Raw genomic sequence first — 115,343 nt, forward strand, 5'->3', positions numbered from 1 at the left:
CCGAAAACCCAAAACCCTTCGTCTGGAAGGCTGACCCCGATCAAATCATCGCCGCCAGAAACCGAGGGTTCCAAACGTTGGAATCAATCCACTAGTCGAGGCGTGTCTCTTCACGGCTCCGGTTTCATTGTGACTCCGGAGGAAGCCAAGAAACTCGGTCTTGGCACCGTTCCCGGCCTAGAGAAGCACGTCCGGCCCTATATGAACGGGCGCGATCTCACGCAGACGTCGCGTGGTGTCATGGTGATAGACCTCTACGATCTGTCTGAAAGAGAGGCGCGAGAGAAGTTTCCGCAGGCGTATCAATGGGTATACGACCGGGTTCGTCCAGAGCGACTGCAAAATAGAGAAGATTTTCGTAAGAAATACTGGTGGTGGTTTGGAAGAAGGCACACAGACTTTCGTTCGTTTGTTACTGGGTTGAATCGATTCATTTCTACCGTCGAAACATCAAAGCACCGGTTTTTTGTTTTTCTCAATGAGGAGATTCGACCGGACAATATGCTTGTGAATATCGGAATCGATGATGCGTGGTACTTGGCGGTTCTATCGTCGGGCATTCACGTTACTTGGGCGCTGGCTGCGGGTGGCCGCTTGGGTGTCGGCAACGATCCCCGCTACAACAAGACACGTTGCTTCGACCCTTTTCCGTTCCCCGATCCTGACGAACCCACGAAGCAGCGCCTGCGCGAGCTGGGCGAGCGGCTGGATGCGTTTCGGAAAGAGCGGCAGGCGGAGCATCCCGACCTCACCATGACGGGCATGTACAATGTGCTGGAGCGTCTGCGCGAGCTGGACGCCGATCCGTCCGCCGAGCCGCTTTCCGACAAGGAAAAGGCGATCCACGAAAAGGGCCTCGTCTCCGTGCTCAGGCAGATTCACGACGAGATCGACGCCGCCGTCTTCGAGGCCTATGGCTGGCCGCGCGATCTCGCCGAAGAGGAAATCCTCGAACGGCTCGTCGCGCTGAACCGCGAGCGCGCGGAAGAGGAGCGGCGCGGTCAGGTGCGCTGGCTGCGCCCCGACTACCAGATTCCGAAATTCGGCAAGGGGCTCGAAACCGGCGAGCAGGTGGAAGCGGAGATGGACGTGCCCGCCATCGCCGCGCAGGCGCCGAAATGGCCGTCGAAGCTGCCCGATCAGATCCGTCTCGTGCGCGAGGAGCTGTCCCGCGCGCAGGGCCCCATGGCGGCGGACGAAATTTCAAAGGCCTTCAAGGGCGGCCGCAAGCGTGCCGAAAAGGTCACCGAACTCCTCGAAAGCCTCGCCATGCTCGGCCAGGTCCGGAAAGACGAGGGACGTTACTTCATGGTTGAGAGAGGGTAGGGGATGAGCAAGGCTGCGGGCGAGGGCGAACTGCCCAAATATGACGAGCTGATGGTGCCGGTGCTCCGGGCTCTGCGGACTCTTGGTGGTTCGGGATCGGTTGAAGAGATATTCGATGTCGTTCAGGAAGATCTCAGGATGCCGTCGGATGCTGTGGAGGCCGTTTATGAAAAAAGCCGGGCCTCGATATTTCCCGATCGATTGGCGTGGGCACGAAGCTATTTGAAGCTGGCCGGCTACGTCGAAAATCCGCAAAGGGGCCTCTGGGTTCTCACTCAAAAGGGACAGGACGTCGATCTTGGTGATGAAGAGGCCATCAAGAAAGATGTGAGGAAATGCGCAAGCGCGACCTATCGGAAATCTGCCAAGAAAGCCAAGGCTCCAGCATCAGATGATCTGCCGGAAGAGGAAGGTCTGGATGAGGAGAACTGGACAGACCGACTTTTGGTGATCCTTCTGAAGATGCCGCCCGACGCCTTCGAGCGCCTCTGTCAACGGATTTTGCGTGAAGCCGGGTTCACGCGCGTCGAAGTTACAGGGCGCTCGGGCGATGGCGGCATAGACGGTCACGGCGTGCTGCGCGTGAAGCTCGTTTCCTTTCAGGTGCTTTTCCAGTGCAAGCGCTACAAGGATACGGTCAGCTCTCCCGTCATCCGGGACTTTCGCGGCGCCATGCAGGGGCGGGCCGACAAGGGGCTCATCATGACGACGGGCCGCTTCACCGCCGACGCCCGCAAGGAGGCGACGCGGGACGGTGCGCCCGCCATCGATCTCATCGACGGCGACGATCTCTGCGATCTTCTGAAAGAACTCAAGATCGGCGTGAAGACGGAATTCGTCGAGCGCGTGGACATCGACGAAGCCGTCTTCGCCTCGATCTGACGCTGCTTTCCGGCTATCTCCCGCCTTCCGTGCCGGATTGGGGGACGTTGTCGGCGGGGTTTTCGGTCGGCAGCGGTTCGGTGCCGGCTTCCGCGCCGGGCGTTGCCGGGTTTTCCTTCGTCAACCCGTAGGGCGGGGAAGTCGCGCTGCTTGGCGCGTCGCCTCCGATGGGGTTGCCGGCGAATATCCAGACCACGCCGATCAGGATCGCGGCGGCGAGCGCGGTCGAGATGCCGAGGACGTAGCGCGTCCCCGTTCCCGTCACGCCCTGCCGGGCGTCGTCGGTTCGTTTCTGCGGGGCGTTTTGCGGGTCGTCCGTCATGTCGTCTCCTTCATTTTCATGCAGGTGACTTTTGGTGTCGGGTGAGGGGCGGCGGGCGCGGCGGGTCGCGCGCTCAGCCTATGCCGCCAAAGCCATAGGCCAGCGCGACGAGCGCGAGAATGGCCAGCGCGGTCGAGATGCCGAGCACATAGCGCAGGCCCGTGCCCGTTTCTCCGCCGCGAACTTCGTCGGTATCCTTTTCGATGCGCAGCATGGCGTACCTCCTTTACCCGTTTACCGGGTGTCCCCCCTGCCGGGCGGCGGGTGTCGCCGTGCGGTCTTTCCCCACATCTCAAAACGTAAGCCTTCAGGACGCGAACGCAAGGTGCGCGGGGCGGATCGGGCCATGCGGAATGCGTGCTTTCGCAGCGCAGCGGGGCTGCCGCGCCGGGGAATTTTCCCGCGCTTTCCGCCGGATCGGGCCTATCGGCCTTCCGGTTTCCGGGGGCATCTGCGATGCTACGCAACATGAACGATAACGACAGCGAAAAGGCGGGCCGGCCGGCGGGGGTTGTCGCCCGCGCGCATTGGTCCATCTTCCTGCCCGCGCTGGCCGCCGCGCTGCTCTGGGCGCTGGTTTATTTGTGGGCGGATCATTGGACGCCGCGGCTCTCCGCGATCGCCTCGCTGGCGCTCGCCGTCGAGGCGCTGGTCGTGCCGGTCCTCATTCTTCATGCCTGGGGGCGGAGCCGTGTGATGGGCCTGCGCGTCGGCGCGCGAGGGCTGGAGGCGCGGACGGGCTTTCCCCGCCGCAAGGTCATCGAGGTGGGCGCGCGCGAGATTGCCGAGCTGGACTTCGCGCAGTCGCCGCTGCAGCGCCGTTTCGGCGCCGGGCGGCTCGACATCCGCACCGAGAGCGGCACGCGCATCCGGCTGGACGATCTGGCCGATGCGGTGGCCGCCGCGGCGGCGGTGCGTGCGCTCATGGCGGCGGCTCATCCCTCCCGCGCGGAGACGGACAGGAATATGCTCGCGCGCGGCGACGGGCTGCAATAATGCAATCGGGAGGACGTTTATGAGTGCGATCATCGATTTCGACGAGAATGCCGCCAGGGCGCTGGAGGCGACCTATCTGACGCCGGATGTCGTGGCGCAGCGCGCAAGGGTCATCGACATGCTGGCGCCGCGGGTCGGCGAGCATATTCTCGACCTCGGCGTCGGGCCGGGCCTTCTCGCCTATGATCTGGCGCGGCTCGTCGGCGAGACGGGCCGCATGGTGGGGCTCGACGTCTCGCCGGCCATGATCACCATGTCGAAGACGCGGCTCGCCGCGCTACCCCAGGCCGATTGCCTGGTGGGCGACGCGGTCGCGCCGGATTTTCCCGACGACCTCTTCGATGCGATCGTCTCCACGCAGGTCCATGAATATGTGACCGATGTGGACAAGTCGCTCGCCGCCATCAAGCGGCTGCTGAAGCCGGGCGGGCGCGCGCTCATCCTCGACACGGACTGGCGCAGCATCGTCTGGCATTCCTCCGACGAGGCCCGCATGGCGCGCATGCTCTCCGTCTGGGACGACCATCTGGCCGACCCGTTTCTGCCCGCCACGCTGGGCGCGCGCCTTGGCCGGGCAGGGCTCGGCGTGGCGCGGGTGGAAGTCGTGCCCATGCTGGCGCCGCAATGGCAGCCGGTGTCCTATGCCGCGGGCATGTTCCGCATGATATCCGGTTTCGTGCGGGCGAATGCCGAGCGTCATGGCGTGGCGGCGGACGAGGTGCAGGCCTGGTACAACGACCAGCTCCGCCTCATCGAGCGCGGCGAGTTCTTCTTCAGCGTGAACCGTTACGCCTTCCTGGCCTATCGCTGAGGCGGCTCAGGCGCCGTAGCGGGCGAGGTAGAGGTCTATCGCGGCCTGGACGATCTTGTCGGCGTCCTCATGCGGCGACACGTCCTCGCCGAAAAGGGCCGGCCAGATGAAGAACTCCTTCACCATGCCCGAGAGCAGCCTCGTGCCCTGCGCCGTGTCATGCGGCTTCAGCTCGCCGGCCTCGACATATTTGTCGAGCAGTTCCTGAATGTGCCTGTAGCGCGTTCTGGTGCTGCGGTCGTAGACCGTCTGCGCCAGTTGGGGCGCGGAGGGAACTTCCGCGATCACCGCGCGAAGCAGGGCGTTGCCGTCATGCGAAAACTGCTGGTCGATGCAGCCGATCAGGAGCTGGCACAGCGCGTCGCGCACCGGCTTTCCCTGATAGTTGTTCGGGCCGATGGAGGTGCCGGAATAGGCATCCTCGACCACCGCGCCGAACAAGACGTCTTTCGATGAGAAGTGCTTGTAGAGCGTGGCCGTCGATACGTCCGCCTGCCGCGCGATTTCGGCCATTGCCGCGCGCGTATAGCCTTCGGCGAAGAAGTTCTGGCGTGCTGCTTGAAGAATGGCGGCGCGTTTGGCGTCGCTGACGGTGCGTCTATAGGTTTCCAGTCCCAACTTGCTTCTTTCCTTCGGTGCCATGTCTGGCAAAAGGGAGACCCCGCTTCCTATAGGACTGAAAAGACAAATCCGGTCAAGTGTTCCCGAACAAAAAATATTTCCCGGGCGAAGGTTCATCACCCGTAATGGAGCGGTAATACCTTTTTTGAAAGTAAGTTCTACTCCTTAATTATTCTTGCTTACGATATAACTTGCTTAGCAATCACCAGATAGCGCAATGAACCCCGTGCGACCGCGTCGAAGGGATAGCAGGTCACGAGCACGAGGCCGTTTCCGGCGGCCGGATCCAGCGTTGTCGTAGCGGCGTCAACGACTTGTGTTCCGGTTACTGAATAAACCGTCCGGCCTCCTTCCAGGGTTGTCAGCACGATCCGGTCGCCTGAACGCAGCTCTTTCAGGAAAGAGAAGTGCGTGTCCCTGTGACCCGCAATGGCACTAAGGCCTTTTCCGGACAGGTCCGTGGCCGACATATGGCCGGGGCCGAAGGCGAGGGCTTCGCCGCTCGCATTCGACAGCACAATTTCGGAAATTTCGAGACGCGGAACGGAAAGTTGCGCAACGGGCCATGCATCCGCCCATGCCCATGCCTTGTGGGGCGTGCCCGTGCGCAGGGAATCTTCCCAGGCGCTATCGAGAAGCATTTGCGCTAATTGCGCTTTCGCCTTGATGTAGAGGCCGTGACCGAGCTGCCAGCCGCCGAGCGCAATCAGCAAAGCCGTCAGGACGGCCCCCGCGGGGGCCGTCCAGTCCGGTCGTTTCCGTACGGATGATATCGGCATCTCCGTCATGGCTCAGCCCCGCCGTGTGACCCGTCGCCAGAGCAGCATCAGCAGGAAAGCGGCCAGCAGGGTGAAGAGCCCGTTGCGGATGAGCCCCGGCGCGTCGCTTGCCGTCTGGGGCAGGGCGAGGCCGCGGTCCTGCGCGGTGTCCGCGATCGGGCCTTCCGCCGAGGCGAGCATGGCGGTGGGCGCGGCGCGCATCGCCTTGTGCATGACGGGTGCGGGTGCGCTCTCGCCGAACACCTTGTCGAACTCCCATCCTTCGGGAAGGTTCACCGGCATGTCGCGGCTTTCCAGCGGCTCGCCGTCCGGGCGCGTCGGGGTCACGTCCACCGCGACGAGGCTCGTGCGGCGGCTCACCAGATGGTGTTCGAGTGCCACGTTCAGGATTTCCGCATCCGCCTTTTCATAGTCGCGGCTCATCAGCCGTTCGGCTTCCAGCGCGGCGATCTTGCGCCGGGCCCAGAGCTTGCCGATGCCCGACCGCGTTTCGCCGGCATCGAGCGGGACGCGCACCTGCCAGGCCTTGCCGTCCAGTTCGCCCGTGAGGGTGAGGTCGCCCTGCGCCTTGTCCATGCGCGCGGCCAGCATCACCGGCTCGCCCTTGTAAAGATCGGGGATCGGGTCGGGCCAGCTTTCTGTCCGCGCTTCGTCGGGCCATTGGGCGGTGACATCGGTGACGAGGGGGTGTTCGAGCTTGTTCGCGAGGTCGGCCATGCGGCTCTTCACCTGGGCGAGGTCGCCGATATGGGTGAAGCTGCCGCGGCCCGCTTCGGCGGCACGCCTCATGAAATAGGAGTTGGGCGCGGTGCCGATCCCCACCGTGAAAAGGCGCGAGCGGCCGCGATGGCGGGCGATTTCCTCGAACAGCGCCTTCTCGTTGGAGATGGCCCCGTCGGTGAGGAAGATCACCTGCCGCACATGCGCCGCGTCGCCGGGCGTGCGGTCGGCGAGGGCGGCCTTCAGCGCGGGCAGCATTTCCGTGCCGCCATCCGCCGACAGCCCGTTCACGAATTTCCGCGCGACGGCGATGTTCTCGCGGTCGGCGCGCACGGGCTGGGGAAAGAGCAATTCATGCGTGTCGTCGAAGCGGATGATGTTGAAGCTGTCTTCCGGCTTCAGCTTGTCGAGCGCGAAGAGGAGCCCGGCCTTGGCCTGCGGCATGGACGCGCCCGCCATGGAGCCGGAATTGTCGATCACGAAGATCGCCTCGCGCGGCTTGGCCTTGGGCTGCGCGGCGCCGGAGGGCGGCATCAGCATCACCAGCACATAATCCTCGCCGTCCACCGTCTCGCGGAAGAGTCCGGCAGTGGGGGCGGCGGTTTCGGCGGGCTCCCAGACCAGTTCGAAATCCTTGTCGGCGGGCACCACCTTTTCGGCCAGCGACAGCTTTGCGCCTTCCTTGCCGATCCGCTGAATATCCACCTTGTGGAAGGAACTCGTCACTTTGCCGAGGGGAAAGCCCGCTTCCAGCGAGACCTGCAGTGCGACCGGGTTCACCTTGCCCTCTTCGGGGTCGAGGACGGGCGGCTGCGTCAGGTCTTTCGCATTGTCGGGATGGGCGGTGCCGGGCGGAAGGTCGTCCCTGTCGGGTTGCGTCGTGCCCCAGCCGGAGCCGGGCGCGAAATCCACGACCTGCGGCGCGGCGGCTTCCTTCGGCACATAGCGCGGCGCGACCACCATGGGAAAGCGCAGCGAGAAGCGGTCGCCGTCGCGATGCGCGGTCTGCTGATATTCGATCTGGATGGTGACGGATTCATGCGGGCCGATATTGGCCACTGCATTGGTGAAGACGTTGGGGCGCTGCTGTTCCAGCAATCCGGCCTTCTTGCCTTCCGCTTTCGCCTTTTCGTAGATCCGGCGGGCTTCTTCCTTTTCCTTGATCTGCCCTTCGATGATGCGCTCGCCGATGATCATCTTCATCGTGTCGACGGCGGCGTCCTCGGGCAGCGGGAAGACATATTTGCCTTCCACCCAGCCATCGCCGGGATTGATGAAGCGTTGCGTCACCCGGGCCCGCGCCATGGGGCCGGTCACCTCGATCTTCGCATCGGTGGCGAGCAGGGGGGCGGGCACATATTTGCCCGGTTCCTTCGACTTCAGAAGCAGCGTACCGCTCTGAACGTCATTGAGCGTGACGAGACCGTTGCGCGCCGCCGCGCCGTCGGCCCGGGCCGCGACGGTCAGCAGGCCGGTCACCGCGACGAGAGTGGCAAACAGGGCGGCAATGAAAACGATCGCGTCGCGCGGACCCGTATCTTGCGCGGACCGGTGCGGCAGGCTCCTCATGGTGACATCCCCTCATCCATGCGTTTCGGTATGAGTGAGCTTCACCGGGGAATGGGGCGGTGCCGGTCAGAAAACCGGGCCGCGGTCTGAAGATTCTGGGGCGATATTATGGCGAGGTCGGATAAGGGGTTGATTCCCCTCGATCCGGTCAGGCGGGCCGCCAGCCCATCGGCACATAAAGCGGCATCGCCTCGAGGCGGGCGATCCAGTCCCGAACCGCCGGATAGGCGTAGAGGCTGAAGCCGCCTTCATGCGCCACATGGCTATAGGCATAGAGCGCGATGTCGGCGACACTCATCCGTGTACTCACGAACCAGTTCCGCGCGGCCAGGTGCCGTTCCATCACGTCGAGCGCTTGGTAACCGCGTTCGTGCCATTCGGGGAAGCGGCTTTTCGCTTCCTCCGCGCCGCCCGGCCTGATCGAGCGCCAGTAGCGCGCCACGGCGATATAGGGCTCGTGGCTGTATTGCTCGAAGAACATCCATTGCAGGGTCTCGGCCTGTGTAAAGGCGTCGTCCGGCCAGAAGGGCGTGCCCTGCGCGAGGTGGAAGAGCATGGCGCCCGATTCCGCCAGCATCCGGCCGTCGTCCAGTTCCAGCACCGGCACCCGCCCATTGGGGTTCTTCGCCAGAAAATCCGGCGTGCGGCTCTCGCCTTTCAGGATGTCGATATCGACGAGTTCCAGATCGCGCCCCGTCATATGGGCGAGAAGCCGCGGCTTGTAGCAATTGCCGGAATCCTGCATCTGGTAGAGCCGCATGGTGGCGCTTCCTTTTTCGCGTGTGCGGCCTGCATCCTTCGAGACGGTCCTTCGGACCTCCTCGGGATGAGGCCCTTCTATTATGCTCCTCATCCTGGGGAGCGGCGAAGCCGCGTCTCGAAGGATGCAGGTCCGTAGCCTTTCAAAACCCGGTTATCTTCTCTTTCTCCAGCACCGCTGCAAGCGTCTTTGCGCCTTTGCGCAGCGCGTCGTCGGGCACGCCTGCATAGCCCATATGAAAGCCCGGTTCGCCGCCGGGCGTCAGCCGGTAGAAGGAGAGCGCCGTGACGTGAACGCCCGCCTGTCGCGCGGCGGCCGCGGCGCGCGCGTCGTCCGCGCCGGGAGGTAGCAAGGCGGCGAGCTGCAATCCGCCCTCGCCGGGCGCGGCGCGCAACCAGGGGGCGAGCGTGGTGTCGAGTTCTTCCAGCTGGATCGCCCGCCGTCTCGCATAGACCTGCCGCATGCGGCGCACATGCGCGCCGAAATGGCCTTCCCCGATGAAGTCGGCGAGCGCGGCCTGCACCGATACGGACGGGATGTGCCCGGTCAGCCGGATCGCCACGGAAAAGGGCTCGGCGAGGTCCGGCGGCACGATGAGATAGCCGATCCGGATGGCGGGAAAGAGCGTCTTGGCGAGCGTGCCCATATAGATCACTGCGCCGCCGCGATCGAGGCCCTGCAGCGAGGCGATGGGGCGTCCGGCAAAGCGGAACTCGGAATCGTAATCGTCCTCGAGGATGTAGCCGCCGCTCTGCGCGGCATGTTCGATCAGGGCGAGCCGGCGCGGCAGGGAGAGCGTCGCTCCCATGGGAAACTGGTGCGAGGCCGTGACATAGGCAAGACGCGGCGGCGGCAGGGTGGACATGGCCGTTTCCACATCCATGCCGTTTGCGTCCACTTCGACGGGGCGAATATCGGCGCCCGCGCTTATCAGCGCGCCGCGCGCGCCGAGATAGCCCGGTTCTTCCATCCACACCGTGTCGCCGGGGTCGATCAGCATGCGAACGGCCAGGTCCAGCGCGGCCTGCGCCCCGGCGGTGACGATCACCTGTTCGGGCGCGCAGACGACGCCCCGGTCGGCGGCGGCATAATCGGCAATCGCTTGGCGCAGCCCTTCATGGCCCTTGTCGACTTCATAGCCGAAGGGATCGTGGCGCGGGTCGCGGCTGTGTTTCGCCAGCAGGCGGCTCCACAGGAGGGCGGGAAAGTCTTCGATATCCGGCAGGCCGTGCTGGAAGGGGCGGGTGACGCCGCGCCGGTAGGCCGCCGGGGCCCGCCTCACCCCCTGCATGGCCTCGCCGCGCCGGGAGAGGGGGCGTTTTTCCGGCCGGGCCGTTCCGGCTTGCGGCCGGGGCGGGGGCCTGTCGCCCGGTCCGGTCAGCCTGTCCGGCAGCAGGTTCGCCACGCGCGTCCCTGCGCCGATATGGCTGTCGAGATAACCTTCCGCCGTCAGTTGCTCATAGGCGGAGACCACGGTGTTGCGTCCCACGGCGAGGTCGGTCGCCAGCGCGCGGGAGGAGGGAAGCCGCGCCCCCGGCCTCAGCCGGCCGTCCAGAATGGCCGCGCGCAGCCCGTCATAGAGCTGGCGGTAAAGCGGCAGATCGCCCGCCGCGTCCAGCGACAGGGTGCCCAGCGGCAATGGCGTGTCCGGCATCCGGTCTCTCCCGATAATGGTTCCATTATATTTCCATCAATGGACCTTCAGATAGGGCCAATTTTAGCCGATAGGGGTGCCATTCCCGGTTGCAGCCAATGGAGCGAGCGAAATGGCAGGCGAGAGCAGCGAATACGGCACCGACAAGGTTTTCAGGCCCCGGCGTGCACCGGGCCGCGAGCGCTTCGACCGCGCCACCGTCCACGCCATCCTCGATGACGGCTATGTCGTCCATGCCGCCTTTCAGGGGGCGGACGGACCGGAGATCATTCCCGTCTTCTATGTGCGGGACGGGGAGCGGGTGCTGATTCACCTTTCGGCGAAGGCCGGGCTTTCGCTGGCGCTGAAGCGTGGCGAGGCGGTGACGCTCGCCGTCACCCTTGTGGACGGGCTCATTCTCGCGCGCTCCGCCTTCCATCATTCGATGAACTACCGCTCCGTCATCGTTCACGGCAAGGCGGCGGAGCTGACGGGCGAAGAGAAGGCGCGTGCGCTGGATCTGATGGTGGAGCGGGTGGAGCAGGGCCGCTCGGCCCGGGTGCGCGGCGCCGATCCTCAGGAGATGAAGGCGACCGCCGTCTTCGCCGTTCCGCTGGAACAGGTCGCGGCCAAGCAGCGCAGCGGCGGGCCGAAGGACGATCCGGAGGATATGGCACTTCCCGTTTGGGCGGGTACGGTCCCGCTTGAACTGACAAGGGGGCGGCCGATCCGCGATCTCGCAGCCGAATCGGATGGCGTTTTGTCGGATTAGCATGTTGCACTGCAAAGGCGGCGGGCTTAGGTTTCAGCCGCCTTTTCGGCCCTGCCACAGGAGATCACGCCATGGGTTTCATTTCGGACGCACTCAACCGCATTCAGCCGTCGGCCACCATGGCCGCGACCCAGAAAGCGCGCGATCTGAAAGCGCAGGGCGTCGACGTGATCGGCCTTGGCGCGGGCGAGCCGGATTTCGACACGCCGGACAACATCAAGGAAGCCGCCATCGAGGCGATCCGCCGCGGCGAGACCAAATATACCGCCGTGGACGGCATCCCCGAGCTCAAGTCCGCGATCTGCGCCAAGTTCAAGCGCGAGAACGGGCTCGACTATGCGCCGAACCAGGCCTTCGTCGCGCCGGGCGGCAAGCCGATCATCTTCAATGCGATGATCGCCACGCTGAACCCCGGCGACGAAGTCGTCATCCCGACGCCTTACTGGGTGTCCTATCCCGACATCGTGGCGCTGGCGGGCGGGACGCCGGTCTTTGCCGAGGCGACGATGGAGAACGGCTTCAAGCTGACGCCGGACGCGCTCGAAGCGGCGATCACGCCGAAGACCAAATGGTTCATCTTCAACTCGCCGTCGAACCCGTCGGGCGCGGCCTATTCGCGCGACGAGCTGAAAAAGCTGACCGACGTGCTGATGAAGCATCCCCATGTCTGGGTCCTGACCGACGATATGTACGAGCATCTCGTCTATGACGATTTCAAATTCGTCACGCCCGTGCAGGTGGAGCCCGGCCTTTACGACCGCACGCTCACCATGAACGGCGTCTCCAAGGCCTATGCGATGACGGGCTGGCGGATCGGCTATTGCGCCGGGCCGGCGGAACTCATCAAGGCGATGGCGAAGGTGCAGAGCCAGTCCACCTCCAACCCGACCTCCATTTCGCAATGGGCGGCGGTGGAAGCGCTGAACGGGACACAGGATTTCATTCCCGAGCGCGCGGCCGTCTTCAAGGCGCGGCGCGATCTCGTCGTTTCCATGCTGAACCAGGCGTCCGGCATCACCTGTCCCACGCCGGAGGGCGCGTTCTACGTCTATCCGTCCTGCGCGGGCACGATCGGCAAGAAGACGCCCGGCGGCAAGGTCATCGAGACCGATCAGGACTTCGTCGAACAGCTTCTGGAAGCGGAGGGCGTGGCCTGCGTCCATGGCGGGGCCTTCGGCCTCTCGCCCAATTTCCGCATTTCCTATGCGACCTCGACGGAAAACCTCGAAAAAGCCTGCGAGCGGATCCAGCGCTTCTGTGCCTCGCTGAGCTGAGCCGGGACGTCCCCCGCCGGTCCTTGGGCGGCGGGGCCTGTCCATTTGCCGCAGGCCGGAGCATCGTTTCCTAGTGGAACTACGTATTCATCGCGGCGTCGTCTTTGTGCCAAATGCGGGGACGTCGGGAACAAGTCTGGCGGCGGCCGGCCCTATTTTTTAAAATCGTTCTAAATAGGGTTGCAGTGGGTTGTTTCCAACATACATATCAATTGTCCCATCTGCCGAGACGAATGCAATAGAAGGAGCTCAGTCATGGATACCAAAGTCGATACCGGCATCGCTCAGGGCGACCGCAATGCGATCGCGGAGGGTCTCGGCCGCGTGCTGGCCGACACCTACACGCTCTATCTCAAGACGCATAATTACCACTGGAACGTGACCGGCCCGCAGTTCCGCGCGCTTCATCTCATGTTCGAGGAGCAGTATCGCGAACTCTGGGCTGCGACCGACGAGATCGCCGAGCGCATCCGCGCGCTGGGCTATTACGCGCCGGGCACCTATGCGGAATACGCCAAGCTCACCTCCATTCAGGAAGACAATGGCGTGCCGAGCGCCGACCAGATGGTCGCCAATCTCGTGAAGGGCCATGAAACGGTGGTGAAGACGGCCCGCGATCTCTTCCAGCTCGCCGACGAGGCCAAGGACGAAGTGAGCGCCGATCTCATGGTGCAGCGCATGGACGCCAGCGAGAAAACCGCCTGGATGCTCCGCAGCATGATCGAGTAAGCCTCGATCGCCGCAAGAACGCGCAACGCCGCGGAGGAAACTCCGCGGCGTTTTTTATGTCAGGACGAGGAGAACGGGTCGCTTCCGCCGCGATCCGGCTTCACCCAACCGCGGTAGCGCACGATCAGGCCGCCACGCAGGGGTGCGCCGAGCGCGACATCGAAGTGGAATACGCCGTCCCGGGCATATTCGCGGCTCTCGCTTGCCGGCAGGAGGATGCCCGGCAAGGGAATGCCGAGAAACCAGCCGCGCCGGACCGGCAGGTGCATGGAACCGTTTTCCACCGGCAGTTCCTGCTCATAGTTGAAGAGCCAGAAGCGTTCCCGGTAGCGATAGGGGGCAGGCGCCGGCGTGCAATAGGACCGGAACACGCGGCCGCCGAAATTCCGCTCCCATATCTCTCCCTTTTCGGTGCGGGTCTTCGTAATCGTGAGGGGAACCTCATCTGCGGCTTTCGGAAATCCGAAGAACCATGCGGCGAACCGGGCGATGAGGGAGCTTCCGCGTATGACTTTTGCCGTGCCGGAAAAACTCTCCATGTCCTGAACGCTGTGCAGGGTTTGAGCTTCCGGCGGGAGAAGGTCCCATCGGTCGGCCAGAGCGGATTGGAAAAGCGTGGGGCTCGGCGTTTCATTCGTTTGCGTGGAGACGGAAAGATCGGACATGGCTTCCTCGATTTCCCGGCGCGATGTTTCGGCGAGGCATGGCCGCGCGCCCGGCGGCACCTTGTCCAGTTTGCGGATCGCCGCCCGGGCGGTCACTGCGGGGATATAGGGCCCGTCGCCTGCTTCGGCGACGAGCCGCCATTCGCGTCTGAGAACGCTCTTGCCCTTATAACCCACCACAGCGACCCGCATGCCGCCCCGATCCGTCCCAAAGGGGAGGAAGAGGTTTGCGAGCCACCGGAACAGGTTTGCCCGACGGGCGGTGACCTCGAACGGCCAGTATCGGCGAAGCGCGGCAACGGCGCTCATCGCCATGTTCAGGGTGTCGAGTTCCATGCCGGCGCGGAACATGACCGATCTGACTCTGAAGAACGCCGGAAAAAGGCGGATATCGGGAACTTCGATGAATTGCACGCGCCGGACCAGTGTCGGAGCAAGACGAATGCGCCGCGCATCGCTCCAGCATGGCTGGGCGCGCCAGATGCCGCCGCGCCAGACGCGGGAGGCCGTCCCGAGCTGACTGACGATGCTCGCAATGACCGATGTGCCGCGCGGCGCGCGATTGCCCGGCATGATGGCGCTGTCGACCAGGAGGATTTCGTCGAGACCCTCGACGAGGTCCGCCGCGACGGCGGAGGATATGCCGGGGACGCTCGATGCGCCCGACAAGAGCCGCCTGCCGCTCTCCCGGGCCTGCGCGTCGAGAGCGGAAAGCCCGGCGGTGAAGTCTGCGCTGTCGGAAAGGTCGAGATAGTCGGCGCCATGGCGCAGACAAAGGCGGGGAATGACATAGGGGTCACTCCCATAGTCATGGAACGGGCCAACGGCATCGACCACCACATCGGGACTGCTTTTGAAGATCGTGTCCGGTGCCTTACGGATATCCACCGCCACGGGCCGGCCGCCGATCCGTTCGGCAAGGGCGCGGGCGGACTCAAAATGCCGCCCGACAATCAGGACATCATGTCCGTCTCTGAGGAGCAGTTCGCAGAGACGCGCTCCGAAGACGCCGTATCCGCCAAGGACGGCAACCTTCATTCCATCAGCCTCGCCCGCACGCCGGGATCGGGAAGGGCGCAAATATCCGTCCGGCCGAATAGCCGATAGCGATTGTGTGCAAGCCGTCTGTAGAACCAGTCCTGCACAGGGCGCGGCAGGAGCCTCAAGGGTTGCAGCAGCAAGCCCGCTCCGCCGACCCGTGCGCCCACCCTGATCATTGCGTCGAACGAGGTGAACGCCCGGCCGTCCACGATGTAGAGCCAGCTTTCCGGATCGTCGGCGCTCATCCCGTAGTGGTTGAGCAGGGCCCGTCCCAGTTCTGTCTGGGCTCTGCAGATACGGAACTCGCCGGCCTTGTCCAGCCGTGCGATCAATCGCGCTCCTGTGGAGCAGAGCACGCATTCGCCGTCCATGACGGTGACCGGTCCGGTGTCGTCGAATTCCGGAACGGCTGTATCCTTGCGATAGGAGTATGTATCTCCGGCAATCTTCATGCAGACGCTCTATACGGTGGACACGGCGTTCACGGATGGTGGCAGTGTGCGGCGAGGGCCGTCGTTAGGCAATGCGCACAGCCGGTCATTTCATGATTTTTGCCATCCCCGTTAAGCTCCCCCCATCGTTTGCGACGGGAGGGCTTCCATGGGAGAGATTCGCGCGGGCCGCTACACGGTCGTTTCCGAGGAGCCGTTCGTCGTGTTCCTGATCGGCATGCGGGTGAACAAGCTGCTTCGGCCGGGCAAATGGCTGCCCGTGGCGCGCGCCATGCCGCGCATGCTGAAGGAGCTTCATGCCGACGCCTCGACCGGCTTTCTCGGCGCGACCGGTTTCGCCTATTGGCGCGGCGGCGGGCTGATGCAGTATTGGCGCAGCTTCGAGGATCTCGAAGCCTATGCGCGCCGGAAGGGCGGCACGCATGTCTCCGCCTGGGCGGAGTTCACGCGCAATGTCGGCGATGACGGCACGGTCGGCATCTGGCACGAGACCTATCCGGTCGATCCCCGCAATTATGAATGCATCTACGGCAACATGCCGCCTTTCGGGCTGGGCGGGGCGATGCCCGTGGTGGCGGCCAAGGGCGCCTATGCCAATGCGCGCGAGCGCATGCGGGCGCGGGGCGCCGACATGAACGCTCATACAAAGTGACTTGAGCTTGCCGCCGTGGCGGACAATAACTCTGCCATGGCTGCTCTGTTCTCTCCCTCTCTGGTGATTTTCGATTGCGACGGCGTGCTGGTGGATACCGAGCCGGTCGCGAACCGGCTTCTCGTTCGTCTGCTGGGGGATGTGGGCTATGAAGTGACCTATGAGGAATGCCGCCGCCTTTTCGTCGGGCGGAGCCTGGAAGCCGTGGTCGCGCATGTGGAGGCGGCGCTGGGCCGCTCTCTCGGCGCGCACTGGCCGGACATGATCCGCGAGGAATCGCTCAAGGCGTTTGCGCAGGGCGAGGTGCAAGCGGTGCCGGGCGTGGAAGGCCTGGTGCGGAGCTTGCGCATAGCGCAGCTTCCCTATTGCGTCGCCTCGTCGGGCCGGCTGGAAAAGATGCGCTTCACGCTGGGCGCGAGCGGCCTTTTGCCGCTCATGGCGGATGCGCTGTTCAGCGCGCAGATGGTGGGGCGTGGCAAGCCCGCGCCCGATCTCTTTCTCCATGCCGCGCGGGAGATGGGGCACGAGCCCGCATCCTGCCTCGTGATCGAGGACAGCGTGCCGGGTGTGCAGGCCGCCGTGGCGGCGGGCATGCCCGTCATCGGCTATGCGGGCGATCCGCATACGGATGCGGCAGGGCTCGAAAGCGAAGGCGCCCATGTCGTCTCCGACATGAGCGCCCTTGCTCGTCTGATCGGGGTCTGAAGGCGTTACGCCGTCGCGCTTTCCGGTATCTGCGTGGTGACGTCGCTTTCCTGCGTCGCGAGAAAGCGTTCGGCTTCGAGCGCCGCCTGGCAGCCCATGCCCGCGGCGGTCACTGCCTGGCGGTAGACATCGTCCGTCACGTCGCCCGCGGCGAAGACGCCTTCCACATTGGTGCGCGGTGTGCCGGGCAGCGTTTTCAGATAGCCGCCATCCTTGGTTTCGAGCTGGCCGGTGAAGAGTTCGGTCGCCGGCGCATGGCCGATGGCGATGAAGACGCCGTCGGCCGGAATGGTCGTCACGTCGCCGGTCTTGACGTTCTTCACCTTCGCGCCGGTCACGCCCAGCGGATCCTCGTCGCCGACGATTTCCTCGATCGTGCTGTCCCAGACCACTTCGACCTTGGGGTTCTTGAAGAGGCGTTCCTGCATCACCTTTTCGGCGCGAAACTCGTCGCGGCGGTGAACCACCGTCACCTTGCTGGCGAAATTGGTCAGGAAGAGCGCTTCTTCCACGGCGGTGTTGCCGCCGCCGGCCACGATCACTTCCTTGCCGCGATAGAAAAAGCCGTCGCAGGTGGCGCAGGCCGAGACGCCGAAGCCCTGGAACTTGTCTTCCGAGGGCAGGCCCAGCCATTTCGCCTGCGCGCCGGTCGCGATGATGAGCGCGTCGCAGGTATAGGTGGTGCCGCTGTCGCCCTTCAGCGTGAACGGACGGGCGGAGAGATCGGCTTCGGTGATCGTGTCGCCGATCATTTCCGTGCCCATGTTCTTCGCCTGGGCTTCCATCTGTTCCATCAGCCAGGGGCCCTGGATGGGATCGGCGAAGCCGGGATAGTTCTCCACATCGGTGGTGATGGTGAGCTGGCCGCCGGGCTGGATGCCCTGGATGAGAACGGGCTCGAGCATGGCGCGCGCGGCATAGATGGCGGCCGTATATCCGGCGGACCCGCCGCCGACGATCAGCACCTTGGCATGTTTGGTATCGGACATGGTCTTTCCGTTCGTTCTGCTATGCCCGTTCCAGCCAAAAGAGGAGGCCGGGCGGAAGGGGAGGGGAGCGCCCGCGCGCGCCGTTTATGCAAAATACAATATAGGCGCGGCGCGGGGCTGCCGAAACCGGCGATATGTCGCCGGTTCCGCTTCGCTCGCAAAAAGCCTTAGAGCTTTTCGGAATGGCTGCCGAGATATTCGGCGACGCCCTTCTGGTCGGCGACCATGCCTTCCTCGCCCTTCTGCCAGCCGGCAGGGCAGACTTCGCCGTTTTCCTCATGGAACTGCAGCGCATCGACCATGCGCAGCGCCTCGTCGGCGTTACGGCCGAGCGGCAGGTCGTTCACGAGCTGGTGGCGGACCACGCCGTCGCGGTCGATGAGGAAGGTGCCGCGCAGCGCCACGCCGTCGTTCTCGATGAGCACGTCATAGTCGCGCGCGATCTGCTTGGTGATGTCGGCCACCATGGGGAACTTCACCGGGCCGAGGCCGCCATCCTTGGGTTCCGTGTTGCGCCAGGCGAAATGCGAGAACTGGCTGTCCACGCTCACCGCGACGACCTTCACGTTCTTTTCCTCGAACTGCGGCACGCGGTTCGAATAGGCGAGGATCTCGGAGGGGCAGACGAAAGTGAAGTCGAGCGGGTAGAAGAAGACGAGGCCGTAGCTGTCCTTCAGGTAGGATTTCAGGTTGAAATCCTCAACGATGTCGCCATCCGCCATCACGGCGGCGGCGGTGAAGTCCGGTGCCTGTTTTCCGACGAGAACGCCCATTTCCAACTCCATTCATTCAAATTTCAAAACTGGTAGCCGGGGAGGCCGGCCTTCCAATGCTAATTAGAATTACTCTAGGCTGTTTTCAAGGGTGAAATGCTGCGGCGCGGCGAGAAAGCGGTGGATAAGTTGTCGCAGGCGTTCCCGGCGTGTGCGTCGGCTGTCGCCGTCGACCGGGAGATATGGAGCAGCACATAGATGCTGACCCGATTCCGTGCGGAATTCCACGAATTTCCTTGCTATTTGCCAGTGTATCCCCATTTAATGAGGCGTCATCCCGCTTGGTTCGGCATGCTCTCTTCGCTCGAGATCGAGCGCCGGGCTTTCCTGACTAATTCGATTGATTGACATGGCCCGTGCGCGGTTGCCCGGGCCTTACATAGACACGACTAAAGGAGACACCATGTCCAGCAAGGGCGCGGTAAAGTGGTTTAACAGCCAAAAGGGCTATGGCTTCATCCAGCCGGACGATGGCGGCAAGGACGTTTTCGTCCACATTTCCGCTGTCGAGCGCGCGGGCCTTTCCGGTCTCGCCGACGGCCAGAAGATTGCCTATGAGCTCGTCACCGAGCGCGGCAAGACCTCGGCGGCCAATCTCGAGCTTCTCTAAGCACGGGATCGGGCAAGCCCCGAAACACGAAACCCGGCCGGGACTTCCCCGCGCCGGGTTTTTGTTGTCTGGGGATTTCCGAACCATCTTTCGGGGCGTCATGGCCCGGCTTGTCCGGGCCATCCACGTCTTCCTCTGAAGCCGCCAAGACGTGGATGCCCCGCCTAAAGCGGGGCATGACGCGAGCGGCGCTTGCGCTCAAAACCCGAACATATGATCGAGGCAGAAGCTCTTGGTCCCGTTCAGCAGGCCGTGGAAGCCGAAGAGGCGGCAGGTCGTGTCGCGCACGATCACATAGCCCGCGCCGCCGGTCTTTTCGCGTTCGGCGGCGGTGAACATTTCCGACAGGCGCCAGTGGAACGACCCGCCGCAGGCGATCTCCACCTTGCGCTCGGCGACGGGCTTGCCTTCCGCATCATGCAGGATGAGCAGCGTCGAGCTTTTCTCGTGCCAGGGCGTGGAGGCCGGGTAGATCAGGTGGCACATCGTGTCGAGCCCGCCATCCTCGTCCGACATATCCGCCGACAGCGCGCCGACGCGCAGGAAGAGGCGCGTGGTCAGTCCCGGCGGCTTGTTGGTGTAGCTCTGCGGCTCGTCCTTGTAGATGGTCGCCGTGTTGTAGATATGCGCGCCGAAAATCGTTTCCGCGCGATGGCCGCTTGCCTTCTGCTCGAAGCGCCCCAGCGCATGCAGCCAGCCATCGGCCTCGCCGCCTTCGCGGAAGTCGTAGAGGAACTCCACATGGCCGTAGCCGGAGGGGAGTTTCGCGCCTTCCTCGGCGATCCAGCTTTCCACATCCACTTCCACGCTTTCGCGCCGGGGGATGCGGCCGAGAAACTTCACCGCCACGGTTTCGCCGCTGGCGTCGATCATTTCCGCGCGGATGGGCAGCTCGTGCTGTTCCGTCGCCATGGGCGTCGGCAGCATGACGGAGCGGAACTCGCCCAGCGGCAGCACGGGCAGCGGCATGATGTAGCCCTTGCCCATATGCTTTTCGAGATCGGGAATATGCGGATCCGGCTTGAGGTCGGTGCGCTCCACATTGGCATGCGCGATGCGGCGGTTGCCGTTCCGGCGCTTCACCTCGTAGCGCGGCCGCACGAAATAGCGTCCCGCCGCGATTTCCACCTGGTCCGGCCAGCGCGCCTGCGGCAGCAGCGCATCGACCGACATGGCGCGCGTGCCGAAGGGCGGGATTTCCTCCTCGAACCATGACACGTCCTGCGCGCCGACGATGTTGAGGCCGACGGAGCGGGGCGGAATGGGCATGGGATGCGAGTTCTGGATGAAGAGCGTGACCTCTTCATCCTCGTCGCCCGCGGGCATGCCCGCATAGAAGTCGGCGGGCCAGGCATTGGCGTCATGGCTGCACGAAAGCGCCAGCCCGTCCTCGCCATACATGTCGAGGGCGTATTTCACCACGTCGTGTCCAGCGATGCGGATCGCATGGATGAAGAGCGAGCCGGTGAAATCGCCAAGGCCGAAGCGCTCGCGGATTTCGCCGCTGTCGATCGCGAAAGGCGCGCCGGCGCCGGGAAGTCCCTCGCGCCATTCGGCAATCTGCTCGCCTTTCTCGTCGAAAAGCGCAAGCCAGAGTTCCGGGGTCTCCGCGCCATGCAGCGCCCAGTAATTGGCGGTTGCAACGCGGGTGTGAATGCCGTGATCGGCGCCGTTCGCCTTGCCTTCCTTTTCGCGCATCAGCGCGAAATTTGTCGCGAAGTTGAGCGGGTCCAGATAGTTCTTCTTGTTGGTCAGCATGTCTTCGTCGATGCGGATGTCGTCGAGCGAGACGATGCGCGCATCTTCCGGGAAGAGATGCCTGATCGAGGCGAAGGTCTTGTCGGTGTCGAAGGTCAGGATAAGGACGGCTTTGGGCGCGCCCGCCTTTAGTGCGTTCAGGGGCTGCGCTTCATGGCCGAGAAAGGTGCCGCCCAGGTCTTCCATGCGCTGCACGAAATAACCGGCGAGATCGAGCTTCGACAAATCGTAATAGGCGTGGAAATTGCTCACATAGCCCATCGGGTCGAAGAGCGCGACGGGGCCTTCGTCTTTCAGCTCGTCCATCAGCGCATGGGCGCGGGGCGCGGTCAGCGGATGGCCGAGCGCCTTGAAGAGCGTCGCGCCGCCCGCATTGTTGCCCGGCCGCCAGCCTTGCGAGAGGTCGGCATTCTTGAAGGTCTCGATCTGGAGCGTCATCGGGCTCTTGCTCTTTTCCGTAGCTATGGGCGCGGGCGGGGGAAGGCCCAGCCTAACCCGTTTTGCGCTCCGCCTGTAGAGGGGCGTTACATCGCCTCGCGGGCGGCGGCGCGCGTCCCGCCGAAGGGATTGAGTTTCTTGAGGAAGGCGGTGAAGCGGTGGCGGCGCTGTTCATGCTCGACCACGGCCTCGTCGCGGACCCAGTTCATCTGGATGGCGCGGCGCTGGCCCTCGAAGGGCTCATGGCCGTGCCAGGAATTGTCCGACCGGCGGAAGACGAGCAGCGTGCCGCCATTGGGCGAAACTTCCTCGGCGGCGTCGTTGAGGTCGGTGCCCGAGCGCAGCACGCGCAGGCGGCCGCCGCCGGCTTCCCACTCTTCGTTGAGATAGAGCAGCACGGTGATGATCTTGGATTCCGTATCCGTATGGATCTTGCCGTTATTGCGCGCGCAATGGCCGCGCACGGTGAACATGGTCGGGCGCGAGGAGAGATCGAGGTCGAACTTCTCCTCGATGGCCTTCTGGAAGGCCGGGCCTTTCATCTCTTCCAGCAGTGCGTCGAAGCGGCCATGGATGTCGAGTTCGCTTGGCGGAATGGAGCCGGTGGACTGGATATCGGGAAAATCCGCGATGACCTGCGTCAGCGCCTCGCCGGAGACGAAGCCCGGCACGACCAGATAGTCGTAAGGATCGGTTTTCAGCGGTGTCGCGCGCAGCGCGTCTATGTCGATCAGGCCCATTGTCCCATTTCCGTGTCGCCGCCGCCCTTGTGGTTCACGGGCCGACGGTCATGTCCATATCGGTCTTTCCGCGCGCGGAACAAGCCCGCATCCGTAGACCTTAGGAAAATCGCGTTAAGGCGGCGTGATCGCGTGTCAGCGCGCGAGATGCCCTTCGAGACGCGACGCGATCGCCGCGGCGATTTCCTCGGTAGCATTTAATGGCTCGTACTCCCAGCTTTCAAGGCGGCCGGCAAAAGGTCGCGCCGCGCCGCCCGCATAGAGGGCGTCCAGAAACCGGCGGAATTTGGCGGCCTTGCGGGTATTGGCCGCTTCCAACTCGATGACATAGACGGGTTTGCCGGTAAAGCAGGCCTCGCCGACCATATTGACCGAGTCGCAGGTGACGACGACCGCGTCGGCCGCGCCCAGATAGCCGAAATAGGGGTTGTGGCCGGTCCCGTCCCATATCGTCGCAGGGCGGCCGTCCAGATGTTCCCGCAGCAGGGCGACGGCCTTCTCGCCCGTGCGCCGCGAGGGCGTCACCATCAACCCGGCGCCGTAATGGTCGCACAGCCCGGCGAGCTGCGCGGCGATGCGGGCCGCTGTTTCCTCGGTCAGCGTATAGGCTGCGTTGGTGCCGCCGATCAGCGCCGCGATGCGCGGATGGGGAAGGTTTGCGATCTGCGGCTCGATCAGCGCGGCTTCCTCGGCGAGTTTTTCCTTCGTCAGGCGATGCGGCGAGGTCAGCGTTTTCAGCACGTTTCCGCCCTCGATCCGGTCATGCAGCGGCGCCCAGACGAAATCGAACGCGCGGGGGGAGACGCGCGGGTCCTGCAGCACGGCGACGAATGTCCGGCCCTGCAATTGCCGGCGGATCATGCGGGCATAGGGGATGGACTGCCGCCCGGAGGCGATGAGGAGGTCCGGCCAGGGCGGGGCGACGCCGTCTGCCGGGCCGGCGGGGCCATGCGGCGCCATCCATTTCCAGGGCGCGGGTGGGTTTACCCGCTTCAGCGCCGGTTCCAGCCCCAGCGCATGGGCGATCCCGATTCCCTGCGCCTCGAAGCCGGCCATGCCGTTGGTCAGCACCCAGCAGGTGAGGTCGCGCGGGAGATTCTTGCGGATTTGAGCCATTTTATGAGCGGCTTCAGTCATAATAATGCGCTGCAGCGTAATTTTATTGCTGAAAACGGGGTGGGGAATCTGTATTTGTACCCGATTGCGTGAGGCGGACACCATCGAGCCACCGGCTGTTGTTACGGTGCCGGGCCTTATATGTCACGCCGGAAATCTTCCCCGGGAAACGCTCAGGAAATCCATGAAGCGGCAGAAGCTCGACGAAACAGACCTCAAGATCCTGACCGAGCTGCAGGCGGACGGGCGTATCACCAATGTGGAGCTGGCGCAGCGCGTCGGCATTTCCGCGCCGCCCTGTCTGCGCCGTGTGCGCGCGCTGGAGGAGGCGGGGCTCATTCGCGGCTATCACGCCGATCTGGACGGCCGCGCGCTGGGCTTCGAGGTCACGGTCTTTGCCATGGTCGGGCTTCACAGCCAGGCCGAGGCCGATCTCAAATCCTTCGAGGAACTGGTCCGCACCTGGCCGCTCGTGCGCGAATGCCACATGCTGAACGGCGAGATCGACTTCATATTGAAGTGCGTCGCGCCGGATCTTTCCACCTTCCAGAGCTTCCTCACCGAGCACCTCACGCCCGCGCCGAACGTGGCGAGCGTGCGCACCTCGCTCACCATCCGCCAGTCGAAATACGAGCCGGGCGTGCCCGTGCCGGTGCTGATGGAAGAGGAATAGGGGGCGGCGTCATTGCGAAGCGCGAAAGCGACGAAGCAACCCAGCGCTGAGTATGCCGCATCTGGATTGCTTCGCTGACGCTCGCAATGACGGCCAAAAACCCGGTGTCATCCCGGCGAAAGCCGGGACCCATTGGCGCTTCGACAATTGGCTGTCGAGAGTGGGCCCCGGCTTTCGCCGGGGTGACACTGAAGGGGAACGCGGAGTAAGGCCGCTGTCCTTACTTGTGTTCCTTGAATTCAACTTTCAGGATTTCATAGGACTTGCCGCCGCCGGGCGTGTTCACTTCCACGCTGTCGCCTTCGGTCTTGCCGATCAGCGCGCGCGCGATGGGGGAGGTGATGGACACCTTGCCCTTTTTCACATCCGCTTCGATCTCGCCGACGATCTGGTAATGGACTTCCTCGTCCGTATCCTCGTCGGCCAGCGTGACGGTCGCGCCGAATTTCACCGTGTCGCCCGACAGTTTGGACACGTCGATCACGTCGGCGCGCGAAATCTTGTCTTCAAGCTCCGCGACGCGGCTCTCGTTCAGGCCCTGCTGCTCCTTCGCCGCGTGGTATTCGGCGTTTTCCGACAGGTCGCCATGGGCGCGCGCTTCCGAGATCGCCTTGATGATACGGGGGCGCTCTACGGACTTCAGAAACTTGATCTCGTCTTCCAGGGCCTTGTAGCCCGCGGAAGTCATCGGAACCTTTTCCATCTCGACAGACGTTCTCTTTTGGTTACGCGAGGCGCCGGAGCCCGGATGGCTCGGTAAACGGCCTCAGCCATATAAAAAGCCCGCCGGAGCCCTTGAGGGGCCCGTTCCTGGCGGGATACGTCCGCTCATAGTGCTGGATTGGAGGGGCAAAGGTCAAATGCGATTTACAGGGGCGATCCGGGCCGGCCCGGATCGCCTTGCCGAATGCCCCCGGCCCGGACGCCTAGTTTTTCCCGGCGCCGCGGGCTTTCGCATAGCTTTGCAGCGAGGCGACTTCGAGCTGGTCGGTGCGGATCGCCTCGATGCCCAGCACCGCCGCGCGGGCACCCGCCACGGTGGTGTAATAGGGCACCTTCATCATCAGCGCCGCGCGGCGCAGCGACATGGAGTCCTGCAGCGCCTGTGCGCCTTCGGTGGTGTTGAAGACGAGCTGCACCTTGCCGTTCTTGATCTCGTCCACGATATGCGGACGGCCTTCCAGCACCTTGTTGATGGTTTCGACCTCGAGGCCCTGTTCCTTCAGGTAGCGCGCGGTGCCGCCGGTGGCGAGCAGCTTGAAGCCCATGTCGAGCAGCTTCTTGGCCGGTCCCACGACGCGATCCTTGTCCACATCCTTCACCGACACGAAGACCGTGCCCTCGGTCGGCACCTTGCTGCCGCCGCCGAGCTGGCTCTTGGCGAAGGCGACCGCGAAATCCCTGTCGAGGCCCATCACTTCGCCGGTCGAGCGCATTTCCGGGCCCAGCACCGTGTCCACGCCGGGGAAGCGCGCGAAGGGGAAGACGGCTTCCTTCACCGCCACATGTTCGCGTTCCATCGGCTTCAGCTCGAAGGTGGAAAGTTTTTCGCCCGCCATCACGCGCGCGGCGATCTTGGCCACCGGCTCGCCGATCACCTTGGCGACGAACGGCACGGTGCGCGAGGCACGCGGGTTCACTTCCAGCACATAGACGGTGCCGTCCTGGATCGCATATTGCACGTTCATCAACCCGACCACGCCGAGGCCGAGCGCCAGTTCGCGCGTTTCGCGTTCGATCTCGCCGATCATCTCTTTCGAGAGCGAGTAGGGCGGTAGCGAGCAGGCGCTGTCGCCGGAATGTACGCCGGCTTCCTCGATATGTTCCATGATGCCGGAGATGAAGACGTCTTCGCCGTCGCAGATCGCATCCACGTCCACCTCGATGGCGTCGCGCAGATAGCCGTCGATCAGCACCGGGCTCTTGCCCGACACGATCACCGCCTCGTTGATGTAGCGGTCGAGATGCGCGGTATCGCGCACGATCTCCATGCCGCGTCCGCCCAGCACGTAAGAGGGGCGGATGACGACGGGATAGCCGATCGTCTCGGCGATCTTGCGCGCTTCCTCGGCGGAGCGTGCAATGCCGTTCGGCGGCTGTTTCAGGCCGAGCTGGTCGAGCAGTTCCTTGAAGCGGTCGCGGTCTTCGGCAAGGTCGATCTTGTCGGGATCGGTGCCGAGGATCGGCACGCCCGCGCGCTGAAGGTCGTCGGCGAGTTTCAGCGGCGTCTGCCCGCCGAACTGCACGATGACGCCGGCGAGATCGCCCTTCGACTGTTCGACGTCGATCAGTTCCAGCACGTCTTCGGCCGTCAGCGGCTCGAAATAGAGCCGGTCGGAGGTGTCGTAGTCGGTCGACACCGTTTCCGGATTGCAGTTGACCATGATGCTTTCGATATTCGCCTCGTCGAGTGCGAAAGCGGCATGGCAGCAGCAATAGTCGAATTCGATGCCCTGGCCGATCCGGTTCGGGCCGCCGCCCAGAATGATCGCCTTCCTGCGCTCGCTCGGATCGCTTTCGCAATCGGCGGCGCCGTCGAAGTCGTGCTCATAGGTGGAATACATATAGGGCGTGCGGCTTTCGAATTCCGCCGCGCAGGTGTCCACGCGCTTGAAGACGGGGCGCACGTTCATTTCGCGGCGCGCCTTGCGCACGGCTTCTTCCTCATGGCCGGTCAGTTCGCCGATGCGCGCATCGGAAAAGCCCATCGCCTTCAGCGCACGCATTCCGGCGGCGGTGTCGGGCAGGCCGTTTTCCTTCAGCGTTTTTTCGGCATCCACGATGTGCTGGAGCTGTTCGATGAACCAGGGATCGTAGGAGCAGCCGGCGCGGATTTCGTCATGGCTGAGGCCATGGCGCAGCGCCTCGGCGATCACCAGCAGGCGGTCGGGCGTCGGGCGGCCCAGCGCGGCGCGCAGCGCGTTGCGGTCGTCGCCTTCGCCCATGCCGGGCACGCTGACTTCATTGACGCCGGTGAGCCCGGTTTCGAGCGAGCGCAGCGCCTTTTGCAGGCTTTCGGGGAAGGTGCGGCCAATGGCCATCGCCTCGCCGACCGATTTCATCGAGGTGCCGAGTTCCTTCTTGGCGCCGGCGAATTTCTCGAAGGCGAAGCGCGGGATCTTCGTCACCACATAGTCGATGGTGGGCTCGAAGCTGGCGGGCGTCACTTCGGTGATGTCGTTCTGCAGCTCGTCCAGCGTGTAGCCGACGGCCAGCCGCGCGGCGACTTTCGCAATCGGGAAGCCCGTGGCCTTGGACGCGAGCGCGGAGGAGCGCGACACGCGCGGGTTCATTTCGATGACGACCATGCGGCCGTTTTCAGGGTTCACCGCGAACTGCACATTGGAGCCGCCGGTTTCCACGCCGATCTCGCGCAGCACGGCCAGGCTCGCATTGCGCATGATCTGGTATTCCTTGTCGGTCAGCGTCAGCGCCGGCGCGACGGTGATCGAGTCGCCCGTATGGACGCCCATCGGGTCGATGTTTTCGATGGAACAGATGATGATGCAATTGTCCGCGCGGTCGCGAACCACTTCCATCTCGTATTCTTTCCATCCGAGCACGGATTCTTCGATGAGGACTTCCGTCACCGGGCTCGCATCGAGGCCGCCCTCGACGATGTCGTTGAATTCTTCCTTGTTATAGGCGATGCCGCCGCCGGTGCCGCCCATGGTGAAGGAGGGGCGGATGATGGCGGGCAGGCCGACGAATTCCAGCGCCTTCTGCGCGTCTTCCATGGTGTGGGCGACGAGGGAGCGGGGGCTTTCGAGCCCGATCTTGTCCATCGCCTCGCGGAAGAGCTGGCGGTCTTCCGCCTTTTCGATGGCTTCGCGGTTGGCGCCGATCATTTCCACGCCGTGCTTTTCCAGCACGCCCATATCGGCGAGCGCCAGCGCGGTGTTGAGCGCGGTCTGGCCGCCCATGGTCGGCAGCAGCGCGTCCGGCTTTTCCTTCTCGATGATCTTGGCCACGACGTCGGGCGTGATGGGCTCGACATAGGTCGCGTCGGCAAGCTCCGGGTCCGTCATGATGGTGGCGGGGTTGGAGTTCACCAGAATGATCCGGTAGCCCTCTTCGCGCAGCGCCTTGCAGGCTTGCGTGCCCGAATAGTCGAATTCGCAGGCCTGTCCGATGATGATCGGACCGGCGCCGATGATCATGATGCTTTTGATGTCGGTACGTTTGGGCATTAGAGAGTAATTCCGAAGAGACTGGCTGCAAGGTGGAGAACGATATTGGCCGCTATGCCAACAGCGTTGTCGGCGAATTTGTTCGCGAGGTATTTAACGGTGTCATTTAGTATGATTTCGATGAGGGGAACGCTTATCTGCGGCTGTGAGAGTTGTAGCTCTAAGGCTAGAAGCTCGCCCAAGCGACCTTCTTTGTCGTCAAAGTCGTTGTCACGATTTTCTTTCGTGGTTTCGATCAGATCGCTGACTGAACTTCGTAGTTTCGCAATTTCTGGTTCATTGTCAGAGTGAGAGACATAGCGATTAGATGCGGGGATGCTCTTATCGCTTTCTGAGCTGTCTATTGAGTTAGCTGTAGATGCCGCTTGTTCAGAGGCTTGGGAACCGGCAGGCAATTTGTCGATGCCGTCCTGGGTTTTTGTGGATCTGGAAACCTCTTTGGCTCTGGTGTCGAAGCGCTCGTCTGTCCATTTCTGGACTTCGTCAATTCCCGCTTTTGTGATTGCGTATCCGCTTACGGTTGCATCCACGCCAAGAACGCGCGAAACGCTGCCCGTTAATCTTCGAAATGAAGAGTCAATTTTGCCTTCTTCAATCAACTCTTCTTTAATTAGATCCCGTATTGTTATATCGATAGTGTTCCAGTTGTGTTTTTTTATTCGACGAACAATATCAATATCTTCTTTGAATCTACCATTTTCTGAACTGAAAACTTCATAGAGAACTAGTAATACTAGGTCTCTAGCTTCGTTGAAGTCTATTTTGTTCCTGGGCATATGGAGATCTTCAAGCGTGTGAGTTGAGCGCTTTTTTTTGCATGGGACCTTACTTCGCCTCCTCGATGAGCTTCACGAAGCGTTCGAAGAGGTAGTGACTGTCCATCGGGCCGGGGGAGGCCTCGGGGTGGTACTGGACGGAGAAGACGGGCTTGCCGGAAAGGCGCAGTCCGCAATTCGTGCCGTCGAAAAGGCTCTTGTGCGTTTCTTCCACGCCTTGCGGGAGCGTTGCCGCGTCCACCGCGAAGCCGTGGTTCATGGAGGTGATTTCCACCTTGTCGGTGGTGAAGTCCTTCACCGGGTGGTTCGCGCCGTGATGGCCCTGATGCATCTTCACGGTTTTCGCGCCGAGCGCGAGGCCGAGCATCTGGTGGCCGAGGCAGATGCCGAAAAGGGGCTTGCCGCTGTCCACGAGCTTTTTGATTTCCGGCACGGCATATTCGCCGGTCGCGGCCGGGTCGCCCGGGCCGTTCGACAGGAACACCCCGTCCGGGTTCATCGCCAGCACGTCTTCCGCCTTGGTCGAGGCGGGGACCACCGTCACGCGGCAGCCGGCATTCACCAGGCAGCGCAGGATGTTGCGCTTGGCGCCGAAATCGATGGCGACGACATGGTGGGGCGCGTCGGGCCGCTCGCTGAAGCCTTCGTCCCATTTCCACAGATCCTGGTCCCAGTCGTAGCGCTGGCCGCAGGTGACTTCCTTTGCGAGGTCCATGCCGACAAGGCCCGGCCATTCATTGGCTTTCGCCTGAAGCGCCTGGATGTCGAAATTGCCGCCCGGGTCATGCGCGATGACGCCGTCGATGAAGCCCTTTTCGCGGATGCGCCGCGTCAGCGCGCGCGTATCGACGCCGGAAAGCCCCACGATCCCGCGCGCCTTCAGCCATTGGTCGAGATGCTGCGCCGCGCGGTAGTTCGACGGGTTCGTGATGTCGGCGCGGATGACGGCGCCGCGCACGCCGGAAGAGGCGGCGAGGTTGGAGGTTTCGATGTCCTCGTCATTCGCGCCCACATTGCCGATATGCGGGAAGGTGAAGGTGATGATCTGCCCCACATAAGAGGGGTCGGTCAGGATTTCCTGATAGCCCGTCATCGCTGTGTTGAAGCAGACCTCGCCGACCGCTTCGCCGATAGCGCCAATACCTCGGCCTTTGAGGACGGTGCCGTCTTTCAGGACGAGAAGGGCGGTGGGCGTTTCGCTGGCGGTCATGCGTGTCACTTCCGTTGGCTCATCGGGCGGTCGTGGAGCCGGGAGATCATCGCACATGCGCGTGGAGACTCCTCCCCGGAACTCCGGCTCGCATAAGGCGAGCGCCGTTCCGTGGCGGCTGTCGTCGACACCAACATGGCTGGTCTCCCGGGAGAGGAACTCTGCAAAGGCCGGGCGTCTGTCGTGATCCGTCACGCTGGCGGCGCGCCGGGCGGCAGACTCGCGGAGATTCCGTCAAATCGCGCGGACACTAAGCGAAGCCTCGAAAAGCGTCAAGCTGGCTTTCGTTTATTTTTCCCGAGCAAATTCAGCTAGTTAGCTCTTTCGCGCCGCGGCCGTAATCCGTTTGCGGTTGTCGCGCCTTTGCTTTAGCGTGTGCCGCCATTCCGGGGCGTGGCCAGGGGCCCCCCGGGCACATCGTCGCTAGGGCGTATTATCTCATTCAAAGGCATTCGGAGACGGGTCATGGGCCAATCCTTGCGCGAACGCATCAAGCAGGGTCTGAACGAGGCGACCAAGAGCCAGGACAAGACGCGCACGGGCACGCTGCGTCTCATCGTGGCCGCCATCAAGGACCGGGATATTGCGGGCCGCACCGACGGGCGCGACGGCGGCGTGGGCGAGGCGGAGATCATGGAAGTGCTCTCCAAGATGATCAAACAGCGCCGCGAATCCGCCGAAACCTATGAGCAGGCCGGCCGCATGGAGCTGGCCGGGCAGGAGCGCGACGAAATCGCCGTCATCGAGGAATTCCTGCCCAAACAGATGGACGACACGGAAATCCAGTCCGCCGTGGACAGCGTGGTGTCCGAACTTGGCGCCGACGGCCTCAAGGATATGGGCCGCGTCATGGGCGAGTTGAAAAGCCGCTATGCCGGGCAGATGGATTTCTCCAAGGCCGGCCCCCTGGTGAAGGCCCGGCTGGGGTAAGTCCTGCCTATGGCGGGCTGCCCCGCGCGGTGGCACAATAGAGGGCTCAGCCGGGTTTGAGACCCGGTCCCTGAAACTGAGCCGATTGCACGACAGCCATGTCCTTCCCGAAGCATTTCCTCGACGAGTTGAAGGCGCGTATCCGCGTCTCCGAGGTCGTGGGCCGCAAGGTGAAGCTCACCCGCCGGGGCCGGGAATTCGTCGGGCTCTCGCCCTTCACCAATGAGAAGTCGCCGAGCTTCACGGTGAACGACGACAAGCAGTTCTATCACTGCTTCTCGAGCGGCGAGCATGGCGACGTCATCAAGTTCCTCGAAAAGACCGAGAACCTCTCCTTCATGGAGGCGGTGGAGCGGCTGGCGGGCGAAGCGGGGATGGAAGTCCCCAAGCAGGACCCCCGCGCCGCCGAACGCGAACGGAAATCCGCCTCCCTCATCGAAGTGATGGAGATGGCGCAGACCTTCTTCCGCCGCAAGCTGAAAGAGGGCGCGGGCGCGGAGGCGATGGCCTATCTCAAGCGCCGCGGCATGAAGGACGAGATCATCGAGCGCTTCGGCATGGGCTATGCGCCGGGCGACGATCGCGGCGACCGCCACCAGCTCATGAATTATCTCAAGGGCAAGGGCGTTGAGATCGGCCAGATGATCGAGGCGGGCCTCGTCATCGGCGGCGAGGACATCAAGGAGCCTTACGACCGCTTCCGCAATCGCGTCATGTTTCCGATTGCCGACGGGCGGGGCCGAGTGATCGCTTTCGGCGGCCGCGCGCTGTCGCCGGACGCCAAGGCGAAATATCTCAACTCGCCGGAGACGCCGCTCTTTCACAAGGGGCATGTCCTCTACAATCTCGACAGGGCCCGCAAGCCCGCCTACGACAAGGCCACGGTGCTCGCCGTCGAGGGCTACATGGATGTGATCGGGCTGGCCCAGGGCGGCTTCGACTATGCGGTCGCGCCGCTCGGCACCGCGCTCACCGAAGACCAGATCGCGCTTTTGTGGCGGCTCGCGCCGGAACCGATCCTTTGTTTCGACGGCGACAAGGCCGGGCTCCGCGCCGCCTACAAGGCGGTGGAGCGCTCGCTGCCGCTGCTGAAGCCGGGCCATTCGCTGCGCTTTGCACTGCTGCCCGAGGGCAAGGACCCCGACGACCTCGTGCGCGAGGAGGGGCCGGAGGCCATGCAGAAGGTGCTCGACGATGCGAAGCCGCTTGCCGACATGCTGTGGGAAAAGGAAGTCAGCGCGGGCGAATGGACGACGCCGGAGCGCCGCGCCAAGCTCGAAGCCGATATCGAGGCGGCGGTGAACGCCATTTCCGATCCCAAGGTCCGTTCCTATTACGGGCAGGACCTGCGCGCCCGGCTCAACAAGCTGTTCGGCGTTCAGGAGCGTCGGGGCGGGGCGCGCCAGGGCGGTTATGGGGGCGGCGGATACAGGAACCGCAATCAGGCGCCCTATCGGGGCGGGCGCTCGGGCGGTTTCGGGGGCGGCGTCTTCCGGCGGGACAATTTCATTCCGCCCGCATCGCCTCAATTGAAGCAATCGGCGCTTGGAAAAGGCACCGGAAACGGCGAGGGGCGCGAGGTCCTGCTGGTCTGGACCATGGCCAACCACCCGGACCTGCTGGAGGAATATTGCGAGACTTTCTCCGGCCTGCCGCTGGCAAGCGCCGAACTTGACAGATTACGCAATGAAATCATAGATATAGCCGCCCTTCATGCGCCTCTTGAAAGGGATGGGCTGAAAAACCACTTAGAAGACAGGAACTTGGGTGACATGTTCCGCCGTCTTCAGGCCCGCGCCGTGCATATTGGCGCGCGGTTTGCAGGCCCGGAGGCCGGGACGGACGAGGCCGAAAGAGGGTTTGTGCACCTCATCCGGCGCCATGAGCGGGCCGTGAATCTGGAAGCGGAACTGAAAGCCGCCGAGCGCGCTCTGGCCGAAGAGATGACGGAGGCCAACTGGGCAAGGCTCAGGGAGATACATCTGCAGCTTGAACGGTCCGACCTCACGGACGGTCTGGACGGGACGAACGGTACGGATTGAGGCAGAACGGATTAAGGGGAACGCTCTGAAAGGCAAGGGCCGGAAGGGCCCGGGGGATGCCGGACAGGGACATCGAGAGAGACGAGTTTGACGACTGGCCGTCCGGCGCCCTTGCGGGCCGCGGGCGGGCATAATCCTTTTCACCCGTCTTGATTGGCGAGCGGGTCGAACGAAATGAACAGGCGTGAGATGCGCGCGGGCAGGCGGCGCATGATCGGGTCAGTGGAGAGCGATTGAATGGCAAGCAAATCGGCGGAACAGGAAGCACCGGAAGCGGCGGAAAATCAGGACAGCCCGCTGCTGGATATGTCCGATGCGGCGGTCAAGAAGATGATCAAGGCCGCCAAGTCCCGCGGGTTCGTGACCTATGACGAGTTGAACACGGTTCTTCCCTCGGAAGAGTTTTCCTCCGAGCAGATCGAAGACACGCTCGCCATGCTCTCCGAGATGGGCATTACCGTCGTCGAGAACGACGAGAATGACGACAATGCGGAAGAGGGCGACAAGGCCCGCGCCGCCGCCAATGACGACGATGAGGACGACGACGAGGCGGAAGACAGCGCCGCCGCCTCCACCAGCCGCGCCGTCACCACGACCACCACGACATCTTCCTCTCTCGACCGTACCGACGATCCGGTGCGCATGTATCTGCGCGAAATGGGTTCGGTGGAGCTGCTGTCGCGCGAAGGCGAAATCGCCATCGCCAAGCGCATCGAGGCCGGCCGCGAAACCATGATCGCGGGCCTCTGTGAAAGCCCGCTCACCTTCCAGGCCATCATCATCTGGCGCGACGAGCTGAACGAAGGCAAGATTCTCCTTCGCGACATCATCGACCTCGACGCGACCTATGCCGGGCCCGACGCCAAGAAGGTAGACCATTCCCAGGCCGCGCTCGCGGGCGAAGCCCCGCCGCGCGAAGAGCCGGAGGAAGAAGAGGTCGACGACGAGGACGCGGAGAGCAACATGTCTCTCGCCGCCATGGAGGCGGAGCTGAAGCCGCAGGTTCTCGAAACCTTCGACAAGATCGCCGCCGATTACAAAAAGCTGCGCAAGCTGCAGGACCAGAAGGTCGAGTTCCAGCTCAAGGGCGAGGAGCTCTCTTCCCAGCAGGAGAAGCGCTATCAGAAGCTGACGGAAGACGTGATCGATGAGGTGAAGAGCCTCTCGCTCAACAACAACCGTATCGAAAGCCTGGTCGAGCAGCTTTACTCGATCAACAAGCGCCTGATGGGGCTTGAGGGCCGTCTGCTGCGTACCGCCGAAAGCCACGGCATTCCGCGCGACGAATTCCTCAAGCAGTATTTCGGCAATGAGCTCGACCCGAACTGGATCCGCCGCGTCAGCCGGCTGAAGGGCAAGGGCTGGACGAGCTTCACCAAGGACGACCGCGACCAGATCAAGGAGCTGCGCGAGGAAATCCAGACGCTCGCCTCCGAGACCGGCCTCGACATTCAGGAATATCGCCGCATCGTCGCCATGGTGCAGAAGGGCGAGCGCGAGGCGCGCATCGCCAAGAAGGAGATGGTGGAAGCCAATCTCCGTCTCGTCATCTCCATCGCGAAGAAATACACGAACCGCGGGCTCCAGTTCCTCGACCTCATTCAGGAAGGCAATATCGGCCTGATGAAGGCGGTGGATAAGTTCGAATATCGCCGCGGCTACAAGTTCTCTACCTATGCGACATGGTGGATCCGCCAGGCGATTACGCGCTCGATCGCCGACCAGGCGCGCACCATCCGTATTCCGGTGCACATGATAGAGACGATCAACAAGCTGGTGCGCACCTCGCGTCAGATGCTGCACGAGATCGGCCGCGAGCCGACGCCGGAAGAGCTCGCCGAAAAGCTCGGCATGCCGCTGGAAAAGGTCCGCAAGGTGCTGAAGATCGCCAAGGAGCCGATCTCCCTCGAAACGCCCATCGGCGACGAGGAAGACAGCCATCTGGGCGACTTCATCGAAGACAAGAACGCCGTGCTCCCCATCGACGCGGCGATCCAGTCCAACCTGCGCGAGACGACGACCCGCGTGCTCGCCTCGCTCACCCCGCGCGAGGAGCGCGTGCTGCGCATGCGCTTCGGCATCGGCATGAACACCGACCACACGCTGGAAGAGGTCGGCCAGCAGTTCAGTGTGACGCGCGAACGTATCCGCCAGATCGAGGCGAAGGCGCTCCGCAAGCTGAAGCATCCGAGCCGCAGCCGTAAGCTCCGCTCGTTCCTCGACAACTGATGCTGTCGTCCCGGGATTTATTCCCGGGACCCACTCGCTTCTCGCCGTCATTGCGAGGAGCGGAACGCGACGAAGCAATCCAGCTTCGAGGCCGTTCCGGATTGCTTCGCCCCTTGCGGGGCTCGCAATGACGATTATGTGGAAACGAACAAAGCCCGGATCGAAAGATCCGGGCTTTTGTTTTGCGTATCGGCAGGTGGGACGTCCGGCTATTCCACGGGTACGCCGGCCATCAGCAGGTAAGGCGCGAACAGCACCTTGAGATAGGGAATGTTCTTCGCACCCATCGACGATCCCGCATCGCCCCAATGGGCGAGCCCATAGGCTGCGCCGATCCAGAGGATCGTGCAGATCGTCCAGGCCTCGAAAAACCAGTCGAGTCGCGGGCTACGACCGAAAAGGCGCAGGCCCGCTAGGACGGCGAGGACGAACGGCCCGAAATTCGTTACCGCCGCGCAGGCGAAACAGGCGAGCAGCGGAACGATCAACATGGCGGAAAAGAAGGAGACCAGCGGAACGGCCAGAATGGCCGCGACGGCCATGGCCGCCGTCAGTCTGAATGTGTTCACGCCACCCTCCGGGATTGGTGAGAGGGGAATGGTAACGCCGTTGGCGTGAAACAGCGGTTAAGCCGTTTGGGGGCGCGCGCTTTCTTCAGGCGTCATCCCGACGAAAACCGGGCCTTCGCCGCGCCGAAGCGGGCTATGGCTGCGCAGGCGGGACCCATTGGCGGCTGCGGCGAGGGCCCCGCAAGGTCGGGAGCCCCCGCGCTACCCCCAACCCCGGACTGTCATCCCGGCTTTATGCCGGGACCCAGGGGCGGCATCCCGCATCCCTGTATCGTCATGGCCCGGCTTGTCCGGGCCATCCACGTCTTTTCCGGAAAGAGGGCGTGGATACCCGCCTGAAGCGGGGCGTGACGCAGGAGGTCACCTCAAAAACAAAAAGGCCGGGCAAAACCCGGCCTTTCCTTTCATCGCGCGGGGCGAAGCCCTTACGCCTCGGCCTCGTCCTTTTTCGCCGCGCTTTTGCGTTTCGGCTTTTCCGGCGCCGCTTCCTTGGCTGCGGCCTCGGCGGCTTCCTTTTCCAGGCGCAGCGCTCTCAGGCGTTCGGTCTTTTCAGTGCGGGCCTTGGCCTCGTCGGCGCGGATGCCGCGCACCGTCTCTGTGATCTGGTCGGCCTTGCTGGCGCGGCCGGCGGGCGAGGTCTGTTTGAAAAAACCGGTCTTCGCGTCGATTTTTGCCATGGGGGAACCTCCTTCAGGCGTGGTGCGAGCGGGCGTGATGCGGGCAGGCATGTCGGGTATCGGGCGGGGCGGGAGAGTGGGGTGCCGCGCCGGGAAGTCGACGCCCATAGGCCCGCGTCGCTGCTGCGGGGGCGTCCCAAACGAAAAAAGGCCGGGAAAACCCGGCCTTCCCACTCACCCCGTCGGCGGTGCCAGTACATCCGTGGTCACCGCTCCCGGGATGAGACCACCGCGCCAAGGCCCCCGAAGGCACCGCGCGGCGTGTTCAACAGTGTGTATATGGGGTGCCGAAGGAGGGATTCAAGGGGCGGAGTTCAGGAGTGTCAGATTGTTGTAGAGTTGGAAGTTCTTAATGAATTTCTCGAGGAAAAGCGTCAACTAGGCTTGTGATATGGCGAAACCTCCCAGGCGACATCATTTTGTTCCAAGGTTGATCCTAAAGGGATTCGTTAATTCAGAAGAAAATCTATACTTTTTCAATAAAAATAATGTTGAAGGAGGGGTTGGTGAGGCTTCTCCTTTGAACTTGTTTGTAAAAAATCACCTCTATAGTGAGATTGAAGAGGACGGTTCTCGTAATGCACAGTTAGAGACGGATCTGTCGACATTTGAAGGGAGGGTGGACCGGATTGTCCAAAAGATTGTCGAGAATGTGCGGCGCGGAAGCAAGCCGTGTTTGACGCCTCAAGAGAAGGAGGAGTGGGATGCCTTCACTGCTCTTCAACTGAAGAGGCTGCCCCAAATTCTGGATAAGCACATAACTCAGGAGGCATTTGATGAAACTCTTGACGAATTCATTGCCGATTTTGAAGCGAACGAAGGGCCCCTATCAGAGGCGGTACGACGAGACATAGACTCACCTGAAAAGAGGGCTCGTCTCCGTCAGAATGTGAAAGTTTCAACCATAAGACAGCCAATGCCGAAGGTTGTGAGTGCGCTTCAAAGGAAAGGGCTTGGGGTCGCGGTGATTGTGCGGGCAAATAAGAGCTACGTAATCGGCAGCAATCCGATTGTTAAGTTGAATTATGCTGGTCGGTCTAGCTTGCTTGATCCATCTACAGAGGTATGGTTCCCAATCAGCGCAGATGTGGCTGTATCCCCCGCATTTGAGGCGGGAAAAGAGGTAGTCGTGGAGATCAATTCGGATTCGGTCAGGTACATAAATTCTGCAGTTTATAGGCAGAGCGATCTTGTCGCCGGACGATCCAAAGAGCTAATTGAATCTCTTGTCCGTATGGACGTACGTCAATCGAAGCGCGCGGCTATGTAGATGCTGGGTCGGACCGGTCCAACTCCACTTCACAACCTCATAGACACGCCTCCCCCCATCCGCTAAAACCCGCCGCCATCGGTCCATCGGGAGGGAGTAGGCCCCCATGATCCTCACCATGCTCAAGGCGAAGCTGCATCGCGCCACGGTTACGCAGTGCGACCTGCACTATGTCGGCTCCATTTCCATCGACAAGGATCTGCTGACCGCCAGCGGTATCCTGCCGAACGAGCAGGTGGATGTGCTGAACATCACCAATGGCGAGCGGCTGACCACCTATGCGATCGAGGCGCCCGCCGGGTCCGGCATGATCGGCCTCAACGGCGCCGCCGCGCACAAGGCCGATGCGGGCGACCTGGTGATTATCGTGTCCTATGCGCAGATGTCGGATGAGGAAGCGCGGGCGTGGGAGCCGACCGTGATCCAGCTCGGCGAGGGCAACCGCATTCTGGAGATGGCCGAGGCCTGAAGACCGGATTGCCGAAGCCCGCAGGGTCCTCTCCCTTGACGGGGGAGGGTTGGGAGGGGGTGGAGCGCCACTCGCTTGGCCTTTCGATATGTCGAGAGGCCGTTGCCCCCCACCCGTCGCTATCGCGCCGACCTCCCCCGCAAGGGGGGAGGTGAAGGTTGGCCGTCATTGCGAGCGAAGCGAAGCAATCCAGAAGCGGCAGCCTCTGCGCCGGATTGCGTCGTCGCTTCGCGCCTCGCAATGACGTCCTCTAGCAACACGCCCCCGAGGTCTCCCCGTCCCCGTCGGCCGCGCCGCCCGTAAACGGGATATTCGTGCCGCAGCCGGGGAAGATGCCGTAATGCGTCTCAAAATCCCCGATGAAGTCGAAATGCGGCGCGAAGCGGCTCTCCTTCAGCATACGGAAGGTGTTGCCGCAGACCGGGAAGACGCGGCCCTTTTCGATCACGTGATGATTGTCCAGTGTGAAGCGGTGTTCGGCATGGGGCACGCCGCCCTTGTAGATCACCGCCTGGCCGTAATCCTCGCATGCGCCTTCCAGCCCCTCGATCTTGAACAGGCGATAGGTCGCGGAGTGGAATGATGCGCCGCCGAGCTTTTCCGCAATCGCCGGGTCGCCGATGGCAAGCGGGCGGTCGGTGACGAGGCGCGGATCGGCAAAGCCCGCCTGCTTGGCGAGTGTGAGGAAGTCGTTCCAGTAGAGCGCGCCGGCGAGGCATTCGCCCAGCAGCACCGGGTCGTCCCGCAGGCCCGGGTCGAGCCGGCGGTCGGCATAGACGTCGGAGAAATAGATCTCGCCGCCGGGCTTCAGCAGGCGGTAGGCGCCTTTCAGTACGGCTTCCTTGTCCGGCGAGAGGTTGATCACGCAGTTCGACACGATGATGTCGAGCGAGCCGGGCGCGATGTCGAGCGCGTCCAGCCCTTCGATATAGCCGTCGAGGAAGCGTGTGTTCGGCGCGGCGTAGCCGAAGCGCGCCGCATGCCATTGCTCATGTTCGCGGGCGAGGCCGATCTGTTCCGCCGTCATGTCCACGCCGGTTACCGATCCCGTCGGCCCGACGAGCTTTGCCAGCGCGAAGACGTCGCGCCCCGTGCCGCAGCCGAGATCGAGCACATGCGCGCCTTCGAGTTTTTCCGGCACGACAAGGCCGCAACCGTAATAGCGCGCCGTCACCTCGGGGTGGATTTCGCTCAGCACGGCGCGGATATGGGGCGGGATCGCGTCGAGATCGCAGCAGGCATCCGTCTTGAGGTCGTCGGACCCCTTCAGCGTCCGCCCGTAATATTCCTTCACCATCTCGATCGACATGCCACGACTCCGCAAAAGAAAACCGGCCCCATGTTGAAACGGGGCCGGTCATCCGTCCAATCACGCCTGCGTGTGCGGGATCGGATTTTTGTTTGTCGCGTTTTCGCCGGAAAACCGGCGTCCACTTTTCCGGAAAACGCTCTAGTCTATCTCTATCGTCATCGAGACATTGGCCGAGACCGTCTGTTCGCCCGCGGCCACCGGCACGGAGGCGCCGCGCGCTTCCATCATGTTGGCCTTCATATAGACGGGCGAGGGCATGGAGCTGCCGCTTTCCTGAATGGTGAGGATGCGTCCCACCGACACGCCGGAGGCGCCCGCCAGGAGCTTTGCCTTGTGCAGCGCGTCCTTCACCGCGGCCTTGCGCGCCTCGTCCTCGAGCTTTGCCGTATCGTCGATGGAAAAGCTGATCCCGCTCATCCGGTTCGAGCCGAGAGAGACGGTCCGGTCGAGAATGTCGCCGAGTCTCGTCAGATCGCGGACGATCACCGCGAGCTGATTCGTCACCCGGTAGCCGATGACCTTCGGCGCATTATCCGTCGTCTTGTCGTTGCGATAGACGGGATAGATGGAAAACTGCGAGGTCTGCAGGTCCTTTTCCGCGATCCCCATTTCCTTCAGCCCGTCCAGCACCTGCTGCATGGCTTCGGTGTTGGCGTCCAGCGCCGCGCGGGCCGTGTCGGCCTCGGTGGTCACGCCGGTCTGGATGGAGGCCATGTCGGGTTCGGCCTGCACCTCGCCATGGCCGTTCACCGAGATGGTGCGCGGCGTCGCGTCGGTCTCGTCGGCGGCATGGGCGGCCAGCGGGAAGAGGGAAGCGGCGGCCAGCGCCGCGGCGAGGAAAAGAGGGTGGAAGCGGGTGGACCTTTTGCCATGGGCGGCCATGACGTCTCCTTGTCGTTGATGTCTTCTGCGTACCCTTGAAAATAACGCTCTCTCGCAATCGGGGCAAAATTGCGGCGAAGCTCACGCCGCCGGGCGCCGTTTTTGCCGTTGCCGGGGCGGGGGCGTGCCCGCCGCCGCCATTTCGCGCGTGAGTGCAAGGAGTTCGCTCATGGAGCGGGTTTCGGGCATGTCGCGCCGCCGGATGAAGAAGGTGGGCGCATGCGCATAGCGCGGTCCCGGCGGCGTGATCGTGATGTCCGCCGCATAGACGGAGGCGCGCGCCGCCGCTTCCGGCACCAGGCTCCGGCCGAGCCCCGCCGCCACGCAGCCGACGATCGCGTCGAGCGAGCCGAATTCCATGATCTCCGGCGCGCCGCCTTCCGCTTCGGCGATCCAATCCTCCGCCATCTGACGATATGAACAGCCATGGCCGAAGACGAGCAGCGTGTCGTCCTGCCGCGCGCCGCCGGCCGGTTCGATGAGCACCATGCTCTCCTCGAAGGCGGGGACGGCCTCGATCCCGTCGGGCCAGGGCGCGCCCTCGCGGGCGCTGGAGACGAAGGCGCCGTCGATCCGCCGTTCCAGCACGGCCTCGGCAAGCATCTGCGAATTGCCCGTCATCAGCGAGAGGGCGAGGCCGGGCAGCTTTTCCTTCAGCCGCGCGATGAGCCCCGGCATGCGGATCGCCGCCGCCGTTTCCATCGCGCCGAGCCGCAAGGGCGCGTTCATGCCGTCGGCTTCCTGCACGGCGTGGCGGGCCCGCGTCAGCAGATCGTCATTCTGTTCGGCAAAGGGCAGCAGCGCCTCGCCCGCCCGGGTCAGCTTCATGCCCCGGCTGTGGCGGAAGAAGAGCGGCGTCCCCAACCGCGCCTCCATCTGGCGGATGCGCGTCGTCACATTGGAGGGGACGCAGTTCAGCTCCGCCGCGGCGCCCGCGATCGTGCCCGTCGCGGCCACGGCCCTGAAAAAGCGAAGGTCTGTGCTGTCCATATGGATCATTTTAAGAGAATGCTTTACTCAAAACAATTCAATTTTAATGATGCCTCCCTTTCCCTATCTCTCCAGCCGAGACGAATGAAGAGGAGGCCGGCCAATGGCGCGGACCGACATCATGGAAGAAAAGGCGCGCAGCCACTGGCCGGACCTGGCCGGGGCAGCGCTGCTGCTCGCAGTCGCCATGGGCATCGGGCGGTTCGCCTTCACGCCCATCCTGCCGGACATGACGGCGGCGGGCGTGCTCGATACCGGCGCGGCGGGGCTCGTCGCGGCGGCCAATTTCGTCGGCTATCTCGTCGGCGCGCTTTCCACCGGCCCGGTTGAGCGGCGGGTCGGCGCGGGGCCCGTGCTGGCGCTCTCCGTCGGGCTGACCGTCATTCTCTGCCTTGCCATGGGCTGGGCGCAGGCGCCGCTTTCCTGGTGGCTGGCAGTGCGTTTTCTCGCCGGCGTCGCCAGCGGCTGGGTTCTCGTCACCATCTCCGCCGTTCTTTTCGAGCGGCTGGCCGCGCGCGATGCCGGTCATCTCGCCGGGCTCGCTTTCGGCGGCGTCGGCATCGGCATGATGTTGTCGGCGGTCTATGTGCGCGAGGCCGGGCCGGGCGGGGTAGGATTGGGATGGATAGGGCAGGGATGGATAGGACAAGGCTGGGCCGGGGAGTGGATCGGCATGGGCGTTCTCGCCGCCATCCTCTCCCTGCCGGGCTTGCTGATGCTGGGCCGCGTGCCGCCCTTTCCGCCGCGCGGCGCTCATCCGCATGGCGATACGCATGAAACCGACCGGACGGGCTTCCGCCTGCTCGCCGCCGCCTATTTCCTGGAAGGGCTCGGCTATATCGTCACCGGCACCTTCATGGTCGCGGTCTTTCGGGCGTCCCCCGCGCTTTCCGCCTATGCCGACAATATCTGGCTCATCGCGGGCGCGGCGGCGGTGCCGTCCTGCCTCATCTGGACGCTTCTGGCCGCGCGGGCGGGGTTTGCCCGGGCGCTGATCGCGGCGCTTCTTCTGCAATCGCTCGGCATTCTGCTGCCCGTCGTGACGGGCAACGGCATCGCGGCCATCGCTTCCGCCATTCTCTTCGGCGGCACCTTCATGGGCATTGCCACGCTTGCCGTCGGCTTCGGGCGTCAATTGGCCCCGCATGACGCCGCCCGCGCCATCGGCATGCTCACCGCCGCTTTCGGTGTCGGCCAGGTCGCAGGCCCGCTGGCGGGCGGCTGGCTGGCGCAGGCGAGCGGCGGCTTCGCCTTGCCCCTCATGGCCGCCTCCGGCACGGTCGCGTTCGCCGCTCTCCTGCTTCTGCCCCTTTGCGAATTCTGCTATATGCAGAATCGCGAAGGAGGGGGCCTGTAGCTCAGTTGGTTAGAGCGAACCGCTCATAACGGTTTGGTCGCAGGTTCGAGTCCTGCCGGGCCCACCACCCTTCGCCCTGACGGGCTTCGGGTGGCTTACGCCACCCGGAGACGGAAGGGGGAGGGCCCCGCATTGTAGTTCTCGGAACTTCCCGGCCTTTAGAACTTCAGCGAAACCGTCGCCGAGATGCCATAGGCGTCGTAGTCCTTGCGGAAGGCTTCCGTGGTGGCTTCGACGCGGAAGTTCACATTGCGGCCCGCGGCGCCGTCCACGCCTGCGCCGAAGGTGGTGCCGAAATCGTCTTGCGAGACGGTGGCGCCGCTGGTCAGCACCACATCCGAGCTCTTGTTCACGTCGAATTCCGCGCGCGCCGAAAGATAGGGCGTCACATGGCCGAAGCTTGTCGGGATTTCATAGCCCGCCTTGCCGCCGACGCGGATCTGGCCGAGATGCCGCTTCGATTCAGCCACGGTCAGCGCGCCCACGCCGCTTTCGGTATAGGCGTCCTGCGTTTCCGATACGTAGAAATAGCCGAGCGTTTCCGACAGCCGCCATGCGTCGACATTCTGTTCGGCGACGAGGTTCGCCGCGCCGAACCAGCGCTTGCCGTCGGTGCTGCCGGTCGCGCTCACCGAATGGGCGACGTCGTAATCCGCCCAGCTCCGGCCGACCGTCGCGTTGAAACTCAGCATGTCGTCGATGCGGTAGGAGAGATAGGGCGCGATCGTCCACACATTCCCCTTCAGCGTGCCGCTATTGTATTTCGTGTCGATGCGGATGCGCTCATAGCCGCCGGCAAGGCCCAGCGTCAGGCTGTCCGTCAGCGCAAGGTCATAGCCGAGCACGGCATTGTAGATGTCGCCGTCGTAATTCGCGCCCGCATGGCTGTCGTCGACACGCATCGCACCGGCGTTGAACCAGAGCGTGCCCACCGCCGCCGCGCCGCCGCCCGCCGCGACGCCCGTCATGGGGGCCGCGCTGGTCTGCGTGCCGGTGCCGCCCGTGCTGCCCGCCAGATGGTTGGCGATGAAGCCGGCAATCTGCCCGGCGGAGGCGAGGCCCGTGCCGTCCTGGACGACAGAGCTGGAGCTGTCCGTTTTCGTCGGTGCCGGGGTGGCATCGGCGCGGGCTGCGAAGCCGGTCACAAGCAGTCCCATCGCCGCGGACGCCATCAGCGCGCCGCGCGTTACATGCACGTATTTCATTGTTCTGGTTTCCCCCAAAAAGAACGTCAAGGTTCCGGCGCGCGCGCCGGAATCGTCATAATGCCGTACATTAACATGGTTCCCCCGGGCCTGGTGTTTCTTTGGCGGAATTCGGTGCCGGGAAATAGCGGTTTCAGCGGCCGCCGCCCGTGTCGCGCAGTTGATGCTCCATGCGGCAGGGCCCATCATGTCCCTTCACACGTGTACCGGAGTTCCATGATGACGGGTTTGCCCATTGCCGAGCGCTGGTTCGAGATCGAACGCATCGACGACGACATTACGCTTTTGTGGGAGCCGCATGTCGTGCCGCTCATGCGCTGCAATATCTGGCATGTGCGGGGCCGCGACCGCGACCTGATGATCGACACCGGCATGGGCGTCGCCAGCCTGCGCGACGCGGCGGTCCATCTCCTCGACAAGAAGGTCACCGCCGTCGCCACCCATACCCATATCGACCATGTCGGCGGGCATCACGAATTCGACGACAATCTGGTGCATGAGCTGGAGGCGGACGAGCTCCGCTCGCCGCGCGATCGCGGCACGCTGCGCCTGGCGGAAATGAATCCCGCCTATGTCGAGAGCCTGCGCCGCGCGGGCTACGAGCTCGACAGCGATCTCATCACGGCGCTGCCATACGAAGGCTATGACATCGACGCTTATGAGCTGAAGGGCGCGGTCGTCACCGAGATCGTGGCCGAGGGCGACATCGTCGATCTCGGCGACCGGCATTTCGAGGTGCTGCACCTGCCGGGCCATTCGCCGGGCAGTATCGGCCTCTGGGAAGAGGCCACGGGCACGCTCTTTTCCGGCGATGCCGTTTATGACGGGCCGCTGCTCGACGAGATCGAGGGCGCCGATATCGGGCTCTATCTCCGCACCATGAAGCGCCTGCGCGAGCTGCCCGTGAATGTCGTCCATGCGGGCCACGACCCGAGTTTCGGCCGCGAGCGGATGGTCGAGCTGGCCGACGCCTATCTCGCGCGGCGGGGCTGAGCTTCCCGTCGCCCTTGCCGCCAGCTAGGCTCGTTTTCCGATTCATCTGCGGAGAGGGACAGGATGACGCTTCGTGTGGTCGAGGTGACGGCGCCGGAGGGCTATGCCGACACGCTGAAGGCGCTGGCCGAGCAGCAGGAGGCCGACGACATATTCGTCGGTCTGGACGGGAGCGTGGAGGACAAGCGCTGCCTCGTGCGGATCGTCTGCGAGACGAAACAGGTTCAGGCCTTCACCGACGCCGTGCAGCAGGCCGTGGGGCGGGGGGAGGACTGGCGCGCCACCGTGCTGCCGGTCGAGGCCATGGTGCCCCAGCCCGAGCGCGAAACGGCGGCGCGGCGCAGCGCCTTCACGGGCGGCACGGCCAGCCGCGAGGAAATTTATGACGAGGTGGCGCGCGGCGCGGAGCCCGACAGCACCTTCTTCATTCTCGTCATCCTGTCGGCCATCGTGGCCGCCATCGGGCTGCTCGACGACAATCTGGCCGTCGTCATCGGCGCCATGGTGATCGCGCCGCTGCTCGGGCCCAATCTCGCCTTTGCGCTGGCCACCGCGCTGGGCGACCGCGATCTCATGATCCGCTCCATGGTGAGCAATCTGGCCGGCATTTCCGTCACGCTGATGGTGGGCGCGGCGACCGCCATGGTGTGGACGGGCGGGTTTACCGCGCATCAGCTCGTCAGCCGCACCATGACCGGCTATGACGCCGTGGCGCTGGCGCTGGCTTCGGGCGCGGCGGCGGTGCTGTCGCTCATCACGGGGCTGTCGAGCGCGCTGGTCGGCGTCATGGTCGCCGTGGCGCTGATGCCGCCCGCGGTGACGGCGGGCATCATGCTGGGCGCGGGCGATCTCTCAGGCGCGCTCGGCGCCTTCGTGCTGCTCGGCGTCAATGTGGTTTGCGTCAATCTCGCCGCGCAGGCGGTCTTCGTCGCCAAGGGCATCAAGCCGCGCACCTGGTGGGAGCAAAGGGCGTCGCGCGCCTCCGTCGTTACCAATTTCGTCATGTGGGGCGTGCTGCTCGCCGCGCTTGTCGTGGCGATCTGGTGGCTCAAGCTGCCGCTCCCCAGCGTCGAGGCGCCCGGGTTCTGAGGTAAGCCGTCATTGCGAACGCAAGGCTGCTTCGAGACGCGGCTTTGCCGCTCCTCGGCATGAGGAAATCGGGAATACGGCCTCATCCTGAGGAGGGCCGCAAGGCCCGTCTCGAAGGATGGATTGCGTCGCTTTCGCTCGAAATGACGATCCGACGTCTTTAATCCGCGGCTTGCGCGAAGGCCGCGCCCATGCCGCCGGGATTGTTGGCCTTCGCCGCCTGCCGGGCGAGCACGATGCCCGCCACCGCCACGCCGACCGAGACCAGCGAGATGACGATGGTCGCCAGCGCGTTGATCTCCGGGTTGAGACCGAGGCGCACCTTGGAAAAGATCACCATGGGCAGGGTGGAGGAGGACGGGCCGCTCACGAAGCTCGCAATGACGAGATCGTCGAAGGACATGATGAAGGACAGGAGCCAGCCCGCGATCACCGAGGGCATGATGAGCGGCAGCGTCACCGTGCGGAAGACCGTGACGGGCCCCGCGCCGAGGTCGATCGCGGCTTCCTCATAGGAGCGGTCGAGGCTCGACAGCCGCGCCTGCACGATGACGGAGACATAGGCGGCGGAGAAGGTGACATGCGCGATGATGATCGTCAGCATGCCGCGTCCTTCCGGAAAGCCGATGACGGCGCTCATCGACACGAAGAGCAGCAGCAGCGACAGGCCGAGAATGACGTCCGGCATGACGAGCGGGGCCGCGATCATCCAGGTCATCATGGTGCGGCCCAGAAACTTGCCGAAGCGCACCAGCGTGATCGCCGCGAGCGTGCCGATGACGATGGCGATGGTGGAGTTGATCGCGGCGATCTTCAGGCTCAGCCAGGCCGCGTCGAGGATCTGTTCGTCCCGCAGCAGCGCGGCATACCATTTGGTGGAAAAGCCCGCCCAGACCGTCACGAGTTTCGACTCGTTGAAGGAATAGAGCATGAGCAGCAGCACGGGCGCATAGAGGAAGACGAAGCCCAGCAACATCATGATCTTGACGAAGAGGGAGTTGCCCTTGGTCATGAGGTCAGTCCTCCCTCATCTGGAAGCGCTGGAACACCATGATCGGCACGACCAGGATGAGCAGCATCACGATGGCCACGGCGGATGCGACGGGCCATGCGGTGTTCTGGAAGAATTCGTCCCACAGCACGCGGCCGATCATCAGCGTGCTGGTGCCGCCCAGCAGCGAGGGGATGACGAATTCGCCGACGGCGGGAATGAAGACCAGCAGCGATCCGGCGATGACGCCCGGGATCGAGAGCGGGACCGTCACCGTGAAGAAGGCGCGCGTCTTGGAGGCGCCGAGATCGGCCGCGGCTTCCAGGAGCGATTTGTCCATCCGTTCCAGATTGGCGTAGAGCGGCAGCAGCATGAAGGGCAGGTAGGAATAGACGATGCCCAGATAGACCGAGAAGTCGTTATGCAGCATCGGCAGCGGGTCGCTGATGATGCCGGTCCAGATCAGGAAATTGTTCAGCAGCCCGTTATATTTCAGGATCCCCATCCAGCTATAGACGCGCAGCAGGAACGAGGTCCAGAAGGGCAGGATGATCAGCAACAGGAAGATGTTGCGATAGCGCGGGGATGTGCGCGCGATGCCATAGGCCATCGGATAGGCGACCAGCAGGCAGAGAAAGGTCGAGACGACCGCGATCTTCAGCGAGGTCAGATAGGCGACGGTGTAGAGCGAGTCGGACAGCAGGAATTCGTAGTTGTAGGTGTCGATATTGAAGGTCGGCCACCAGCCGCCGCCGCTCCAGTCCATCAGGTCGGTATAGGGCGGGATGCCGATGATCTGCGTGGCGAAGCTGATCTTCAGCACGATGACGAAGGGCACCACGAAGAACAGCAGCAGCCAGGCGAAGGGAATGCCGATGACGAGCGAGCGGCCCGTCACGCCCAGCTTGCGCGCGGCGAGCGTCATGCGCCGGCCGTTCAATTGGAAAAAGCGGATAAGGCGAAGGCCGTTTGCGTCCGGCGGTGCGTTCGTGTCACTCAACGTCGATACCCGTGCTGTCGTGGCGAAAACTCATCCGGGGGGTGTGAATGTAAAAGGCCGGATGGGGGTCCATCCGGCCTTTCATGTTTTCGGTTATTGACCCGTGCGGATCTTCGTCCAGGCGCGTGTCATAAGGCGCTGGAAGTTCGTGGGCGCCGTCCTTGCCACGAAGAGCTTTTCCTGCACCGCCTCGTCGGGATAGATCGAGGTGTCGTTCTTCACGTCCTCGTCGATGAACTCCTTGGAGGAGGGCACGCCGTTGGCATAGGCGACATAGTTGGTGTTGGCCGCCTCGACCTCCGGCGAAAGCATGAAGTTGATGAACTTCATCGCATTTTCCGGATGCGGCGCATCCTTCGGCACGGCGAGGTTGTCGAACCAGACCAGCGTGCCTTCCTTCGGGATCACATAGTTCACCTCGACGCCGTTCTCGGCTTCGTCGGCGCGGTCGCGGGCCTGCAGGATGTCGCCCGACCAGCCGACCACGAGGCAGGCATCGCCATTGGCGAGGTCGTTGATGTATTCCGAGGAGTTGAAGGTGCGGATATAGGGGCGGATCGCCATGAACAGATCCTGCGCCTTCTGCAGGTCCGCCTCGTCATGCGAGTTCGGATCGAGGCCCAGATAGTTGAGCGCAATCGGGATCATGTCGCCCTGGGCGTCGAGCATTTCGACGCCGCACCCCTTGAACTGCTTCACGATTTCGGGATCGAACACCATGTCCCAGCTGTCGGTCGGCGCGTCGGGCGCGATCTCTTCGATCTTCGCCTTGTTGTAGCCGATGCCCGTCGTGCCCCACATATAGATGGCGGCATGTTCGTTGCCCGGGTCGGCCTGGGCGACGGTCTTCATCAGACCGGGGTCGAGAAGCTCGAAGTTCGGGATCATGCTCTTGTCGAGCTTCTGGTAAACCCCGCCCTTCACCTGGCGTTCCAGATAGGGGAACGCGGAGGGGACGACGACGTCGTAACCGGAATTGCCGGCGAGGAGTTTCGCCTCCAGCACGTCGTTGCTGTCATAGACGTCGTAGGTGACCTTGATGCCGGTCGCTTCCTCGAATTTCTGTATCGTGTCCTCGGCGATGTAGTCGGACCAGTTGTATACGTAGAGGACCTCGTCCTCGGCGTGCACGGGGCTGGTCATCAGATTACCCGCCAAGGCGGCGGCCGCCAGCATCGGCAGCGTCTTGGTCCAGTGTCGGCCTGTCATATGGACACTCCTTCCATTTTTAAACGAGCCTGAGAGGAAGCTGCCGCGACGGACACCCCCCTTTCGCGCCGCCATGCCGACGGCGCGAGCAAGCATTATGAGTATGAAGGGGAATCCGTGTGTGCCAAGGGGGGAAATAGACCGCTCGGGCAGCAAATTTCGTTGCTGCACTGCGGAAGCCTGAAAAATGGGCAGCCTGCCCGCGCTCCGCGCTCGCGGATTGGGCAGGCGCCCGTTGCGTTGCGAAAAACGCTCAGTTCAGAGAATAGACCAGCGACAGTTTGGAGATGGTGTCCAGTTCCTCGCTGCCGACGGGCGGGGCGGAGTTGTGGCGGACCTCCAGCGAGGCCCGCGCCGCCAGGGCGCCGATCAGCTTGGTGGTGAGCGCCAGCGTATCGGTGGAGATCGTCTTGTCGGTCCCGATATTGACCGCCAGATCGTTGGTCAGCTTCGCATTGTCGCTGAGGTTCCAGGTCAGGCCGGAGGCCACGCGCGCCGTGGGTTCGGTCTCCACGCCGCCACTGCTCAGCTCGCTGTAGCGATAGCCGGGGCCGGCTTCGACATCGAGCTTGAAGCGCTTGCCCGTAAAGATGCGATAGCCGAAACCGGCATTGCCGGCCGCCTCGTATTTATAGCCGGAGAACTGATCGTCCGTGTAGCTCGCAAATCCGAAGGCGTAGAGCCGTTCGGTCAGGTCGCGGCGTACCGTGCTGTCGAGATAGTAGCGTTGCGCGGTCTTGGTGTCGCCGTCGGAGGCGTATTCGAGACTGCCGTTGGATTCGATTTCCCAGTCGGTGAAGTTCCATTGCAGCGCCGCCGAGAGGCTGGCGGCGGTGGAATCGGTATTGCCCGAGGTCACATTGGCGCCGGCGGCCACCTCGCCGGTAAAGGGCGGTTCCTCGTCCGCCGCGCTTTCGGCGGCGGGTTCGGGCGCGGCGGCCGGGCTTGCCGGTGCGGCGGCGAAGTCGGTCTGCGGGAACGCGGCCGTGGCGGTGGCGCGCAATATGTCTTCGTCGGCGGGCGAGGCGGCGATGGCCGCGCCCAGAATGGCGGCGGCCTCGTCGGGTCGGGCGCCGATCTCGGAAATCATGCGCGAGAGCAGGGCGGCGCGGCCCTGGGCGCGGGTTTCGGCGAAGCTCGCCTGCATCTGCGGCGCGGTTGCGGCCTGCGCACCGGCCATGGCGGCGGGCGCGAGCGACGCGGCGACGAGGATCAGCGCGGCAAGCGCGCCGTTTCGGATGTGTGAGCGATATGGATGGATCATCCGGTTCTCCCTTTGGGTCGGCAAGGCATGGGCGTGACAACGGGTTTCAGGAGGGACTTAGCGCGATTCCCCTGCTTCTCAACCGCGCGCTCCACCCGAAAGGTGCCGGTGTGAGCGGCGTTGCCCGAAAAACGCCGATCCGATAGAAGAAGGGCCAAATCCAATTCCCGACAAAGCGGGCCGGGTTCACCGGCACTCAAACGAGGAAAGCGGCGCATGGCCTCTTATCAGTATGTTTACGTCATGGACCGGCTGTCCAAGACCTATCCGGGCGGCAAGCAGGTTCTGAAGGACATCCGTCTTTCGTTCTTCCCCGGCGCCAAGATCGGCGTGGTGGGCCTCAACGGCGCGGGCAAATCGACGCTTCTGCGTATCATGGCGGGGGTGGACAAAGAGTTTACGGGCGAAGCCTGGGCGGCGGAAGGCGCCAAGGTCGGCTATCTGGCGCAGGAGCCCCAGCTCGACGACAGCCTCGACGTGAAGGGCAATGTCATGCTGGGCGTCGCGTCCAAGCAGGCCATGATCGACCGCTATAACGAACTCGCGATGAACTATTCCGACGAGACGGCCGAAGAGATGGCCGCGCTTCAGGATCAGATCGACGCGCAGAACCTCTGGGATCTCGACGCGCAGGTCGAAATGGCGATGGACGCGCTGCGCTGCCCGGACGGCGAGGCGGACGTGTCGAAGCTTTCGGGCGGCGAGCGCCGCCGCGTGGCGCTCTGCCGGCTGCTGCTGGAAGCGCCGGACATGCTGCTGCTCGACGAGCCGACCAACCATCTCGACGCGGAATCGGTCGCCTGGCTTCAGAACTATCTGAAGGAATATGCGGGCACGGTGGTGCTCGTCACCCATGACCGCTATTTCCTCGACAATGTGACGGGCTGGATTCTCGAACTCGATCGCGGGCAGGGCATCCCTTACGAGGGCAATTATTCCTCATGGCTCGAACAGAAGGAAAAGCGGCTCGAGCAGGAAGCCAGGCACGACGAAGCCAAGCAGCGCACGCTGGCCCGCGAGCTCGAATGGATCAAGCAGAGCCCGAAGGCGCGCCAGGCCAAGAACAAGGCGCGTATCAACGCCTATGACGAATTGCTGGCCGAGGCCGGCCGCGCGCAGGAAGGCCGCGCCCAGATCATCATTCCGCCGGGGCCGCGTCTCGGCGGCACGGTGATCGAGGCCGATCATCTGAAGAAGGGCTTCGGCGACCGGCTGCTGATCGACGATCTCTCCTTCCAGTTGCCGCCCGGCGGCATTGTCGGCGTCATCGGGCCGAACGGCGCCGGTAAATCCACGCTCTTCAAGATGATTACCGGCCAGGAGACGCCCGACGAAGGCGCGCTCAAGATCGGCGAGACGGTGACGCTCGGCTATGTGGACCAGAGCCGCGACGACCTCGACCCGAACAAGACCGTCTGGGAAGAGATTTCGGGCGGCACCGACATCATCGAACTCGGCAAGATGACGATGAACAGCCGCGCCTATGTGGGCGCCTTCAACTTCCGCGGCGGCGATCAGCAGAAAAAGGTCGGCCTCCTGTCGGGCGGCGAGCGCAACCGCGTGCATCTCGCGAAGATGCTCAAATCCGGCGGCAATCTCATCCTGCTCGACGAACCGACCAACGATCTCGACGTCGATACGCTGCGCGCGCTGGAAGATGCGCTGGTGAACTTCGCCGGCTGCGCCGTGGTCATCTCGCATGACCGCTGGTTCCTCGACCGCATCGCCACCCACATGCTGGCCTTCGAGGGCGACAGCCATGTGGAATGGTTCGAAGGCAATTACGCGGATTACGAGGAAGACCGCAAACGCCGCCTCGGCCCGGAAGCGGAAGTTCCCCACCGCATCAAATACAAGCGCTTCAGCCGCTAGGGGCGAGGCTTCAGTTCTTCGAGGCATCGCCCGTTTTCACCTCCCCCCATGGGGGGCGGCGGAAAATCCGACCGGATTTTACGGGTGGGGGCCTTCCCCGACGCTTCCCCTCGAAGGGAGGGAAAGAAGCGCCAATTAAGAGCGCGTCGTTCCGTCCCGGCATAATTTCCATTACGGCGGCACACACAAAAAACGGCGCGGGGAGTATCCCGCGCCGTTTTGCATGCGAATCCGCCGGGCGGATCAGTTCGTGGAGGTGTCGCCGCCCGTCATGGCCGCGTCGACATTGCCCTTTTCGGCCTGCCCGATCTTTTCCTTCAGATGGGAGAGCAGGGCGGAGAAGTCGCCATTATTGCTGTTCAGGATCGAGGTGAACTGGTCGCGCTGTTCCTGGGCGAGCCAGATGCCGGCGACGTTCACGTCGAAGACCTTGAAGCCGTCGCCTTCGCGCAGGACCCACCATTTCACGTCCACGGGCGGGCGCCCGTTGGTGAACTTGATCTGGCTGGAGACGATCACTTCGCGGCCCTTGGAACCCTTCTCCTGCGCGCCCGTCACGTCGAACTTCTCGTCATTATAGTCGGAGAGGCGGGTCACATAGACCTTCACGATGAAGGTCTCGAAGAGATCCAGATATTCCGCCTTCTGCGCCTGGTCGGGCGTGCGGACATAGCGGCCCAGCGAGAAGGCCGCGATCTTCTTCAGATCGGCATTTTCCCGCAGCAGCGTCTGGAAATTGTCTTCCATGGCCGACTTGCCCGCCGACTTGTCGGAAATGACGTCGATGGCCTCGGCGCCCAGATCCTCGACGAACTTGATGGCCTGCTGGTCGCTGGCGGCGCGGGCGGGCGTGCCCGCCAGAACGCCGGCCAGGCCGATCCCCAGCGCAAGCGCCGCGGTTGCCGCCGGCTTCGCCATGGTGGTCATGAAACTGTGGAAGAAGCCGCTATCCGCCGGCTTCGGGGAGGTGATCGTCATTCAATCGTCTCCTTTCGCGGGTTTTCACCGCGGATTGGGTACCCCGGCCCCGACGGATCGGTTACGCCGCAGGCGAACGATCCTTATTGAGTGTCGGGAGTGTTCGGTTCGTTTGTGTCGAAATTTAGGTTCTCGATATCGGGCAGGTCGTTCACATCGGTGCGGCCATTGGCGATTTCGTTGCGCCGGCTCTGCCGGTACAGGCTGCGAATCGTCACGTAATAGTCCACGGATGTGCGCTCGATCTGATCGAGAGCATTGAGGCCGCGCGAGCGCGCATCGATACCGTTCACCACGAAGCGCGTCATCGGCACGGTCTTGGGCTCGTTCCAGTAGATATAGGTGAGCGGATCGAAGAACTGGTCCACGCCGAAACCGACGAGGTCGCGGGGCGGGGCGGGCCCCAGCACCGGCAGGTAGAGATAGGGGCCTTCGTTCACGCCGTAGGTGCCGAGCGTCTGGCCGAAATCTTCGCTGTGCTGCTTGATGCCCCATTCGTCCGCTGGGTCGAAAAGGCCCAGCACGCCGACGGTGGAGTTGATGCCGAAGCGCTCGACGGTGGTGCCCGCGCGGTCCCATTCGCCCTGCAGCAGGTCGTTGGCCAGGATGACGGGGCTCTTCAGATTGTCGAGAAAGTTGCGGACCGCGTTCCGGCCCACGCCCGGCACCACGCCGCGATACCAGGTCGCCATGGGCTTCAGGGCGATGGTGTCCAGAAAGCGGTTCAGCTCGAAGAAATATCGGTTGGCCGGCTCCAGCGGATCGTTGGAGTCGTCGGCGTCGGCCGGGTCCGAATCGGCATTCGCGGCCTCCATGGCCGCCGAATCGCCGCCCGCGGAGACCGCGAACGCGCTTTGCGAGGTCGTCGTCAGGGCTGCGATAGCCAGAATGAGGGCCGCGCTATTTGCTGTCAGCCGCCTTTTCAGGGGCGTCGTTATTCTCTTCATCATTCTTTCTGCCCGTCATCCCAGTGCCATTACGGCGTCGGATACAACAAAATGGGGTGTCGGAACCCCTTTGCCACCGGCATTCGTATGCCGGGCGGTCGCGGTCCGTAAACTTCGGCTATGTGCGCGGCGCGCCCGGCGCCCCTCACAACCAAAGTCGTTCAGATCGCTTAAATTCCAATGAATGCGCCGGAAAAATTGCATTCGGGGGGCGCAACTCAGCGGTCCAGCCTGATTTCTAGGTACCATAAGTGCGGGGGGGCTGCCAGATGCGCCGACGGCGGCATGTGGCCATTTTAACCATGGCTGTTGCCGAATTGCTGCGGCGAAAGCCGGTTTCGGCCGAGCGGGGCTTTGAAAACACATAAAGATATGTTTATATCTGCGCATCGATTAACGGAGGACAGCGCGTGGAGCAGCTTCTTTCAGGTTTGAGGGCAGCGGGCGAGCCTACTCGTCTGCGGCTGATGGCGCTTCTGGCCAGAAGCGAACTGACGGTGACGGAACTGACGCAGATCCTGCGCCAGAGCCAGCCGCGGGTGAGCCGTCACCTCAAGCTTCTGTGCGAGGCCGGGCTTCTGGAGCGGTTTCGGGAGGGGAGCTGGGTGTTCTACCGGCTGGCGAGTTCGGGCCCCGTGGCCGATCTCGCCGAGCAACTGGTGAGCCTGATCCCGTCGGAGGATCTCGTGATCGCACGGGATCTGGAGCGGCTGGAAGCGGTACGCGCGTCCCGGGCGGAAAAGGCGGCGGAATATTTCCGCGCCAACGCCGAAGAGTGGAACCGGATCAGGTCCCTTTATGTGCCCGAAGACAAGGTCGAAGCGGCGTTGCTGGACCTGTCGGGCCATGAGGACATGGATGTGGTGCTGGATCTGGGCACGGGCACCGGGCGGCTTCTGGAGCTGTTCGGGCCGCGCGCCAAGACGGGTTACGGCATCGACCTCAGTCCGGAAATGCTGGGCTTTGCGCGCGCGCATCTCGCCCAGCCGGAGCTTGAGCATTGTTCGGTACGGCAGGGCGATCTCTACGACCTGCCGGTACAGGACGACACGGTGGATCTGGTGACGCTGCACATGGTGCTGCATTACCTGGACGAGCCGGGGGCGGCCATCGCAGAGGCCGCCCGTGTGATGAAGCCGGGCGGACGCCTGCTGATCGCGGACTTTGCGCCGCACGATCTCGACTTTCTGCGCGAGAAGCATCAGCACCGGCGCCTCGGGTTCACAGAGGAGGAGGTGGCGGACTGGCTGAAAGAAGCCGGGCTGTCCCTCAGGGAAGTCAGGCGTTTGCCGCCTGAAACAGACAACAAGAAGGATGACGACGCCAAGCTGACGGTCCTGATCTGGGTAGCGGACAAGGCGGAAACGCCGGACGCGAAAGGCACAGGGGCCAGGCAGGCGCGCCAACTCGAAGGAGCCAAGTAATATGGGTTTTGACAGCCGCAAGACCGGCGACGAACGCACGCAGGTGTCGTTCGAGTTTTTTCCGCCCAAGGACGACAAGGCGGAAGAAGCGCTCTGGAAATCGATCAAGCGACTGGAACCGCTTAACCCCCAATTCGTGTCCGTCACCTACGGGGCGGGCGGGTCCACGCGCGAGCGCACGCATGGGACCGTGAAGCGCATCCGCAACGAGACCGCGCTCGAGCCGGCCGCGCATCTGACCTGCGTCGGCGCCTCGAAGGCGGAGACGGACGAGATCATCCGCGCCTATTGGGATGCGGGGATCCGCCACATCGTGGCGCTTCGCGGCGACATGCCCGAGCTTGGCGCGCCCTATGAGCCGCATCCGGAGGGCTATCAGTCCACGCCGGACCTGATCGACGGCATCAAGAAGATCGCCGATTTCGAGGTCTCGGTGAGCGCCTATCCGGAAAAGCATCCCGAATCGGCCTCGCTGGAAGCCGATATCGAGCTTTTGAAGCGCAAGATCGAGGCGGGCGCGGATCGGGCTATCACCCAGTTCGTTTTCGATACCGACCGGCATGCCGAATTCCTCGAAAAGGCGCGCGCGGCGGGCATCGATGCGCCCATCGTGCCGGGCATCATGCCGACCACCAATTTCAAGGGCATCAAGCGCATGGCGGGCCGCTGCGGCGCGTCCGTGCCGGAATGGCTCGCGGACTATTATGTCGGCCTCGACGAGGATCTGCCGACGCGCAAGCTGATCTCGGCCTATGTGGCCACCGAGCAGGTGAACACGCTGCGCGGCTACGGTTTCGACCGTTTCCACTTCTACACGCTGAACCAGGCGGACCTGACCTTCGCGATCTGCCATGTGCTGGGCCTGCGCCCCAAGCATGCGACCGTCGCGGAACCGGCCTGAGTTTCAAACGCTGAATTCGAATACAAGGAAGGCACTCATGTCTCATCCCAAGACGCGCGAAGAGCGCATCGCCTATCTCCGCGAGGAAGTGAAGAAGCGCGTGCTCATTCTCGACGGCGCCATGGGCACCATGATCCAGCAGTACAAGCTGGGCGAAGAGGATTATCGCGGCGAGCGCTTCAAGGATCACGAAAGCGACGTGAAGGGTAACAACGAGCTGATCTCGCTCGTCCAGCCCGACATTCTGCGCGAGATCCATCTGCAATATTACCGCGCGGGCGCGGATTTCGCCGAGACCAACACCTTCGGCGCCACGCGCATCGCCCAGGCCGACTACCACATGGAAGATCTCGCCTATGAGATGAATGTGGAAAGCGCCCGCATCGCGCGCGAGGCCGCCGACCTTTGCGAAGAGGAAGAGCCGGGCCGCGTCTGCTATGTCGCGGGCACGCTCGGGCCGACCAACCGCACGGCATCCATCTCGCCGGATGTGAACGATCCGGGTTTCCGCAATATCGACTTCGACATGCTCTACGAGGCCTATAAGGAAGCGACCAAGGGGCTCATCGAAGGCGGGGCGGACACGCTTCTCGTGGAGACGATCTTCGACACGCTGAACGCCAAGGCCGCGCTCTATGCGGTGGAGGACGTGTTCGAGGAAACCGGCATCGAGCTGCCGGTCATGATTTCGGGCACGATTACGGATATGTCCGGCCGTCTCCTGTCGGGTCAGACGCCGGAAGCCTTCTGGAACTCCGTGCGCCATGTGAAGCCCTTCTCCATCGGGCTCAACTGCGCGCTGGGCGCCGCGGAAATGCGCCAGCATATCGACACGCTGTCGCGCATCGCCGACACGCATGTCTCCGCGCATCCCAATGCGGGCCTGCCCAACGAGATGGGCGAGTATGACGAGAGCCCGGAACAGATGTCGAAACTCGTCGGCGAGTTCTCCACCTCCGGCATCGTCAACATTCTGGGCGGCTGCTGCGGCACCACGCCGGATCACATCAGGGCGATTGCCGATGCGGTGAAATCGGGCAAGCCGCGCGAGATCCCGGAGATCGAGCGCAAGATGCGGCTGTCGGGCCTCGAGCCCTTCGCGGCGGATTGACCTCGGTCCGGCAAATTCGGACTTGATTGAACAACAGTGCAATTCCAGGAAAAGTGGAAACCGGTTTTCCGTCCGGAATTGCACCACTGCAAATAGGTAGATCGGGGCGAGATGACTCAGACCACGGCGAATTTCATCAATATCGGCGAGCGGACCAATGTGACGGGTTCTGCGCGCTTCCGGAAAATGATTCAGGAGGACCGTTACGACGACGCGCTGGACGTTGCGCGTCAGCAGGTCGAAAACGGCGCCCAGGTCATCGACATCAATATGGATGAGGGCATGCTCGACTCCGAGGAGGCGATGATCAAGTTCCTGAACCTGATCGCGGCCGAACCGGATATCGCCCGCGTGCCCATCATGATCGACAGTTCCAAATGGAACGTCATCGAGGCGGGCCTGAAGCGCGTGCAGGGCAAGGCGATCGTGAACTCGATCAGCCTCAAGGAAGGCGAGGAGAAATTCCTCGCCGAAGCCCGCAAGATCATGCGCTACGGCGCGGCGACCGTCGTCATGGCCTTCGACGAGGAAGGCCAGGCCGACACCGCCGACCGCAAGTTCGAGATCTGCGAGCGCGCCTATAATCTGCTCACCGAAAAGATCGGCTTCCCGCCGGAAGACATCGTCTTCGACCCGAACATCTTCGCGGTCGCGACCGGCATCGAGGAGCACAACAACTATGCCGTCGAATTCATCGAGGGCTGTGCGCGCATCAAGCAGAACCTGCCTTACGCGCATATCTCGGGCGGCGTGTCGAACATCTCCTTCTCCTTCCGCGGCAACGAGCCCGTGCGCGAGGCGATGCATTCGGTGTTCCTCTATCACGCCATCCAGGCGGGCATGGATATGGGCATCGTGAATGCCGGCCAGCTCGCCATTTACGACGACATCGACCCGGAGCTGCGCGAGGCCGTGGAGGATGTGATCCTCAATCGCCGCGACGATGCGACGGAGCGCCTTCTGGACGTCGCCGAGCGCTACAAGGGCGAGGGCGGCAAGAAGCGCGAGGAAGACCTTTCCTGGCGCGAGAAGCCGGTGAACGAGCGCATCTCGCATTCGCTGGTGAAGGGCATCAACGCCTATATCGAGGAAGACGTGGAGGAAGCGCGCCAGCAGCATGACCGCCCGCTGCACGTCATCGAAGGTCCGCTCATGGACGGCATGAACGTCGTCGGCGACCTCTTCGGCGCGGGCAAGATGTTCCTGCCGCAGGTGGTGAAGTCCGCCCGCGTGATGAAGCAGGCCGTCGCCTATCTCATGCCTTACATGGAGAAGGAAAAGGAGGAGATGGGCATCACCGACGACGATGCCGCCGCCAAGATCCTCATGGCCACGGTGAAGGGCGATGTGCACGACATCGGCAAGAACATCGTGGGCGTCGTGCTCCAGTGCAACAATTTCGAAGTGATCGACATGGGCGTGATGCAGCCCGCCGAAAAAATCCTCGAAGCGGCCAAGGAGCACAAGGTCGACATCATCGGGCTGTCCGGCCTCATCACGCCCTCGCTCGACGAGATGTGCTATGTCGCGGCCGAGATGGAACGACAGGGCTTCAACGTGCCGCTCCTCATCGGCGGCGCGACGACGAGCCAGATCCATACCGCGGTGAAGATCAACCCCAACTACAAGGCGGGGCAGGCGATCTATGTGACCGACGCCAGCCGCGCGGTGGGCGTTGCGTCCAATCTCATCTCCGAGAAGAAGGACGAATACGTCACCGACATCCGCACGAAATACAAGGAGCTCGCCGAGAAGCATGCGGCGGGCAAGCAGAAGAAGGAACGCCAGACGCTTCAGGGCGCGCGCGACAACCGCTTCAAGGCCGACTGGAAGGACCACAAGCCGGTGAAGCCGACCTTCCTCGGCACCAAGGTTTTCGACGATTATCCGATCGACAAGCTGGTGCCTTACATCGACTGGACGCCCTTCTTCCAGACCTGGGAGCTGCATGGCCGTTACCCGCAGATTCTTGAAGACGAGAAAGTGGGCGAGGCCGCGCGGTCGCTCTTCGAGGATGCGCAGGAAATGCTCAAGCAGATGGTCGAGGAAAAATGGCTGAAGGCGCGTGCCGTCATCGGCTTCTGGCCGGCCAACGAGATCGGCACGGACGACATCGAGCTTTACACCGATGCCGACCGCAAGGAGCGTCTGGAGGTCTTCCACACGCTGCGCCAGCAGATGAAGCGTTCGTCCGACCGCGCCAACTATGCGCTGTCCGATTTCATCGCGCCCAAGGATAGCGGCGTGGAGGACTATATCGGCGGCTTCTGCGTCACGGCGGGCTTCGGCGAAGACGAGATCGCCAAGGGCTTCAAGGAGAAGAACGACGATTATCGCGCCATTCTCTCCCAGGCGCTGGCCGACCGTCTGGCGGAAGCCTTTGCCGAGCATATGCATGAGCGCGTCCGCAGGGAGTTCTGGGCCTATGCGCCGGATGAGGGGCTGAGCAATCAGGATCTCATCGATGAGAAGTATCAGGGCATCCGGCCCGCGCCGGGCTACCCCGCCCAGCCCGACCACACGGAAAAGGCGGCGCTCTTCAAGCTCCTCGACGCGGAAGAGAAGATCGGCGTGAAGCTGACCGAGAGCTATGCCATGTGGCCCGGCGCCTCGGTGAGCGGCATGTATTTCAGCCATCCGCAGTCGGAATATTTCGGCGTCGGCAAGATCGAGAAGGATCAGGTCGTCGAATATGCCGAGCGCAAGGGCATGGAGCTGAGGGTCATGGAGCGCTGGCTCGCCCCCATCCTCAACTACACGCCCGGCCAGGAGCCGAACGAGGAAGCGGCGTAAGCGCTACGACATTGAGGGGAAGAAAGGGCGCCGGATCACCGGCGCCCTTTTTGTATCTGGGCAGACAGTCAAAAAAATGATGTCATCCCGGCGAAAGCCGGGACCCACTCTCACATCCGCTTGCCGCAGCGCTAGTGGATCCCGGGAATAAATCCCGGGATGACATTTGTTGGTGAGACAATTCAGAAAACAGAACACAGATGTCGTCCCGGCACTTGTTGCCGGGGCCTACTCTCGATAGTTCCGTATCGAAGCGCCAATGGGTCCCGGCCACCTTCACATGCAAGGAGGGCCGGGATGACAGCTATTTCTTATTTCTCCAGCGACTGCGCCCAGCTCTCCGCCCAGCCGGTGAGCGGCATCAGCTTGTCGAGCAGTTCGCGGCCCATCGGGGTCAGCGCATAGCCTTCCTCGTCGCGATGTTCCGCGATCCCCGTCTCGCGCAGATCGGCAAGCCGGGCATTGAGCACGCTGGGCGAGACGCCGCCGCAGGCCTCCTGCAGGGCGCGGAAGGTGAGGGGCGTCTCGCCGCGCAGTTCCCAGAGGATGCGCAAGACCCATCGCCGCCCCAGCAACTCGATCAGCACCATGACGGGGCGGCCCGTGGACGACCCCCGGACGGGCGTGCCCGGTTTCGGGGCTTTTCTCTTTTTCTCGCTCATGGGGACAGAATAGGGCTTGCGCTACGAAAATAGAAGCATCATCTTTCTGCTACTGAAAACGTAGCAATGAGGAGTGCCATGACCGCCCGTATCGCGCCGGCCCCGAGGCCTTATGAAAAAGACATGGAAGAGACGCTGGAAAGGCTCATGCCGCCCGGTATCGAGCCGCTTTCGCTCTTCCGCACGCTGGCTTGCAATCCGCGTGTCTTCCGCCGCTTCATGGCGGGCGGCCTGCTCGACAAGGGATCGCTCGGCTTGCGCGACCGCGAGCTTGTCATCGACCGCGCCACGGGGCTCTGCGGCGCGGAATATGAGTGGGGCGTCCATATGGCGCTGTTCGGCGAGCGCGTCGGCTTCGGCGCGGCGGAGGCAAAGGCGCTCGTCGCGCCGGACGGGGCGGCGGCCAACTGCTGGAGCGCGCATGACCGGCTCCTCATCCGCATGGTCGACGAGTTGCACGCAACCGCGACGATCGGCGATGCGCTATGGGCGGAGCTGGCCGAAGAATTCGAGGCCGACCAGCTCATCGAGCTTCTGGTGCTGACCGGCTTCTATCACATGGTCTCCTTCACGGTGAACGCGCTGCGCCTCGCGCCGGAGGCCTATGCGCAGCGCTTTCCCTGAACACCAAGTGTCATGCCCCGCTTTATGCGGGCCATGACGATGGCAATGAATAACTGGCCGCAACAACCCAAAAAGAAAAAGGGCGCCGTCCGTACACGGCGCCCTTTCCAGTTCCTGTGGGGGGCTTTGCGGTCAGATCACACCGAAGGTGATCATCCCGACATAGATCAGTGCGAGCCCCGTGGCGAGATAGCCGATCTTTACTCCCAGAACATCGAGCATGGTTGGCCTCCGCTTCAGGGTCAGGAAGACGATTGGAGCGGCGAATGGGGGAGGAGCGCAAGAAAATTCGTGGCTGCGCCGCAGCATGGAATCTCGAACTTTTTTACGTTGGACCGCAAGCGTTTGATTCAGGCCCGAAAATCGCCTGTGGATGAAACTTTGTCAGCCGAAACCGCCGCCGCCCGGCGTGCGGATTATGATGCTTTCTCCCGGCGCCAGCTCCATCTGGTCGGACCCCTTGCATGACTCGAGTTGACCGTCGCGCCGCCGGACGAAATTCTCGCCGCATGCCGCTTCGCCGCCGCCCTCCAGTCCGAAGGGATGCACGATGCGGCGCGTGGAGAGGATCGACACGCTCATCCTTTCGCGGAAGGCGATCTCGCGCACAGTGCCGTCGCCGCCATGATGGCGCCCGGCGCCGCCTGATCCCTTCCGTATGCTGAACTCTTTCAGCAGAACGGGGAAGCGCCATTCCAGCACTTCCGGGTCGGTCAGGCGCGAATTGGTCATATGCGTCTGCACCGCGTCCGCCCCGTCGAAATCGGGCCCTGCGCCCGCACCGCCGCATATGGTCTCGTAATACTGGTAGCGCTCGCTCCCGAAGGTGAGGTTGTTCATCGTGCCCTGCGCGGCGGCCATGGCGCCGAGCGCGGCGAAAAGCGCGTCCGTCACCGCCTGGCTCGTTTCCACATTGCCGCCCACCACGGCCGCCGGATAGCGCGGCGCCAGCATGGAGCCTTCCGGCACCACGATCTCGATGGGTTTCAGGCAGCCTTCATTGAGCGGGATGTCGTCATCCACCATGCAGCGGAAGACATAGAGCACGGCGGCGCGCGTCACGGCGGAGGGCGCGTTGAGGTTGGAGGGGCGCTGTGCGCTGGTGCCGGTGAAATCGACTTTCGCGCTGCGCGCCTCGCGGTCCACGCTCAGCCGGACCTCGATCTGCGATCCGTCGTCGAGCGGCAGGGTGAACGCGCTGTCGGTCAGCGCGCCGATCACGCGGCGCACGCTTTCCTCCGCATTGTCCTGCACATGGCGCATATAGGCCTGCACCGTCTCGAGGCCGAACTGGCCGACCATCTTGCGCAATTCCTGCGCGCCTTTCTCGCAAGCCGCGATCTGCGCGCGCAAATCGGCGATGTTCTGGTCCGGATTGCGCGCGGGATATTTGCCGCCCGTCAGCACGTCGCGCATCTCCGCCTCGCGGAAGGTGCCCGCCGCCACCAGCCGGAAATTGTCGATGAGGACGCCTTCTTCTTCCACGGAGGTGGAATGCGCGGGCATGGAGCCCGGCGAAATGCCGCCGATATCGGCATGGTGGCCCCGCGCGGCCACATAGAATGTGGGTTTGACGGTGTCGTCCATCCTTCGAGACGATGGTTCCACCGTCGTCTCGGGATGAGGTTCTGGGTTGTCCTCATGCTGAGGAGGGCCGGAGGCCCGTCTCGAAGCATCCTCGTCCAGATAGACCGGCGCGACCACCGTCACATCCGGCAGATGCGTGCCGCCATTATAGGGCGCGTTCAGCACGAAGACGTCGCCCGGGCGCATCTCCGGGTTCTGCTCGATGATGGCGCGCACCGTCGCGCCCATCGAGCCCAGATGCACCGGCATATGCGGTGCATTGGCGACGAGCCCGCCCACGGTATCGAAGATCGCGCAGGAGAAATCGAGCCGTTCCTTGATGTTCACCGAATGCGCGGTCTTTTCCAGCGTGAAGCCCATCTGTTCGGCGATGGACATGAAGAGGTTGTTGAAGATTTCGAGCATCACCGGATCGGCCTCGGTGCCGATGGCGAAGCGCTGCGTTCGCGCTTCCGTCCGTGTCAGGACGATATGGTCGAGATCGGTCACGTCCGCCGACCAGCCGGGTTCGATGACGATGGTCTGTTGCGGCTCGATGATGATGGCCGGGCCGGGCAGGGCGTCGCCGGGGGCGAGGCCTTCGCGCAGGTAGACCGGAGCCTCGTGCCATTCTCCTTGCGAGAAGAAGCGCGTCACCCGGTCGGGCGCCGCTTCGCCGCTGTCGCGCCGTCCGGCGTTCAGCCGTTCCGTCACATCCGCGGATTTGCCGATGGCTTCCACCGACACCGCTTCCACGATCACCGGCTTTTCGACCGTGAAGCCGAAGCGCTGGCGGTGCGCCGCCTCGAAGGCTGCCCGCGCTTCCTCAAGCGCGCCATGGTCCACGATCAGCGCCGTATCCGTGCCCGCATAGCGCAGATGCAGCCGGGCCTTGAGCTCGATGCGGGACTTATCCACGCCCTGCGCCGCCACCTGGGCGCGCACCTCTTCCCCCAGCTCGCCCAGCACCGGGTCGAGCGTGGCGAGCGTGTCCGCGTCGAGGTCTTTCTCCACCGCCGTCTCGCGCTGCGCGCGGATATCGGCGAGCCCCATCCCATAGGCGGACAGGATGCCGGAGAAGGGGTGGAAAAATATTTTCGTCATCCCCAGCGCATCGGCGACGAGGCAGGCATGTTGTCCCCCGGCGCCGCCGAAGCAGGTCAGCGCATATCCGGTGACGTCATATCCCCGCTGCACGGAGATCTTCTTGATCGCCTGCGCCATGTTCTCGACGGCGATCTTGATGAAGCCATCGGCAATCTCTTCCGGCTCAAGCCCAATCTCACCCGAAAGCCTGTTGAATCTTGCTCCAACCTCAGCGCTATCTAGCCTTTCATCCGCTGCCGGACCGAAGACTTTCGGAAAATAGTCGGGGATAAGTTTGCCGGCGAGCACATTCGCATCCGTCACCGTCAGCGGGCCGCCCTTGCGATAGGCCGCCGGTCCGGGTTTCGCGCCCGCGCTGTCCGGCCCGACGCGCAGCCTGGCGCCGTCGAAATGCAGGATGGAGCCGCCGCCCGCGGCGACCGTGTGGATCTGCATCATCGGCGCGCGCATCCTGACGCCCGCCACTTCATTGTCGAAGCTGCGCTCGAATTCGCCGTCATAATGGCAGACATCGGTGGAGGTGCCGCCCATGTCGAAGCCGATAATCCGGCTGAATCCTGCGAGTTTCGAGGTCTCCACCGCGCCGACCACGCCGCCCGCGGGGCCCGACAACACCGCGTCCTTGCCCTCGAAAAGATGCGCCTCCGTCAGCCCGCCGGAGGACTGCATGAAGAAAAGCCGCGTCGCCGGATCGTCGGTCCCGATCGCATCGGCCACCCGGTCCACATAGCGCCGCAGGATGGGCGAGAGATAGGCGTCCACCACGGTGGTGTCGCCGCGCGCGACGAATTTCATCAGCGGGCTGACGCCATGGCTGGTGGAAATCTGCGTGAAGCCGATTTCCTTTGCGATGTCAGCGGCTTGGCGCTCATGTTCCGGATAGCGATAGCCATGCATGAAGCAGATCGCCACCGCCCGAATGCCCTCGTCGAACGCCTCTTTCAGCGCGGCGCGGGCGTTTTCCGCATCGAACGCTTCCAGCTCCTCGCCCTCGGCGCTCATCCGGCCGCCGGTTTCCGCCACTTTCGCATAGAGCAGTTCCGGCTTTTCGATCCTCAGCCGGAAGAGGTGAGGGCGGTTCTGGTAACCTATTGAAAGAGCGTCCCGAAATCCCCTGTTGGTCAGGAAGAGCGTGGGCTCGCCCTTGCGCTCCAGCAGCGCATTCGTGGCGACGGTCGTCCCCATCTTCACCGCGCCGATGCGGTTGCCCGGCAGCGGTTCCTCCGCGCTCACGCCCAGGAGCTCGCGCATCCCCTGCAGCGCCGCGTCCTCATATTGCTCCGGGTTTTCCGACAGCAGCTTGTGCGGCACCAGCCGTCCGTCGGGGCTCCGGCCCACCAGGTCGGTAAAGGTGCCGCCCCGGTCGATCCAGAAATCCCAGCGGCCTGCGTTTTCGGACGTGTTCCCGTTCATGCGCCGCAACCTGCCACAGCTTTCGCGGGCGCGGAACGGCTTTGCGCCGATCTTGCATTGACGCAAGGGAAAGGGCGATTTTCGCGGGTGCGAAACGGCGAAAATCCGTCTAGGCTGGGATCATGTCGATCTGGGGAAAAATAGCGGGCGCCGGCGTTGGAATGGCCGTCGGCGGGCCCCTTGGCGCTCTGGTGGGCGCGGTGGCGGGACATATCGTCATCGACCGCGCGCTGGAGGACCATGAGGTCGTCTTCACCATCGCCCTCATCGCGCTCTCGGCCAAGATGGCCAAGGCCGACGGGGAGGTGAGCGACGCCGAAATCCAGGCTTTCCAGCAGGTTTTCGACATCCCGGCGGAGGAGGCGCGCAACGTCCACCGCGTCTATCAGATCGCCCAGCAGGACGTCGCCGGATACGAGGCCTATGCCCGTCAGGTGGCGCGTATCTATCGCGACAAGCCCGCCGTGCTGGAAGATGTGCTCGATGCGTTGTTCCACATCGCCAAGGCGGACAAATTCGTTCACCCGAACGAAATTGAGTTCCTGCGCACCGTGGCCGATATTTTCGGCTTCTCCGAGGTCGAGTTCGCCCGTATCCGGGCGAGCCATCTGGGGCCGGACCGCTCCGACCCTTATCTCGTGCTCGGTATCACGCCGGATATTTCCGACCACGATCTCAAAAAGGCCTATCGCCGGCTGGTGCGCGAAAACCATCCCGACATGATGGTGGCGCGCGGCGTGCCCAAGGAACTCGTTACCATCGCGAATGAAAAGCTCGCCGCGATCAACGACGCTTATGACCGGATCTGCCGCCAGAGGGGGCTCAAGGAGGCGGTGACGGAAGAGGTTTCCTGACTCTTCCGGCCTTCGGCACTGGCGGCGCTCTCTTCCATACGGTAAGCAAGACTGAAAATGACATCGACGTCAGCTTTGGGCGTTCTCCCCGAAGAGAGCGCCTTATGCCTGGCTGAAAGCGAGCAAGGCTCCCCCCATGGGTATGACCCCCACACATCTTGCCTTCATGATGCTGATCAATCTGATCTGGGGCTTCGCGCTTGTCGCGGCGAAGGTGTCGATCGGCCATTTTCCGCCGCTTCTCTTCGCGGCGCTGCGCTTTCTGCTGATCGTGGTCGTGCTCTTCCCCTTCCTGAAAATCCACAAGGGGCAGATGAAGGAAGTCATCATCATCGCGCTCTGCGCGGGGCCGGTCGGTTTCGGCTTCTTCTTCGCGGGCCTTGCGATTTCGGATGCCTCGGTGGTCGCGGTGGCGAGCCAGCTCGGCGTGCCCTTCGCCACGATCATGTCGGTCATCTTCCTGCGCGAGCAGGTTTTCTGGAAGCGCTGGCTCGGTATCACGCTTTCCTTTGCCGGCGTCATGGTCATCAGTTTCGATCCGACGGTCTTCCGCTATATCGACGGGCTGCTTCTGGTGCTGTGCTCCGCGCTCGTCAGTTCCGTGGGCACGATCTATCAGCGCCAGATCAGGAATGTCGGCGTGTTCGAACTCCAGGCCTGGGTGGCCTTCGCCGCCGCGCCGATCATGCTGATCGGGTCGCTGGCGCTGGAATCGAACCAGTATGAGGTCGTCATGACCGCGTCGCTCCTTCAGTGGTCGGGAATCTTCTATGTGGCCTTTGCCTCCAGTCTCGTCGGCCATGCGGGCATTTATTATCTGCTGCAGCGTTACGAGGTGACGCAGACCGCGCCGCTCACGCTGCTGTCGCCCATCTTCACCGTCTTCTTCGCGGTGATGTTGCTGGGCGAAACGCTGACCGAGCGTATGGTGGTCGGTGCGCTCATTGCGCTTACCGGCGTGCTCATCGTGTCGATGCGTCAGAAGCGTATCGTGGATACTGGACCCTGAGGATAAGTCATGGCCGTTGAATGTATCGAAAGGCCGTCGCCCAATTTCGACGAGCGCAAGGGGCCGGTGGATATTCTCCTGATGCATTATACCGGCATGGAGACGGGTGAGGCCGCTGCGGCGCGGCTGTGCAGCGCGGAGGCGCGCGTTTCCGCCCATTACATGATCCATGAGGACGGGCGGATCGTCCGTCTGGTGCCGGAGGAGATGCGCGCCTGGCACGCAGGCGTGTCGAGCTGGGCGGGCGAGACCGACATTAACAGTCGCTCCATCGGTATCGAGATCGTCAATGGCGGTCACGATTTCGGCTGCCCGCCTTATCCGGACGTGCAGATGGCGGCGGTGGAAGCGTTGTCGAAAGAGATCGTCGAGCGCTGGAATATTCCCGCCCGTCGCGTCATCGGCCATTCCGACGTCGCGCCCGGGCGCAAGGCCGATCCCGGCGAATGGTTCGACTGGGCGCGGCTCGCCCGCGCAGGCGTCGGGCTATGGGTCGAACCGGAAGAAATCGTCGAAGGGCCGAGCCTTTCGCGCGGAGAGCGGGGCGATCATGTTGCCGATCTCCAGTTCATGCTGGCCGATTACGGCTATGGCGTGGAGGTGATGGGCCGTTACGACGAGACGACCGAAGAGGTCGTGGCGGCGTTCCAGCGGCATTTCCGGCAGCAGAAGGTGGATGGCGTCGCCGACATCTCCACCCTCATGACTTTGCGCCGACTGCTGGAGTTGGTGCGGGGATAAGTCCGGCAGGCCCCCGAAAGGAGCCTGCCGATTTTCGTTACGGGATCATGATGACCCGGCCGAAGGCGGACCGGCCTTCGATATAGGCGTGAGCCTCCGCCGCTTCGGAGAGCTTGAACTCCTTGTCCAGCACCACCTTGAGTTCGCCCTTCGCGGCTTCGTCGATAAGCGACTGGATGTTCTCGCGCACGCGCGGCGAGAAGATTTCCGCCCCCAGAAACACGCCGGTGAGCGAGCGGTTTCCCGCCATCATGCTTTGCACGTCCACCGTCATCGGTTCGCGCCCGGCGCGGCCGACCATGGAGACGCGTCCGCGATAGCTCAGCACGTCGATGGACTTTTGCAGCGTCGAGCCGCCCACGGGATCGACCACCAGGTCGACACCGCGATTTTCGGTGATCTTCATGACTTCGGCGACGAGATCCTGCTCGCGGTAGTTGATGCCGTGGTCGAGGCCGAATTCCTTCAGCCGGTCGAGTTTCTCCTGGCTCGACGCGGTGGCGATCACGGTCGCGCCTTCGCGCTTGGCAATCTGGATGGCCGCCAGTCCGACGGCGCCCGCGCCGGCCTGAATGAGCACGGTCTCGCCGCGCTTCAAATGGCCGAATTCGAAAAGGCAGTCATGCGCCGTCCCGAAGGGGACGGGGATAGCGGCTGCCTGACGAATGTCGAGCCCGTCCGGCACGGGCCAGGCGGTGGCGGCGAAGACGGCGCGTTTTTCGGCATGGCTGCCATACATGTTCACCGTCGTGACGCGCTGGCCGACCTTCAGGTCTTTCACATTGCTGCCGGTTTCGAGGATGGTGCCCGCCGCCTGATAGCCGACGACATGCGGCACGGTCGCCAGGTCGCCGCCCAGTCGGTTCAGCGTGTCGCCGCCCTCGATGGAGACGGCCTCGACCTGGATGACGATGCCGTCGTCAGGGCATTCGGGATCGGGCACATCCTCGTATTTCAGCACGGTGGGTGGCCCGTTTTCGTAATAAACGGCGGCTTTCATGGATTTCCTCCCCGGGATTTGATTGATGAATTGGATCGATAGACGGCAATGTCGTTACGGAAGGGGCAGGGTACAAGGTCATTAATTGGAATTGGCTTGACGGGCCCATGTCCCCGTCCCTAAGTCCTTTTCAGGGTCAGATGGCCGGATGGCCGCTGTCGCAAGGCAGAGGAAAGTCCGGGCTCCACGGAAGCACGGTGCCGGATAACGTCCGGCGGGGGCGACCCCAGGGAAAGTGCCACAGAAAGCAAACCGCCTGCCGGGCAACCGGGAGGTAAGGGTGAAAGGGTGCGGTAAGAGCGCACCGCGCGGCCGGTAACGGTCGTGGCAGGGCAAACCCCACCGGGAGCAAAACCGAATAGGGGTGGCGCGTCCTCCTTTGCGGGGACAGGTCCGTTTCCGGACCGCCGCCCGGGTTGGTTGCACGAGGCGTCCGGCAACGGGCGTCCCAGATGAATGGCCATCGGCCGCCTTCGGGCGGGACACAGAACCCGGCTTACAGGCCATCTGACCCTGTTTTACTCCACTCACACATCTCGATTTCATCGCCGCCGGAATGCTCCGGTTTTTCATGGGATGGTATGGATGTTTTACTTTTGTTCTCAAAGTAACCGTCTCTTTTTGACCCGTCTCAACCACGCGAATGCCGCAGAATTCCGGGATTTTACTAGGTGATCCCGTTGACGCCCATGAATTCCCATGATATCCCATACTATCCCGTAGAGGTGCATGTCGGCCCATTTGTGCCCGGCGCTCAGGCGGGGTGCCGCGGGCGATTGGCCGGGCGGCTGGACAGGGGACGAGGTCGGCGGCATGGAGTCCTTCAGGGGGCGCTACACCAACAGGATCGACGCGAAGGGCCGGGTTTCCGTCCCTGCGAAGTTTCGCGCCATCACGATCGGCCAGGGCTATAACGGCATCGTCTGCTTTCCCTCCCTCAAGGGGGCGTCCGTCATCGAGGGCTGCGGACCGGAATTTTCCAATCTGATCGACGAGATGCTGGCGCAGCTCGCACCGTTTTCCGACGAGCGCGAAGAGCTCGCCATGGTGCTGCACGGCAATGCCTGGGAGCTGATGTTCGACGCCGATGGCCGCGTCGTGCTGCCGGAAGAGCTGCGCGAGCGCGCCGGGATCACCGGCGACGTGACTTTTGTGGGTATGGGCCAGCGCTTCCAGATCTGGGAGCCCAAGGCCTATGAGGCTCATTACGAGCAGGTGATGAAGAAGGTCGGCTCGCTGAGCGATCTTCTGAAGCCGCCGGCGCAGATGGCGCGCGAGCGCAGCGGGAACGACGGAGGCGCCTCATGAGCGAGAAGGCGCCGCATATTCCCGTCATGCTGCCCGAAGTGCTCGAGGTCGTTTCTCCGAAAGACGGCGGTCTTTATGTCGACGGAACCTTCGGGGCGGGCGGCTACACGCGCGGTCTGCTTGAAAGCGCGGATTGCGCCGTGCTGGCCATAGACCGCGACCCCAATGCGATCCTGCGCGGGCGGGCCCTCGAAACGGAATTCGCCGGCCGTCTGACCCTGGTCGAAGGCTGCTTTGGCGATATGGCCGCGCTTGTGCGCGGTCTCGGCCATGACGCGGTGGACGGGGTGGTGCTCGATCTCGGCGTCTCCTCCATGCAGCTCGACGAGGCGGAGCGCGGCTTTTCCTTCCAGAAGGACGGGCCGCTCGACATGCGGATGAGCCAAAGCGGGCCGTCCGCCGCCGATGTCGTGAACGAATATGAAGAGGGCGAGCTGGCGCGGATCATCGCCGTCTATGGCGAGGAAAAGCGGGCGCGCGCCGTGGCGAAGGCCATTGTGGCCGCCCGGCAGGACGCGGCCTTTTCCCGCACGCTGGAGCTTGCCGACCTGGTCGCCCGGGTGGTGGGGCGCAAGCCGCAGGACAAGATTCACCCCGCGACGCGGACCTTTCAGGCCCTTCGTATTTTCGTGAACGACGAGTTGGGCGAGGTTGCCCGCGGCATTTCCGGCGCCGAGGATATCTTGCGCGAAGGCGGGCGGCTCGCGGTGGTGACGTTTCATTCCCTAGAAGACCGTATCGTGAAGCGGTTTCTCATGGCGCGCACCGGCCGGGCCGGCCGCGCCAATCGCCATATGCCCGAAACGGAGGAGGCCACTCCGTCGTTTCGCGAGATTGCGCATAAGGCGCGCAAGGCGTCGGCCGGCGAGGCCGAAGTCAATCCGCGTGCGCGATCCGCGAAACTCCGGGCCGCCGAGCGCACCGATGCGCCGCTCGTTCCGCTGGATCTCGCAGCGCTGGGCTTTCCGAAAGTCCCCTCCCTCGAGGGAGGGGCCGCATGATCCGGATTCTCAATCTTCTGCTGCTGGTCGGTGTCGTCGCGCTGTCTATCGGTCTTTACGACGTGAAGTATCGCGCGCAGCAGGCGGAGCGCGAGGCCGACAGGCTCGACCGGCAGATCGCGCGCGAGCAGGAAGCCATCAAGGTGTTGCGCGCGGAATGGGCGCATCTCAACGAGCCGGATCGGCTGCAGGCGCTGGCCAAGCGCTATACCGGCCTTCGTCCGGTCTCGCCGGGGCAGATCGGCAGGTTCGAGGATGTGCCGATGCCGCGCCGGACCGATGAGTTTTATGTGCCGCGGGGGCAGTCGCTCGGCGGTGTCGCGGGCATTCAGGCAGGCGGGAGCATGATCAGATGATCGGACGTCGCCAGCCTTCTCCCAACCGTATGATCCGCGCCGGACATGACGCGATCGCCAAGCCGGATTGGGGGCGTGGCGCGTCGGCGCGCGGGCCGCGCGCCTCGCAGCGCCGTATCTTTCTCGCCGCGGCGATCTTTGCCGGCTGCTTTTCGCTGGTCGGGGCGCGGCTTGTCGGTCTTGCCATTACCGGCGGGGACGGTGCGCCGCGCGTCGCCTATGCGCAGCCCGAAGGCCAGCTGGTGCGGCCCGATATTCTCGACCGAAACGGCGATGTCATGGCAACCGACATCTCGGTTGCCTCTCTCTTCGCGGATGCCCGGCATGTCATCGACCCGGAGGAGGCGACGGCGAAGCTCGTCTCGGTTCTCCCCGGTCTCGATGCCGATGAAGTCGTCAAGAAGCTGTCTTCCGGCCGCGCCTTCAACTGGATCAAGCGCGATCTGACGCCGAAGCAGCACCAGGCGGTTCACGATCTCGGCATTGCGGGGCTCGAGTTCCGCCGCGAGCGCAAGCGGGTTTACCCCAATGGCGCGACGGCGGCGAATGTGCTCGGGCTGGTCAATATCGACAATCACGGCATTGCCGGTATGGAGCGCTATGTCGACCGGAATGTCCTGGGCGAGAAGGGCGAGCCGAAAAAGCCGGTTGTTCTGTCGATCGACGTCGCGGTCCAGCATGCCCTGCGGGACGAATTGCAGAAGGGCATGAAGGAGTTCTCCGCCAAGGCGGCGGTGGGCATCATCATGGATATCCACACCGGCGAGGTGATGGGGCTGAGTTCGCTGCCGGACTTCGATCCGAACGACCCCATGGCCGTGTCCGCCGATGCGCGTTTCAACCGCGCGACGCTGGGGGTCTACGAACTCGGCTCCGTTTTCAAGGCCGTCACCATGGCGGCGGCGCTCAATTCCGGCCTGATCGACCCGAACGCCAAGGTGGATGCGACCAAACCGATGAAGGTCGGCCGTTTCACGATCAGCGACTACCACGCCGAAAACAAGAAGATGACGCTGCCGGAAATTTTCATGCATTCGTCGAATATCGGCACGGCGAAGATCGCGCTGGAAATCGGCGGCGACGTGCACCGGGAATATCTCAAGCGCTTCGGCCTTCTCGAAAAGCCCGAGATCGAGCTTCCCGAAGCGGGCGCGCCCCTGTTGCCGGCACGCTGGTCTGAAATCACCAATATTACGACATCCTATGGTCACGGAATTGCCGTTACGCCGCTGCAGGTTGTCTCCGCCCTGAGCGCCATCGTGAACGGCGGTACCCGCGTGACGCCCACGCTGGTCCGGCGCGATACGCCTCAGCGTGGCGCGCGCGTGATTTCCGAGGGGACGAGCCGGGACATGCGCTGGCTTCTGCGTCTCGTCGTGGAAGAGGGCACGGGCAAGAACGCGGATGTGGTCGGCTATCCGGTCATGGGCAAGACGGGTACGGCGGAGAAGCCGGAAAATGGCGGCTATGCCAAGCACAAACTCATCACCTCTTTCGTCAGCGCGTTCCCTGCGAACAAGCCGCGCTACGCAATGATCATCATGTTCGACGAGCCCAAGGGCACGAAGAAGACCTATGGCTATGCGACCGCCGGATGGAACGCGGCGCCGGTGACGGCGCGCGTCGTCAAGCGTGTCGCGCCGCTGCTCGATATCGAGCCGGAGCAGCCCGAACGGTCCGTGCCGGAAGGCGCGCAGCTCGTGTCGTATCAGTTTCACAATGCCCGTTAGCCTTGCGAGGAAGGAAGTTGGGTCACATGCAGTTGTCGGCGTTGATAGGAGCGGATGTCCGTCTCCCCCGGTCCGGGGGAGATGCGGAAATTCGTGGCCTGACCGCCGATAGCCGCGCGGTGGAGCCCGGATTTCTCTTCGCGGCGCTTCCGGGCACCCAGGTCGATGGCGTTCGATTTATTCCCCAGGCTCTCGAGAAGGGCGCGGCGGCCCTTCTCGTCGGGGGGGGTGTCGAGCTGCCGGCGGGGATTTCCGTACCGGTGATTTCAGACCGCAATCCCCGTCGGCGGCTCGCTCAGATGGCGGCCCGTTTCTTCGAGGTGCAGCCCGGCGTCGTGGCCGCCGTCACGGGCACGAACGGCAAGACCTCGGTCGCCTCTTTCGTGCGGCAGATCTGGGAGGCGCTCAGCGAACCGGCCGCGAGCCTGGGTACGCTCGGGATCACGGGGCCGAAGGGCGAGCGGGCACTGGGCTATACGACGCCCGATCCGGTGGCGCTGCATCGCGAGCTGGCGGAACTGGCCGAGGAGGGCGTCACGCATCTTGCGATGGAAGCGTCCAGCCACGGCCTTGCCCAATACCGTCTCGACGGCGTGAAGGTGAGCGCGGCGGGCTTTACCAACATCACGCGCGATCATCTGGATTATCACGCCAGCTTCGACGACTACTTCTATGCGAAACTTCGGCTGTTCGGCGAGGTCATGGGGCCGGGCGGCGTGGCGGTGCTGAACGCGGATGCGGCGCAGTTTGCCGAATTCGAGGCGGTGTCCTGGGCGCGCGGCCACAAGGTGATTACCGTCGGTCGCAAGGGACGGGGAATTTGCCTTGCCGCCCTGCGGCCCGGCCTGCGCGGGCAGGCGCTCGAAATCATTCACGAAGGCCGCAATTACGATGTGAACCTGCCGTTGATCGGTGCTTTCCAGGCGTCCAACGTGCTGGTTGCGGCGGGGTTGGCCATCGGCTGCGGTGCGCCTGCCGGCGGTGTCTTCGAGGCGCTCGGGAGGCTGCAGGGCGCTCGCGGGCGGATGGAAGAGGTCGCGCATCTGCCCAATGGGGCATCGGTCTATGTCGATTATGCCCATACGCCGGATGCGCTGGAGAATGTATTGACCGCCATGCGGCCCCATACGGCGGGCCGTCTGGTGGTCGTATTCGGCTGCGGCGGCGACCGGGATCCGGGCAAGCGGCCCCTGATGGGCGAGGTCGCGGCGCGGCTGGCAGACATTATATATGTGACGGACGATAACCCCCGGGGCGAGGACGCCGCCGCCATTCGTCAGGCGGTGCTGAAGGGGTGTCCCTCAGCGAGCGAAATCGGCGACCGGGGCGACGCGATTGCCACGGCGATGAAGGCGCTCGGGAAGGGCGACCTCCTGGTGGTGGCCGGCAAGGGCCATGAGACGGGTCAGATCGTCGGCGATAAAACCATTCCCTTTTCGGACCATCAGGCCGTGCAGGATGCGGTGCGCGAGATTGCGGGAGGTGTCGCATGACGCAGCCGCTCTGGACATCCGACGAGGTTCTGGCTGCAACGGGCGGCACGGCGCATGGCGCGGGCTGGAACGCTACCGGTGTTTCCATCGACAGCCGCACGCTCGAGCCCGGCGACCTTTTCGTCGCGATTGTCGGGGAAAATGCCGACGGTCATGCCTATGTCGCCAATGCGCTGGAGAAGGGCGCGGCGGCAGCCATCGTTTCGCGCATGGACGACGACATGTCGTCCGCCGGGCCGCTGGTTCAGGTGGACGACACGCTCGAGGCGCTGAATGCGCTGGGCCGCGCCGCGCGGGCGCGGGCCGATGCGAAGGTGATTGCGGTGACCGGCAGCGTCGGCAAGACCGGCACGAAGGAAGGCTTGCGCATGATCTTCAGCGCGCAGGGGCCGACCCATGCCTCCGCCGCTTCCTACAACAATCTATGGGGTGTGCCGCTGTCGCTGGCGCGGATGCCGAAGGATACCGAATTCGGCATCTTCGAAATCGGCATGAACCATCCCGGCGAAATCACGCCGCTGTCGAAGATGGTGGAGCCGCTTGTCGGCATCGTGACGACGGTCGAGGCCGTTCATATCGAATATTTCGACAGCGTCGAGCAGATTGCCGACGCCAAGGGCGAGCTTTTCGACGGGCTTCAGACAGGTGGGGTCGCCATTCTCAATCGCGACAATCCGCATTTCGAGCGGCTGCGTGCCAAGGCTGAAGCCGCGGGCGCCGGGCGGATCATCGGTTTCGGCGAGCATGAAGAGGCGGATGCGCGCGCCGACAAGATTGCCTTGCGCGAAGACGGCTCCAGCGTTGCCGCGACGATTTGCGGTCAGAAAGTGACCTACAAGGTCGGTGTGCCGGGCCGTCATATCGTGATGAACAGCCTCGCCATGCTGGCCAGCGTGCAGGCGGTCGGTGCGGACCTTGCGCTTGCGGCGATGGCACTCGGCCGGTTGCAGGCGCCGAAGGGGCGCGGCGAGCGGCATCTCATCGCGGCGGCCGGCCGCAGCTTCACCGTGATCGACGAAAGTTACAACGCCAATCCGGCCTCCATGCGCGCCTCCATCGAGGCGCTGGGCCAGGCGAAGCCGCAAGGACGGGGCAGGCGGATCGCGGTGCTCGGCGACATGCTGGAACTCGGCGAGGAATCCGATGCGATGCATCGCGATCTCGCGCCGGCGCTGCGTCAGTCTCATATCGACCTTCTTTTCGCTGCCGGTCCGCATATGCGTGAACTTTTCTGTGCCGTACCGGCGGCGCATCGTGGGCGCTATGCGCCGAGCGCCGACGCACTCGTCGATCTGCTGGCCGAGGAAATCCGGAATGGCGACGTGCTGATGGTCAAGGGGTCCTTCGGGTCGAAAATGGGGCCTGTCGTCGAAGCGCTTGTGGCGCTGGGGGAAGACGACAGCGAAAGCATTCGGCGGAACAGGGGGTAAGGACGTGCTTTACGATTTGATGTTGAGCATTTCGGATCAGGTGCCGGGCGCAAATGTGTTCCGCTACATTACGTTCCGTACGGGTGGCGCGACGGTGACGGCGCTGCTCATCAGTTTTCTCTTCGGTCCCGCCATCATTCGTCTGCTGAAATCGCGTCAGCGGCGCGGGCAGCCGATCCGTGAGGACGGGCCTCAGACCCATATCGTTCAGAAGCAAGGGACGCCGACCATGGGCGGCTTCCTTATTCTGGTTGGACTTATCCCCGCCGTGCTCCTCTGGGCCGATCTGTCGAACCAGTATGTCTGGGTTGTGCTTCTCGTGACGCTGGGTTTCGGCGCCGTGGGGTTCGCGGACGATTATCTGAAGGTCAGCAAGATTTCCCCGGATGGCGTGCCGGGCCGTGTGAAGCTCTTTTTCGAATTCGTCATCGCGCTTGGCGCCATGTGGTGGCTGGTGCGTCTCGGCGATCCGACCATGTCCACGGCGGTCGCCATTCCCTTCTTCAAGAGCGTCCTCGTGCAGGTTGGCGCTTTCTTCTTCCTGTTCGGCTGTCTCGTGATCGTCGGGGCGTCGAACGCGGTCAATCTGACCGACGGTCTCGACGGGCTGGCCATCGTGCCGGTGATGATCGCCGCGGCGAGCCTCGGCCTCATCGTCTATCTCGTCGGCAATGCGGTCTTCGCCGACTATCTGCAGATCCATTTCGTGCAAGGCACGGGTGAACTCGCCATCATCTGCGGTGCGCTGATCGGGGCCGGTCTCGGTTTCCTCTGGTACAACGCGCCGCCCGCCATGGTCTTCATGGGCGATACGGGCTCGCTGGCGCTGGGCGCCGCGCTGGGGGCCATTTCCATCGCTGCCAAGCATGAGCTGGTGCTTGCCATTATCGGCGGGCTCTTCGTGCTCGAGGCCGTCTCCGTCATCGTGCAGGTCGCGTCTTTCAAACTCACCGGCAAGCGCGTCTTCCGCATGGCGCCGCTGCATCACCATTTCGAGCAGAAGGGATGGGCGGAACCGACCGTCGTCATTCGCTTCTGGATCATTTCCGTCGTGCTGGCCATGGCTGGGCTTGCCACGCTGAAACTGAGGTAAGGCATGATCCCCGTTCCGGGTTTCGAAAAACGCCGCGTTGCCGTGTTCGGACTGGGTAAGTCCGGGCTCGCGACGGTGCGCGCGCTCGAAGCCGGCGGGGCGGAAGTGCTGGCCTGGGACGATTCCGAGGCCAAGCGCGAAGAGGCCCGTGAGGCCGGGGTTCAGCTTTCCGATTGCGATAGCTGGGACTGGAAGTCCATCGCTTCCTTCGTGCTCGCGCCGGGCGTGCCGTTCACGCATCCCGAGCCGCATCGCACGGTCAAGGCGGCGCAGGCCGCCGGCGTGGAGGTGATCGGCGATGTCGAGCTGTTCCAGCGTGCGCTGACGGCGAGCGACACGGGCGCGAAGTTCGTGGCCATCACCGGGACGAACGGCAAATCCACCACGACAGCGCTGATCGGTCACATGGTGCGCCGTTGCGGCAGCATCGTGCAGGTGGGGGGGAATATCGGCCGTCCCGTTCTCGATCTCGATCCGCCGAAAACGGGCATGGTCTATGTGATCGAGGTGTCGTCCTATCAGATCGACCTGGCGCCGGGGATTGCCCCCGACATCGCCATTCTTCTCAACATCACGCCGGACCATATCGACCGTCACGGCACGGTCGAAAACTATGCGGCGGTGAAGGCGCGGCTTTTCGCCCGGCAGAAGGAAGGCGACACGGCGATCGTCGGTGTGGACGACGGATATTCGAGCGACATCGGGACGAAGATCGGGGCCTGGCGCGTGGCGACACTGGTGCCTGTGTCCGTGGGCAAGGCGCTCGGGCGCGGCGTCTATGTCATCGATGGCGTTCTTTACGAAGCGACCGGCCAGCAGACGGTGAATGTGGGCTCGCTGAAGCCGATGCGCACGCTGCCCGGCGCGCATAACTGGCAGAATGCGGCGGCAGCCTTCGCGGCGGGTCGTGCGCTCGGCTATCTGCGCGAGAAAATCCTTTCCGCCTTCGAGAGCTTCCCCGGCCTTGCTCACCGCATGGAGATCGTCGCGGAACGCGACGGCGTGCGCTACGTCAATGACAGCAAGGCAACCAATGCGGATGCGGCCTCCAAGGCGCTGGCGTCGTATGACAACATCTACTGGATCGCCGGCGGCAGGGCGAAAGAGGGCGGGATTGCTTCTCTCGCCGACTTCTTCCCGCGTATTCGCAAGGCCTATCTGATCGGCGAGGCGGCGGACGATTTCGCGGCAATGCTCGACGGGACGGTCGCGCATGAAGTCTGCGGCACGCTGGACCGGGCGGTGCAGGATGCCACGCGCGATGCACGGGCGGACGATGCCGACCTGAAAGTGGTGCTGCTGTCGCCTGCTTGCGCCTCTTTCGACCAGTTTGCGAATTTCGAAATACGCGGCGACAGGTTCCGCGCCGATGTGCAGGCTGTGCTGGAGAATGCGGGAGGTGTCGCATGATGCGTCTTTCCCGAACGAACCGCACGGCGCTTGCCGAATGGTGGTGGACGGTGGACCGGCTGACGCTTCTGGCGATCGGCCTGCTCATCTCGCTCGGCATGGTGCTGACGCTGGCCGCGAGCCCGGCGGTTGCAATGCGGCTTCACTATCCGCCGTTCCATTTCGTCTACAAGCAGCTTCTGTTCCTTGTGCCCTCGATTGCGATTCTTGTGGGGACGTCGCTGCTGACGGTGAAGCAGATCCGGCGGCTGGCCGCCTTCGTCTTTATCGGTGCGTTCGGCACGATGATCCTGACGCTCCTCGTCGGGCCGGAGATGAACGGCGCGCATCGCTGGATCCTGATCGGTCCGTTTGCGTTGCAGCCTTCGGAATTCATCAAGCCGGCATTCATCGTGATCGCCGCCTGGATGTTCGCCGAGGCGCATCGGTTGCCCGATTTTCCGGGCACGGCGATTGCCGTCGGGCTTTACGGGCTTGTCGTAAGCGTTCTCGCGCTGCAGCCCGACTTCGGTCAGCTGATGCTGATTACCATGGTGTTCGGTGCGATTTTCTTCATGGCGGGGTTGAGCTGGCTCTGGATCGGGTCGCTGGGCGCGGCGGCGCTCGCCGGGCTCGTGGCGGCCTATATGCTGATGCCGCATGTCGCGAGCCGTATCGATCGTTTCGTCAATCCGGCGGGCGGCGACACCTATCAGATCGACACCGCGCTCGATGCGTTCCATGCGGGCGGTATTTTCGGGCGCGGCCCGGGCGAGGGCGAGGTCAAGCAGATCCTGCCCGACGCGCATACCGACTTCATTTTCGCCGTGGCGGCGGAAGAATACGGCGTGTTGGCAGGCCTTCTCCTGATCGGCCTGTTCGCTTTCATCGTCATGCGGACGCTGTCGCGGGCGATGGAGGAGCAGGATCTCTTCATCCAGTATTCCTCCTGCGGGCTGGTGGCGCTGTTCGGGCTGCAGGCGCTCATCAATATGGCGGTGAATGTGAACCTCATTCCGGCCAAGGGGATGACGCTTCCCTTCATTTCCTATGGCGGGTCGTCGCTCTTTGCCGTTTCTCTCACCATGGGCATGTTGCTGGCGCTGACGCGACGCCGCGCAGGCGCGCATGTGCCCATGCCTTCCGGATGGGGGGCAGTGGCATGACGGCGAATACGCAGGGACCGGTCGTGATTGCCGCTGGCGGCACGGGGGGACATCTTTTCCCCGGCCAGGCGCTGGCGCAGGAGCTTACGCGGCGGGGCCGCGACATCGTGTTGATGACGGATGAGCGCGTGAAGCGCTTCGACAGCCTGTTTCCCGGTGCGGATATCTATGCCGTGCCGTCGGCGACGCCTTCAGGCAAAGGGATCGCCGGTCTTGTGAAAGCGGCGCCCGTGCTTTTTTCGGGCGTCGCAAAATCCTTCGGCATTCTGGGGCGGGTGAAGCCTTCCGTGGTAATCGGCTTTGGCGGATATCCGACCCTGCCGCCGCTTGCCGCCGCTCTGCTGCGGCGAATTCCGGCCTGCGTGCACGAACAAAATGCCGTGCTGGGGCGGGTCAACCGGCTGGTCGGGCCTTATGTTCACGCCATTGCATCCACCTTTCCCGGCCCGCGCTATCTGCGGGAGGCGGACAAGGGCAAGCTCGTGCTGACGGGCAATCCGGTTCGCGACGCGGTGATGCAGCAGGCGGATGTGCCTTACGACGCGCTGGGTGCCGAGACCCGCATTCGGCTGCTTGTCTTCGGCGGCAGCCAGGGCGCGCGCGTCATGGCCGATATCGTGCCCGGCGCGCTGGCCAGTTTGCCGGAAGGCATCCGCGCCCGGCTCGACGTCGTGCAGCAGTGCCGTCCGGAAGATCAGGCACGGGTCGAAGGCGCCTATCGCGGGGCGGGTATTACCGCCGAACTTCAGACCTTTTTCGACGACATGCCCGCACGCATCGCGGCGGCGCATCTCGTGATCGGACGATCGGGCGCTTCCACCGTGGCGGAGCTGGGCATCATCGGGCGGCCGTCGATCCTCGTGCCGCTGCCTCATTCGCTCGACAACGACCAGAAGGCGAACGCGGAAGTGCTGGCCGGCGACGGCGCGGCCTGGATGATCGAACAGCGCGATTTCACGGAAACGGCGCTGGCGGAAAAGCTCGTCGAGCTTCTCTCGCATCCTGAAACGCTGAACGGCGCGGCGATCGCGGCCAAGGCGACGGGGCAGCCGCAGGCGGTGACGAAGCTCGCCGATCTCGTCGAAGAACTGGGCCGTGGCGAATTTCGCCGCGCGCTGTCGCATGAAAAGGCAGGTGGGTAATGCGTCCGGCTCCTCTCGAAATAGGAACCATCCACTTTGTCGGCATTGGCGGGATCGGCATGAGCGGCATTGCCGAGGTCATGCACAATCTCGGCTATAGCGTGCAGGGCAGCGACATGGCGGAAAGCGCCAATGTGAAGCGTCTGCGCGAGCTCGGTATCGACGTCATGGTCGGCCAAAAGGCCGAAAACCTGAAGGATGCCCATGTCGTCGTCATTTCTTCCGCCATCCAGCCGGATAATCCGGAGCTGAAGGAAGCGCGGGCGCGTTTCCTGCCGGTGGTCCGCCGCGCCGAAATGCTGGCGGAGCTGATGCGGCTGAAATCGTGCGTCGCCATCGGCGGTACGCATGGCAAGACGACGACCACCTCGCTCGTCGCCTCCATCCTCGATGCCGCCGACCTCGATCCGACGGTTATCAATGGCGGCATCATCAACGCCTATGGCACCAATGCGCGGCTGGGCGACGGCGAGTGGATGGTGGTGGAGGCCGACGAGTCCGACGGCACCTTCATCAAACTGCCGTCCACCATCGCGGTCGTGACGAATATCGATCCTGAGCATCTGGATTATTACGGCAGCTTCGAGGCCGCCAAGGACGCCTTCCTCGCCTTCGTCGAGAACGTGCCTTTCTATGGCGCGGCGGTGATGTGCATCGACCACCCGGAAGTGCAGGCGCTGATCGGGCGTGTGCGGGACAGGCGCATCGTGACCTATGGCACCAGCATTCAGGCCGATATCCGGGCGACCAATGTCCGCGTCGAAGGCGAATTCAACGTGTTCGACGTCACCATCACGGACCGCAAGACGGATGAGAAGCGCGAGCTGCCGGGCGTGAAGCTCGCCATGCATGGCAAGCACAACATGCTGAACAGTCTCGCGGCCATCGGTGTGGCGCTGCAACTCGGCATTTCGGACGACCGCATTCGTTCGGCGCTGGAAAGTTTCGGCGGTGTGAAGCGACGCTTCACCTGTGTCGGCGAGTGGAACGGGGTTCGTATCTATGACGATTACGGCCACCATCCGGTGGAAATCGCCGCCGTCCTGCAGGCTGCCCACAGCGCAGGCGACGGGCGCACTATCGCCGTGGTGCAACCGCATCGCTACACGCGCCTTCACAATCTCTTCGATGAGTTTTGCGCCTGTTTCAACGATGCGGATGCGGTGATCGTCGCCAATGTCTATGAGGCGGGCGAGAAGCCGATAGAGGGGGCGGACCGGGATGCGCTGGTGGCGGGTCTTCGGGATCGCGGCCACCGCAATGTCGTGCCGCTGGACAGGCCGGAGGATCTTCCCGGCATCGTCGCCGAAATGGCGAAGCCGGGGGATATCGTCGTTTGCCTCGGTGCCGGCAATATCACGCAATGGGCGAATGCGCTTCCGGCGGATCTTGAAAAGAAATTCGGCAAGGGAGGGAGCGCATGACCGCGGCCGCCTCCCATAGCAACCTGATCGAACGCCTGCCCGAGGTGAGGGGCGAGCTCACGGCCAATGCGCCGATGGCGCCGCTTACCTGGTTCCGTGTCGGCGGTCCGGCGGAAGTTCTGTTCCGGCCGGCCGATACGGAAGACCTTGCCGCCTTCCTTGCGGGCTGTCCCGAGGATGTGCCGGTGACGGTGATCGGCGTCGGCTCGAACCTTCTCGTGCGCGACGGCGGGGTAAAAGGTGTCGTCATCCGTCTCGGCAAGCCTTTCATGACCATCGAGGCGGAAGGCGAATTCGTCAGAGCCGGTACGGCGGCGCTCGATGTGGCGGTTGCCCGCGCGGCGCAGCAGGCGGGTATTGCGGGGCTCGAGTTCTACCGCGGTATCCCCGGGACCATCGGCGGCGCCCTGCGCATGAATGGCGGTTCCTACGGATCGGAAACCAGGGATGTATTGGTCGAGGCGAAGGCGGTTTCGCGAAAGGGCGAGATCGTCACGCTTTCCAATGCCGATATGCATTACAGCTACCGCCATTGCGGCGTCCCGGACGATCTGATTTTCGTCGAGGCGCTTTATCGGGGGCATGCGGGCGACAGGGATGCGATTGCCGCGCGGATGGAAGAGATTACCTCCTCGCGCGAGGCGAGCCAGCCCATTCGCAGCCGCACGGGCGGCAGCACGTTCAAGAATCCGGAAGGCAAAAAGAGCTGGCAGCTTATCGATGCGGCGGGCTGTCGCGGACTTGTCCGCGGCGGTGCGCAGGTGAGCGAGCAGCACTGCAATTTCCTCATCAACACGGGCGAGGCGACCGCCGCGGATCTTGAAGGGCTCGGCGAGGATGTGCGTGCCCGCGTGAAAGAAACCAGTGGCGTAACGCTCGAGTGGGAAATCCGGCGCATCGGAACCCCTTTGAAGGAGGCGGCATGACGACGGAAAAGCATGTCGCCGTTCTGAAGGGCGGCTGGAGCGCGGAGCGGGAAGTAAGCCTTGTCTCGGGCAAGGGATGCGCCGACGCCTTGCGCAGATACGGCTATCGTGTGAGCGAGATCGACGCGGGCCGCGATCTTGCCGATCAGATTTTGCGCGTGAAGCCGGATGTCTGCTTCAACGCATTGCACGGCCAATGGGGCGAGGACGGGTGCGTGCAGGGCCTTCTTGAGGTACTCGGCGTTCCCTATACGCATTCCGGCGTGTTGCCCTCCGCACTCGCCATGCACAAGGAGCGCGCCAAGGCGGTGTTCCGCGGGGCCGGTCTGCCGGTTGCCGAAAGTCTCGTCGTGCCACGCGAACAGGCGGCGCTCGGTCATGTGATGGCGCCTCCTTATGTGGTGAAGCCGCTCAATCAGGGGTCTTCCGTCGGGGTCTTCATCGTGAGGGAAGGGGATAACCGGCCGCCGGCCGAGTTGACCTCTCCGGAATGGGATCTCGGATATGAGGTGATGATCGAACGCTTCGTCGCCGGCCGCGAACTCACCTGCGCCGTCATGGGCAAAGAGGTTTTCGAGGTGACCGAGATCATCGCCAATACGGCCTTCTACGACTATGAGGCGAAGTATCAGGAAGGCGGATCGCGCCACATTCTGCCTGCGCCGATCGACGAAGAGCTGAAGCAGGAAGTCCAGCGCATCACCCTGGCGGCCCACAAGGCGTTGGGATGCCGCGGCGTGACGCGCTCCGACTTCCGTTATGACGATACGAAGAGCGGCAAAGGCGAACTCATCCTTCTGGAGGTGAATACGCAGCCCGGCATGACGCCGACATCGCTCGTGCCCGAACTCGCGAACCTGGCCGGATATTCCTATGTGGACCTGGTGAGCTGGATGGTGGAGGACGCGTCATGCGGGAGATGAAGTCGAAATCCCGGACGTCGCGCACGGGCGTGACGCGCCGAAAGAACGGCAAGAGCGCCGTGGCGCCGGGCAAGCGCCGCAACACGGCGCAGACGCGCATCTTCGGCAAGCGCAAGACGCCGCCCAAGGGACCGGTTGCGGCACGCCTCTACGCGCTGGCGCGGGGCGAGGTGCCGATGCGGCCTTTCACCGTCGGCGCCGGCATGCTGATGGCAGGTGTCTTTCTCTACGGTCTTTTTGTCGGCGGCCATGTTGCGGCGGCGGGCCGCGCGGTAACGGCGCAGGCCGACAAGCTGATGGCGCTGGCCGGCTTCTCCATTCAGGAAGTGACGGTGACGGGTCGCGAGCATACGCGCCCCGACCGCCTTCTGGCCGCGCTCGGTATCAGCCGCGGCGACCCCATCCTCTCTTTCGACACCGAAGAGGCGCGGGAACGGGTGGAACGTCTCGACTGGGTGAAAAGCGCGACGGTCACACGGCTTCTGCCCGATGCGATCCGGCTCGACATCATGGAGCGCACGACCTTCGCCATCTGGCAGCGGGGCGGATTTCTCTCCGTTGTGGACCGGGAGGGCACCCCGATCACGGATGAGAACATCGAGAATTACGCATCGCTTCCCTTCATCGTCGGCTTCGGGGCGCCGCGCGCGGCGCCGGAACTGATTGCGATGATGGCGGAGAAATATCCGGCGCTCCTCACGCGGGTACGCGCGTTCGTGCGCGTGTCGGAACGCCGCTGGAATCTGCGTCTTGAGAACGGCGTCGACGTGAAGCTGCCGGAAAAGGACGTGTCCGGTGCGCTGGCGCGTCTGGTTGCGTATGACGCGGAACATAAGATCCTCTCCCGCGACATCGTCTCGGTGGATCTGCGCCTGAAAGACCGGGTGGCGGTGGAGTTGACGAAGGAAGCGGCCGAGGCCCTGAAAGACGGTTCGGCGGTAGGTGTCAGTTTGCATGACGGTGAAGTGCGGTCGGGACGTTCGGCCGGCACGGGGGACAGAACATGAATATGGTGTCGCTCGGTTCCAAGGGGTTTCAGGGGCGTCCGGTCGCGCCGGGTCGCTCCGGCGTGGTGGCGGCGCTGGATGTCGGGTCCAGCAAGGTCTCCTGCTTTATCGCGAAGGTCGAACCCGGACGCATGGCGAACGGCCATGTGCCCATGCGGGTGGTCGGCATCGGGCATCAGGTCTCGCGCGGCATTCGCGCAGGCACGGTTGTCGATATGGATGCCGCCGAAGAGGCGATCCGGATTGCCGTCGATACGGCCGAACGCATGGCGGGGATTACCATTCGGGAGGTTCTCGTCACGGTTTCGGGCGGCGAGCCCAAGAGCCAGACGGTCGGCGTGAAATCCAAACTTCAGGGTTCGGAAGTGACGGATGACGATCTGGCGCGGCTGATCGGTCATGCGCAGGAGAATTTCCAGCCGGAGGGGCGGGAAGTGCTTCATGCCATCCCGACCAATTACAGCGTCGACGACAGCCGGGGCGTGCGCGATCCGCGCGGCATGTTCTGCGATAAGGTGGGCGTTGAAGTCCACATGGTCAGCACACAGAGAGGCGCGCTGCGCAACCTGGAAATCTGCGTCGAGCGGTGCCATCTCGCCGTGTCCGGTATCGCGGTTTCACCTTACGCGAGCGGCCTGGCCTGTCTTGTCGAGGACGAAATGGATCTTGGTGTTGCCGTTCTCGACATGGGGGGTGGCACAACTTCACTTGCGGTCTTCTTTGAAGGGGCGATGGTCTATTGCGATTCCGTGTCAATCGGCGGGAATCACATTACAAATGACATCGCGCGAGGACTCTCTACACCGCTGGCCCATGCGGAACGCATGAAGACGCTCTACGGCAGCGCGCTGGCGAGTCCATCCGACGAAAGAGAGATGATCGACGTGCCGCAAGTGGGCGAGACAGACTCGGATTCGGCGAATCATATTCCCAGGTCGATGTTGACCGGAATCATTCAGCCGCGTCTCGAGGAGACGTTCGAACTGGTACGCGACAGGCTGGAGGCGAGCGGCTATGGCCGGCTCGCCGGGCGCCGTGTCGTGCTGACCGGTGGCGCGAGCCAGTTGAACGGCGCTCGCGAACTTGCAGCGCGCATGCTCGACAAGCAGGTGCGCGTGGGCCAGCCGATCCGCATTGCGGGGCTGGCGGACGCGACCGGCGGTCCTGCTTTCTCGGCATGTGCCGGTCTTCTTTCCTATTCGCAGATGTCTCCGCTCGAGGCGGCGGCCCATGACCCTGACGGGGAGGCCGCTCCGCGCGGCCATATCCGCAAGCTTGGCCGATGGCTGAAGGAGAATTTCTGATGGCGCGCAAAGACGATTTCCAGGCCCGCAGGCGCGGCGGGCACATATGCGGGGCAGGCGATCGGCGGCGGCAGGGCCGATCGGCCGGTGTTCCGGATGAGGCATCGGTGCCAGGCGCATCGTTGGCCTTGTCCGGCCGGCGCCCCGTTTTTCAAATTGCTCTCAGGAGGCTGACATGAGCATCAAACTTTCGGTTCCGCAGGAGAAGGAACTCAAGCCGCGCATTACCGTCTTCGGCGTAGGCGGTGCGGGCGGCAACGCGGTCAACAACATGATCGAAGCCGGACTGGAAGGTTGCGACTTCGTGGTGGCGAATACCGACGCCCAGGCGCTTTCGGCGTCTCTGGCGGAACGGCGGATCCAGCTCGGCGCCGATATCACGGAAGGCCTTGGCGCTGGCTCGCGGCCCGAAGTCGGCTGCGCGGCGGCGGAAGAGGCTATCGAGGAAATCGGCGAACAGCTCACCGGTGCCCATATGGTGTTCATCACCGCGGGCATGGGCGGCGGCACCGGTACCGGCGCGGCACCCGTCGTGGCGCGCACGGCCAGGGAGCAGGGCATTCTCACCGTCGGCGTGGTGACCAAGCCTTTCCAGTTCGAGGGCTCCCGGCGTATGCGTATCGCGGAGGAAGGCATTTCCGACCTTCAGCAATATGTCGATACGCTCATCATCATTCCGAACCAGAACCTGTTCCGCATTGCGAATGAGAACACGACCTTCGCCGACGCCTTCGGCATGGCCGACCAGGTTCTTCATTCCGGCGTGGCGGGCATCACCGACCTGATGATGAAGCCTGGCCTGATCAATCTCGACTTTGCCGATGTGCGCACCGTCATGAACGAGATGGGCAAGGCGATGATGGGAACCGGCGAAGCGGAAGGCGAGAGCCGCGCCGTTGCCGCCGCGGAGGCCGCGATTTCCAACCCGCTGCTCGACGAAGTGTCGATGAAGGGCGCCCGCGGCGTGCTCATCAACATCACGGGCGGCATGGACCTCACGCTTTATGAAGTGGACGAGGCGGCGAACCGTATCCGCTCCGAAGTCGATCCGGATGCGAATATCATCGTCGGCTCGACCTTCGACAGCTCGCTGGACGGGCGTATGCGCGTTTCGGTCGTGGCGACTGGTATCGAGGCGGAAGAGGCCTCGCAAGGCCGTCCGGAAACCGTGCGTCAGCCCCAGCCCGTGTCGCGTCAGCGGATGGAGCCCGCGCAGCTTGCCGAGCGCGAGCAGGACGTGGCGTCGAATGTCATTCCGGTTCAGGCCGCCGAAGTGGCGGAGGAAAATCGGGAAGAGGTGGCCGAACAGGTCGCGGAGCCGGAAGAACGCCGGACCGCGGCATCGGGCGGGCGGTCTTTTTCCGGCGGCTTCGATCCCAAGGAGTATGAGGCCGAAGTCATCATCCACAAGCCCGAGCCCCGGCAGGAAGCCCGTCGCGAAGAGCCGGCGCCCGTGGTGAGCCCGGCGGCGGTTCGCGCCGAACCGCGCGACGGTCCCTATATCCCCGGCGACATGGATCGCGTGCAGTCGGCGAAATCCTCGCAGGACATTCCTTCCTTCCTCGGCCAGAAGGCACAGCCGCTTCGCGAAAGCCGCGCACCGAAGAAGGGCCCCGGTTTCTTCGAGAGGCTGACCGGCGGACGCCGCAAGGATGAGGACGTGCAGGAAACCCGCCGCGAAGAAGCCCCGCGACGGGAGCCGAGCATGAAGCGCGAGGCGGCCCGCCGTCCCGAGCCCGAGCAGCGTCAGCCCGCCCGCTCGCAGGGTGACACGTTGCAGGGCCAGGATGAGAGCAAGCTCGTGCAGCCTTCCTATGAAGAAGAGCAGCTCGAGATTCCGACCTTCCTGCGCCGGCAGGCAAACTAGGTAGAGAGATCGGTCCGGAAGGGGATGTACCGCCCCTTCCGGCCCGGCGAACATCGTTAATCCGCCCGAGGTCGACGAAAAATCGGCCGGGCGGATTTTTCGTTTAATATCAGTATCTTGCGGTCCGAGATTTAAGGTAACAATCAGTAAGAAACTGTTATTTGAGACAAAATGGGACGGTTGCTACTTATTGCACTGCGGCAAGGGGTAAACCGTAATTTCCAGAGGACTGGCGCGTGCGTATTTCCGACTATGAGACGATGACGACCGGCACTGCCGTAAAGGGCGGTGAGCAGGAGACTGCGCGGCGCAAGCGTCCGGACGGCTGCGCGGCGCAGAAGACGCTTACCCGGATGGTGCATGTCGATGGCGTCGGTCTGCATACGGGCGAGATGATCCATCTGACGATCCACCCGGTCGAGGCCAATCACGGCATCGAGTTTCATCGTGTGGATCTGGGCGAGGAGGGGCATATCCCTGCGCGCCACGACCACGTGGTCGATACCACGCTTTCCACCATGATCGGCAACGAGCATGGCGCGACCGTCAGCACGGTCGAGCATCTGATGTCTGCGCTGTCGGCCATGGGTGTCGACAATGCGCTGGTGATGCTCGATGGACCGGAAGTGCCGGTGCTGGACGGCAGTTCCGAACCTTTCATTCGTGCGATCGAGAAAGCCGGGCTTATCGAGCAGGCGGCACCGCGCAAGGCGATCCGCATTCTGAAGCCGGTGGTGGTCGAAGACGGGCTGAAGCGGGCGGCCTTGCTGCCGGGCGAGGGCTTTCGTCTTTCCTTCGAAATCGAATTCGAGAGCAAGGCCATCGGCCGTCAGAAAGTCGAAGCCGATTTGCGCGATCCCGATTTCATCGACGATGTGTTGAGCGCGCGGACCTTCTGCATGCGCAAGGATATCGAGGCCATGTGGGAAGCCGGGCTTGCCCGTGGCGGCTCGCTGGAGAATGCCGTGGTGGTCGATGGCGACGAAATCCTCAATGAAGAGGGGCTTCGCTATCGCGACGAGTTCGTGCGGCACAAGCTGCTGGACGCCGTGGGCGATCTGGCGCTGTCCGGTCTTCCGCTGATCGGGGCCTATGAAGGCGAGCGGGCGGGCCATGCGATGAACTCGCGTGTGCTCAAGGCGCTGATGGCTGACGAAACGGCCTATGAGATCGTCGAATTTTCGAGCCGTCCCCGTTTCGTGGCCGAGCCGCGCGAGCGGGCCGTTGCGATCCCCGCGGAATAGACACCGCCCTTTCATGAATTTTTGGAAAGCCCTGCCTCCGGGAGAGAGCCCGGGCAGATGAATTCGCTCGGCGATTTCATGTGCTTGGGGGAAATCCGCGCCATGCCCGTCGTCCCGGCTCTTTTCCGGAAAGGAAAGCGGTCCGGCCCGGCTTTTCTTGCGATATGCGCTCATTGCCCGCTATGGTCTGCCGCCTGCTTCTGGGATAAAACCGGCTGACGGTATGCCGGGCCGCGCTTCCAGTGAGTCGCGGCGGTTGCGGGTGTGAATTGATCTGTCCGGAGGTCCCTGAAAACGGACCCCGGGGCCTGAGGGAGAGGAAGTAGCGCCGATGAGTGTGGCCAAGCTGTCGACCCGTGACCGGAAAAGCTCGCGATTTTCCCGGGGCCTGCGTATGGCGCTGGTGGGGACCTTTGTTCTGAGCGCCGCGGGCACCCTTGCCGGGTGCGGCAGCGACGAGAACATCGCCTATGAAGAGCGCCCCGTCGAGCAGATCTACAACACTGCCATGGACTACATGCAGGAGCGCAATTACTACCGCGCCGCCAAGGAGTTCGATGAGGTCGAGCGGCAGCACCCCTATTCGGAATGGGCGCGGCGCGCCACGCTGATGAGCGCCTATGCCAACTACATGACCAATAATTACGACGACGCCATTCTCGGTGCGCAGCGCTTCATCCAGCTCCATCCGGGCAACAAGGATGTGCCCTATGCGCTCTATCTGACCGGGCTTTGCTATTACGAGCGCATTTCGGATGTCGGCCGCGACCAGAAGATGACGCAGAACGCGCTCAATACCTTCGGCGAGCTGGTGCGCCGCTATCCCAAGAGCGAATATGCGCGCGATGCGCGGCTGAAGATCGACCTGACGCGGGACCATCTGGCCGGCAAGGAGATGGAGATCGGGCGCTGGTACCTCAACAAGCACGACTACATCGCCGCCATCAACCGCTTCCGCACCGTCATTCTGCAGTATCAGACGACCACTCATACGCCGGAAGCGCTGGAGCGCCTGACGGAAGCCTATCTGGCGCTGGGCATCAAGCCGGAAGCGCAGACGGCGGCGGCGATTCTCGGCTATAACTATCCGGGCAGCCAGTGGTACGAAGATTCCTATAATCTGCTCGCCGGCGAAGGGTTGAAGCCGGAGAAACATGAAGGGTCCTGGATCAGCGAGGCCTGGGACAGCGTCTTCTGACCGGGCATTACCGGAACAGGTCTGACATGCTGGTCACATTGTCGATCCGCGACATTGTGCTTATCGAAAAGCTCGAGCTTTCGCTGGACAGCGGCCTATGCACGCTGACGGGCGAAACCGGCGCGGGCAAATCCATTCTTCTCGATGCGTTGGGGCTTGCCATTGGCGGGCGCGCCGATGCGGGTCTGGTCCGCCATGGCGCGGAGCAGGGCAGCGTCACGGCGGTCTTTCATGTGGCGCCTTCCCATCCGGCCCGGGCGCTGTTGCGCGAGAACGGTCTGGAAGACGAGGGCGACCTCATCCTGCGGCGTATCCAGGCGAAAGACGGGCGTACACGCGCCTTCATCAACGATCAGCCTGCCAGCATCGGTCTTCTCCGGCAGATCGGCGATCTACTGGTGGAAATTCACGGTCAGCATGACGAACGCGGCTTGCTGGATGCGTCCGGCCATCGCGGTCTGCTCGATGCCTTCGGCAGGCTGGAGGGCAAGGCGGCCGATATGCGCCGCCTCTGGACGGCGCTTGCGGAGGCGCGGGAGGCCTATAACCGGCAGGAGGCCGGTATCGCGCAGGCAAGGGCCGAGCAGGACTATCTGAACCATGTCGTTGCCGAACTCGACGAACTTGCCCCCGAAGAGGGCGAGGAAACGGCACTCGCCGAAGAACGCACGCTGATGATGAATTCGGAGAAGATCGCCGGCGATCTTTCCGATGCGGCGGATGCGCTGTCCGGCGATAGCGGGCTCGAGGCGCGGCTGAACCAGGCACTGCGCAAGCTGACCCGCGCTGCGGAAAACGCCGCCGGGCGGCTCGATACGGCAATCGGCGCGCTGGAGCGCACGCTGGTGGAAGCGGCGGAAGCGCGCGACGGGATCGACCAGGCGCTGCGGTCGCTCGAATTCGATGCCGACCGGCTGGAGCATGTGGAAACGCGGCTCTTTGCGCTGCGGGCCGCCGCGCGCAAGCACAGCGTGCCGGTGGAAGGCTTGCCCGCGCTTGCCGACAGGCTGCGCGACCAGCTTGCCGATATCGAGGGCGGGGAAGAAAAGCTCGCCCGCCTGAGAGAAGCCGTGGAGAGTGCTGAGGCCGATTACATGAAGGCGGCAGTGGCGCTGTCGGAGGCTCGGGCGAAGGCCGCTGCGACGCTCGACAAGGCGGTGGCCAGGGAGCTGAAGCCGCTGAAGCTCGACAAGGCGCGGTTCGAGACGCAATGCGAGCGCAAGCCCGCCGAGGAGGCCGGACCGGACGGGCTCGATCGGATCAGTTTCCTCGTTGCCACCAATCCCGGCGCGCCCGCCGGACCGCTCATCAAGATCGCATCCGGCGGCGAGCTGTCGCGCTTCGTATTGGCGCTCAAGGTGGCGCTTGCTTCGCGTGGGAGTGCGCCGACGCTTATCTTCGACGAAGTGGATGCGGGCGTCGGCGGCGCGGTTGCCGAGGCGGTGGGCGTACGGCTTGCCGAGCTTGCCGGGACGGTACAGGTGATCGTCGTCACGCATAGCCCGCAGGTAGCGGCGCGGGCGCGGCATCATTTCCGTATTTCCAAGGCGTCGGAAACGAAAAAGAAGAATGCGGCACTGGCCACGCGCGTGGAAACGCTCGATACGGCGGAACGGCGCGAGGAGATTGCGCGCATGCTGGCCGGCGCCACGGTGACGGATGAGGCACGCGCGGCGGCGGACCGTCTGATCGGAGGTAACGGGTGAGCGAGGCCACGGAGCAGAAGCCTGTCGAGGAGCTGACACTGGAAGAGGCGGCGGAGGAACTCGAGCGGCTGGCGACAGCCATCGGGCATCACGACAAGCTCTACTATCAGAAGGATGCGCCGGAAGTTAGCGATGCCGAGTACGACGCGCTGCGCCAACGCAATGACGCCATCGAGGCGCGCTATCCGGAACTCGTGCGGGAAGACAGCCCCAGCCACCGCGTCGGTGCCGCACCGGCGGAGGAGTTCGGCAAGGTGCGTCATGCCGTGCCCATGCTCTCGCTCGCCAACGGGTTCAGCGAAGAGGATATTCGCGATTTCTGGCAGCGCATCCACCGTTTCCTCAATCTCAAAGAAGACGACAGGCTCGTTCTGACGGCGGAGCCGAAAATCGACGGGCTGTCGGCATCGCTTCGCTATGAGAAGGGCAAGTTCGTTCTGGGTGCGACGCGCGGCGACGGGCGCGAGGGCGAGAACGTCACTGAAAATCTGCGGACCATCAAAAGCATTCCCGGGACCCTCAAGGGCAAGAATATTCCCGACGTGTTCGAGGTGCGCGGCGAAGTTTATATGGGCCATGCCGATTTCGAGGCGCTCAACGAACGGCAGGAAAAGGACGGCAAGCCGCGTTTCGCCAATCCGCGCAATGCCGCTGCCGGGTCTCTGCGCCAGCTCGATCCGAAGGTGACGGCGCGGCGGCCGCTCGACTTCTTCGCCTATGCCTGGGGCGAGGTGAGCGAGCTGCCAGGCGAGACGCAATATGATGTCGTCAAGACGCTGGAGAGCTGGGGTTTCACCGTCAACGAGCATTTCCATCGCTGCGACAGCGTGGAGGAGATGCTTTCTTTCTATCGAAAGATCGAGGAACAGCGCGCCTCGCTCGGATACGACATCGACGGCGTCGTCTACAAGGTGGACAGCCTCTCCCTGCAGGACCGGCTCGGTTATGTCTCGCGGTCGCCGCGCTGGGCGCTGGCGCACAAGTTTCCCGCCGAGCAGGCGACGACCGTTCTCGAGAAGATCGAGATTCAGGTCGGGCGTACCGGCAAGCTGACGCCGGTGGCGCGTCTGAAGCCCGTGACGGTCGGCGGCGTCGTCGTTTCCAATGCGACGCTTCACAATGAAGACGAGATCGACCGTCTGGGCGTCAAACTCGGCGATACGGTGATCGTGCAGCGCGCGGGCGACGTCATCCCGCAGATCGTGCGCGTGGTGGAGGAGAAGCGGCCCAAGGGCGCGAAGAAGTTCAAGTTTCCCGACCGCTGCCCGGAATGCGGCAGTCACGCGGTGCGCGAGGTCAATCCGAAGACCGGCAAGATGGATGCGGACCGTCGCTGCACCGGCGGTCTTGTCTGTCCGGCACAGGCGGTGGAACGGCTGCGCCATTTCGTGTCCCGCAATGCGTTCGACATTGAAGGGCTGGGCGAGAAGCAAATCGCCGCCTTCTATCAGGATGAGCTGGTCCAGCGGCCGGACGAGATTTTCACGCTGGAAGAGCGCGACAAGTCGAATCTCAAAAAGCTGAAGGATCGCGAGGGCTGGGGTGCGACGTCGGTCAAAAATCTTTTCAAGGCCATCGACGACCGGCGGGAAGTATCCCTGGACCGTTTCATCTTTGCGCTGGGGATCCGCCATGTCGGCGAGACGAATGCGCGGCTTCTCGCGCGCAGCTACGGCACGCTTGAGAACTTCGAGAAACAGATGCTGGCAGCCCACGACAGGGAGAGCGGTGCCTGGGAAGAGCTGCTTTCCATCGATGGGGTGGGCGAGGTGCTGGCGGAATCCGTCGTCGAATTTTTCGACGAGAAGCACAATCGAGAGGTTCTCGATGCGCTGAAAAAGGCGGGCGTAAAGGCAACGCCGCTGGAAGCGCAGGAGGCCACCTCGCCAATTTCCGGCAAGACGGTCGTCTTTACCGGTTCGCTCGAACAGATGACGCGCTCGGAAGCGAAGGCCAAGGCGGAACAGATGGGCGCGAAAGTGTCGGGCAGCGTGTCGGCGAAAACCGATCTCGTCGTCGCCGGGCCAGGCGCGGGCTCGAAACTCACCAAGGCGAAAGAGCTCGGTGTGGAAACCATCACCGAAGACGAATGGATGGAGATGGCGCGGGGGAACTGATTCCTACACCGGCCGTGTCGCCTGTTCGAGCCAGACCTTCTCTTCTTCGCCCACTTGCGGCGATACCACGTCCCATACGCGGGCGTGATAGTCGTTGAGCCAGGCGAGTTCTTCTGCCGTCAGAAGATCGGGATCGACGAGATCGAGGTCGATGGGCGCGAGCGTCAACGTCTCGAACCCCATCATTTCGCGCTCGCCGCCTTCGATGGGAGCGGGCGGGGTGACGATCAGCAGGTTCTCGATCCGGATGCCATAGGCGTCCGTCTTGTAGTAGCCCGGCTCGTTGGAGACGATCATGCCGGGCCTGAGTGGTGCGTGACCGTGTTTGGAAATTCGCTGCGGGCCTTCATGCACCGAGAGATAGCTGCCCACGCCATGGCCGGTGCCATGATCGAAGTCGAGCCCGGCCTTCCACAATGCCATGCGGGCCAGCGCGTCGAGCTGCGCGCCGGTCGTCCCTTCCGGGAAGCGCGCCGCCGCGATGCCGATATGGCCTTTCAATACTTGCGTGAAGCGCTGGCGCTGTTCCGCATCGGGCGTGCCGATGGAGACGGTGCGCGTCACATCCGTGGTGCCGTCGAGATATTGCGCGCCGGAATCGACGAGATAGAGTTCGCCCGGCTTGAGCGTCCGGCTCGTATCCGTGGTGACGCGGTAATGCACGATGGCGCCATTGGCGCCCGCGCCGGAAATCGTGTCGAAGCTCACATCCTTGAGTTGGCCGGTTTCAGCGCGGAAACCTTCAAGCTGCGTCGAGGCGGAAATCTCGGTGACTTCGCCTTTGGGCGCGTGGGCGTCGAGCCAGGCGAGAAAGCGCGACAGGGCCACGCCGTCGCGGCGATGGGCGGCGCGCGCGCCGTTCAGCTCCGCCTCGTTCTTGCAGGCCTTGGGCAGTTCGCAAGGGTCCGTGCCGCGCTTCATCTCCGCGCCCGCATTGCCCAGCCGGTCGGCGATCCAGGCGGCGCAGGTGGCCGGATCGAGCAGCACTCTGGCTTTCTTCGCGCCGAGATCGTCCAGCGCCGCGCCCAGTTCCTCGCGCGGGCGGATCGAGACGATATTGCCGAGATGGGCGCGCGTCTCGTCGCCGATCTTGCGTTCGTCCACGAAGAGGTCGGCATGGCCGTCTTCATGCAGGATGGCAAAGGAGAGCGGCAGCGGCGTATGGGAGACGTCCTGCCCCCGGATATTGAATGCCCAGGCGATGCTGTCCGGCATGGTCAGCACGGCGGCGCCGACATCATCGTTCATCAGTTCTTCGGTCAGCCGCTTCACCTTGTCGGCGGCGGGCTCGCCCGCATAGTCGAGCGGGTGGGGCACCACTAGCGCCGTGGGCGGCTCCGGCTGGTCGGCCCAGACGGCATCGAGCGGATTGCTCTCGACGGGCACGAAGGACGCGCCTGCCTTTTCCGCCGCCGCCTTGAAGCGCGCCACCTGGTCGATGGTGTGAAGCCACGGGTCGTAGGCGAGTTTGGCGTCCTTCGGCAGGTTCTGCTCGATCCAGCGCGTCGCCGGCTCCTCGATCAGATGTTTCGGCTCGAAGGTGCCGACATCCACCTGGTTGCGGACCTGCAGCGTATAGCGCCCGTCGACGAAGATCGCCGCCTTGTCGATCAGCACGATGGCGAGCCCCGCCGAACCGGAAAAGCCGGTGAGCCAGCGCAGGCGCTCTGCATGGGGCGGCACATATTCGCCCTGATGCTCGTCGGCACGGGGAATGAGAAAACCGTCGAGCCCGTGGCGCGTCAGTTCCTCGCGGAGCTTCGCGGCGCGTTCGGGGCCGAGGGCGGGATTGGCGACATCGTCATAGGTCTGGAACATGGGAATAATGTATGGGCGCCACGGCGTTTGGACAATGGGAGGGGGATGAGGAAGTAAAACCGCCGTTTGAAGTCCTCCCCCTTGAAGGGGGAGGGTTGGGAGGGGGTGAAGCGGCAAATGCAGGCGCTGCGATCTTTCGATAGGCCATCCCCCCCCCACCCGGAATGCGTTTCGCATACCGACCTCCCCCGCAAGGGGGGAGGTGTGGATTGCCGCTTGTCCGGGATAATGGAAAGGTTGTGCGTTAGCCCCGTAACTCCAGCGTCACCCAGTCGCCGATGGGTTTGCGGGAGACGAGATAGATTTCCTGCATGCGGGCGGCGGCGAGCACCATGTTTTCCTGGGTGCGCAGAATGCCGGAGAGGATCAGCGTGCCGCCCGCGGCGAGGTGCCAGGCAAAGGCAGGCATCAGGCTCACAAGCGGACGGGCGAGGATGTTCGCCACGATGAGGTCATAGGGCGCATTCTCCGCGATCTCGGTATGGTCGAAGCCCTTCGCGGCGACCGCCTTCACGAAGGGGCCGACGCCGTTGAGCCTTGCATTGTCTTTCGTGACCTTCACCGAAACCGGATCGATGTCGCTGGCCAGTACCGGCTCATGCGTCACGCGGGCGAGCGCGATGGCCAGCACGCCTGTGCCTGTCCCGAGATCGAGCGGGTTCAGCGGGCGCCGGCGCTTCAGATAACTGTCGATGAATTCCAGGCAGCCCTGCGTCGTCGCATGGTGGCCTGTGCCGAAGGCGCGGCCCGCTTCGATGAGGATGGGAACGCCCGAGGCGGGCACCTTGTCCGCGTCATGGCCGCCATAGACGAAGAAGCGGCCTGCATGCACCGGCTGGAGGCCTTCCAGCGATTTGGCGATCCAGTCCTCTTCGAGCACGGCTTCCAGCGAGAGGTCGAGGGCGGCGATGCCGGTTTCTTCTTCGACGGGTTTCAGTATCGCGCGGATGGCGTCGATCTCCGGCTCTTCCAGATAAAGCGCCTCAATGCGCCAGGCCCCATGCGCCTCCACTTCGTTCCATTCCGACGAGGTTTGCACGAGGGGAGAGGAACCGGGGTCGGCCTCGCCGGTGGTGATGGCGAAGGTCTCGGGCCGAAACGCATTTTCCAGCGCGCCGCAAAAGGCGTCGGCGGCCGTGTGCGGCACGATGAATGCCACTTTCCAGTGCGAGATTTTCCGGTTCATCGTGCTTTCTTCGATAAGGACGGTAGGAGGGGTGCGCTCAGGCGCGCTCCACGAAACTGTCGATGACTTTCTTGCGGCCTGCCTTGTCGAAATCCACGGTCAGCTTGTTGCCGTCGATGGCGATGACATGGCCATAGCCGAATTTCAGGTGGAAGACGCGCTCGCCCATGCCGTAGCTCTCGGCGGAGGGGTCGCTGGTCGCGACGAGTTCCGCATGGGCTTCCATGTCGGGCGGGCGCGAGGCCTTGGCGGATTTGTTGCTTTGGGCGCGGCGCCAGCCCGGACTGTTATAGTCGCTGCCCGAGGCGAAGTCCTGCGCGAAGCGCGAGGGGCTGTAGTTCTGGTAGCTCTCCCCCGCCATGGCGCTTTGCGTTACTTCCACATGGTTTTGCGGCAGTTCGTCCACGAAGCGGGAGGGAAGCGCCGATTGCCACAGCGCGTGGATACGGCGATTGGCGGCGAAGGAGATATAGGCGCGCTTTTTTGCCCGCGTAATGCCGACATAGGCGAGGCGGCGTTCTTCCTCCAGCCCCGCGATACCGCTTTCGTCCAGCGCGCGCTGGTGCGGGAACAGGCCTTCCTCCCAGCCGGGCAGGAAGACGGTCTCGAATTCGAGCCCCTTGGCGCTGTGCAGCGTCATCAGGTTGAGCTTGTCTTCAAGGTCGTTCTGCTCGATCTCCATCACCAGCGAAACATGCTCGAGATATTCGCCCAGCGTCTCGAACTGCTCCATGGAGCGGACGAGTTCCTTGAGGTTGTCGAGCTTGCCCGGCGCATCGGCGGATTTGTCGTTCTGCCACATCTCCGTATAGCCGGACTCGTCCAGAATGATTTCGGCTAGTTCCGTATGCGGAAGACCGTCGATGAGCTGGCGCCAGCGATCCACCATTTCGACGAAGGCCGTCACGGCGCGGCGGGCGGCCGGTTTCAGCTCTTCCGTCGCAACGATCGCGCGGGCGCCCCGCATCAGCGACACGCCTTGCAGCCGCGCGGCGTCGCGCACCGTCTGCAGCGCCACCTTGCCGATGCCGCGTGCCGGCCGGTTGACGATGCGCTCGAAGGCGAGGTCGTCGTCGGGCTGGGCGATGAGACGCAGATAGGCGTTGGCATCGCGGATTTCGGCGCGTTCGTAGAAACGCGGCCCGCCGACCACGCGATAGGGAATGCCGAGGCTGATGAAACGGTCTTCGAATTCGCGCATCTGGAAGGAGGCGCGCACGAGGATCGCCATTTCGTGCAGTGCGTGGCCCTGCCGCTGAAGCTGTTCCACTTCCTCGGCCACCATGCGGGCTTCTTCCTCGCCGTCCCAATAGGAAGCGACCTTGATCTTTTCGCCTTCCGCGCCGTCTTCGCCTTCGGTCCAGAGCGTCTTGCCGAGGCGGGCTTCATTGGCTGCGATCAGGCCGGAGGCCGCACCCAGAATGTTGGGCGTCGAGCGGTAGTTCCGTTCCAGCCGGATCACCTTGGCGCCGGGGAAGTCCTTTTCGAAGCGCAGGATGTTGTCCACTTCCGCGCCGCGCCAGCCATAGATCGACTGGTCGTCGTCGCCCACGCAGCAGATATTCTTGTGTTTCGCCGCGAGCAGCCTCAGCCAGAGATATTGCGCGACATTGGTGTCCTGATACTCGTCCACCAGCATGTAGCGGAAGCGGTCCTGATACTCGGCGAGGATCTCCGGGTTTTCCTGAAAGATGCGCAGAACCTCCAGCAGCAGGTCGCCGAAATCGGCCGCGTTCAGAACCTTCAGCCGTTCCTGATACTGGCGGTAAAGCTCCGCGCCCTTGCCGTTGGCAAAGGCGTGCGCTTCGCCGGCTGGCACCTTGTCGGGCGTCAGGCCCCGGTTCTTCCAGCCGTCTATGTGTGAGGCAAGCTGGCGGGCGGGCCAGCGCTTCTCGTCGATGCCTTCCGCCGATATGAGCTGCTTCATCAGCCGGATCTGGTCGTCGGCATCGAGAATGGTGAAATCGGATCGCAAACCCGCGAGTTCGGCATGGCGGCGGAGGATCTTGGCGCCGAGCGCATGGAAGGTGCCCAGCCATTGCATGCCTTCCACCACACCGCCGATGAGCTGGCCGATACGCTCCTTCATTTCCCGCGCGGCCTTGTTGGTGAAGGTCACGGCCAGGATCTGGCTCGGCCAGGCTTTCTTGGTGGCCAGCAGATGGGCGAGGCGGGTGGTCAGCACGCGGGTCTTGCCGGTGCCCGCGCCCGCCAGCACCAGAACGGGGCCGTCCTGGCTCTCCACGGCCTCGCGCTGCTCGGCATTCAGCCCTTCGAGATAGGGCGGGTTGGGGGCCGGAACGCGCATGGCCGCCCGCGCCGCGCTGCTGGTGGAGCGCGCAGTCTGTTCTTCAGGAATGGATCCAAGATCGAAGGGATCGTTCGTCATGTACTTCGGATTGCGTTCGATATGAATTTGCCGCCGGAGGGCCCGGAAATCGCGACGGGCCCCGATTCAGCATGTCCGACCCTAGCATGACGGAACGGTAATGGGGCGGGGGCCAGAAACTTTCCGCAAGTGTCTTGGATTTTCCCGTCAACCCCGATAGATAAGGGGCGTCATTAACCCCGACAAGGCGGGTGGCCGCGTTTTGTGCGCGCCCCGGCGATGCCGCCGCTTCCCGTATGCGGGTGCCCGATGACGATTTCCGAGGCGTGACCGCCTTGCCCTGATCCGGTAGCAGACAGATGCTGATCCCGAAGCGCCACCGCCGCAGGCGGTTGCTGCGCCTTCATTCGCAGCGGCTTCAGCGCCGCGTTATCTTCGTCATAGGCGGCCTTGTCGTGGGGGCCGCCGCCGTCGGGCTCGCGCTCGCGGCAGACGAGGCACAGGCGGTCTTTCACAGCTTCCAGCAAGAGTTTCCCTATGCCGTGCTGCTGCTGACGCCGCTGGGCTTTGCCGCCATCGTCTATGTGACGAATGCCTATTTTCCGAATTCGCAAGGCAGCGGCATCCCGCAGGCGATTGCCGCCCGGGCATTGCGCGCGCCCCGCGACCGGCGAAAGCTCGTTTCGATCCGGATTGCCGTCGGCAAGAGTTTCCTGACGCTTGCCGCGCTGCTTTGCGGCGCCTCGATCGGCCGCGAAGGGCCGACGGTTCAGGTCGGCGCCTCCATCATGGCGGCGATCGGCGGCTATTCCCCGCGCCGCCAGCCGGGCCTCATTCTGGCGGGCTCCTGCGCGGGCATCGCGGCGGCGTTCAACACGCCGATGGCCGGGATTGTGTTCGGCATCGAGGAGATGAGCCGCAGCTTCGAGTCGCGCACCAGCGGTCTCATCATCGGTGCCATCGTGGCCGCCGGTATGACGTCGCTCGCCCTGTTCGGCAACTACACCTATTTCGGTTCCAGCTCCGCTCATCTGCCCTCGCTGATGGATTGGGTGGCCGTCGGCATTTGCGGTGTGGTGGGCGGCCTGATGGGCGGCATTTTCAGCCGTATCCTCATTCTCTTCGGCGCCGGGTTCCGGGGGCGGTTCGGCGAGTTCGTCAAGTCGCGGCCCGTCCTTTTCGCCGCCGCCTGCGGTCTTCTGGTTGCGATTTGCGGCGTGCTGACCCATGGCAATGTCTACGGGACGGGCTATGAGCAGGCGCGGGAAGTGCTGCACGACCGTGAAACGCTGGCCTGGTATTTCGCGCCGCTGAAGCTGCTTGCGACGGCGCTCTCTTCCATCAGCGGGCTGCCGGGCGGCTTTTTTGCGCCGTCGCTGTCGGTGGGCGCGGGCATCGGGTCCAATCTCAGCTTTCTTTTCCCCGATACGCCCATCGGCGCGCTCGTGCTGCTCGGCATGGTCGCCTATTTCGCCGGCGTGGTTCAGGCACCCATCACCGCTTTCGTGATCGTGGCCGAAATGACCGACAATCACGGCATGCTGGTGCCTCTCATGCTGGCCGCGCTGATCGCGCGTTCGACCTCCCGTCTCGTCTGCAAGGAAGGCGTCTATCACGCGCTGTCGCATAAATTCCTTGCCGAGGCCGGGCCCGACGCCCCGTTGCGCGGGAGCAGGGACGACAAAAAGCCGGACGAGGCGGCTGAAGCCGGGTCCGGCGGCAAGCAGGACGGGCAGCCGCCTTCATCCGCCTCCTGATTTTTTCCCTTTATTGGCGAAATTTCTGCCCGCTTGAGGGGCAAAACAGGCCTGTGCTACACAGGATAAGCCCGTTTTTCGCGGGCTTTCGGCATGCCAGACCAAGATGACACCCGGAAATGGGCCGGTCCGACCGCGGCGGAAATACCAGCCGACGCCGGGGGGAACGGACAGAAAGGGACGAAATGCTGGAGAAGGACGAGGACGGGTACCGCAGGGTAAACCTTGCCGGACTGTCTCTGCTCGCTCTGGCCGTCGGCCTTTTTACCGGCTTTGGCGCGGTGGCCTTCCGTGCCCTTGTCAGCCTGGTTCACAACATCTTCTTTCTGGGGGAGTTCAGCTTCAGCTACGACTCCAACCAGCTCACCGAGCCGGGACCGTGGGGCGCGTTCTTCATCCTCGCGCCGGTCATTGGCGGGCTCGGCGTCGTCTATCTGGTGAAGAACTATGCACCGGAGGCCAGAGGGCACGGCGTGCCGGAAGTGATGGATGCGATCTACCACAAGGAAGGCCGGGTCCGTCCGATCGTGGCGGTGATCAAATCGCTGGCCTCGGCGCTTTCCATCGGGTCCGGCGCGTCGGTGGGTCGCGAAGGCCCCATCGTGCAGATCGGGGCGGCGCTCGGATCCTCCTTCGCGCAGCTCACCAATCTGCCGAGCTGGCAGCGCATCACGCTTCTCGCGGCGGGTGCCGGGGCCGGCATTGCCGCCACGTTCAACACGCCTCTGGGCGGGGTGCTCTTCACGGTCGAATTGATGCTGCCGGAAATCAGCCCGCGCACCTTTCTGCCGGTCGTGATCGCGACGGGCTCGGCGGCCTATGTCGGGCGGCTTTTCTTCGGGTTGCAGCCCGCCTTTCTCGTGGCGCTGGCGCCGATCCCGAGCGAGCAGGCCGTGGATGTCGTGAACCTGACGGCCTTCGTGGTGCTGGGTGTGCTTTGCGGCATCGCCGCCTGGGGCTTCATCCGGACGCTCGTCTTTTGCGAGGAACAGTTTCCCAAGCGGATCGAGAACGAATATCTCCGCAACATCGTCGGCATGTCGATGGTGGGCGTGATGGGCTATCTCTTCGTGCTGTGGGGCGGCCATTATTTCGTGACCGGCGTGGGCTACGGCACCATCCAGAATATTCTCCAGGGCCATCTCGATACGATTTTGCTGCTGGCCTTTCTGTGCGTGGCCAAACTTCTGGCGACCTCGATTTCTCTCGGGGCAGGGGCGTCGGGCGGCGTTTTCGCGCCGTCGCTCTTTATCGGGGCGACGCTCGGCGGCGCGTTCGGCGCGTTCATGCTCATCGTCTGGCCGGGGCACGGCGCATCGGTTGCCGAATATGCGATGGTAGGTATGGCGGCCGTGGTCGGCGGCGCGACGGGCGCTTCGATGACCGCGATCACCATGGTCTTCGAGATGACCCGCGACTACAACATCATCATTCCGCTCATCATGGCGGTCGCCGTGGCGGTGGGCGTTCGCCGCGCGCTGCTGAGCGAAAATATCTACACCATGAAGCTGGTGCGGCGCGGGCGGCGGATACCCAAGGACCGCTACTCCAACGCCTATCTCGTCCGCGCCTGTCATGAGGTGATGGATACGAGCGTGACGGTGATGGATGCCGACACGCCGGTCGAGGATGCGTTGACCTATCTGTCGCAAGGCGGCGGGGTGCGCTTCGTCGTCCTGCGCGAGGGCGAAAGGATCGCCGGCGTCGTGCCTTTCGATTCACGTATCGCCATACCCTCCCGGCATGCCAATCCCGAGACGCTTCTCGATATCGCCCTGACCGATTTCACGATCGGGCGGGAGAACAGCACGCTGGAAGAGGTGATCCGGCGTCTGCACAAGCGCAAGACGCAGGTCGCACTTATCATTCCGGATCAGCCGGGTGTGCCGCGGGCGGAGCATGTGAAGGGCGTCATCGGCAAGCCGCAGCTTGCCGACGCCGTGCTCGCCTCGCAGATGGGCTAGGCCCGTCATTTTCTTCGGATGCCGATGACGCGGCCGGCCTGTTCGGGGCGGGGCAGGTCGCGATGTGCGTCCATCAGTTCCGCGATGCGCGTCCGGATTTCGTCGGGGAAAGGCGCCACGCGGCGCGTCTTCTGGTTGACGTGAATGCACATCTGTTCGGATGTGGCGGCGAGATAGCCTTCCGTCCCGTGATACATGCGCCCGAAGACGTGAATGCGTTTCTCGTCCGCGTCGAGCAACTGATAGGTGATGCGAACCGGGTCGCCTTCGTTCAGTTCGGCGAGATAACAGACATGGACCTCGGCGGTGAAGCCGGTGCCTTCTCCCGCCTGGGTGTAGTCCCAGCCGAAACCGAGTTCCGTAAACAGCTTGTCGAGCGCTTCGTCGAAGAGCAGGTGGTAATAGGCCATGTTCATATGACCGTTGAGGTCGATCCATTCGCTCTCCACCTTGCGCGGCGGACATTCGATCGGTTCGGCGGTGAAATTCGTCATGCGCTTTCCGCTCCATCTTGTTTGGCCGGAATGCTAATGGGTGTGCCCCGCGCTGCCAATCGGCTTCAATCCAGCGTCTGGCGGTAGCGGTTCAGCGCAATCGTCGAAACGGCAATGAGAAAGAGTAGGATGGCGCCGGTATCCGTTGCGATATCGGCGATGCCGTTTCCCTTCAGCAGGATGCCGCGCACGATTCTCAGGAAATGGGTGAGGGGCAACGCTTCGCCGATCCATTGCGCCCAGATGGGCATGCCGCGAAAGGGAAACATGAAACCCGATAGCAGGATCGACGGCAGGAAGAAGAAAAAGGCCATCTGCATGGCCTGTAGCTGATTGCGCGCCAGCGTGGAAAAGGTGAAGCCGACGGCGAGGTTCGCGGCGACGAAGACCAGCAGCACGCTCGAAAGCAGAACGAGGCTGCCGACCATCGGCACGTCGAACAGCACCCATGCCGCGGCAAGCACGAAGGCGGTCTGAATGTATCCGACCATGATGTAGGGAATGATCTTGCCGGCCATCACCTCCAGGGGGCGAACGGGCATGGTGAGCAGGTTTTCCATCGTGCCGCGTTCGGTCTCGCGCGTTACCGCCAGCGCGGTGAAGATCACCATGGTCATGGTCAGGATCACGCCCAGCAGACCGGGTACGATATTGTATTGCGTGATGCCTTCGGGGTTGTAGCGCCGGTGGATGACGACATCGAAGGGCGCCGGGGCCGGCGACAGCGAGGCGAGCGGGCCTTTGAGGTCGTGTATCAGCGCTTGCGTGCCGAGTTGCTGAAGCGCGGCGATCGCATTGCCCGTGGCGGCGGGGTCGGTGGCGTCGGCATCGAGCAGGAGGGCGGGGCGTTCGCCGCGTTGCAGTTTGCGCGAAAAGTCGGGCGGAACCTGGATGAGGAACTGCGCCTTGCCGCGTCTGATGAGGTCGTTGGCCTCTTCTTCCGTTTTCGGGTGGCTGACGATCCTGAAATAGCCGGTATTGGTCAGCGCGGCGGCGATATCGCGTGTGAAGACCGAATGATCCTGCACGTAAAGGGCGGTCGGCAGGTCCTTGGGATCGGAGTTGATCGCATAGCCGAAAAGCAGAAGCTGCATCACGGGAATGGCGAGCATCATCGCGAAGGTCAGCCGGTCGCGGCGCATCTGGATGAATTCCTTGCGGATCATTGCGCCGATACGGCTCAGGGAAATGCGGCCCGGTTTCATGGCAGGGCCTCCGGCGCCTGCCCGGAGAAATTGTCGCTGGCGCTCTGCATCATGTGGATGAAGACGTCTTCAAGCGAGGGCTCGCCCTTTTTCCAGCTCAACCCTTCCTGTCCGCGATAGGGTTCCACCGCGCGGTCGAGTGCGTTTTCGCTGGAGCCGCTGACATGGAGGATCGTGCCGAAGGGGGCGACCATTTCCACGCCGTCGTGGCGCTCCAGCTCGTGCGCCAGCCGGATGATCTGGCGCTGGTTCTGCCCCGTGACATGCCATGTGCGGAGCCCGGAATGTTCGATAACCTCGTTCACCGTGCCCTTGGTCAGGAGCTGGCCATAGGCGAGGTAACAGATCTTGTGGCAGCGTTCCGCTTCATCCATGTAATGCGTGCTGACGAGCACGGTGAGGCCGTCCTGCGCGAGGCCGTGGATTTCGTCCCAGAAATCGCGCCGCGCTTTGGGGTCGACCCCCGCCGTCGGCTCGTCGAGCAGCAGCAGTTTTGGCTCGTGCATCACGCAGGCCGCCAGGGCGAGGCGCTGTTTCCAGCCGCCCGACAGCGTACCGGCAAGCTGGTTCTGGCGGTTGGCGAGGTTGAGTTTTTCCAGCGTCCTGTCGACCTTCTCGCGCCGGTCCCGCAGTCCGAAAATCGCGGCGACGAAGTCGAGGTTTTCGCGGATCGACAGATCCTCGTAGAAGCTGAAGCGCTGGGTCATGTAGCCGACCTGCAGCTTGATCTCCTCGCTCTGGGTGAGGATGTCGTAACCGAGACAGGTGCCGTCGCCTTCATCCGGAGTCAGCAGGCCGCACAGCATTCGGATGGTCGTCGTCTTGCCGGATCCGTTCGGGCCGAGGAAGCCGTAGATTTCGCCTTCATGCACCTGCATGTCGACATGGTCGACCACCACCGTATCGTTAAAGGATTTGGTGAGGCCGTAAACGTCGATGACGAGGGGAGGATCGTCGCCGGGCGGCGGCGCGCGGTGGGTTTCACTCATCCCCCGGCTCCAGCGTCACGTCCACCGGCTGGCCGGGATGGAGTTTCGCTCCCGGTCGGTCCGGCCAGGCTTCGGCCATATAGACGAGCTTGTCGCGGGACTCGTTGGAATAAATGACCGGGGGCGTGAATTCGGACCGGTCGGCAATGAAGCGGATCGTGCCCTTCATGCCGTCGGGACAGCCGTCGCAGTTGAAGCGCACCCTGTCGCCGATATGGATGCGCCCCAGTTCCGGTTCGGGGATGAAGAAACGGACCTTGATGTTTCCCGGCGGCAGGAGGCTCACCACGGGCTGGCTCGTCGCGGCGAACTCGCCGGGGCGGAACATGGTGTCCTCCACGCGCGCCTTTGTCGGGGCGCGGCTTTCGCGCCGGGCCAGCCGGTAGTCGGCTTCCTCGAGCGCGGCTTTTGCCGCTTGCACATTGGCGCGGGCCTGATCGATCTGGTCGGGGCGGGCGCCTTGTGTGCCGGTGTCGATTTGCGCCGAGACGTTTTTCAGCGTGGCAGCGGCTTCGTCCCGCGCGGCGCGGGCGGCGTCCAGCACCGCCTGAGACACATTGCCGTTCGCGCGCAGCTTCTGCTTGCGGGTGAAATCCAGTTGCGCATTGCGCAACGCCGCGCGGGCGCGGCTGCGTTCCGCATAAAGCTGTTCCAGCTCGGAGGGACGCAGGCCTTTGAGAAGGTCTTCCAGATTGGCCTTTGCCTGTTGCAGCTTCGCGTCGGCCTGGTCGCGGGCGGCCTGTTGCTGCGTGTTCTCCAGCGTGAAGAGCCGTTCGTCTTTCGTCACTTCATCGCCGCGGGCGACGTCGACGCTTTTCACGATGCCGCCTTCCAGCGGTGCGACGCGCACATATTCGCCTTCGGCATAGCCTTGCCATGTGTCGGCGCTTTCATTGTCGCAGGCAAGGAGCGGCAGCGCGGCCAGGCAGACGGAGAGGAGGGGAAGGAGGCGCATGGATCACGTCTCCCTGTCCGCTGCCAGGCCGCGCTTTACGAAGTCCATATGGGCGGCAAAGAGCTTTTCGGGATCGAGGATCGGCAGCTCGCCGAAGGTCTGGCGGCCGATGGAGTTCATCAGCAGGGGGAAGACGATGCTCTGCGCGGCCGCATGCGGATCGCAGGGCCGGAATTCTCCCTTCTTTATCCCCGCCTCGATGATGCGTGTCATCATGCCCAGCCCTTTCAGAACGACGTGGTCGCGGTGATAGTCGCGGATGTCTTCGAAATTCCCGGCTTCGGCGATGACCGTCTTCACGATGGCGCGCAGTTCCGGTGTCTGGGCGGCTTCGTAAAGCTGGCGCAGCACGAGTTCGAGAAGCTGCGCATAGCTGCCTTGATACTCGTCGAGAAACGCCTCGATGCGTTCCACCCGCGCCTCGGCGAATTCGCGCACGGTGGAGACGAAGAGGTCCTGCTTGTTCTTGAAGTAGAGATAGATGGTCGCCTTGCTCACCCCGGCGGCGTCGGCAATGTCTTCCAGCCGGGTGGCGGCGAAGCCCTTGCGGGCGAACAGTTTGAGGCCGGCCCGCATGATTTCGCCCGGGCGCTCTTCGGCGCGGCGCTGCCAGCGGGGTTCGTCGGCGGGGAGGGAGGTCTGTTCGGCGCTCATCGTCTGGATCCGTATATAACTGACCAGTCAGTTATATACTACTTACGGGAACATCCGTCAATCTCTCCGCACCGGCGGGCGTCAGTCGGTTTTGTCGGTGGAATCTGGCGTCGGGCCGGCTTGGTCGAGCTTCTTGCCGTCGAGCGTGCGTCCGGCTTTTTTCAGTTTTTCGCGGGCTGCCTTCTTCTCCGCGCCGGACCGTCCGAAGCGTATGCGGTTGGCTTCGGCCTGTTCCTTCCGGGCTTTTCTTTCGTCGCGTTGCCTGGCGGCGCGGGCCAATTTTCGGGCCGCCGAAAAATTAACTACGTTTGGGTCCTTTTCAGACATGGTTTTCCCGATATAACCCGTGGAGCATGCATCCAACCTCGTCGGCAGGGTCGAGCTTAAGCTCGGACGGGGAGTTTGTGAAAGTTCAGTCGGCCGGGGGTGGCCGTCAGGTGAGAATGACAAGCGTCGCCGAGCAAGCGATGCCGCGGGGGCTGGAGTGCGTCCTTGAACCAGATACTCACTTATATCGCCGGCGTACTGGTCGTGTTGCTGATTGCGCTGCTTGTCGGCCCCAGCCTGGTGGACTGGAAAGACTTCCGGGCCGAGTTCGAGCGGCAGGCATCGCGCATCACCGGCCATGACGTGACCATCGAGGGCGATATCGGGTTCCGCATCCTGCCCGCGCCCAGGCTGTCGCTGGGGCGCGTCACCATTGCCAATGCGCCGGGGGCCGAGGCGCCGGCGCTGATGCGCATGGAGCAGATGGACGGCGAACTGGCGCTGGCGCCGCTTCTCTCGGGCGATATCGAGGTCACCCGCATCAATATCGTAAAGCCGCGGGTCAATCTCGAAGTGGCGCCCGATGGCGTCCCCAACTGGAAAGACTTCGTGGAAGGCGCCGCCGCCTCGGAAGAGGGCGCCTTCTCCCTGTCATCGACCAGCCTTAAAGGCGCGAGCTTCAGCGGCGGCTCGGTCACCTATGTCAATCGCACCAATGGCCGGACATGGGAAGCGAGCAACCTCGGGGGGACCGTCAGCGCGCAGGCGCTGGTCGGGCCGATGCGCGCCGATGTGACCTTCGTCTCGCAGGGCATGCCGATGTCGGCGAATGTCGTGCTCGGTAATTTCGGTGGTTCGAAGGCTTTTCCCGTTACGCTGGAACTCGGTTTCCCGGCCTCGCAGGCGGCATTCAAGTTCAGCGGTATCGCGACGGAATTTTCCGCAGCCGCGCGTCTCGACGGCAAGGCGTCGCTGCGTCTCGGCACTGCGCAAGCCGGGAAGGCGAGCCCGGTCAGCCTGCAGGCGGGCATGGTGGCGCGCAGCAGTTCGGTCACGCTGCGCGACATGGTGTTGTCGAGCGGCGGAACCTCGCTCAAGGGCAGGGGACAGCTCGACCTGACGGGAGAACGCCCGGCATTCGAGATCACGCTTGGCGGCGGCGCTTTCCGGGGCGACCGTCTCGCCGCGATCCTGCTTGCCGGCCGCGCATCCGGCAGCATCGGAGACGAGGCGTCCGGCACAGATGGCGCTGCGGCGCCTTTCGCCCTGCTGAACCGTTTGCCGCATCCGGCGGGGATCGACGGTGCCCTCGATATTTCGGCAGGGGAGTTGCTGCTTGGCGATTCCGTATTCGCGGACGCAAAGGCCGAACTCGCTCTGGACCATGGCACGTGGCGGATCGGCCGACTGAGCGCCGAGGCGCCCGGACTGACCGACATCCGTATCGGCGGCCTGCTGACGGCGCCCGCAGAAGCGAACGCCGTGCCCGCTTTCGACGGGGAATTCTCGCTTGCAAGCCGTGATCTTGAAGGCTTCACGACGTGGCTTCGCAGGGCCGGCACGGATGGCTCGCCGGGCACGTCCGAAACGGCGGATGCGCCGGAAAGCCCGTCGCCGCCCATATCTTTCAGTGTAACGGGCGGGCTTGCCCTGACGCCTTCGAGCCTGAGCGTCAAAGACCTCAAGGCCGGTTACTCGGCCGACACGGCGCAGCCGGAAGTGGTCGGCGATATGTCATATGTCGTGGCATCGCGGCCCCGGCTTTCGGCCGAACTGGAGGCATCGTCCTTCGACCTGGATCCGCTGCTCGCCATGCTGCCGAAGGATGAGGCAAAAACGCTTCCCTTCTTCAGAACGCATGATGTGGCGCTGCAATTCACGGCGGACGAACTGACCGTGGCCGGCGAAACGGCAAAGAACATCTCCGCCGACGGGACGCTGGAAAACAGGCGCCTGACGGTCAAGGGCCTGGCCATCGGCGATCTGAAGGGGGGCGCCATCGGTTTTTCCGGTCGTCTCGACGGGCTGACCACGGGCCGGCGCGAGGATATTCGCGGCACCTTTTCCGGCAGCGTCAAGGCGGCACGCTTCGGCGCGCTTCTCGATATGGCGGGATACGATGTGCACCGCTTCCGGGGCGATGTCGATACGACATTCGAGGGGACGACCGGCGAGGCGGATGACAGCGACCGGCGCGTGGATGCGCTTACCATGCGCGGCATGGTGAGCGGCGCGCGCGTGGACGGCCTCCTCAAACGTCATCATGGTGATGGCGGCAAGCTGGACGAAGTCGAAATCATTGCCAATGCCGCGCATCCGGACGCGCGCGAATTGTTGCGCCAGTTCGGTCTGGAGCCCGCCGATACGCTGGAAGGAAGCGGTGCCGCGTCCATCCGGATGGATGGGGTAGGCGGCAATTACGAAACCTCCTTGCGGGCCCATATCGGCGATGCTTCCTTCACCGCGGAGGGAGAGACAAGAGATCCCTTCAGCAAGCTGCATTTCGACGGCAAGGTGACCCTGTCGGCCGGACGTGCAGACACGGTGACCTCGGCCTTCGGCGCAACCGGGGCCTTGTCGGACTGGATGCTCGCCCAGATGCAGGGGGCGGGCTTCGTCGGATCGACCGGGCTGGAATGGGACAAGACGCATCTGGTCCTTACCGATCTCGAGACGGTGGCGGGGAATTTCCGTCTGTCGGGCAAAATGACCTACACCGCGCCCGCCGAGGACAGGCCGGCCGATATTTCCGGCGAGATCGAGACCAACCGGCTCGACGTCACGCCGCTGGCGGGTCTTGCCGGGGGGGCGGACAGCGCGACGGGAAGCGTCTGGTCCGCGCAGGCGATCGACTGGCGAATACTGCATGCCCTGACGGGCGATATCGAGCTCAAGTCCGGCCTGGTGACGCTTGGACCGCTGGCGATGAAGGATGCGGAGGGAGAGCTCGGCATTGCGGATGGCGTGATGAGCGTCTCGCCACTGGTCGGCGAGATCGCGGGCGGGCGAGCTTCGATGAATGCGCGGTTCCACGCAGGCGGCGGGGAGCAGGGCGTGTCGGAAAACCGGATCGAATTTACCGGCCTCGTGGAGGAGGCCGATCTTGCCCGTCTTTCCGGACAGGCCTTCGGGGCATCGCCCGGCACGGGGCGGGCGACCGTCAATCTGCATATCGAAGCAAAGGGATTGAGCTGGCTTTCGCTGGTCGGGTCGGCAAGCGGCGAGGGCCGGGTCGCGCTGGAGGAGGTCGCGCTGCATCCGCTGGATGTGAACGGGTTCGGCGATGCGCTTGCGCGGCTTGAAGATATCGAGGGCTTCGACGACGCGGTGAAGAACGTGCTGCTCGCGGGGAAAACCCCGGCCGGGGATATTGCCGGCCCGCTGGCGCTCGAAGATGGCGTCCTGTTTTTCAAGGATGAAGATGTGGCGCTGCGGGGCGGCAAGGGGAAACTCGCCGCGTTTTACGATCTGTCGCGGCTCGGCGCGGATGCGGAACTGACAGTGACGAGCGACCGTCCCGCGGACAGTCCGTCCTATGCGGTGAATGCGGCGGGGCCCCATGGCGGGATCGCCGTTTCCACGAACACGGCGCGGCTCGAGAGCCATGTCGCGTCGCTCATTCTGGCGCGGCAGGCGGAAAAGCTCGGTGTCGATTTACCCGCCGACATCCGCAACATGATGGAGCCGCAATCCCCGACGGATGGGGAGGGGGCTGCGAATGACAATGGGGAAGCCGGTAGGGGCGATGCGCCCATGCCGGTGGCGCGGCCCTCGCACTGATTTTTGCGGGTTACTCCGTCGCGCAGGCGTCGCGATTGCGGAAATTCTCGAACACATAGATACGCACGGCGCTGGAGAGATTCCCCTCTCCGCCGCGTTCGGCGTCGATCCGGCGCACCAGTTCGTTGACGGAGATTTTCTGCGAGCAGGCAAGTTCCTTCAATCCGTCCCAGAAGGGCGGCTCGATGGAGATGCTGGTGCGGTGGCCCGCAATCGTGACGGATCGCTTGATCTCGCCTTGCATGATGCCTCTCCGGCGATGCCGTGGCCTCATCCTTCGAGACGGCCTGTCGGCCTCCTCAGGATGAGGATGGCTTCAGAGTTGCTTCCTCACCCTGAGGAGCGGGCGTAAGCCCGCGTCTCGAAGGGTGAGGCAGGTATTCCGAATGAGCGTCAGTTCGGGGAAATCATCTTCTCCGGACGGACATATTCGTCGAACTCTTCATTCGTCACATAGCCGCCGCCGACGGCTTCGTCGCGCAGCGTGGTGCCGTTCTTGTGCGCAGTCTTGGCGATCTTGGCCGCGTTGTCATAGCCGATCTTCGGTGCGAGCGCTGTCACCAGCATGAGCGAGCGTTCCAGGCCCTGCTTGATGTTTTCCTCGCGCGCCTCGATGCCGACGACGCAATTGTCGGTGAAGGAGATCGCGGCGTCGGAGAGCAGCTTCACCGATTGCAGGAAGTTGTAGGCCATCATCGGGTTGTAGACATTGAGCTCGAACTGGCCCTGGCTGCCGGCAAAGGAGAGCGCGGCGTTGTTGCCGTGCACATGGGCGCAGACCTGCGTCATCGCCTCGCACTGGGTCGGGTTCACCTTGCCCGGCATGATGGAGGAGCCGGGTTCGTTCTCGGGCAGCGACAATTCGCCGAGGCCCGCGCGCGGGCCGGAGCCGAGATAGCGGATGTCGTTGGCGATCTTGAAGCAGGCCATCGCCGCGGAGGTGATCGCGCCATGCGCGAAGACCATGGCGTCATGGGCGGCCAGCACTTCGAACTTGTTGGGCGCGGTCACGAAGGGCAGGTCGGTAATGCCGGCGACCTTTTCGGCGACCTTTTCGGCAAAGCCCACAGGGGCGTTGAGGCCGGTGCCCACGGCGGTGCCGCCCTGGGCGAGCTGGCAGAGACCGGGGAGCGTGAGCTTGATGCGCTCGATGGCCGATTTCACCTGTTCGGTATAACCGGAGAACTCCTGGCCGAGCGTCAGCGGCGTCGCATCCTGCGTGTGGGTGCGGCCGATCTTGATGATGTGGTCGAATTCCTTCTGCTTGGCCTCCAGCGCCGTCGCCAGATGCTCGAGCGCGGGCAGCAGGGAATGCGTCGCTTCCTCGGCGCAGGCGATGTGCATGGCCGTCGGATAGGTGTCGTTCGACGACTGCGACATGTTCACATGGTCGTTCGGATGCACGGGCTTCTTGGAGCCCTTCTCGCCGCCCAGCATTTCGATGGCGCGGTTCGAGATCACCTCGTTCGAGTTCATGTTGGATTGGGTGCCGGAGCCGGTCTGCCAGACGACCAGCGGGAAATGATCGTTCAGCTTGCCGTCGATCACCTCCTGCGCGGCGGCGACGATGGTCTTGCCGAGTTCGGGGTCGAGGCGGCCGAGTTCCATATTCGCCTCGGCGCATGCGCGCTTCACGATGCCGAGGGCGCGAACGACCGAAAGGGGCTGTTTTTCCCAGCCGATCTTGAAATTGCCGAGCGAGCGCTGGGCCTGGGCCCCCCAATATTTGCTGTCGTCGACTTCAATCGGGCCGAAAGTATCGGTTTCGGTGCGGGTCTTGGTCATTGGCTCGGGTCCTCGCGCTCACGAAAAATGGATGGCCGCTGATTTATCACGCGGGGAGGAGGGGGCCAAGAGAGGGGCTCGGGGGCCCCGCAAGCGCTAGTCGGGCGTTGCGTCGTCCCCGTCCTGCGGCGTGACGGGCAGCCCGGTCGGCAGGCCGTCCATGCTCGTCAGGTTCTTTTGCCGCCAATAGGCCGCGATGCCGTTCTCGCCCTGTTTGATCGCCCAGTTGGTGAGCGAGGGCCGTTCTCCCTTGTAGTCATGGAGCGGTACGCCATAACCGCAGGAGGTCTGCACGAGGTCGATATCGAGCAGGACGATCTGGCGCGCACCGGGCGGCTCGTCGCCATTGAAGGCGGAGGCCAGCAGCTCTGCATATTCCGGCGATCCGCGATGCAGCACCTTGCCCCGGCCATAGAGGCGCAGGATCAGGGGCGGGCCGTCGAAGGCGCAGAACATGACGGTCAGCCGTCCGTCCGCCTTCAGATGGGCGGAGGTCTCGTTGCCGCTGCCCGTCCGGTCCATGTAGCAGATATGGGTTTCATCCAGCACGCGCAGCGCATCGAGGCCCTTGGGCGAGAGATTGACGCGCGAGTCGCCCGTCGCGGAAGCCGTGAAGAAGATGTGCTGCCGCTCGATGAAGCCCCGCTGGTCGGGCTCGATATGGGGAAATTGCATGGCCATGGAGAAAGCCTAGCGCCGCGGGGCGGGGGCTTCCAGCGGGATCGCCGCCCGTCTGCGCAAAGCGTTTTGCGTCAACGGGCGTCATTCCGGGCGGTGTCGCTCGGGGGCGTCTGCGAGCCTGCCTATTTCTTCCGGAAGGCGTCGAGGCTCACCACTTCGCCGGTGGCCTCTTCCTCGGGCTCGGCGTTCCGGT

Annotated in this window: 95 protein-coding genes, 1 tRNA gene, 1 other RNA gene and 1 pseudogene (1 of these 98 running past the window's edge); 52 read left to right on the forward strand and 46 right to left on the reverse strand. The window is 63.6% G+C overall.

Annotated elements, in window-relative coordinates; genetic code table 11:
- The first annotated feature begins 102 nt into the window (after positions 1–102).
- Both FHS78_RS06010 and FHS78_RS06015 read left to right on the forward strand, forming a co-directional pair.
- On the forward strand, positions 103–1,326 hold the full coding sequence (locus FHS78_RS06010; RefSeq protein ID WP_343041930.1) for a type IIL restriction-modification enzyme MmeI: 1,224 nt from the start codon (positions 103–105) through the stop codon (positions 1,324–1,326).
- A gap of 3 nt (positions 1,327–1,329) precedes the next feature.
- Entirely contained in the window at positions 1,330–2,208 is an 879-nt protein-coding gene (locus tag FHS78_RS06015) for a restriction endonuclease (protein ID WP_167091788.1), read from the forward strand.
- A gap of 13 nt (positions 2,209–2,221) precedes the next feature.
- Here the strand turns inward: FHS78_RS06015 and FHS78_RS06020 are convergent, their stop codons facing one another.
- Both FHS78_RS06020 and FHS78_RS06025 read right to left on the reverse strand, forming a co-directional pair.
- Positions 2,222–2,530 carry a hypothetical protein gene (locus FHS78_RS06020; protein WP_167091779.1) on the reverse strand — a complete coding sequence of 103 codons (309 nt, stop codon included), beginning with the start codon at positions 2,528–2,530 and terminating at the stop codon, positions 2,222–2,224.
- Between the two features lie 73 nt (positions 2,531–2,603).
- Positions 2,604–2,744 carry a hypothetical protein gene (locus FHS78_RS06025; RefSeq protein WP_167091791.1) on the reverse strand — a complete coding sequence of 47 codons (141 nt, stop codon included), beginning with the start codon at positions 2,742–2,744 and terminating at the stop codon, positions 2,604–2,606.
- Positions 2,745–2,998: 254 nt separating this feature from the next.
- Here FHS78_RS06025 and FHS78_RS06030 point away from each other — a divergent pair, with 254 nt between their 5' ends.
- Both FHS78_RS06030 and FHS78_RS06035 read left to right on the forward strand, forming a co-directional pair.
- Positions 2,999–3,526 carry a PH domain-containing protein gene (locus tag FHS78_RS06030; protein WP_167091794.1) on the forward strand — a complete coding sequence of 176 codons (528 nt, stop codon included), beginning with the start codon at positions 2,999–3,001 and terminating at the stop codon, positions 3,524–3,526.
- Between the two features lie 19 nt (positions 3,527–3,545).
- Positions 3,546–4,337 carry a methyltransferase domain-containing protein gene (locus FHS78_RS06035; RefSeq protein ID WP_167091797.1) on the forward strand — a complete coding sequence of 264 codons (792 nt, stop codon included), beginning with the start codon at positions 3,546–3,548 and terminating at the stop codon, positions 4,335–4,337.
- 6 nt (positions 4,338–4,343) lie between these two features.
- On the opposite strand, the gene FHS78_RS06040 is transcribed toward FHS78_RS06035, so the two are convergent.
- The 5 genes from FHS78_RS06040 to pdxR all read right to left on the reverse strand — a co-directional run bounded on the left by FHS78_RS06040 (position 4,344) and on the right by pdxR (position 10,440).
- A complete protein-coding gene (locus FHS78_RS06040; protein ID WP_167091800.1) occupies positions 4,344–4,955 on the reverse strand; it encodes a TetR/AcrR family transcriptional regulator in 612 nt (203 codons plus the stop codon).
- 182 nt (positions 4,956–5,137) lie between these two features.
- Positions 5,138–5,746: a class GN sortase gene (locus tag FHS78_RS06045; RefSeq protein WP_246220371.1), complete on the reverse strand. Its 609-nt coding sequence runs from the start codon at positions 5,744–5,746 to the stop codon at positions 5,138–5,140.
- A gap of 3 nt (positions 5,747–5,749) precedes the next feature.
- Positions 5,750–8,026 (reverse strand): marine proteobacterial sortase target protein, encoded by a 2,277-nt coding sequence (locus FHS78_RS06050; RefSeq protein WP_167091803.1) that lies wholly within the window; start codon positions 8,024–8,026, stop codon positions 5,750–5,752.
- Positions 8,027–8,174: 148 nt separating this feature from the next.
- Positions 8,175–8,786 (reverse strand): glutathione S-transferase family protein, encoded by a 612-nt coding sequence (locus FHS78_RS06055; RefSeq protein ID WP_167091806.1) that lies wholly within the window; start codon positions 8,784–8,786, stop codon positions 8,175–8,177.
- 142 nt (positions 8,787–8,928) lie between these two features.
- A complete protein-coding gene (gene pdxR, locus FHS78_RS06060; protein ID WP_167091809.1) occupies positions 8,929–10,440 on the reverse strand; it encodes a MocR-like pyridoxine biosynthesis transcription factor PdxR in 1,512 nt (503 codons plus the stop codon).
- Between the two features lie 112 nt (positions 10,441–10,552).
- Between pdxR and FHS78_RS06065 the strand changes: the two genes are divergently transcribed.
- The 3 genes from FHS78_RS06065 to FHS78_RS06075 all read left to right on the forward strand — a co-directional run bounded on the left by FHS78_RS06065 (position 10,553) and on the right by FHS78_RS06075 (position 13,194).
- Positions 10,553–11,191 (forward strand): pyridoxamine 5'-phosphate oxidase family protein, encoded by a 639-nt coding sequence (locus FHS78_RS06065; protein ID WP_167091812.1) that lies wholly within the window; start codon positions 10,553–10,555, stop codon positions 11,189–11,191.
- A 71-nt stretch (positions 11,192–11,262) separates the two neighbouring features.
- Positions 11,263–12,465 carry a pyridoxal phosphate-dependent aminotransferase gene (locus FHS78_RS06070; protein WP_167091815.1) on the forward strand — a complete coding sequence of 401 codons (1,203 nt, stop codon included), beginning with the start codon at positions 11,263–11,265 and terminating at the stop codon, positions 12,463–12,465.
- Between the two features lie 255 nt (positions 12,466–12,720).
- The gene (locus FHS78_RS06075) at positions 12,721–13,194 is read left to right on the forward strand and encodes a Dps family protein (protein ID WP_167091818.1); all 474 of its coding nucleotides are present in this window, start codon (positions 12,721–12,723) and stop codon (positions 13,192–13,194) included.
- 59 nt (positions 13,195–13,253) lie between these two features.
- Here FHS78_RS06075 and FHS78_RS06080 read toward each other — a convergent pair whose 3' ends face one another.
- Positions 13,254–14,897: a saccharopine dehydrogenase family protein gene (locus tag FHS78_RS06080; RefSeq protein ID WP_167091821.1), complete on the reverse strand. Its 1,644-nt coding sequence runs from the start codon at positions 14,895–14,897 to the stop codon at positions 13,254–13,256.
- Positions 14,894–15,352 carry a thiol-disulfide oxidoreductase DCC family protein gene (locus tag FHS78_RS06085; RefSeq protein ID WP_167091825.1) on the reverse strand — a complete coding sequence of 153 codons (459 nt, stop codon included), beginning with the start codon at positions 15,350–15,352 and terminating at the stop codon, positions 14,894–14,896. The genes FHS78_RS06080 and FHS78_RS06085 overlap by 4 nt, the downstream gene beginning before the upstream one ends.
- A gap of 148 nt (positions 15,353–15,500) precedes the next feature.
- Between FHS78_RS06085 and FHS78_RS06090 the strand changes: the two genes are divergently transcribed.
- Positions 15,501–16,004, forward strand: coding sequence for a DUF4188 domain-containing protein (locus FHS78_RS06090; RefSeq protein ID WP_167091828.1), 504 nt, complete (start codon positions 15,501–15,503; stop codon positions 16,002–16,004).
- A 36-nt stretch (positions 16,005–16,040) separates the two neighbouring features.
- Positions 16,041–16,709: an HAD family hydrolase gene (locus FHS78_RS06095; protein WP_246220372.1), complete on the forward strand. Its 669-nt coding sequence runs from the start codon at positions 16,041–16,043 to the stop codon at positions 16,707–16,709.
- A gap of 5 nt (positions 16,710–16,714) precedes the next feature.
- Here FHS78_RS06095 and trxB read toward each other — a convergent pair whose 3' ends face one another.
- Together trxB and FHS78_RS06105 are read right to left on the reverse strand one after the other, a co-directional pair.
- Positions 16,715–17,698: a thioredoxin-disulfide reductase gene (gene trxB / locus FHS78_RS06100; protein WP_167091831.1), complete on the reverse strand. Its 984-nt coding sequence runs from the start codon at positions 17,696–17,698 to the stop codon at positions 16,715–16,717.
- Positions 17,699–17,865: 167 nt separating this feature from the next.
- Complete coding sequence (locus FHS78_RS06105) at positions 17,866–18,471, reverse strand: peroxiredoxin (RefSeq protein WP_167091834.1); 606 nt, start codon at positions 18,469–18,471, stop codon at positions 17,866–17,868.
- 403 nt (positions 18,472–18,874) lie between these two features.
- Here FHS78_RS06105 and FHS78_RS06110 point away from each other — a divergent pair, with 403 nt between their 5' ends.
- Entirely contained in the window at positions 18,875–19,081 is a 207-nt protein-coding gene (locus tag FHS78_RS06110; RefSeq protein ID WP_167091837.1) for a cold-shock protein, read from the forward strand.
- A gap of 198 nt (positions 19,082–19,279) precedes the next feature.
- Here the strand turns inward: FHS78_RS06110 and FHS78_RS06115 are convergent, their stop codons facing one another.
- The 3 genes from FHS78_RS06115 to FHS78_RS06125 all read right to left on the reverse strand — a co-directional run bounded on the left by FHS78_RS06115 (position 19,280) and on the right by FHS78_RS06125 (position 23,133).
- Positions 19,280–21,277 (reverse strand): hypothetical protein, encoded by a 1,998-nt coding sequence (locus tag FHS78_RS06115; protein WP_167091840.1) that lies wholly within the window; start codon positions 21,275–21,277, stop codon positions 19,280–19,282.
- 86 nt (positions 21,278–21,363) lie between these two features.
- The gene (locus FHS78_RS06120) at positions 21,364–22,017 is read right to left on the reverse strand and encodes a 2OG-Fe(II) oxygenase (RefSeq protein ID WP_167091843.1); all 654 of its coding nucleotides are present in this window, start codon (positions 22,015–22,017) and stop codon (positions 21,364–21,366) included.
- A gap of 135 nt (positions 22,018–22,152) precedes the next feature.
- Positions 22,153–23,133, reverse strand: coding sequence for a mitochondrial fission ELM1 family protein (locus tag FHS78_RS06125; protein WP_167091846.1), 981 nt, complete (start codon positions 23,131–23,133; stop codon positions 22,153–22,155).
- Positions 23,134–23,317: 184 nt separating this feature from the next.
- Here FHS78_RS06125 and FHS78_RS06130 point away from each other — a divergent pair, with 184 nt between their 5' ends.
- On the forward strand, positions 23,318–23,806 hold the full coding sequence (locus FHS78_RS06130; protein ID WP_167091849.1) for an Lrp/AsnC family transcriptional regulator: 489 nt from the start codon (positions 23,318–23,320) through the stop codon (positions 23,804–23,806).
- Between the two features lie 220 nt (positions 23,807–24,026).
- Here the strand turns inward: FHS78_RS06130 and greA are convergent, their stop codons facing one another.
- The 4 genes from greA to carA form a co-directional block, all read right to left on the reverse strand.
- Entirely contained in the window at positions 24,027–24,509 is a 483-nt protein-coding gene (gene greA / locus FHS78_RS06135) for a transcription elongation factor GreA (RefSeq protein WP_167091852.1), read from the reverse strand.
- Between the two features lie 223 nt (positions 24,510–24,732).
- Entirely contained in the window at positions 24,733–27,996 is a 3,264-nt protein-coding gene (gene carB, locus FHS78_RS06140) for a carbamoyl-phosphate synthase large subunit (RefSeq protein WP_167091870.1), read from the reverse strand.
- Complete coding sequence (locus tag FHS78_RS06145) at positions 27,996–28,772, reverse strand: hypothetical protein (protein WP_167091873.1); 777 nt, start codon at positions 28,770–28,772, stop codon at positions 27,996–27,998. The genes carB and FHS78_RS06145 overlap by 1 nt, the downstream gene beginning before the upstream one ends.
- A gap of 49 nt (positions 28,773–28,821) precedes the next feature.
- Positions 28,822–29,982 (reverse strand): glutamine-hydrolyzing carbamoyl-phosphate synthase small subunit, encoded by a 1,161-nt coding sequence (gene carA / locus FHS78_RS06150; RefSeq protein ID WP_167091876.1) that lies wholly within the window; start codon positions 29,980–29,982, stop codon positions 28,822–28,824.
- A gap of 465 nt (positions 29,983–30,447) precedes the next feature.
- On the opposite strand from carA, the gene FHS78_RS06155 reads away from it, so the two are divergent.
- From FHS78_RS06155 to rpoD, 3 genes are all read left to right on the forward strand, one after another.
- Complete coding sequence (locus FHS78_RS06155; RefSeq protein ID WP_167091879.1) at positions 30,448–30,912, forward strand: GatB/YqeY domain-containing protein; 465 nt, start codon at positions 30,448–30,450, stop codon at positions 30,910–30,912.
- Positions 30,913–31,010: 98 nt separating this feature from the next.
- The gene (dnaG, locus tag FHS78_RS06160) at positions 31,011–32,954 is read left to right on the forward strand and encodes a DNA primase (RefSeq protein WP_167091881.1); all 1,944 of its coding nucleotides are present in this window, start codon (positions 31,011–31,013) and stop codon (positions 32,952–32,954) included.
- Positions 32,955–33,191: 237 nt separating this feature from the next.
- Positions 33,192–35,183 (forward strand): RNA polymerase sigma factor RpoD, encoded by a 1,992-nt coding sequence (rpoD, locus tag FHS78_RS06165; protein WP_167091884.1) that lies wholly within the window; start codon positions 33,192–33,194, stop codon positions 35,181–35,183.
- Positions 35,184–35,392: 209 nt separating this feature from the next.
- Here rpoD and FHS78_RS06170 read toward each other — a convergent pair whose 3' ends face one another.
- Both FHS78_RS06170 and FHS78_RS06175 read right to left on the reverse strand, forming a co-directional pair.
- The gene (locus FHS78_RS06170; protein WP_167091887.1) at positions 35,393–35,752 is read right to left on the reverse strand and encodes a hypothetical protein; all 360 of its coding nucleotides are present in this window, start codon (positions 35,750–35,752) and stop codon (positions 35,393–35,395) included.
- A 425-nt stretch (positions 35,753–36,177) separates the two neighbouring features.
- Positions 36,178–36,429: a hypothetical protein gene (locus tag FHS78_RS06175; protein WP_167091782.1), complete on the reverse strand. Its 252-nt coding sequence runs from the start codon at positions 36,427–36,429 to the stop codon at positions 36,178–36,180.
- Positions 36,430–36,820: 391 nt separating this feature from the next.
- Between FHS78_RS06175 and FHS78_RS06180 the strand changes: the two genes are divergently transcribed.
- Positions 36,821–37,699 (forward strand): DUF4238 domain-containing protein, encoded by an 879-nt coding sequence (locus FHS78_RS06180; RefSeq protein ID WP_167091890.1) that lies wholly within the window; start codon positions 36,821–36,823, stop codon positions 37,697–37,699.
- A gap of 106 nt (positions 37,700–37,805) precedes the next feature.
- Complete coding sequence (gene panD, locus FHS78_RS06185; protein ID WP_167091893.1) at positions 37,806–38,168, forward strand: aspartate 1-decarboxylase; 363 nt, start codon at positions 37,806–37,808, stop codon at positions 38,166–38,168.
- Between the two features lie 250 nt (positions 38,169–38,418).
- Here panD and FHS78_RS06190 read toward each other — a convergent pair whose 3' ends face one another.
- From FHS78_RS06190 to FHS78_RS06200, 3 genes are all read right to left on the reverse strand, one after another.
- Positions 38,419–39,477 carry a methyltransferase domain-containing protein gene (locus FHS78_RS06190; protein ID WP_167091896.1) on the reverse strand — a complete coding sequence of 353 codons (1,059 nt, stop codon included), beginning with the start codon at positions 39,475–39,477 and terminating at the stop codon, positions 38,419–38,421.
- 141 nt (positions 39,478–39,618) lie between these two features.
- Positions 39,619–40,362, reverse strand: a complete 744-nt coding sequence (locus tag FHS78_RS06195) for an SIMPL domain-containing protein (RefSeq protein ID WP_167091899.1) — start codon at positions 40,360–40,362, stop codon at positions 39,619–39,621.
- An 81-nt stretch (positions 40,363–40,443) separates the two neighbouring features.
- On the reverse strand, positions 40,444–41,352 hold the full coding sequence (locus tag FHS78_RS06200) for a LysR substrate-binding domain-containing protein (protein ID WP_167091902.1): 909 nt from the start codon (positions 41,350–41,352) through the stop codon (positions 40,444–40,446).
- Positions 41,353–41,455: 103 nt separating this feature from the next.
- Here FHS78_RS06200 and FHS78_RS06205 point away from each other — a divergent pair, with 103 nt between their 5' ends.
- The gene (locus FHS78_RS06205; RefSeq protein WP_167091904.1) at positions 41,456–42,709 is read left to right on the forward strand and encodes a YbfB/YjiJ family MFS transporter; all 1,254 of its coding nucleotides are present in this window, start codon (positions 41,456–41,458) and stop codon (positions 42,707–42,709) included.
- A tRNA-Ile gene (locus FHS78_RS06210) sits at positions 42,700–42,776 on the forward strand. The genes FHS78_RS06205 and FHS78_RS06210 overlap by 10 nt, the downstream gene beginning before the upstream one ends.
- A gap of 91 nt (positions 42,777–42,867) precedes the next feature.
- On the opposite strand, the gene FHS78_RS06215 is transcribed toward FHS78_RS06210, so the two are convergent.
- The gene (locus tag FHS78_RS06215; protein WP_167091907.1) at positions 42,868–43,914 is read right to left on the reverse strand and encodes an autotransporter outer membrane beta-barrel domain-containing protein; all 1,047 of its coding nucleotides are present in this window, start codon (positions 43,912–43,914) and stop codon (positions 42,868–42,870) included.
- A gap of 219 nt (positions 43,915–44,133) precedes the next feature.
- On the opposite strand from FHS78_RS06215, the gene FHS78_RS06220 reads away from it, so the two are divergent.
- Entirely contained in the window at positions 44,134–44,907 is a 774-nt protein-coding gene (locus tag FHS78_RS06220) for an MBL fold metallo-hydrolase (RefSeq protein ID WP_167091910.1), read from the forward strand.
- Positions 44,908–44,970: 63 nt separating this feature from the next.
- Entirely contained in the window at positions 44,971–45,996 is a 1,026-nt protein-coding gene (locus FHS78_RS06225) for a TIGR00341 family protein (protein ID WP_167091913.1), read from the forward strand.
- A 160-nt stretch (positions 45,997–46,156) separates the two neighbouring features.
- Here FHS78_RS06225 and FHS78_RS06230 read toward each other — a convergent pair whose 3' ends face one another.
- The 4 genes from FHS78_RS06230 to FHS78_RS06245 all read right to left on the reverse strand — a co-directional run bounded on the left by FHS78_RS06230 (position 46,157) and on the right by FHS78_RS06245 (position 50,460).
- Positions 46,157–47,008, reverse strand: a complete 852-nt coding sequence (locus FHS78_RS06230; RefSeq protein WP_167091916.1) for an ABC transporter permease subunit — start codon at positions 47,006–47,008, stop codon at positions 46,157–46,159.
- Between the two features lie 4 nt (positions 47,009–47,012).
- Positions 47,013–47,987 carry an ABC transporter permease subunit gene (locus FHS78_RS06235; RefSeq protein ID WP_343041931.1) on the reverse strand — a complete coding sequence of 325 codons (975 nt, stop codon included), beginning with the start codon at positions 47,985–47,987 and terminating at the stop codon, positions 47,013–47,015.
- A 93-nt stretch (positions 47,988–48,080) separates the two neighbouring features.
- On the reverse strand, positions 48,081–49,196 hold the full coding sequence (locus FHS78_RS06240; RefSeq protein WP_246220373.1) for a polyamine ABC transporter substrate-binding protein: 1,116 nt from the start codon (positions 49,194–49,196) through the stop codon (positions 48,081–48,083).
- 253 nt (positions 49,197–49,449) lie between these two features.
- Positions 49,450–50,460: a DUF481 domain-containing protein gene (locus FHS78_RS06245; protein ID WP_167091919.1), complete on the reverse strand. Its 1,011-nt coding sequence runs from the start codon at positions 50,458–50,460 to the stop codon at positions 49,450–49,452.
- A 216-nt stretch (positions 50,461–50,676) separates the two neighbouring features.
- Between FHS78_RS06245 and ettA the strand changes: the two genes are divergently transcribed.
- The gene (gene ettA / locus FHS78_RS06250) at positions 50,677–52,332 is read left to right on the forward strand and encodes an energy-dependent translational throttle protein EttA (protein WP_167091922.1); all 1,656 of its coding nucleotides are present in this window, start codon (positions 50,677–50,679) and stop codon (positions 52,330–52,332) included.
- A 243-nt stretch (positions 52,333–52,575) separates the two neighbouring features.
- On the opposite strand, the gene FHS78_RS06255 is transcribed toward ettA, so the two are convergent.
- Positions 52,576–53,310 carry an MlaC/ttg2D family ABC transporter substrate-binding protein gene (locus tag FHS78_RS06255; protein ID WP_167091925.1) on the reverse strand — a complete coding sequence of 245 codons (735 nt, stop codon included), beginning with the start codon at positions 53,308–53,310 and terminating at the stop codon, positions 52,576–52,578.
- Positions 53,311–53,393: 83 nt separating this feature from the next.
- Positions 53,394–54,260 carry an MlaA family lipoprotein gene (locus FHS78_RS06260; protein ID WP_167091928.1) on the reverse strand — a complete coding sequence of 289 codons (867 nt, stop codon included), beginning with the start codon at positions 54,258–54,260 and terminating at the stop codon, positions 53,394–53,396.
- A 407-nt stretch (positions 54,261–54,667) separates the two neighbouring features.
- Between FHS78_RS06260 and FHS78_RS06265 the strand changes: the two genes are divergently transcribed.
- The 3 genes and pseudogenes from FHS78_RS06265 (at position 54,668) to metH (ending at position 60,486) form a co-directional block, all read left to right on the forward strand.
- Positions 54,668–55,681 (forward strand): metalloregulator ArsR/SmtB family transcription factor, encoded by a 1,014-nt coding sequence (locus FHS78_RS06265; protein ID WP_167091931.1) that lies wholly within the window; start codon positions 54,668–54,670, stop codon positions 55,679–55,681.
- A gap of 1 nt (position 55,682) precedes the next feature.
- Positions 55,683–56,582 carry a methylenetetrahydrofolate reductase [NAD(P)H] gene (metF, locus tag FHS78_RS06270; RefSeq protein WP_167091934.1) on the forward strand — a complete coding sequence of 300 codons (900 nt, stop codon included), beginning with the start codon at positions 55,683–55,685 and terminating at the stop codon, positions 56,580–56,582.
- A 37-nt stretch (positions 56,583–56,619) separates the two neighbouring features.
- Positions 56,620–60,486 (forward strand): annotated as a pseudogene (gene metH / locus FHS78_RS06280) (methionine synthase).
- Positions 60,487–60,797: 311 nt separating this feature from the next.
- Here metH and FHS78_RS06285 read toward each other — a convergent pair.
- A complete protein-coding gene (locus tag FHS78_RS06285; protein ID WP_167091943.1) occupies positions 60,798–61,148 on the reverse strand; it encodes a winged helix-turn-helix transcriptional regulator in 351 nt (116 codons plus the stop codon).
- A gap of 78 nt (positions 61,149–61,226) precedes the next feature.
- Here FHS78_RS06285 and FHS78_RS06290 point away from each other — a divergent pair, with 78 nt between their 5' ends.
- Positions 61,227–61,772 carry a carboxymuconolactone decarboxylase family protein gene (locus FHS78_RS06290; RefSeq protein ID WP_167091946.1) on the forward strand — a complete coding sequence of 182 codons (546 nt, stop codon included), beginning with the start codon at positions 61,227–61,229 and terminating at the stop codon, positions 61,770–61,772.
- A gap of 384 nt (positions 61,773–62,156) precedes the next feature.
- On the opposite strand, the gene FHS78_RS06295 is transcribed toward FHS78_RS06290, so the two are convergent.
- Positions 62,157–65,858 (reverse strand): hydantoinase B/oxoprolinase family protein, encoded by a 3,702-nt coding sequence (locus FHS78_RS06295; RefSeq protein ID WP_167091949.1) that lies wholly within the window; start codon positions 65,856–65,858, stop codon positions 62,157–62,159.
- Positions 65,859–65,980: 122 nt separating this feature from the next.
- On the opposite strand from FHS78_RS06295, the gene FHS78_RS06300 reads away from it, so the two are divergent.
- The 3 genes from FHS78_RS06300 to FHS78_RS06310 all read left to right on the forward strand — a co-directional run bounded on the left by FHS78_RS06300 (position 65,981) and on the right by FHS78_RS06310 (position 68,462).
- A complete protein-coding gene (locus FHS78_RS06300) occupies positions 65,981–66,712 on the forward strand; it encodes a TerB family tellurite resistance protein (protein WP_167091952.1) in 732 nt (243 codons plus the stop codon).
- A gap of 136 nt (positions 66,713–66,848) precedes the next feature.
- Positions 66,849–67,721 (forward strand): DMT family transporter, encoded by an 873-nt coding sequence (locus FHS78_RS06305; protein WP_167091955.1) that lies wholly within the window; start codon positions 66,849–66,851, stop codon positions 67,719–67,721.
- A 9-nt stretch (positions 67,722–67,730) separates the two neighbouring features.
- On the forward strand, positions 67,731–68,462 hold the full coding sequence (locus FHS78_RS06310) for an N-acetylmuramoyl-L-alanine amidase (protein WP_167091957.1): 732 nt from the start codon (positions 67,731–67,733) through the stop codon (positions 68,460–68,462).
- 37 nt (positions 68,463–68,499) lie between these two features.
- Here FHS78_RS06310 and FHS78_RS06315 read toward each other — a convergent pair whose 3' ends face one another.
- Complete coding sequence (locus FHS78_RS06315; RefSeq protein WP_167091960.1) at positions 68,500–69,462, reverse strand: quinone oxidoreductase family protein; 963 nt, start codon at positions 69,460–69,462, stop codon at positions 68,500–68,502.
- Between the two features lie 136 nt (positions 69,463–69,598).
- Between FHS78_RS06315 and rnpB the strand changes: the two genes are divergently transcribed.
- The 21 genes from rnpB (at position 69,599) to ligA (ending at position 95,286) form a co-directional block, all read left to right on the forward strand.
- An RNA gene (rnpB, locus tag FHS78_RS06320) (RNase P RNA component class A) lies at positions 69,599–69,977 on the forward strand.
- A gap of 214 nt (positions 69,978–70,191) precedes the next feature.
- The gene (locus tag FHS78_RS06325) at positions 70,192–70,770 is read left to right on the forward strand and encodes a division/cell wall cluster transcriptional repressor MraZ (protein WP_167091963.1); all 579 of its coding nucleotides are present in this window, start codon (positions 70,192–70,194) and stop codon (positions 70,768–70,770) included.
- A complete protein-coding gene (rsmH, locus tag FHS78_RS06330; RefSeq protein WP_167091966.1) occupies positions 70,767–71,771 on the forward strand; it encodes a 16S rRNA (cytosine(1402)-N(4))-methyltransferase RsmH in 1,005 nt (334 codons plus the stop codon). The genes FHS78_RS06325 and rsmH overlap by 4 nt, the downstream gene beginning before the upstream one ends.
- Complete coding sequence (gene ftsL, locus FHS78_RS06335) at positions 71,768–72,127, forward strand: cell division protein FtsL (RefSeq protein ID WP_167091969.1); 360 nt, start codon at positions 71,768–71,770, stop codon at positions 72,125–72,127. Before rsmH ends, ftsL begins: the two co-directional genes overlap by 4 nt.
- Complete coding sequence (locus FHS78_RS06340) at positions 72,124–73,857, forward strand: peptidoglycan D,D-transpeptidase FtsI family protein (RefSeq protein WP_167091972.1); 1,734 nt, start codon at positions 72,124–72,126, stop codon at positions 73,855–73,857. Before ftsL ends, FHS78_RS06340 begins: the two co-directional genes overlap by 4 nt.
- A gap of 26 nt (positions 73,858–73,883) precedes the next feature.
- Entirely contained in the window at positions 73,884–75,350 is a 1,467-nt protein-coding gene (locus FHS78_RS06345) for a UDP-N-acetylmuramoyl-L-alanyl-D-glutamate--2,6-diaminopimelate ligase (protein WP_167091975.1), read from the forward strand.
- Positions 75,347–76,780 carry a UDP-N-acetylmuramoylalanyl-D-glutamyl-2,6-diaminopimelate--D-alanyl-D-alanine ligase gene (locus tag FHS78_RS06350; protein ID WP_167091978.1) on the forward strand — a complete coding sequence of 478 codons (1,434 nt, stop codon included), beginning with the start codon at positions 75,347–75,349 and terminating at the stop codon, positions 76,778–76,780. The genes FHS78_RS06345 and FHS78_RS06350 overlap by 4 nt, the downstream gene beginning before the upstream one ends.
- 19 nt (positions 76,781–76,799) lie before the next feature.
- Positions 76,800–77,873: a phospho-N-acetylmuramoyl-pentapeptide-transferase gene (gene mraY / locus FHS78_RS06355; RefSeq protein ID WP_205305233.1), complete on the forward strand. Its 1,074-nt coding sequence runs from the start codon at positions 76,800–76,802 to the stop codon at positions 77,871–77,873.
- 3 nt (positions 77,874–77,876) lie between these two features.
- Positions 77,877–79,283 (forward strand): UDP-N-acetylmuramoyl-L-alanine--D-glutamate ligase, encoded by a 1,407-nt coding sequence (murD, locus tag FHS78_RS06360; RefSeq protein WP_167091984.1) that lies wholly within the window; start codon positions 77,877–77,879, stop codon positions 79,281–79,283.
- Positions 79,280–80,428, forward strand: a complete 1,149-nt coding sequence (locus FHS78_RS06365; RefSeq protein ID WP_167091987.1) for an FtsW/RodA/SpoVE family cell cycle protein — start codon at positions 79,280–79,282, stop codon at positions 80,426–80,428. The genes murD and FHS78_RS06365 overlap by 4 nt, the downstream gene beginning before the upstream one ends.
- Positions 80,425–81,570, forward strand: a complete 1,146-nt coding sequence (gene murG / locus FHS78_RS06370; protein WP_167091990.1) for an undecaprenyldiphospho-muramoylpentapeptide beta-N-acetylglucosaminyltransferase — start codon at positions 80,425–80,427, stop codon at positions 81,568–81,570. The genes FHS78_RS06365 and murG overlap by 4 nt, the downstream gene beginning before the upstream one ends.
- Positions 81,570–82,994: a UDP-N-acetylmuramate--L-alanine ligase gene (gene murC / locus FHS78_RS06375; protein ID WP_167091993.1), complete on the forward strand. Its 1,425-nt coding sequence runs from the start codon at positions 81,570–81,572 to the stop codon at positions 82,992–82,994. The genes murG and murC overlap by 1 nt, the downstream gene beginning before the upstream one ends.
- Complete coding sequence (murB, locus tag FHS78_RS06380; protein ID WP_167091996.1) at positions 82,991–83,920, forward strand: UDP-N-acetylmuramate dehydrogenase; 930 nt, start codon at positions 82,991–82,993, stop codon at positions 83,918–83,920. The genes murC and murB overlap by 4 nt, the downstream gene beginning before the upstream one ends.
- Positions 83,917–84,843: a D-alanine--D-alanine ligase gene (locus FHS78_RS06385; protein WP_167091999.1), complete on the forward strand. Its 927-nt coding sequence runs from the start codon at positions 83,917–83,919 to the stop codon at positions 84,841–84,843. Before murB ends, FHS78_RS06385 begins: the two co-directional genes overlap by 4 nt.
- Positions 84,831–85,850 (forward strand): cell division protein FtsQ/DivIB, encoded by a 1,020-nt coding sequence (locus FHS78_RS06390; protein WP_167092002.1) that lies wholly within the window; start codon positions 84,831–84,833, stop codon positions 85,848–85,850. The genes FHS78_RS06385 and FHS78_RS06390 overlap by 13 nt, the downstream gene beginning before the upstream one ends.
- A complete protein-coding gene (ftsA, locus tag FHS78_RS06395; RefSeq protein ID WP_167092005.1) occupies positions 85,847–87,154 on the forward strand; it encodes a cell division protein FtsA in 1,308 nt (435 codons plus the stop codon). Before FHS78_RS06390 ends, ftsA begins: the two co-directional genes overlap by 4 nt.
- Positions 87,155–87,329: 175 nt before the next feature.
- Positions 87,330–89,021, forward strand: coding sequence for a cell division protein FtsZ (gene ftsZ / locus FHS78_RS06400; RefSeq protein WP_167092008.1), 1,692 nt, complete (start codon positions 87,330–87,332; stop codon positions 89,019–89,021).
- Positions 89,022–89,257: 236 nt separating this feature from the next.
- Positions 89,258–90,265: a UDP-3-O-acyl-N-acetylglucosamine deacetylase gene (gene lpxC, locus FHS78_RS06405; protein ID WP_343041932.1), complete on the forward strand. Its 1,008-nt coding sequence runs from the start codon at positions 89,258–89,260 to the stop codon at positions 90,263–90,265.
- 331 nt (positions 90,266–90,596) lie between these two features.
- Positions 90,597–91,463 (forward strand): outer membrane protein assembly factor BamD, encoded by an 867-nt coding sequence (locus FHS78_RS06410; protein ID WP_167092011.1) that lies wholly within the window; start codon positions 90,597–90,599, stop codon positions 91,461–91,463.
- Between the two features lie 26 nt (positions 91,464–91,489).
- Positions 91,490–93,169 carry a DNA repair protein RecN gene (recN, locus tag FHS78_RS06415; protein ID WP_167092014.1) on the forward strand — a complete coding sequence of 560 codons (1,680 nt, stop codon included), beginning with the start codon at positions 91,490–91,492 and terminating at the stop codon, positions 93,167–93,169.
- Complete coding sequence (gene ligA / locus FHS78_RS06420) at positions 93,166–95,286, forward strand: NAD-dependent DNA ligase LigA (RefSeq protein WP_167092017.1); 2,121 nt, start codon at positions 93,166–93,168, stop codon at positions 95,284–95,286. The genes recN and ligA overlap by 4 nt, the downstream gene beginning before the upstream one ends.
- A 3-nt stretch (positions 95,287–95,289) precedes the next feature.
- On the opposite strand, the gene FHS78_RS06425 is transcribed toward ligA, so the two are convergent.
- The 3 genes from FHS78_RS06425 to FHS78_RS06435 form a co-directional block, all read right to left on the reverse strand.
- Positions 95,290–97,104, reverse strand: coding sequence for an aminopeptidase P family protein (locus FHS78_RS06425; protein WP_167092020.1), 1,815 nt, complete (start codon positions 97,102–97,104; stop codon positions 95,290–95,292).
- Between the two features lie 244 nt (positions 97,105–97,348).
- Positions 97,349–98,290: a 50S ribosomal protein L11 methyltransferase gene (locus tag FHS78_RS06430; protein ID WP_167092023.1), complete on the reverse strand. Its 942-nt coding sequence runs from the start codon at positions 98,288–98,290 to the stop codon at positions 97,349–97,351.
- A 37-nt stretch (positions 98,291–98,327) separates the two neighbouring features.
- Positions 98,328–100,679, reverse strand: coding sequence for an ATP-dependent helicase (locus tag FHS78_RS06435; RefSeq protein WP_167092026.1), 2,352 nt, complete (start codon positions 100,677–100,679; stop codon positions 98,328–98,330).
- 299 nt (positions 100,680–100,978) lie between these two features.
- Between FHS78_RS06435 and FHS78_RS06440 the strand changes: the two genes are divergently transcribed.
- Complete coding sequence (locus FHS78_RS06440) at positions 100,979–102,376, forward strand: chloride channel protein (protein ID WP_167092030.1); 1,398 nt, start codon at positions 100,979–100,981, stop codon at positions 102,374–102,376.
- Positions 102,377–102,561: 185 nt separating this feature from the next.
- Entirely contained in the window at positions 102,562–104,340 is a 1,779-nt protein-coding gene (locus FHS78_RS06445) for a chloride channel protein (protein ID WP_167092033.1), read from the forward strand.
- Positions 104,341–104,345: 5 nt separating this feature from the next.
- Here the strand turns inward: FHS78_RS06445 and FHS78_RS06450 are convergent, their stop codons facing one another.
- The 6 genes from FHS78_RS06450 to FHS78_RS06475 all read right to left on the reverse strand — a co-directional run bounded on the left by FHS78_RS06450 (position 104,346) and on the right by FHS78_RS06475 (position 108,964).
- Positions 104,346–104,834, reverse strand: a complete 489-nt coding sequence (locus tag FHS78_RS06450) for a thioesterase family protein (protein ID WP_167092036.1) — start codon at positions 104,832–104,834, stop codon at positions 104,346–104,348.
- A gap of 65 nt (positions 104,835–104,899) precedes the next feature.
- Complete coding sequence (locus tag FHS78_RS06455) at positions 104,900–106,039, reverse strand: ABC transporter permease (RefSeq protein ID WP_167092039.1); 1,140 nt, start codon at positions 106,037–106,039, stop codon at positions 104,900–104,902.
- Positions 106,036–107,028 (reverse strand): ABC transporter ATP-binding protein, encoded by a 993-nt coding sequence (locus FHS78_RS06460; protein ID WP_167092041.1) that lies wholly within the window; start codon positions 107,026–107,028, stop codon positions 106,036–106,038. The genes FHS78_RS06455 and FHS78_RS06460 overlap by 4 nt, the downstream gene beginning before the upstream one ends.
- Positions 107,021–107,983 (reverse strand): HlyD family secretion protein, encoded by a 963-nt coding sequence (locus tag FHS78_RS06465; RefSeq protein WP_167092044.1) that lies wholly within the window; start codon positions 107,981–107,983, stop codon positions 107,021–107,023. The genes FHS78_RS06460 and FHS78_RS06465 overlap by 8 nt, the downstream gene beginning before the upstream one ends.
- A 3-nt stretch (positions 107,984–107,986) precedes the next feature.
- Positions 107,987–108,637, reverse strand: coding sequence for a TetR/AcrR family transcriptional regulator (locus tag FHS78_RS06470; RefSeq protein WP_167092047.1), 651 nt, complete (start codon positions 108,635–108,637; stop codon positions 107,987–107,989).
- Between the two features lie 81 nt (positions 108,638–108,718).
- Positions 108,719–108,964, reverse strand: a complete 246-nt coding sequence (locus tag FHS78_RS06475; protein ID WP_167092050.1) for a DUF4169 family protein — start codon at positions 108,962–108,964, stop codon at positions 108,719–108,721.
- Positions 108,965–109,129: 165 nt separating this feature from the next.
- Between FHS78_RS06475 and FHS78_RS06480 the strand changes: the two genes are divergently transcribed.
- Positions 109,130–112,684 (forward strand): AsmA family protein, encoded by a 3,555-nt coding sequence (locus tag FHS78_RS06480; protein WP_167092053.1) that lies wholly within the window; start codon positions 109,130–109,132, stop codon positions 112,682–112,684.
- Positions 112,685–112,694: 10 nt separating this feature from the next.
- On the opposite strand, the gene FHS78_RS06485 is transcribed toward FHS78_RS06480, so the two are convergent.
- The 4 genes from FHS78_RS06485 to FHS78_RS06500 form a co-directional block, all read right to left on the reverse strand.
- Positions 112,695–112,928 (reverse strand): ribbon-helix-helix domain-containing protein, encoded by a 234-nt coding sequence (locus tag FHS78_RS06485; protein WP_167092056.1) that lies wholly within the window; start codon positions 112,926–112,928, stop codon positions 112,695–112,697.
- A 149-nt stretch (positions 112,929–113,077) separates the two neighbouring features.
- Positions 113,078–114,469, reverse strand: a complete 1,392-nt coding sequence (fumC, locus tag FHS78_RS06490) for a class II fumarate hydratase (protein WP_167092059.1) — start codon at positions 114,467–114,469, stop codon at positions 113,078–113,080.
- A 96-nt stretch (positions 114,470–114,565) separates the two neighbouring features.
- On the reverse strand, positions 114,566–115,150 hold the full coding sequence (locus FHS78_RS06495) for a pyridoxamine 5'-phosphate oxidase family protein (RefSeq protein ID WP_167092061.1): 585 nt from the start codon (positions 115,148–115,150) through the stop codon (positions 114,566–114,568).
- Positions 115,151–115,272: 122 nt separating this feature from the next.
- Positions 115,273–115,343: the 3' portion of an SspB family protein gene (locus FHS78_RS06500; RefSeq protein WP_167092063.1), read on the reverse strand. Its footprint extends 445 nt past the window's final position; the window shows 71 of its 516 coding nt (coding positions 446–516); the start codon falls outside the window, past its right edge; the stop codon is at positions 115,273–115,275.

The sequence above is a fragment of the Parvibaculum indicum genome (assembly GCF_011762095.1).
Lineage (GTDB): Bacteria > Pseudomonadota > Alphaproteobacteria > Parvibaculales > Parvibaculaceae > Parvibaculum > Parvibaculum indicum.

Coding starts and splice junctions, on each gene's coding strand:
- ftsA (WP_167092005.1), top strand. CDS start 85,847: ATGAATATGGTGTCGCTCGGTTCCAAGGGGTTTCAGGGGCGTCCGGTC.
- FHS78_RS06215 (WP_167091907.1), bottom strand. CDS start 43,914: ATGAAATACGTGCATGTAACGCGCGGCGCGCTGATGGCGTCCGCGGCG.
- carA (WP_167091876.1), bottom strand. CDS start 29,982: ATGACCGCCAGCGAAACGCCCACCGCCCTTCTCGTCCTGAAAGACGGC.
- ftsZ (WP_167092008.1), top strand. CDS start 87,330: ATGAGCATCAAACTTTCGGTTCCGCAGGAGAAGGAACTCAAGCCGCGC.
- FHS78_RS06470 (WP_167092047.1), bottom strand. CDS start 108,637: ATGAGCGCCGAACAGACCTCCCTCCCCGCCGACGAACCCCGCTGGCAG.
- FHS78_RS06030 (WP_167091794.1), top strand. CDS start 2,999: ATGAACGATAACGACAGCGAAAAGGCGGGCCGGCCGGCGGGGGTTGTC.
- FHS78_RS06465 (WP_167092044.1), bottom strand. CDS start 107,983: ATGCGCCTCCTTCCCCTCCTCTCCGTCTGCCTGGCCGCGCTGCCGCTC.
- murC (WP_167091993.1), top strand. CDS start 81,570: ATGCGTCCGGCTCCTCTCGAAATAGGAACCATCCACTTTGTCGGCATT.
- FHS78_RS06035 (WP_167091797.1), top strand. CDS start 3,546: ATGAGTGCGATCATCGATTTCGACGAGAATGCCGCCAGGGCGCTGGAG.
- FHS78_RS06285 (WP_167091943.1), bottom strand. CDS start 61,148: ATGAGCGAGAAAAAGAGAAAAGCCCCGAAACCGGGCACGCCCGTCCGG.
- FHS78_RS06445 (WP_167092033.1), top strand. CDS start 102,562: ATGCTGGAGAAGGACGAGGACGGGTACCGCAGGGTAAACCTTGCCGGA.
- FHS78_RS06325 (WP_167091963.1), top strand. CDS start 70,192: ATGTCGGCCCATTTGTGCCCGGCGCTCAGGCGGGGTGCCGCGGGCGAT.
- pdxR (WP_167091809.1), bottom strand. CDS start 10,440: ATGCCGGACACGCCATTGCCGCTGGGCACCCTGTCGCTGGACGCGGCG.
- FHS78_RS06145 (WP_167091873.1), bottom strand. CDS start 28,772: ATGCCCAGGAACAAAATAGACTTCAACGAAGCTAGAGACCTAGTATTA.
- FHS78_RS06315 (WP_167091960.1), bottom strand. CDS start 69,462: ATGAAAGCCGCCGTTTATTACGAAAACGGGCCACCCACCGTGCTGAAA.
- FHS78_RS06195 (WP_167091899.1), bottom strand. CDS start 40,362: ATGGCCGCCCATGGCAAAAGGTCCACCCGCTTCCACCCTCTTTTCCTC.
- FHS78_RS06055 (WP_167091806.1), bottom strand. CDS start 8,786: ATGCGGCTCTACCAGATGCAGGATTCCGGCAATTGCTACAAGCCGCGG.
- FHS78_RS06340 (WP_167091972.1), top strand. CDS start 72,124: ATGATCGGACGTCGCCAGCCTTCTCCCAACCGTATGATCCGCGCCGGA.
- FHS78_RS06430 (WP_167092023.1), bottom strand. CDS start 98,290: ATGAACCGGAAAATCTCGCACTGGAAAGTGGCATTCATCGTGCCGCAC.
- panD (WP_167091893.1), top strand. CDS start 37,806: ATGATCCTCACCATGCTCAAGGCGAAGCTGCATCGCGCCACGGTTACG.
- FHS78_RS06065 (WP_167091812.1), top strand. CDS start 10,553: ATGGCAGGCGAGAGCAGCGAATACGGCACCGACAAGGTTTTCAGGCCC.
- FHS78_RS06240 (WP_246220373.1), bottom strand. CDS start 49,196: ATGACAGGCCGACACTGGACCAAGACGCTGCCGATGCTGGCGGCCGCC.
- FHS78_RS06070 (WP_167091815.1), top strand. CDS start 11,263: ATGGGTTTCATTTCGGACGCACTCAACCGCATTCAGCCGTCGGCCACC.
- FHS78_RS06385 (WP_167091999.1), top strand. CDS start 83,917: ATGACGACGGAAAAGCATGTCGCCGTTCTGAAGGGCGGCTGGAGCGCG.
- FHS78_RS06200 (WP_167091902.1), bottom strand. CDS start 41,352: ATGGACAGCACAGACCTTCGCTTTTTCAGGGCCGTGGCCGCGACGGGC.
- FHS78_RS06025 (WP_167091791.1), bottom strand. CDS start 2,744: ATGCTGCGCATCGAAAAGGATACCGACGAAGTTCGCGGCGGAGAAACG.
- FHS78_RS06290 (WP_167091946.1), top strand. CDS start 61,227: ATGACCGCCCGTATCGCGCCGGCCCCGAGGCCTTATGAAAAAGACATG.
- FHS78_RS06295 (WP_167091949.1), bottom strand. CDS start 65,858: ATGAACGGGAACACGTCCGAAAACGCAGGCCGCTGGGATTTCTGGATC.
- FHS78_RS06190 (WP_167091896.1), bottom strand. CDS start 39,477: ATGTCGATCGAGATGGTGAAGGAATATTACGGGCGGACGCTGAAGGGG.
- FHS78_RS06435 (WP_167092026.1), bottom strand. CDS start 100,679: ATGACGAACGATCCCTTCGATCTTGGATCCATTCCTGAAGAACAGACT.
- rpoD (WP_167091884.1), top strand. CDS start 33,192: ATGGCAAGCAAATCGGCGGAACAGGAAGCACCGGAAGCGGCGGAAAAT.
- FHS78_RS06495 (WP_167092061.1), bottom strand. CDS start 115,150: ATGGCCATGCAATTTCCCCATATCGAGCCCGACCAGCGGGGCTTCATC.
- FHS78_RS06255 (WP_167091925.1), bottom strand. CDS start 53,310: ATGACGATCACCTCCCCGAAGCCGGCGGATAGCGGCTTCTTCCACAGT.
- FHS78_RS06345 (WP_167091975.1), top strand. CDS start 73,884: ATGCAGTTGTCGGCGTTGATAGGAGCGGATGTCCGTCTCCCCCGGTCC.
- FHS78_RS06410 (WP_167092011.1), top strand. CDS start 90,597: ATGAGTGTGGCCAAGCTGTCGACCCGTGACCGGAAAAGCTCGCGATTT.
- murG (WP_167091990.1), top strand. CDS start 80,425: ATGACGGCGAATACGCAGGGACCGGTCGTGATTGCCGCTGGCGGCACG.
- FHS78_RS06020 (WP_167091779.1), bottom strand. CDS start 2,530: ATGACGGACGACCCGCAAAACGCCCCGCAGAAACGAACCGACGACGCC.
- FHS78_RS06460 (WP_167092041.1), bottom strand. CDS start 107,028: ATGAGTGAAACCCACCGCGCGCCGCCGCCCGGCGACGATCCTCCCCTC.
- metF (WP_167091934.1), top strand. CDS start 55,683: ATGGGTTTTGACAGCCGCAAGACCGGCGACGAACGCACGCAGGTGTCG.
- FHS78_RS06365 (WP_167091987.1), top strand. CDS start 79,280: ATGATGCGTCTTTCCCGAACGAACCGCACGGCGCTTGCCGAATGGTGG.
- FHS78_RS06225 (WP_167091913.1), top strand. CDS start 44,971: ATGACGCTTCGTGTGGTCGAGGTGACGGCGCCGGAGGGCTATGCCGAC.
- FHS78_RS06115 (WP_167091840.1), bottom strand. CDS start 21,277: ATGACGCTCCAGATCGAGACCTTCAAGAATGCCGACCTCTCGCAAGGC.
- FHS78_RS06120 (WP_167091843.1), bottom strand. CDS start 22,017: ATGGGCCTGATCGACATAGACGCGCTGCGCGCGACACCGCTGAAAACC.
- FHS78_RS06050 (WP_167091803.1), bottom strand. CDS start 8,026: ATGAGGAGCCTGCCGCACCGGTCCGCGCAAGATACGGGTCCGCGCGAC.
- ettA (WP_167091922.1), top strand. CDS start 50,677: ATGGCCTCTTATCAGTATGTTTACGTCATGGACCGGCTGTCCAAGACC.
- FHS78_RS06085 (WP_167091825.1), bottom strand. CDS start 15,352: ATGAAGATTGCCGGAGATACATACTCCTATCGCAAGGATACAGCCGTT.
- FHS78_RS06095 (WP_246220372.1), top strand. CDS start 16,041: ATGGCTGCTCTGTTCTCTCCCTCTCTGGTGATTTTCGATTGCGACGGC.
- FHS78_RS06090 (WP_167091828.1), top strand. CDS start 15,501: ATGGGAGAGATTCGCGCGGGCCGCTACACGGTCGTTTCCGAGGAGCCG.
- carB (WP_167091870.1), bottom strand. CDS start 27,996: ATGCCCAAACGTACCGACATCAAAAGCATCATGATCATCGGCGCCGGT.
- FHS78_RS06220 (WP_167091910.1), top strand. CDS start 44,134: ATGACGGGTTTGCCCATTGCCGAGCGCTGGTTCGAGATCGAACGCATC.
- rsmH (WP_167091966.1), top strand. CDS start 70,767: ATGAGCGAGAAGGCGCCGCATATTCCCGTCATGCTGCCCGAAGTGCTC.
- FHS78_RS06230 (WP_167091916.1), bottom strand. CDS start 47,008: ATGACCAAGGGCAACTCCCTCTTCGTCAAGATCATGATGTTGCTGGGC.
- FHS78_RS06310 (WP_167091957.1), top strand. CDS start 67,731: ATGGCCGTTGAATGTATCGAAAGGCCGTCGCCCAATTTCGACGAGCGC.
- FHS78_RS06485 (WP_167092056.1), bottom strand. CDS start 112,928: ATGCAAGGCGAGATCAAGCGATCCGTCACGATTGCGGGCCACCGCACC.
- trxB (WP_167091831.1), bottom strand. CDS start 17,698: ATGTCCGATACCAAACATGCCAAGGTGCTGATCGTCGGCGGCGGGTCC.
- FHS78_RS06390 (WP_167092002.1), top strand. CDS start 84,831: ATGCGGGAGATGAAGTCGAAATCCCGGACGTCGCGCACGGGCGTGACG.
- FHS78_RS06130 (WP_167091849.1), top strand. CDS start 23,318: ATGAAGCGGCAGAAGCTCGACGAAACAGACCTCAAGATCCTGACCGAG.
- FHS78_RS06075 (WP_167091818.1), top strand. CDS start 12,721: ATGGATACCAAAGTCGATACCGGCATCGCTCAGGGCGACCGCAATGCG.
- mraY (WP_205305233.1), top strand. CDS start 76,800: ATGTTGAGCATTTCGGATCAGGTGCCGGGCGCAAATGTGTTCCGCTAC.
- FHS78_RS06105 (WP_167091834.1), bottom strand. CDS start 18,471: ATGGGCGTTCTCGTCGGAAAACAGGCACCGGACTTCACCGCCGCCGCC.
- FHS78_RS06455 (WP_167092039.1), bottom strand. CDS start 106,039: ATGAAACCGGGCCGCATTTCCCTGAGCCGTATCGGCGCAATGATCCGC.
- recN (WP_167092014.1), top strand. CDS start 91,490: ATGCTGGTCACATTGTCGATCCGCGACATTGTGCTTATCGAAAAGCTC.
- FHS78_RS06450 (WP_167092036.1), bottom strand. CDS start 104,834: ATGACGAATTTCACCGCCGAACCGATCGAATGTCCGCCGCGCAAGGTG.
- FHS78_RS06205 (WP_167091904.1), top strand. CDS start 41,456: ATGGCGCGGACCGACATCATGGAAGAAAAGGCGCGCAGCCACTGGCCG.
- FHS78_RS06300 (WP_167091952.1), top strand. CDS start 65,981: ATGTCGATCTGGGGAAAAATAGCGGGCGCCGGCGTTGGAATGGCCGTC.
- FHS78_RS06305 (WP_167091955.1), top strand. CDS start 66,849: ATGGGTATGACCCCCACACATCTTGCCTTCATGATGCTGATCAATCTG.
- FHS78_RS06245 (WP_167091919.1), bottom strand. CDS start 50,460: ATGATCCATCCATATCGCTCACACATCCGAAACGGCGCGCTTGCCGCG.
- FHS78_RS06015 (WP_167091788.1), top strand. CDS start 1,330: ATGAGCAAGGCTGCGGGCGAGGGCGAACTGCCCAAATATGACGAGCTG.
- FHS78_RS06045 (WP_246220371.1), bottom strand. CDS start 5,746: ATGACGGAGATGCCGATATCATCCGTACGGAAACGACCGGACTGGACG.
- dnaG (WP_167091881.1), top strand. CDS start 31,011: ATGTCCTTCCCGAAGCATTTCCTCGACGAGTTGAAGGCGCGTATCCGC.
- fumC (WP_167092059.1), bottom strand. CDS start 114,469: ATGACCAAGACCCGCACCGAAACCGATACTTTCGGCCCGATTGAAGTC.
- FHS78_RS06350 (WP_167091978.1), top strand. CDS start 75,347: ATGACGCAGCCGCTCTGGACATCCGACGAGGTTCTGGCTGCAACGGGC.
- FHS78_RS06260 (WP_167091928.1), bottom strand. CDS start 54,260: ATGATGAAGAGAATAACGACGCCCCTGAAAAGGCGGCTGACAGCAAAT.
- murB (WP_167091996.1), top strand. CDS start 82,991: ATGACCGCGGCCGCCTCCCATAGCAACCTGATCGAACGCCTGCCCGAG.
- ftsL (WP_167091969.1), top strand. CDS start 71,768: ATGATCCGGATTCTCAATCTTCTGCTGCTGGTCGGTGTCGTCGCGCTG.
- FHS78_RS06175 (WP_167091782.1), bottom strand. CDS start 36,429: ATGGCAAAAATCGACGCGAAGACCGGTTTTTTCAAACAGACCTCGCCC.
- FHS78_RS06475 (WP_167092050.1), bottom strand. CDS start 108,964: ATGTCTGAAAAGGACCCAAACGTAGTTAATTTTTCGGCGGCCCGAAAA.
- FHS78_RS06110 (WP_167091837.1), top strand. CDS start 18,875: ATGTCCAGCAAGGGCGCGGTAAAGTGGTTTAACAGCCAAAAGGGCTAT.
- FHS78_RS06125 (WP_167091846.1), bottom strand. CDS start 23,133: ATGGCTCAAATCCGCAAGAATCTCCCGCGCGACCTCACCTGCTGGGTG.
- FHS78_RS06425 (WP_167092020.1), bottom strand. CDS start 97,104: ATGTTCCAGACCTATGACGATGTCGCCAATCCCGCCCTCGGCCCCGAA.
- FHS78_RS06180 (WP_167091890.1), top strand. CDS start 36,821: ATGGCGAAACCTCCCAGGCGACATCATTTTGTTCCAAGGTTGATCCTA.
- FHS78_RS06440 (WP_167092030.1), top strand. CDS start 100,979: ATGCTGATCCCGAAGCGCCACCGCCGCAGGCGGTTGCTGCGCCTTCAT.
- greA (WP_167091852.1), bottom strand. CDS start 24,509: ATGGAAAAGGTTCCGATGACTTCCGCGGGCTACAAGGCCCTGGAAGAC.
- murD (WP_167091984.1), top strand. CDS start 77,877: ATGATCCCCGTTCCGGGTTTCGAAAAACGCCGCGTTGCCGTGTTCGGA.
- FHS78_RS06080 (WP_167091821.1), bottom strand. CDS start 14,897: ATGAAGGTTGCCGTCCTTGGCGGATACGGCGTCTTCGGAGCGCGTCTC.
- FHS78_RS06155 (WP_167091879.1), top strand. CDS start 30,448: ATGGGCCAATCCTTGCGCGAACGCATCAAGCAGGGTCTGAACGAGGCG.